Annotated in this window: 128 protein-coding genes (2 of these 128 only partly in view); 33 read left to right on the top strand and 95 right to left on the bottom strand. The window is 51.2% G+C overall.

The window, feature by feature from the left end; genetic code table 11:
* From OGW16_RS16080 to OGW16_RS16010, 15 genes are all read right to left on the bottom strand, one after another.
* A protein-coding gene (locus tag OGW16_RS16080) for an antitermination protein (RefSeq protein ID WP_080625032.1) crosses the window boundary here: on the bottom strand, nucleotides 1–96 show its 5' portion. 720 nt of this gene lie to the left of the window's left edge; the window shows 96 of its 816 coding nt (coding positions 1–96); the start codon lies at nucleotides 94–96; its stop codon lies beyond the left edge, outside the window.
* Nucleotides 97–137: 41 nt separating this feature from the next.
* Nucleotides 138–461: a RusA family crossover junction endodeoxyribonuclease gene (locus OGW16_RS16075; protein WP_080625031.1), complete on the bottom strand. Its 324-nt coding sequence runs from the start codon at nucleotides 459–461 to the stop codon at nucleotides 138–140.
* Nucleotides 454–762, bottom strand: coding sequence for a Ref family recombination enhancement nuclease (locus OGW16_RS16070; RefSeq protein ID WP_080625030.1), 309 nt, complete (start codon nucleotides 760–762; stop codon nucleotides 454–456). Before OGW16_RS16070 ends, OGW16_RS16075 begins: the two co-directional genes overlap by 8 nt.
* 148 nt (nucleotides 763–910) lie before the next feature.
* Nucleotides 911–1090, bottom strand: coding sequence for a hypothetical protein (locus tag OGW16_RS16065; RefSeq protein WP_080625029.1), 180 nt, complete (start codon nucleotides 1088–1090; stop codon nucleotides 911–913).
* 132 nt (nucleotides 1091–1222) lie between these two features.
* Nucleotides 1223–1459: a DinI-like family protein gene (locus tag OGW16_RS16060; protein ID WP_080625028.1), complete on the bottom strand. Its 237-nt coding sequence runs from the start codon at nucleotides 1457–1459 to the stop codon at nucleotides 1223–1225.
* A 275-nt stretch (nucleotides 1460–1734) separates the two neighbouring features.
* Complete coding sequence (locus tag OGW16_RS16055; protein ID WP_080625027.1) at nucleotides 1735–2100, bottom strand: hypothetical protein; 366 nt, start codon at nucleotides 2098–2100, stop codon at nucleotides 1735–1737.
* A 429-nt stretch (nucleotides 2101–2529) separates the two neighbouring features.
* Nucleotides 2530–3063, bottom strand: a complete 534-nt coding sequence (locus tag OGW16_RS16050; protein WP_286518618.1) for a hypothetical protein — start codon at nucleotides 3061–3063, stop codon at nucleotides 2530–2532.
* Nucleotides 3056–3391, bottom strand: coding sequence for an uS2 family ribosomal protein (locus OGW16_RS16045; protein WP_080625025.1), 336 nt, complete (start codon nucleotides 3389–3391; stop codon nucleotides 3056–3058). The genes OGW16_RS16050 and OGW16_RS16045 overlap by 8 nt, the downstream gene beginning before the upstream one ends.
* On the bottom strand, nucleotides 3392–3685 hold the full coding sequence (locus tag OGW16_RS16040; RefSeq protein ID WP_080625024.1) for a hypothetical protein: 294 nt from the start codon (nucleotides 3683–3685) through the stop codon (nucleotides 3392–3394).
* A gap of 245 nt (nucleotides 3686–3930) precedes the next feature.
* Complete coding sequence (locus OGW16_RS16035) at nucleotides 3931–4146, bottom strand: hypothetical protein (protein WP_080625023.1); 216 nt, start codon at nucleotides 4144–4146, stop codon at nucleotides 3931–3933.
* Nucleotides 4143–4805 (bottom strand): DUF1627 domain-containing protein, encoded by a 663-nt coding sequence (locus OGW16_RS16030; protein WP_080625022.1) that lies wholly within the window; start codon nucleotides 4803–4805, stop codon nucleotides 4143–4145. The genes OGW16_RS16035 and OGW16_RS16030 overlap by 4 nt, the downstream gene beginning before the upstream one ends.
* 21 nt (nucleotides 4806–4826) lie before the next feature.
* Complete coding sequence (locus OGW16_RS16025; protein ID WP_080625021.1) at nucleotides 4827–5834, bottom strand: phage replication protein O; 1008 nt, start codon at nucleotides 5832–5834, stop codon at nucleotides 4827–4829.
* A complete protein-coding gene (locus tag OGW16_RS16020; RefSeq protein WP_080625020.1) occupies nucleotides 5831–6073 on the bottom strand; it encodes a DUF4222 domain-containing protein in 243 nt (80 codons plus the stop codon). The genes OGW16_RS16025 and OGW16_RS16020 overlap by 4 nt, the downstream gene beginning before the upstream one ends.
* Before the next feature lie 12 nt (nucleotides 6074–6085).
* Nucleotides 6086–6562 carry a toxin YdaT family protein gene (locus OGW16_RS16015; RefSeq protein ID WP_080625019.1) on the bottom strand — a complete coding sequence of 159 codons (477 nt, stop codon included), beginning with the start codon at nucleotides 6560–6562 and terminating at the stop codon, nucleotides 6086–6088.
* The gene (locus tag OGW16_RS16010) at nucleotides 6562–6801 is read right to left on the bottom strand and encodes a Cro/CI family transcriptional regulator (RefSeq protein ID WP_080625018.1); all 240 of its coding nucleotides are present in this window, start codon (nucleotides 6799–6801) and stop codon (nucleotides 6562–6564) included. Before OGW16_RS16010 ends, OGW16_RS16015 begins: the two co-directional genes overlap by 1 nt.
* 82 nt (nucleotides 6802–6883) lie before the next feature.
* Here OGW16_RS16010 and OGW16_RS16005 point away from each other — a divergent pair, with 82 nt between their 5' ends.
* The 7 genes from OGW16_RS16005 (at nucleotide 6884) to OGW16_RS15975 (ending at nucleotide 12053) form a co-directional block, all read left to right on the top strand.
* Nucleotides 6884–7291 carry a helix-turn-helix domain-containing protein gene (locus OGW16_RS16005; protein WP_080625017.1) on the top strand — a complete coding sequence of 136 codons (408 nt, stop codon included), beginning with the start codon at nucleotides 6884–6886 and terminating at the stop codon, nucleotides 7289–7291.
* Nucleotides 7292–7889: 598 nt separating this feature from the next.
* Nucleotides 7890–8084, top strand: coding sequence for a hypothetical protein (locus OGW16_RS16000; RefSeq protein WP_080625016.1), 195 nt, complete (start codon nucleotides 7890–7892; stop codon nucleotides 8082–8084).
* On the top strand, nucleotides 8077–8262 hold the full coding sequence (locus OGW16_RS15995) for a hypothetical protein (RefSeq protein ID WP_080625015.1): 186 nt from the start codon (nucleotides 8077–8079) through the stop codon (nucleotides 8260–8262). Before OGW16_RS16000 ends, OGW16_RS15995 begins: the two co-directional genes overlap by 8 nt.
* Before the next feature lie 297 nt (nucleotides 8263–8559).
* Nucleotides 8560–10443, top strand: coding sequence for a RecE-related exodeoxyribonuclease (locus tag OGW16_RS15990; RefSeq protein WP_502873974.1), 1884 nt, complete (start codon nucleotides 8560–8562; stop codon nucleotides 10441–10443).
* Nucleotides 10440–10673, top strand: coding sequence for a hypothetical protein (locus OGW16_RS15985; protein ID WP_125461414.1), 234 nt, complete (start codon nucleotides 10440–10442; stop codon nucleotides 10671–10673). The genes OGW16_RS15990 and OGW16_RS15985 overlap by 4 nt, the downstream gene beginning before the upstream one ends.
* A 56-nt stretch (nucleotides 10674–10729) precedes the next feature.
* Nucleotides 10730–10996 (top strand): excisionase, encoded by a 267-nt coding sequence (locus tag OGW16_RS15980; RefSeq protein ID WP_080625014.1) that lies wholly within the window; start codon nucleotides 10730–10732, stop codon nucleotides 10994–10996.
* Complete coding sequence (locus OGW16_RS15975; RefSeq protein WP_105179588.1) at nucleotides 10974–12053, top strand: tyrosine-type recombinase/integrase; 1080 nt, start codon at nucleotides 10974–10976, stop codon at nucleotides 12051–12053. The genes OGW16_RS15980 and OGW16_RS15975 overlap by 23 nt, the downstream gene beginning before the upstream one ends.
* A 391-nt stretch (nucleotides 12054–12444) precedes the next feature.
* Here OGW16_RS15975 and OGW16_RS15970 read toward each other — a convergent pair whose 3' ends face one another.
* From OGW16_RS15970 to yobA, 3 genes are read right to left on the bottom strand one after another with little or no spacing between them, the layout of a single operon-like run.
* Nucleotides 12445–12783: a YebY family protein gene (locus OGW16_RS15970; RefSeq protein WP_043016684.1), complete on the bottom strand. Its 339-nt coding sequence runs from the start codon at nucleotides 12781–12783 to the stop codon at nucleotides 12445–12447.
* Nucleotides 12784–12803: 20 nt separating this feature from the next.
* On the bottom strand, nucleotides 12804–13676 hold the full coding sequence (gene copD / locus OGW16_RS15965; protein ID WP_172863125.1) for a copper homeostasis membrane protein CopD: 873 nt from the start codon (nucleotides 13674–13676) through the stop codon (nucleotides 12804–12806).
* Nucleotides 13677–13679: 3 nt separating this feature from the next.
* Nucleotides 13680–14054, bottom strand: a complete 375-nt coding sequence (yobA, locus tag OGW16_RS15960; RefSeq protein WP_047410546.1) for a CopC domain-containing protein YobA — start codon at nucleotides 14052–14054, stop codon at nucleotides 13680–13682.
* A gap of 143 nt (nucleotides 14055–14197) precedes the next feature.
* Here yobA and OGW16_RS15955 point away from each other — a divergent pair, with 143 nt between their 5' ends.
* The 3 genes from OGW16_RS15955 to exoX all read left to right on the top strand — a co-directional run bounded on the left by OGW16_RS15955 (nucleotide 14198) and on the right by exoX (nucleotide 15877).
* The gene (locus OGW16_RS15955; protein WP_003034925.1) at nucleotides 14198–14428 is read left to right on the top strand and encodes a DNA polymerase III subunit theta; all 231 of its coding nucleotides are present in this window, start codon (nucleotides 14198–14200) and stop codon (nucleotides 14426–14428) included.
* Between the two features lie 106 nt (nucleotides 14429–14534).
* Nucleotides 14535–15191 (top strand): carbon-nitrogen hydrolase family protein, encoded by a 657-nt coding sequence (locus OGW16_RS15950; protein WP_043016686.1) that lies wholly within the window; start codon nucleotides 14535–14537, stop codon nucleotides 15189–15191.
* Nucleotides 15192–15214: 23 nt separating this feature from the next.
* Nucleotides 15215–15877: an exodeoxyribonuclease X gene (exoX, locus tag OGW16_RS15945; protein WP_043016687.1), complete on the top strand. Its 663-nt coding sequence runs from the start codon at nucleotides 15215–15217 to the stop codon at nucleotides 15875–15877.
* A gap of 2 nt (nucleotides 15878–15879) precedes the next feature.
* Here the strand turns inward: exoX and ptrB are convergent, their stop codons facing one another.
* The 4 genes from ptrB to yebG all read right to left on the bottom strand — a co-directional run bounded on the left by ptrB (nucleotide 15880) and on the right by yebG (nucleotide 19540).
* Nucleotides 15880–17934 carry an oligopeptidase B gene (ptrB, locus tag OGW16_RS15940; protein ID WP_181634582.1) on the bottom strand — a complete coding sequence of 685 codons (2055 nt, stop codon included), beginning with the start codon at nucleotides 17932–17934 and terminating at the stop codon, nucleotides 15880–15882.
* Between the two features lie 86 nt (nucleotides 17935–18020).
* Nucleotides 18021–18680 (bottom strand): tellurite resistance TerB family protein, encoded by a 660-nt coding sequence (locus OGW16_RS15935; RefSeq protein WP_043016689.1) that lies wholly within the window; start codon nucleotides 18678–18680, stop codon nucleotides 18021–18023.
* A 94-nt stretch (nucleotides 18681–18774) separates the two neighbouring features.
* Nucleotides 18775–19128, bottom strand: coding sequence for a protein YebF (gene yebF / locus OGW16_RS15930; protein ID WP_043016690.1), 354 nt, complete (start codon nucleotides 19126–19128; stop codon nucleotides 18775–18777).
* A 121-nt stretch (nucleotides 19129–19249) separates the two neighbouring features.
* Complete coding sequence (yebG, locus tag OGW16_RS15925; RefSeq protein ID WP_032943780.1) at nucleotides 19250–19540, bottom strand: DNA damage-inducible protein YebG; 291 nt, start codon at nucleotides 19538–19540, stop codon at nucleotides 19250–19252.
* A 132-nt stretch (nucleotides 19541–19672) separates the two neighbouring features.
* Here yebG and purT point away from each other — a divergent pair, with 132 nt between their 5' ends.
* A complete protein-coding gene (purT, locus tag OGW16_RS15920) occupies nucleotides 19673–20851 on the top strand; it encodes a formate-dependent phosphoribosylglycinamide formyltransferase (protein ID WP_286518617.1) in 1179 nt (392 codons plus the stop codon).
* A 67-nt stretch (nucleotides 20852–20918) separates the two neighbouring features.
* On the opposite strand, the gene kdgA is transcribed toward purT, so the two are convergent.
* The 3 genes from kdgA to zwf form a co-directional block, all read right to left on the bottom strand.
* A complete protein-coding gene (gene kdgA, locus OGW16_RS15915) occupies nucleotides 20919–21560 on the bottom strand; it encodes a bifunctional 4-hydroxy-2-oxoglutarate aldolase/2-dehydro-3-deoxy-phosphogluconate aldolase (protein ID WP_043016693.1) in 642 nt (213 codons plus the stop codon).
* 34 nt (nucleotides 21561–21594) lie between these two features.
* Nucleotides 21595–23406: a phosphogluconate dehydratase gene (gene edd, locus OGW16_RS15910; protein WP_043016694.1), complete on the bottom strand. Its 1812-nt coding sequence runs from the start codon at nucleotides 23404–23406 to the stop codon at nucleotides 21595–21597.
* A gap of 233 nt (nucleotides 23407–23639) precedes the next feature.
* Nucleotides 23640–25115, bottom strand: a complete 1476-nt coding sequence (zwf, locus tag OGW16_RS15905) for a glucose-6-phosphate dehydrogenase (protein ID WP_043016695.1) — start codon at nucleotides 25113–25115, stop codon at nucleotides 23640–23642.
* A 368-nt stretch (nucleotides 25116–25483) separates the two neighbouring features.
* Between zwf and OGW16_RS15900 the strand changes: the two genes are divergently transcribed.
* Both OGW16_RS15900 and pyk read left to right on the top strand, forming a co-directional pair.
* The gene (locus OGW16_RS15900; protein ID WP_043017934.1) at nucleotides 25484–26353 is read left to right on the top strand and encodes a MurR/RpiR family transcriptional regulator; all 870 of its coding nucleotides are present in this window, start codon (nucleotides 25484–25486) and stop codon (nucleotides 26351–26353) included.
* Nucleotides 26354–26471: 118 nt separating this feature from the next.
* Nucleotides 26472–27914 carry a pyruvate kinase gene (gene pyk / locus OGW16_RS15895; protein WP_003034890.1) on the top strand — a complete coding sequence of 481 codons (1443 nt, stop codon included), beginning with the start codon at nucleotides 26472–26474 and terminating at the stop codon, nucleotides 27912–27914.
* A 46-nt stretch (nucleotides 27915–27960) separates the two neighbouring features.
* Here pyk and lpxM read toward each other — a convergent pair whose 3' ends face one another.
* From lpxM to znuA, 3 genes are all read right to left on the bottom strand, one after another.
* Entirely contained in the window at nucleotides 27961–28932 is a 972-nt protein-coding gene (lpxM, locus tag OGW16_RS15890) for a lauroyl-Kdo(2)-lipid IV(A) myristoyltransferase (protein WP_075146017.1), read from the bottom strand.
* 119 nt (nucleotides 28933–29051) lie between these two features.
* Nucleotides 29052–30371, bottom strand: coding sequence for a murein DD-endopeptidase MepM (gene mepM, locus OGW16_RS15885; RefSeq protein ID WP_003833825.1), 1320 nt, complete (start codon nucleotides 30369–30371; stop codon nucleotides 29052–29054).
* A 15-nt stretch (nucleotides 30372–30386) separates the two neighbouring features.
* Nucleotides 30387–31331, bottom strand: a complete 945-nt coding sequence (znuA, locus tag OGW16_RS15880; RefSeq protein WP_043017940.1) for a zinc ABC transporter substrate-binding protein ZnuA — start codon at nucleotides 31329–31331, stop codon at nucleotides 30387–30389.
* Between the two features lie 78 nt (nucleotides 31332–31409).
* On the opposite strand from znuA, the gene znuC reads away from it, so the two are divergent.
* Both znuC and znuB read left to right on the top strand, forming a co-directional pair.
* Nucleotides 31410–32165: a zinc ABC transporter ATP-binding protein ZnuC gene (gene znuC / locus OGW16_RS15875; protein WP_047410527.1), complete on the top strand. Its 756-nt coding sequence runs from the start codon at nucleotides 31410–31412 to the stop codon at nucleotides 32163–32165.
* Entirely contained in the window at nucleotides 32162–32947 is a 786-nt protein-coding gene (gene znuB / locus OGW16_RS15870) for a zinc ABC transporter permease subunit ZnuB (protein WP_003034874.1), read from the top strand. Before znuC ends, znuB begins: the two co-directional genes overlap by 4 nt.
* A gap of 78 nt (nucleotides 32948–33025) precedes the next feature.
* Here znuB and ruvB read toward each other — a convergent pair whose 3' ends face one another.
* The 6 genes from ruvB to aspS all read right to left on the bottom strand — a co-directional run bounded on the left by ruvB (nucleotide 33026) and on the right by aspS (nucleotide 38282).
* On the bottom strand, nucleotides 33026–34036 hold the full coding sequence (gene ruvB / locus OGW16_RS15865) for a Holliday junction branch migration DNA helicase RuvB (RefSeq protein WP_043016726.1): 1011 nt from the start codon (nucleotides 34034–34036) through the stop codon (nucleotides 33026–33028).
* Nucleotides 34037–34044: 8 nt separating this feature from the next.
* A complete protein-coding gene (ruvA, locus tag OGW16_RS15860; protein WP_043016727.1) occupies nucleotides 34045–34656 on the bottom strand; it encodes a Holliday junction branch migration protein RuvA in 612 nt (203 codons plus the stop codon).
* A gap of 80 nt (nucleotides 34657–34736) precedes the next feature.
* Nucleotides 34737–35258: a crossover junction endodeoxyribonuclease RuvC gene (ruvC, locus tag OGW16_RS15855; protein ID WP_003034867.1), complete on the bottom strand. Its 522-nt coding sequence runs from the start codon at nucleotides 35256–35258 to the stop codon at nucleotides 34737–34739.
* A gap of 34 nt (nucleotides 35259–35292) precedes the next feature.
* Nucleotides 35293–36036, bottom strand: coding sequence for a YebC/PmpR family DNA-binding transcriptional regulator (locus tag OGW16_RS15850; protein WP_003833836.1), 744 nt, complete (start codon nucleotides 36034–36036; stop codon nucleotides 35293–35295).
* Nucleotides 36037–36064: 28 nt separating this feature from the next.
* Complete coding sequence (gene nudB / locus OGW16_RS15845) at nucleotides 36065–36508, bottom strand: dihydroneopterin triphosphate diphosphatase (protein WP_043016728.1); 444 nt, start codon at nucleotides 36506–36508, stop codon at nucleotides 36065–36067.
* Between the two features lies 1 nt (nucleotide 36509).
* Nucleotides 36510–38282 carry an aspartate--tRNA ligase gene (gene aspS, locus OGW16_RS15840; RefSeq protein WP_286518616.1) on the bottom strand — a complete coding sequence of 591 codons (1773 nt, stop codon included), beginning with the start codon at nucleotides 38280–38282 and terminating at the stop codon, nucleotides 36510–36512.
* Nucleotides 38283–38570: 288 nt separating this feature from the next.
* Between aspS and OGW16_RS15835 the strand changes: the two genes are divergently transcribed.
* The 5 genes from OGW16_RS15835 to cmoB are packed head-to-tail and all read left to right on the top strand — an operon-like array spanning nucleotide 38571 to nucleotide 42148.
* On the top strand, nucleotides 38571–39137 hold the full coding sequence (locus OGW16_RS15835; protein ID WP_043016730.1) for a hydrolase: 567 nt from the start codon (nucleotides 38571–38573) through the stop codon (nucleotides 39135–39137).
* Nucleotides 39134–39952: a DUF72 domain-containing protein gene (locus tag OGW16_RS15830; RefSeq protein WP_075146014.1), complete on the top strand. Its 819-nt coding sequence runs from the start codon at nucleotides 39134–39136 to the stop codon at nucleotides 39950–39952. Before OGW16_RS15835 ends, OGW16_RS15830 begins: the two co-directional genes overlap by 4 nt.
* A gap of 51 nt (nucleotides 39953–40003) precedes the next feature.
* Nucleotides 40004–40399 (top strand): MAPEG family protein, encoded by a 396-nt coding sequence (locus tag OGW16_RS15825; RefSeq protein WP_003833847.1) that lies wholly within the window; start codon nucleotides 40004–40006, stop codon nucleotides 40397–40399.
* 40 nt (nucleotides 40400–40439) lie between these two features.
* A complete protein-coding gene (cmoA, locus tag OGW16_RS15820; protein ID WP_043016732.1) occupies nucleotides 40440–41183 on the top strand; it encodes a carboxy-S-adenosyl-L-methionine synthase CmoA in 744 nt (247 codons plus the stop codon).
* Nucleotides 41180–42148, top strand: a complete 969-nt coding sequence (gene cmoB / locus OGW16_RS15815) for a tRNA 5-methoxyuridine(34)/uridine 5-oxyacetic acid(34) synthase CmoB (RefSeq protein ID WP_043016733.1) — start codon at nucleotides 41180–41182, stop codon at nucleotides 42146–42148. The genes cmoA and cmoB overlap by 4 nt, the downstream gene beginning before the upstream one ends.
* A 178-nt stretch (nucleotides 42149–42326) precedes the next feature.
* Here cmoB and cutC read toward each other — a convergent pair whose 3' ends face one another.
* Nucleotides 42327–43073, bottom strand: coding sequence for a copper homeostasis protein CutC (gene cutC / locus OGW16_RS15810; protein WP_043016734.1), 747 nt, complete (start codon nucleotides 43071–43073; stop codon nucleotides 42327–42329).
* A gap of 2 nt (nucleotides 43074–43075) precedes the next feature.
* A complete protein-coding gene (locus tag OGW16_RS15805) occupies nucleotides 43076–43642 on the bottom strand; it encodes a VOC family protein (RefSeq protein WP_043016735.1) in 567 nt (188 codons plus the stop codon).
* Nucleotides 43643–43880: 238 nt separating this feature from the next.
* Here OGW16_RS15805 and argS point away from each other — a divergent pair, with 238 nt between their 5' ends.
* Entirely contained in the window at nucleotides 43881–45614 is a 1734-nt protein-coding gene (argS, locus tag OGW16_RS15800) for an arginine--tRNA ligase (protein ID WP_286518615.1), read from the top strand.
* Between the two features lie 212 nt (nucleotides 45615–45826).
* Nucleotides 45827–47764, top strand: a complete 1938-nt coding sequence (gene mrdA2 / locus OGW16_RS15795) for a peptidoglycan DD-transpeptidase MrdA2 (RefSeq protein ID WP_087052606.1) — start codon at nucleotides 45827–45829, stop codon at nucleotides 47762–47764.
* Here the strand turns inward: mrdA2 and bglB are convergent.
* The 11 genes from bglB to tar all read right to left on the bottom strand — a co-directional run bounded on the left by bglB (nucleotide 47736) and on the right by tar (nucleotide 60801).
* Complete coding sequence (gene bglB, locus OGW16_RS15790) at nucleotides 47736–48875, bottom strand: beta-galactosidase BglB (RefSeq protein ID WP_043016738.1); 1140 nt, start codon at nucleotides 48873–48875, stop codon at nucleotides 47736–47738. The genes mrdA2 and bglB overlap by 29 nt on opposite strands.
* Nucleotides 48876–50462, bottom strand: a complete 1587-nt coding sequence (locus OGW16_RS15785; protein ID WP_080625006.1) for an MFS transporter — start codon at nucleotides 50460–50462, stop codon at nucleotides 48876–48878. It lies immediately after the preceding gene.
* 262 nt (nucleotides 50463–50724) lie between these two features.
* Nucleotides 50725–51117: a flagellar protein FlhE gene (gene flhE / locus OGW16_RS15780; RefSeq protein ID WP_043016740.1), complete on the bottom strand. Its 393-nt coding sequence runs from the start codon at nucleotides 51115–51117 to the stop codon at nucleotides 50725–50727.
* Nucleotides 51117–53195, bottom strand: a complete 2079-nt coding sequence (gene flhA, locus OGW16_RS15775) for a flagellar biosynthesis protein FlhA (RefSeq protein ID WP_286518614.1) — start codon at nucleotides 53193–53195, stop codon at nucleotides 51117–51119. Before flhA ends, flhE begins: the two co-directional genes overlap by 1 nt.
* The gene (gene flhB / locus OGW16_RS15770; RefSeq protein ID WP_043016741.1) at nucleotides 53188–54339 is read right to left on the bottom strand and encodes a flagellar biosynthesis protein FlhB; all 1152 of its coding nucleotides are present in this window, start codon (nucleotides 54337–54339) and stop codon (nucleotides 53188–53190) included. The genes flhA and flhB overlap by 8 nt, the downstream gene beginning before the upstream one ends.
* A gap of 157 nt (nucleotides 54340–54496) precedes the next feature.
* The gene (gene cheZ / locus OGW16_RS15765; protein ID WP_029139578.1) at nucleotides 54497–55141 is read right to left on the bottom strand and encodes a protein phosphatase CheZ; all 645 of its coding nucleotides are present in this window, start codon (nucleotides 55139–55141) and stop codon (nucleotides 54497–54499) included.
* 13 nt (nucleotides 55142–55154) lie between these two features.
* On the bottom strand, nucleotides 55155–55544 hold the full coding sequence (gene cheY / locus OGW16_RS15760; protein ID WP_043016742.1) for a chemotaxis response regulator CheY: 390 nt from the start codon (nucleotides 55542–55544) through the stop codon (nucleotides 55155–55157).
* Between the two features lie 18 nt (nucleotides 55545–55562).
* Nucleotides 55563–56612: a protein-glutamate methylesterase/protein-glutamine glutaminase gene (locus OGW16_RS15755; RefSeq protein ID WP_043016743.1), complete on the bottom strand. Its 1050-nt coding sequence runs from the start codon at nucleotides 56610–56612 to the stop codon at nucleotides 55563–55565.
* Nucleotides 56609–57481, bottom strand: coding sequence for a protein-glutamate O-methyltransferase CheR (gene cheR / locus OGW16_RS15750; RefSeq protein ID WP_043016744.1), 873 nt, complete (start codon nucleotides 57479–57481; stop codon nucleotides 56609–56611). The genes OGW16_RS15755 and cheR overlap by 4 nt, the downstream gene beginning before the upstream one ends.
* 19 nt (nucleotides 57482–57500) lie before the next feature.
* A complete protein-coding gene (gene tap / locus OGW16_RS15745) occupies nucleotides 57501–59102 on the bottom strand; it encodes a methyl-accepting chemotaxis protein IV (protein WP_043016745.1) in 1602 nt (533 codons plus the stop codon).
* A gap of 43 nt (nucleotides 59103–59145) precedes the next feature.
* Nucleotides 59146–60801, bottom strand: coding sequence for a methyl-accepting chemotaxis protein II (tar, locus tag OGW16_RS15740; RefSeq protein ID WP_043016746.1), 1656 nt, complete (start codon nucleotides 60799–60801; stop codon nucleotides 59146–59148).
* Between the two features lie 406 nt (nucleotides 60802–61207).
* On the opposite strand from tar, the gene OGW16_RS15735 reads away from it, so the two are divergent.
* Nucleotides 61208–62467, top strand: a complete 1260-nt coding sequence (locus OGW16_RS15735) for a dicarboxylate/amino acid:cation symporter (RefSeq protein ID WP_043016747.1) — start codon at nucleotides 61208–61210, stop codon at nucleotides 62465–62467.
* 78 nt (nucleotides 62468–62545) lie between these two features.
* Here the strand turns inward: OGW16_RS15735 and cheW are convergent, their stop codons facing one another.
* From cheW to flhD, 6 genes are all read right to left on the bottom strand, one after another.
* The gene (gene cheW / locus OGW16_RS15730) at nucleotides 62546–63049 is read right to left on the bottom strand and encodes a chemotaxis protein CheW (RefSeq protein WP_003034638.1); all 504 of its coding nucleotides are present in this window, start codon (nucleotides 63047–63049) and stop codon (nucleotides 62546–62548) included.
* 20 nt (nucleotides 63050–63069) lie between these two features.
* Entirely contained in the window at nucleotides 63070–65130 is a 2061-nt protein-coding gene (gene cheA / locus OGW16_RS15725; protein WP_286518613.1) for a chemotaxis protein CheA, read from the bottom strand.
* A gap of 4 nt (nucleotides 65131–65134) precedes the next feature.
* Nucleotides 65135–66064 carry a flagellar motor protein MotB gene (gene motB, locus OGW16_RS15720; protein ID WP_181231309.1) on the bottom strand — a complete coding sequence of 310 codons (930 nt, stop codon included), beginning with the start codon at nucleotides 66062–66064 and terminating at the stop codon, nucleotides 65135–65137.
* Nucleotides 66061–66948 carry a flagellar motor stator protein MotA gene (motA, locus tag OGW16_RS15715; RefSeq protein ID WP_016153442.1) on the bottom strand — a complete coding sequence of 296 codons (888 nt, stop codon included), beginning with the start codon at nucleotides 66946–66948 and terminating at the stop codon, nucleotides 66061–66063. The genes motB and motA overlap by 4 nt, the downstream gene beginning before the upstream one ends.
* 124 nt (nucleotides 66949–67072) lie before the next feature.
* On the bottom strand, nucleotides 67073–67657 hold the full coding sequence (gene flhC, locus OGW16_RS15710) for a flagellar transcriptional regulator FlhC (RefSeq protein ID WP_008785071.1): 585 nt from the start codon (nucleotides 67655–67657) through the stop codon (nucleotides 67073–67075).
* Nucleotides 67654–67995: a flagellar transcriptional regulator FlhD gene (gene flhD / locus OGW16_RS15705; RefSeq protein WP_003034622.1), complete on the bottom strand. Its 342-nt coding sequence runs from the start codon at nucleotides 67993–67995 to the stop codon at nucleotides 67654–67656. Before flhD ends, flhC begins: the two co-directional genes overlap by 4 nt.
* A gap of 795 nt (nucleotides 67996–68790) precedes the next feature.
* On the opposite strand from flhD, the gene uspC reads away from it, so the two are divergent.
* Nucleotides 68791–69219 (top strand): universal stress protein UspC, encoded by a 429-nt coding sequence (gene uspC, locus OGW16_RS15700; protein ID WP_043016749.1) that lies wholly within the window; start codon nucleotides 68791–68793, stop codon nucleotides 69217–69219.
* A gap of 17 nt (nucleotides 69220–69236) precedes the next feature.
* Here the strand turns inward: uspC and otsA are convergent, their stop codons facing one another.
* The 6 genes from otsA to OGW16_RS15670 form a co-directional block, all read right to left on the bottom strand.
* Complete coding sequence (gene otsA / locus OGW16_RS15695) at nucleotides 69237–70658, bottom strand: alpha,alpha-trehalose-phosphate synthase (RefSeq protein ID WP_080625004.1); 1422 nt, start codon at nucleotides 70656–70658, stop codon at nucleotides 69237–69239.
* Nucleotides 70633–71436, bottom strand: a complete 804-nt coding sequence (gene otsB / locus OGW16_RS15690; protein ID WP_043016751.1) for a trehalose-phosphatase — start codon at nucleotides 71434–71436, stop codon at nucleotides 70633–70635. The genes otsA and otsB overlap by 26 nt, the downstream gene beginning before the upstream one ends.
* Nucleotides 71437–71611: 175 nt before the next feature.
* The gene (araH, locus tag OGW16_RS15685) at nucleotides 71612–72598 is read right to left on the bottom strand and encodes an L-arabinose ABC transporter permease AraH (RefSeq protein WP_003034609.1); all 987 of its coding nucleotides are present in this window, start codon (nucleotides 72596–72598) and stop codon (nucleotides 71612–71614) included.
* 14 nt (nucleotides 72599–72612) lie between these two features.
* The gene (araG, locus tag OGW16_RS15680) at nucleotides 72613–74127 is read right to left on the bottom strand and encodes an arabinose ABC transporter ATP-binding protein AraG (RefSeq protein WP_087051726.1); all 1515 of its coding nucleotides are present in this window, start codon (nucleotides 74125–74127) and stop codon (nucleotides 72613–72615) included.
* A 115-nt stretch (nucleotides 74128–74242) separates the two neighbouring features.
* Entirely contained in the window at nucleotides 74243–75232 is a 990-nt protein-coding gene (locus OGW16_RS15675; RefSeq protein ID WP_043016753.1) for an arabinose ABC transporter substrate-binding protein, read from the bottom strand.
* A 315-nt stretch (nucleotides 75233–75547) separates the two neighbouring features.
* Nucleotides 75548–76105 carry a DJ-1/PfpI family protein gene (locus OGW16_RS15670; RefSeq protein WP_087052601.1) on the bottom strand — a complete coding sequence of 186 codons (558 nt, stop codon included), beginning with the start codon at nucleotides 76103–76105 and terminating at the stop codon, nucleotides 75548–75550.
* 554 nt (nucleotides 76106–76659) lie between these two features.
* On the opposite strand from OGW16_RS15670, the gene OGW16_RS15665 reads away from it, so the two are divergent.
* Complete coding sequence (locus tag OGW16_RS15665; RefSeq protein ID WP_043016755.1) at nucleotides 76660–77163, top strand: non-heme ferritin-like protein; 504 nt, start codon at nucleotides 76660–76662, stop codon at nucleotides 77161–77163.
* 138 nt (nucleotides 77164–77301) lie between these two features.
* Here OGW16_RS15665 and OGW16_RS15660 read toward each other — a convergent pair whose 3' ends face one another.
* Nucleotides 77302–77553, bottom strand: a complete 252-nt coding sequence (locus OGW16_RS15660; RefSeq protein WP_003034595.1) for a DUF2766 family protein — start codon at nucleotides 77551–77553, stop codon at nucleotides 77302–77304.
* 129 nt (nucleotides 77554–77682) lie between these two features.
* On the opposite strand from OGW16_RS15660, the gene OGW16_RS15655 reads away from it, so the two are divergent.
* Complete coding sequence (locus OGW16_RS15655) at nucleotides 77683–79104, top strand: MFS transporter (protein ID WP_043016756.1); 1422 nt, start codon at nucleotides 77683–77685, stop codon at nucleotides 79102–79104.
* Between the two features lie 33 nt (nucleotides 79105–79137).
* On the opposite strand, the gene OGW16_RS15650 is transcribed toward OGW16_RS15655, so the two are convergent.
* Nucleotides 79138–79776 (bottom strand): RpiB/LacA/LacB family sugar-phosphate isomerase, encoded by a 639-nt coding sequence (locus OGW16_RS15650; RefSeq protein ID WP_043016757.1) that lies wholly within the window; start codon nucleotides 79774–79776, stop codon nucleotides 79138–79140.
* Between the two features lie 268 nt (nucleotides 79777–80044).
* On the opposite strand from OGW16_RS15650, the gene yecR reads away from it, so the two are divergent.
* Complete coding sequence (gene yecR / locus OGW16_RS15645; RefSeq protein ID WP_043016758.1) at nucleotides 80045–80380, top strand: YecR family lipoprotein; 336 nt, start codon at nucleotides 80045–80047, stop codon at nucleotides 80378–80380.
* Between the two features lie 192 nt (nucleotides 80381–80572).
* Nucleotides 80573–81070: a non-heme ferritin gene (ftnA, locus tag OGW16_RS15640; protein ID WP_043016759.1), complete on the top strand. Its 498-nt coding sequence runs from the start codon at nucleotides 80573–80575 to the stop codon at nucleotides 81068–81070.
* Between the two features lie 45 nt (nucleotides 81071–81115).
* Here the strand turns inward: ftnA and OGW16_RS15635 are convergent, their stop codons facing one another.
* Nucleotides 81116–81355 carry a YecH family metal-binding protein gene (locus OGW16_RS15635; protein WP_043016760.1) on the bottom strand — a complete coding sequence of 80 codons (240 nt, stop codon included), beginning with the start codon at nucleotides 81353–81355 and terminating at the stop codon, nucleotides 81116–81118.
* A gap of 225 nt (nucleotides 81356–81580) precedes the next feature.
* Between OGW16_RS15635 and tyrP the strand changes: the two genes are divergently transcribed.
* Nucleotides 81581–82792 (top strand): tyrosine transporter TyrP, encoded by a 1212-nt coding sequence (gene tyrP, locus OGW16_RS15630; RefSeq protein WP_043016761.1) that lies wholly within the window; start codon nucleotides 81581–81583, stop codon nucleotides 82790–82792.
* A gap of 27 nt (nucleotides 82793–82819) precedes the next feature.
* Here the strand turns inward: tyrP and OGW16_RS15625 are convergent, their stop codons facing one another.
* The 6 genes from OGW16_RS15625 to OGW16_RS15600 all read right to left on the bottom strand — a co-directional run bounded on the left by OGW16_RS15625 (nucleotide 82820) and on the right by OGW16_RS15600 (nucleotide 86828).
* Nucleotides 82820–83485: a YecA/YgfB family protein gene (locus OGW16_RS15625; protein WP_286518612.1), complete on the bottom strand. Its 666-nt coding sequence runs from the start codon at nucleotides 83483–83485 to the stop codon at nucleotides 82820–82822.
* 208 nt (nucleotides 83486–83693) lie between these two features.
* Nucleotides 83694–83975, bottom strand: a complete 282-nt coding sequence (locus OGW16_RS15620; protein ID WP_043016762.1) for a heavy-metal-associated domain-containing protein — start codon at nucleotides 83973–83975, stop codon at nucleotides 83694–83696.
* Nucleotides 83972–84328: a mercuric transporter MerT family protein gene (locus tag OGW16_RS15615; protein ID WP_043016763.1), complete on the bottom strand. Its 357-nt coding sequence runs from the start codon at nucleotides 84326–84328 to the stop codon at nucleotides 83972–83974. Before OGW16_RS15615 ends, OGW16_RS15620 begins: the two co-directional genes overlap by 4 nt.
* Complete coding sequence (locus OGW16_RS15610) at nucleotides 84306–85448, bottom strand: transglutaminase-like domain-containing protein (RefSeq protein ID WP_043016764.1); 1143 nt, start codon at nucleotides 85446–85448, stop codon at nucleotides 84306–84308. Before OGW16_RS15610 ends, OGW16_RS15615 begins: the two co-directional genes overlap by 23 nt.
* 206 nt (nucleotides 85449–85654) lie before the next feature.
* Nucleotides 85655–86125, bottom strand: a complete 471-nt coding sequence (locus tag OGW16_RS15605; RefSeq protein ID WP_043016765.1) for an SRPBCC family protein — start codon at nucleotides 86123–86125, stop codon at nucleotides 85655–85657.
* A 13-nt stretch (nucleotides 86126–86138) separates the two neighbouring features.
* Nucleotides 86139–86828, bottom strand: a complete 690-nt coding sequence (locus OGW16_RS15600; RefSeq protein ID WP_193144969.1) for a LolA family protein — start codon at nucleotides 86826–86828, stop codon at nucleotides 86139–86141.
* Between the two features lie 202 nt (nucleotides 86829–87030).
* On the opposite strand from OGW16_RS15600, the gene OGW16_RS15595 reads away from it, so the two are divergent.
* Nucleotides 87031–87375 carry a hypothetical protein gene (locus OGW16_RS15595; RefSeq protein WP_072033346.1) on the top strand — a complete coding sequence of 115 codons (345 nt, stop codon included), beginning with the start codon at nucleotides 87031–87033 and terminating at the stop codon, nucleotides 87373–87375.
* A gap of 400 nt (nucleotides 87376–87775) precedes the next feature.
* Here the strand turns inward: OGW16_RS15595 and OGW16_RS15590 are convergent, their stop codons facing one another.
* Nucleotides 87776–88165: a HumD family translesion DNA polymerase gene (locus OGW16_RS15590; RefSeq protein ID WP_220711650.1), complete on the bottom strand. Its 390-nt coding sequence runs from the start codon at nucleotides 88163–88165 to the stop codon at nucleotides 87776–87778.
* Nucleotides 88166–88243: 78 nt separating this feature from the next.
* Between OGW16_RS15590 and OGW16_RS15585 the strand changes: the two genes are divergently transcribed.
* Nucleotides 88244–88486 (top strand): DinI family protein, encoded by a 243-nt coding sequence (locus OGW16_RS15585; RefSeq protein ID WP_286518610.1) that lies wholly within the window; start codon nucleotides 88244–88246, stop codon nucleotides 88484–88486.
* A gap of 178 nt (nucleotides 88487–88664) precedes the next feature.
* On the opposite strand, the gene OGW16_RS15580 is transcribed toward OGW16_RS15585, so the two are convergent.
* The 6 genes from OGW16_RS15580 to OGW16_RS15555 are packed head-to-tail and all read right to left on the bottom strand — an operon-like array spanning nucleotide 88665 to nucleotide 95105.
* Nucleotides 88665–89837, bottom strand: a complete 1173-nt coding sequence (locus OGW16_RS15580; RefSeq protein ID WP_286518609.1) for a tail fiber domain-containing protein — start codon at nucleotides 89835–89837, stop codon at nucleotides 88665–88667.
* Between the two features lie 9 nt (nucleotides 89838–89846).
* Nucleotides 89847–90809: a DUF6453 family protein gene (locus OGW16_RS15575; protein WP_286518608.1), complete on the bottom strand. Its 963-nt coding sequence runs from the start codon at nucleotides 90807–90809 to the stop codon at nucleotides 89847–89849.
* Nucleotides 90809–93523, bottom strand: a complete 2715-nt coding sequence (locus tag OGW16_RS15570; RefSeq protein WP_286518607.1) for a phage tail tip protein J-related protein — start codon at nucleotides 93521–93523, stop codon at nucleotides 90809–90811. The genes OGW16_RS15575 and OGW16_RS15570 overlap by 1 nt, the downstream gene beginning before the upstream one ends.
* Nucleotides 93523–93921, bottom strand: a complete 399-nt coding sequence (locus OGW16_RS15565; protein WP_286518606.1) for a DUF6950 family protein — start codon at nucleotides 93919–93921, stop codon at nucleotides 93523–93525. Before OGW16_RS15565 ends, OGW16_RS15570 begins: the two co-directional genes overlap by 1 nt.
* Before the next feature lie 6 nt (nucleotides 93922–93927).
* Nucleotides 93928–94512, bottom strand: coding sequence for a hypothetical protein (locus OGW16_RS15560; protein WP_048217931.1), 585 nt, complete (start codon nucleotides 94510–94512; stop codon nucleotides 93928–93930).
* On the bottom strand, nucleotides 94512–95105 hold the full coding sequence (locus OGW16_RS15555; protein ID WP_286518605.1) for a hypothetical protein: 594 nt from the start codon (nucleotides 95103–95105) through the stop codon (nucleotides 94512–94514). The genes OGW16_RS15560 and OGW16_RS15555 overlap by 1 nt, the downstream gene beginning before the upstream one ends.
* Before the next feature lie 167 nt (nucleotides 95106–95272).
* Between OGW16_RS15555 and OGW16_RS15550 the strand changes: the two genes are divergently transcribed.
* A complete protein-coding gene (locus OGW16_RS15550; protein WP_286518604.1) occupies nucleotides 95273–95485 on the top strand; it encodes a hypothetical protein in 213 nt (70 codons plus the stop codon).
* A 184-nt stretch (nucleotides 95486–95669) separates the two neighbouring features.
* Here the strand turns inward: OGW16_RS15550 and OGW16_RS15545 are convergent, their stop codons facing one another.
* The 20 genes from OGW16_RS15545 to OGW16_RS15450 form a co-directional block, all read right to left on the bottom strand.
* Nucleotides 95670–98144 carry a phage tail tape measure protein gene (locus OGW16_RS15545; RefSeq protein WP_286518603.1) on the bottom strand — a complete coding sequence of 825 codons (2475 nt, stop codon included), beginning with the start codon at nucleotides 98142–98144 and terminating at the stop codon, nucleotides 95670–95672.
* 74 nt (nucleotides 98145–98218) lie between these two features.
* On the bottom strand, nucleotides 98219–98938 hold the full coding sequence (locus OGW16_RS15540; protein ID WP_077224034.1) for a zinc ribbon domain-containing protein: 720 nt from the start codon (nucleotides 98936–98938) through the stop codon (nucleotides 98219–98221).
* A gap of 62 nt (nucleotides 98939–99000) precedes the next feature.
* Nucleotides 99001–99177 carry a phage tail assembly protein T gene (locus OGW16_RS15535; protein ID WP_199999103.1) on the bottom strand — a complete coding sequence of 59 codons (177 nt, stop codon included), beginning with the start codon at nucleotides 99175–99177 and terminating at the stop codon, nucleotides 99001–99003.
* A gap of 110 nt (nucleotides 99178–99287) precedes the next feature.
* Nucleotides 99288–99668 carry a phage tail assembly chaperone family protein, TAC gene (locus OGW16_RS15530; protein ID WP_003841709.1) on the bottom strand — a complete coding sequence of 127 codons (381 nt, stop codon included), beginning with the start codon at nucleotides 99666–99668 and terminating at the stop codon, nucleotides 99288–99290.
* A 52-nt stretch (nucleotides 99669–99720) separates the two neighbouring features.
* Complete coding sequence (locus tag OGW16_RS15525) at nucleotides 99721–100212, bottom strand: phage tail tube protein (protein WP_039517935.1); 492 nt, start codon at nucleotides 100210–100212, stop codon at nucleotides 99721–99723.
* A gap of 58 nt (nucleotides 100213–100270) precedes the next feature.
* Nucleotides 100271–100636 (bottom strand): tail completion protein gp17, encoded by a 366-nt coding sequence (gp17, locus tag OGW16_RS15520; protein WP_039517932.1) that lies wholly within the window; start codon nucleotides 100634–100636, stop codon nucleotides 100271–100273.
* Complete coding sequence (locus OGW16_RS15515; protein WP_286518602.1) at nucleotides 100633–101172, bottom strand: HK97-gp10 family putative phage morphogenesis protein; 540 nt, start codon at nucleotides 101170–101172, stop codon at nucleotides 100633–100635. Before OGW16_RS15515 ends, gp17 begins: the two co-directional genes overlap by 4 nt.
* Nucleotides 101165–101497 carry a phage head closure protein gene (locus tag OGW16_RS15510; protein ID WP_069323626.1) on the bottom strand — a complete coding sequence of 111 codons (333 nt, stop codon included), beginning with the start codon at nucleotides 101495–101497 and terminating at the stop codon, nucleotides 101165–101167. The genes OGW16_RS15515 and OGW16_RS15510 overlap by 8 nt, the downstream gene beginning before the upstream one ends.
* 1 nt (nucleotide 101498) lies before the next feature.
* Complete coding sequence (locus OGW16_RS15505; RefSeq protein ID WP_039517925.1) at nucleotides 101499–101711, bottom strand: hypothetical protein; 213 nt, start codon at nucleotides 101709–101711, stop codon at nucleotides 101499–101501.
* Nucleotides 101712–101774: 63 nt separating this feature from the next.
* Nucleotides 101775–102101 carry a head-tail connector protein gene (locus OGW16_RS15500; RefSeq protein ID WP_286518601.1) on the bottom strand — a complete coding sequence of 109 codons (327 nt, stop codon included), beginning with the start codon at nucleotides 102099–102101 and terminating at the stop codon, nucleotides 101775–101777.
* Nucleotides 102102–102143: 42 nt separating this feature from the next.
* Nucleotides 102144–103355, bottom strand: a complete 1212-nt coding sequence (locus OGW16_RS15495) for a phage major capsid protein (protein ID WP_286518600.1) — start codon at nucleotides 103353–103355, stop codon at nucleotides 102144–102146.
* A gap of 9 nt (nucleotides 103356–103364) precedes the next feature.
* Entirely contained in the window at nucleotides 103365–104213 is an 849-nt protein-coding gene (locus OGW16_RS15490; protein WP_286518599.1) for a head maturation protease, ClpP-related, read from the bottom strand.
* A gap of 13 nt (nucleotides 104214–104226) precedes the next feature.
* A complete protein-coding gene (locus OGW16_RS15485; protein WP_241177108.1) occupies nucleotides 104227–105531 on the bottom strand; it encodes a phage portal protein in 1305 nt (434 codons plus the stop codon).
* Nucleotides 105531–107267 (bottom strand): terminase large subunit, encoded by a 1737-nt coding sequence (locus tag OGW16_RS15480; RefSeq protein WP_241177107.1) that lies wholly within the window; start codon nucleotides 107265–107267, stop codon nucleotides 105531–105533. Before OGW16_RS15480 ends, OGW16_RS15485 begins: the two co-directional genes overlap by 1 nt.
* Nucleotides 107267–107764: a phage terminase small subunit P27 family gene (locus tag OGW16_RS15475; RefSeq protein ID WP_096879232.1), complete on the bottom strand. Its 498-nt coding sequence runs from the start codon at nucleotides 107762–107764 to the stop codon at nucleotides 107267–107269. The genes OGW16_RS15480 and OGW16_RS15475 overlap by 1 nt, the downstream gene beginning before the upstream one ends.
* Nucleotides 107765–107921: 157 nt before the next feature.
* Nucleotides 107922–108272 (bottom strand): HNH endonuclease, encoded by a 351-nt coding sequence (locus OGW16_RS15470; protein ID WP_502873973.1) that lies wholly within the window; start codon nucleotides 108270–108272, stop codon nucleotides 107922–107924.
* Nucleotides 108272–108862 (bottom strand): hypothetical protein, encoded by a 591-nt coding sequence (locus OGW16_RS15465; protein ID WP_502873972.1) that lies wholly within the window; start codon nucleotides 108860–108862, stop codon nucleotides 108272–108274. Before OGW16_RS15465 ends, OGW16_RS15470 begins: the two co-directional genes overlap by 1 nt.
* Entirely contained in the window at nucleotides 108844–110301 is a 1458-nt protein-coding gene (locus tag OGW16_RS15460) for a glycosyltransferase family 2 protein (protein WP_286518598.1), read from the bottom strand. Before OGW16_RS15460 ends, OGW16_RS15465 begins: the two co-directional genes overlap by 19 nt.
* The gene (locus OGW16_RS15455; protein ID WP_069891564.1) at nucleotides 110289–110624 is read right to left on the bottom strand and encodes a hypothetical protein; all 336 of its coding nucleotides are present in this window, start codon (nucleotides 110622–110624) and stop codon (nucleotides 110289–110291) included. The genes OGW16_RS15460 and OGW16_RS15455 overlap by 13 nt, the downstream gene beginning before the upstream one ends.
* A 133-nt stretch (nucleotides 110625–110757) precedes the next feature.
* Complete coding sequence (locus OGW16_RS15450) at nucleotides 110758–111093, bottom strand: hypothetical protein (protein ID WP_279654313.1); 336 nt, start codon at nucleotides 111091–111093, stop codon at nucleotides 110758–110760.
* Between the two features lie 250 nt (nucleotides 111094–111343).
* Between OGW16_RS15450 and OGW16_RS15445 the strand changes: the two genes are divergently transcribed.
* Nucleotides 111344–111573 carry the beginning of a hypothetical protein gene (locus tag OGW16_RS15445; RefSeq protein WP_174329911.1) on the top strand. The gene runs 349 nt beyond the window's last position, so only the first 230 of its 579 coding nucleotides appear in the window; it begins with the start codon at nucleotides 111344–111346; its stop codon lies beyond the right edge, outside the window.

Below are 111573 nucleotides of genomic sequence, written 5' to 3'. Positions count from 1 at the left end.
GGTCCCGGTAATCCGATCGGGAGAAGTATCTCTCACACTATCTGAGATGTGCATACTCTGTGGGCTGAAGTGTTTAAGCGAAGATTCCAGTTTCATTATTCGCCCCTCTCAATTGATTAAATTAAAATCTGTCTGGTTTAGCCCCATGCTTTTGATGCCCGTACATCCCATATATGAGCATCATTTTCGTAAATGGCGTCCATCAGGGCTTTTATCATGTTGTCAAAATCAGGTTTTACCTGGTGTGGTTTACCGTTGAACTCAGCCTGTTTCTTTTTGCTCCAGCTCGCTGGCATCGGAAGAATGAAGGTGACATGCGAACCGCTTTCCGGCAGTTCAACCCGCTTCAGACGAACCTCATCACAGAAAGCACGGTAACGCAGAACCTCGGGGCGATTTTTCCATGTGTCAGCGCGCGTCATTCTGGGCTTGCCGACAGGCGTGATTTTATATTCAGGCATGAGTCGATTCCCCCAGTTCATAGAGAACCTGCACCAACAACTCTGTTTCGGTACCGTAACTGTCTTCCCATAACTGGCGGCCAGCATGAAGGGCTACGCCGTGTCCGCCCTGGCGGTGATGGATTGGGCAAAGAGGAATAACTTTGAAATAGTCAGCGCGCTGGCCAATTCCCTGACCAGTTCGGATGTGATGTATCTCTGCTGGGGTTTCACCCAGTTTCAGGTTTTTGCAGACAATACAGCCCAGCCCGGCTACGCGGGAAAGGTGGAGTTTTTCAGATTTATTTTTTGATCTACTCATGCTGAACCACCAGCACGAACAAAGATACCGCTCACGGAGAAACGGTGTGATTGGGATATTTCAGTTTTATACGCCATCGCTATTTTCCGGTTGGCGCAGTGTGACTCAGTGGGCTGTTCAGACCCGTGTTTGAGTATAACCCAACATATCAGGCATCTGAAACAGGAAGACCAGCTTTCTTTCTTGCTTCATCCAGTGCCCGCAACGACGTAACAAATTCATCTTTACGCAGCGCGAATCCCCTTTCTACCCTGCCCTTTACGATATAAATCAGAACCGGGCCAGTATGCTCCGGCAGTCCGGGAATTAAATCATCCGGAATTTGCATGAGACGCCCCTTGCGGTGATATCCACACCGTTAAGCCAACGGAAATTGCTTCTTAGCAGCAGCGCGGCGTGCAACGAGAAATTTAGCAATCAAGCGTAACAAATGGCGGCCAAGGCTGCCTTCGAGGGGTGATCAGTTAAAAAACCATTCATCCGCACTTTCCCACGTTTCCTGCAGGATTTCTTCAATACGTTTTTTATCGCTCTTATCGCCTCCGATGACACTTAATCCATCAGAACCGGTTCGACGTATCGTTAATTTACAGGCTGAATAGTCCTGGCTGATTCGACGCAAAAGTTCCTTTTCAAGCGCTGGCACAGCTCCTTTCGGAAGCTCCTTAGTGCGATCAATTGTAATTTCAACCTTCATGATTCCCTCCGTCTCGACATGCTGTACATTTATACAGTATACCCATTGAACCTCATATTCAAGAGGTTAATAGCACTTTTCGCCAAAGCCATGCCGTTGTATACGCTAAGTTTTTCCGAGCATTCGGAATTTACTTAATCGGAGTGGAAAAACTGTGTAGGAAAGAAAAAACCCGCCGAAGCGGGTTAGAAGTGCGGGTGCGTTGAGGATACCAACCTAAACGAGTGGCGGGGATCGCTCCCGTCTTGCTCTCTTACTCAACTTCGTAGGTTAAATCAGTGCAGCCTGTCATTTTTAGCGAGCGAATCTACAAAGCTTACCTGAGACGCATCTTCTGGCTGTCTTTTCTTCCCCAGTACATCAACACTACTGAGGTCTTTTTCTGCGGGGTTGTTTAGTTTTGCCAACTGGTTCCTGAGGGATTTCATTTCGATTTTCAGGGTGGATATTTCATTGGTCATTTTTCCGCCAGTCTCTTCCCACTCTTTGACGAGATTCCGGCGGGCTTTCTCGTAGTCATCCTGCAGCAGACGCTTTAGGTCATGGATTTTTAACTGAACAACGATATTAGCAGCGCAAAAAACGAATACGCTTAAGGCTACAAAAGAAAAAATCAGTACGGCTATGTCGTTAATCGGCATGAAACCTTCACCCTCCCAATGTAAAGACCGTATAATCCGAATGTATTCACACTCAAACCATTACCACTACGACTTCTTTCCACTCTCGTTAGCATTGGTTCGTTCTAACTCCCACTCAACATCACGCCCCTGATACTGAGGCATAGCCTCGCCCTTATCTACACTGGTCACAACCTTGTATGACTCATTTTTCCACAAGCCAGTCTGTGGGCAGATCTGGCCTGATGAACACGATGAAACCGTTGGTTTTGAGTACGGATTGTCATTAGTGCTGTAGAAATTGCCGTATCCAGATCCATTTATTGAAGAAACCATAAAAACACCACTTAAATAACCAGACATAATTGCTTAAAGCGGCAATTAATGCTGATTATTAACAATGTCACATCCTAACTGTGAATTTAGTCACACCAATACCATCAAGGAACGTTACTGCGCAGTCGCGAGCATGGCTGTACGACAGGCATTCCAGCCCTCCGCGTACATTTTGGCGTCCTGCCAGTTTGTCTGCACGTCAGGGTATGTTGTTTCGACCGTGGCTGGTTCTGGCACTAACGGTGCTGTTGGCGCTGGCGAGGCGGTGTAAAGCGCCACGGCGCGATAACCATCCGTATCGAAGGTATCATTCAGCGCCGATGCCTCATCTTCCATTAGGCCCAAGTCGTTCGATACACAAAACTCCTCCATATAGGCATCGCCATCAGGAGTAACAATTCCGTACATAAACACAGTGCTATCAGCCTTGCGGCGTTCCTGTAGCTCGCTGGCGTACTCGTTAGCCTGATTCTCTGCCTCGTACAGCTGTGACCGCACGTCCTCAATCTCACCACGTAACGCCAGATAGTTACGGCGTAGTTCCTGTAGCTCTACGGCCATTGCCTGGATATCTCGACGGTTATAGCCGCAGTCAAATCCATTCTCCGCATAATGATTCACGCGCTCATCTGCTAGTTTATTATTCATCACAGTTGGCATCCTCATAAACGAAAAATTCCCCGCAACGCTGCAATTCAGCGCCAGCCATGTAATAGCCCAACGCCTCCGCGCGTTCGCTATCGCTCTTGAACGTATCTAACGGATACCGTTCATAGAATTTATTGATTAGTTTTGCCTGATCGAATTTACGGCGCTCCTGTAGCTCGCCGCGTAACTTCTTCACCTCTTGCGCTAACATGTACGCTGCAAACGCGTGAGAGTGCTCACTTCTCGGGGTTGCAGGGTGAAGAATTGCGGCCTTAGCTGCATTGAACCAGACGTCAATAACGCCGTCTGTTAGTTTGTTATTGGTCATTTACCAGTCCCCGCCCTGAACGGTCAACTTTGCCGCCGATAGTGCCATTAATTCATTATTTGGTGTTTCACCGCGCCCGCTATGTGACTCTCCCAGCAATAGCGCGAACCCATCGCCACCAGTCGTGTAATACTCTGCATCCGGGTAACTTTCGCGTACTTCTTCAAGCAGTTTTGCAAGTGCAGCCTCCAGACGGTGAAAGCGGCGATATGCCGTAGGAACCTTGCCAGAAAGCAAGCTATAGGCATCTTCGTTACCTTCGGCGATGCGTTCTTTTACTTCTTCTGTATTCATTCTGTTACCGCCCCTTATGGGGCGCTCCGTTAGCTGCTAGTAAACAAAATCACATTCGAATTTGTGTTTGCATTCAGGGCATTCAACTTCGACGTCAGTAGTAGCTGGGGTGTCCTGTTCGCAAGCGTCGAAGTTGGAATCAACTCAGAAGTCGTCCTGGTGGTGAATGATGTCGAAATACTCCCCACACTCAGGACACTCAGTGTGCAGAGTAATAGCCCACTCAGCTCGTTGGTTAGCCATGCTCACTCCCCCTCCTGATTAACTTTTTCAGCTAACTCTATCCACTGCGCGATCAGGCGTTCTCTGACACCACGCTTATCGCCAGCGGAAAAATGAGCACCAATTCGGTGGTGGCCAACACAACGAATTTCGGCAGTACCAGACCAGCGCCCCACTTTCGCGAAATATTCAACTGTAGCGCCACAGGTCGGGCATTTTGGGAGTTCAGACTGTTTCATTGCGCCAGCTCCTGCACCAGCGCGCCATGCTTGCGGATGCTGCGAACGGCATCACGAAGTTTTTCCAGGTTGGCCAGCTTCGCTTTTGTGCGGCGAATTTCACTTGAGATACCGCGTACCGTAGGGATCAGCAGATCATCAGGACGGCTGACGAAAGCGGGGATTTCCTCAACAATTTCAGTGACAGATTTTTCTGGTACTGGTGGAGTTGATGTCTCCGGTTCCCGTGGTGCAGAGCTTTTGTTTTTCACTGGCGCAGTGGCCGGCACCGAATAAACAAACTTGCTGCCAACTTTTTCGCGGAGGATCCGCCCTTTTGTCATGTGGTGAGTCAGCATTGGTGCCACACGTTTTGACTCAATACCTGCCAGTGTTGCCAGCTCCAGAGATGTCTGTGGCCCATGTTCCGCCAGTATTGCGATGACGTCGCTGACTGATACAGTTGCTGGCGCTTTGCTGACAAAACTGATCGCTTTTGGCTGTGATTTAACTTCCCCAGTAGCAACTTTCCAGTACCCGTTAGCCTGATCAACCTCGTTACGTTCTTCATGCTCACGAAGCATCCCGATCACCGCCGCAGGCTCAATTTTCATGCGCGCCGCAATTTCGCGGGCCGTCGCTTTTTCCATCGCTTTCAGTACGTCTAAAATGGTTTCCATAAAATTCTCCAGCTTAATTTTTTAGCCCCTGAAACCTTCAGGGATGGTGTTGTCCGGGACTGAAATGGCGTTAACATCCCGTTGTTGCGTGCTACCGCCAAGTCGGATAATCAATTCATCCCATTTTTCCCGCAGCTTTGACGGGCTCAGGACGTTACGACACCAGAACGGGTCACGCTGCACGCGTTTGAATAAATCGCAAATCTGGCGATGAGTACGTCCGTCTATACAGCGCATCAGGCGTATTTCGTTTGCCCAGGCATTCCAGTTAGGGTCTTTTGGGCGTGACAGTTCGCCGTCTGTCTCTGCGGCCTTCTCGTAGAGTTTTTTGATGCGGGAAAAAATCCACTCAGCGCACTGGTGATCTTCTGGTGTGCCCCATTTACCTTTTTGCTGTTCAGAAGATGATTTTTTTTCTTCGCCTGTGGATAAATCGACTTCCGGGGACGCAGTTCCCGGACAAGAAGAGATCTGTATGTATTTATCTGTTTTAAGATCTGTATAGAGAATAGATTCGGCTTGAGAGCCGTTTCCTGGATTCGGCTTATGAGCCGTTTCCATTCGGCTTAAGAGCCGTTTGGGTTCGGCTTGAGAGCCGTTTCCATTCGGCTCAAGAGCCGAATCCAGAGCTGGCGGGAATATCAGGGCAATTAATGCCTCTTCATTGATGCGATAATGCATCTTTGGCGTACCGTTTACCTTGCGTTTCTTCTCTTCGATAACACCGGGCAAATACTGGCTGATTATTTTGCTCATTGCCTTGCGGATCACGTCCTCGCTGGAGGCGCGAACTTCCGCAGCAATTACCGCATGCTCTTTGTAAAACCAGCCATTTTCGAGGTGGGATTTACCTGACCAGAACACCAGTTGATTCAGGATCGCCGCGAGTAAATGCTGCTGGCGGTCACCGGCGAAAAAATCCAGGTAAGGACAAGGGATCGTGATGCTGTTCCCCTGACCGGACATCGACTGGACAATCTCAAAAATTCTACTCACACAAAACTCCGAACCTGCTGTGCGCTCTGTCATGACTGCACCTTCCTGAACTTGAGTTCAAACTCTCTCCGGCCTGTCTCGCAGATGTCCTGATAACCTTCGTATCGGTACATAACCCGAAGATGGGAAACTCTCATTACCGTCACCATGCGTCCGCGTTCGTTGCGGTATTTCATCCCCGGAATCAGTTCAGCGCTGCGATCGACTGTCTCCGCCGGTACTTTGTGCTTCATCGCATTTTTCATGCGGTCTACTAATTCCTGGGCAAGCATGAGAGCCTCCTGTTACGCCGCACGCGGACCAATATGGTTGAACTGGATGCTGACGCCGGGAATGAGATCGGCCAGCGCCTGTATTGCCTCTGCCGTTTCTTTGCGGATTACCTGCATTGGCTTACCAGTCAGCACCGCACTGGTCGCCTCGATGCACTCGCGGTTCGCAATGGCCACCAGGTTATGTAAGTCATGCTGACCAGCCAGCTCTGCATCCATCGCAGCTCTGATTGCTGGCGCCAGCGCAGCTGCCTGACCACGATAATTCGGCGTGTCATTTCGAAATGCCCGCTGGATGATCTGCGTGTTGTTATGCAGGCGGCGCGCATACTCTGACGGGTCGACGATATCCGCCAGGCTGTCCAGCAAATCACCGTAGTGATGCGTTGTAATCAGCGGGACTATCTTTTTCCAGCCCCCTTTCCTGCCATCCTTCACCGCCCACTCTTCAAGCTCGAGGGCCAGCAATTTAATCTCGTTGATTTTCATCAATCAGATTCCTTCTTGGTTGTGCAGGTATTCTGTTTACCAAGGCGTTTAGCCTGGCGGTAACGGTCATAAACGTCTTTGTCGTAATGGAGAGCACCATTTGAGGCATCTGCGAGACGCTGAGCACAGCGCTCGGGAACAAGTTCTTTCCACTGACTGACAGCAGAGCGGTCGACGCCAGCAGCATGTGCCACTTGAGTGTTTGTGCCGAAGAATTTCACGGCATCAATTTTGTACATTAAGCAACCTCGTTTGTTGAGTTTATTTAACAAGGTTATTTGGTGAGAATTCTTTAGTCAAGAAGAATTAAGATATCTAAACATGAATAGTGAAACTTTAGGCCGTCGAGTGTTACGTCGACGCAAAGATGTTGGGTTAACGCAGCGAGATCTTGGAAAAGCTCTCGGGATATCTCACGCCACTATTTCGCTATGGGAAAGTGACAATACTGAGCCTTCAGGTAAGAACCTGCATGCACTTGCTAAGGTGCTCCAGTGCAGCCCTACTTGGATTTTGTTTGGTGATGAAGACCAGACTCCTGCAGAACCAGTCTCAATTGAAGAGCAGAGAACTTTAAGCGTTGATGAACAAGAGATGCTTGATCTCTATCGCTCTTTGCCAGAATCAGAGCAACAAGCTCAAATCCAAAATCTCCGGGCTCGAGTTGAAAACTTCAACCAGCTCTTCGAAGAACTCCTAAAAGCCCGCAAACGAACAGAAAAAAAATAACCTTTTTCAGTAAGTTATCTTCTTACACCTCTTTTGTTGAGTTTTATCACCAAAAATAACTTGCCAAACTTGGTTAGTAATCTTAACCTTATTCCATCAAGTAACCACACGCAGTGATTACTCAGAATCAAAATGTTCCGCTTACCCTGGCGATACAGGGGAAAACAGATTGGAAGATTTAACGCAAAACAGGTGTCTTCGGGAGGGGTTACGGGCTGGAGTGACTACCAGCATCGACAGCTCTATCCAACGAAACGGAACCGTCTAACCCGCGGTTGTCGGCGAAAAGTACCGTAGGGATGCCAGCTGGTCACTGGCCCCCGCCCGAAGATACCTACCACCGCGCCTGATGTGGTTAAAAGCAGGCCAAAGCAATAAGAAGTAGAACCCTGTTCTGGCGGCCCGGTGTTTTCCCGTATGAGTCCGGTAACCGCCAGCTTTTTCAGGGAACAACGTGCAAGCGCACTCCTTCATTTACCAGTTATGGGTGACAGATGTGAAACAGGCTGCGTGCGCTTGCAGATGTGATTAGTTGCTGTGTGTGCCGCGTGGTCTTTGCCCATCTCCCACGATGGGCACCTTTTTTACCGGAGGGTTTATGAGAAATTCACAGCCAGTTATACCGGACGGGGATCCTGATGTGGAAAGCTCAGTGAGTAATTTTATTTACCAGTTAAGCGTTCCTGCTTTTCGCGACCGCCTTACAGCTGAACTTGAGGCACTGTACGAACAACAGAAGGCAGCTCTCGATCACACAGAATCTTTACTCAGGATGGTGCGTGCCAATGGTTAAATTTACCAGCGAAGATATTGCCCAACGTACAGCTGAAGCTGAATATAAAAAGGCCGTGGCTGAGATAACCGGAGTTCAGAAATACAAAAATGAAGCGGTGCTGGATATGTGCTTCATCAAAGTAATGACTAAAATAGTTAACGACCATAGGGGTAATATTAGCAAGTTTCTACGCTGACCTTTTATTTACCCCCCTCGATAACTTCAAGCAATTAGGAGATTTTTTATTTATGCCTTAACTGGCAGGGCTAACTACATCCATCAATGATGGTCCTGTCATAATCAGCCTTGCAGGGAGGGTAAGTGACACTTGAGTGCTGTCCATATTGCAAAAAATGGAGTTCTGTTGACTCCATGTATAAATCAACAAAAAGAATGAATAAGAGAGTAGTGACTGCTTATTTCTGTAGTCTTGAGCATGCTATCTCCTACAAACAAATTCATGAACCGCGGCGATTTAATTTAAGCAGAAGCAATGCGCGCCATTCACATAAACATTATTGAGGTTAATATGACAACTGGATTAAAAAAGTTTGGTGGGAGATTCGAACCGAAAAAAAGTGCGCTTGAAAAAAATAGTACGCTTCCGGTTTATGTTGCTTTTAAACAAACCAAGAATAAAATAATAGCAAAAACATTACTGCATGCGGATTTTATACAGTTCGCGCCAGATTATGCTGATGATTATTTTGCTCCCAAGGTATGGGAAGCAGCGGAAGGAATGTTCTGCACTGTTGAAGGGCAATTCTATACCGACCTCTTCACCGGTGACATTATCTGGAATGCTGAAAAAGGCGAACCAGAGCTCATTATGATTGAACCAGAGCTTGCTGGTGATAATGAACAACTTAATGCTGGCGCGCCGGAAGAGAAAATGAAGTCGGTGAAAGAACTTGATGTACTGGCCCGTGCATACTGCCTCGCGGTGTTTGGTGCCATTGATGAAATCACCCCTTCTCAGTATGGTCAGTTAATCGACATGCTGAATGATGATGAATATAACTCTTTACGTGAACAGGCGGAGGCTATCGCCAAAGAATCCCGCGTTCTTGCCCTGCTTCCTGAGAAACAGACCGAATGCCTGGCCTGGGTACGTCAGAAGGCCCGCAACAATGCGAAATGGCCAGACTATAAAAACCTGTTTTCCAAATGGCTGGACACACCAGCGGATAAACGTGAGCCAGTAAAACTTAAAGCTGGCGAACCTGAAACCGGAGACGAGACTCACACCGAATCTGGCTGCACGCTCGGCGGCGGTAACGTAACCGATCGTGTCCTTCCACATACGCTGGCAACCCTGCGCCGCGAGGTCTGCATTGGTATTCTGGGTATTGCTATGGATTTCGATATCTACGAGCTGCCACATGCCGTTCATGATCGCGCAAAAAAAATGGAAGAAACCGGTACTGATGAGCGATTTACCGCGTGGTGGAAACAGTTACGCCGCACGCCCGGTATTCTGGATTTTTCCCGCGCAGCTATTATTGCCCTCATTAAATCCTCTCCGGAGGATATCTACCGCGATCCGGTAAAACTGCGCGAATACATCAATAAAAACCTGACTGAGTCAGATCACGCCAATCCGGGTCCACTGATTGTTGATATCGCCTGCGGCCGTACATCCGCCCCCCTGCCGCAAAAAAATAATGAGGTGGTCCTCAATGATCAATCCGAACAGACGTTACCGAACGAAACTGAAATACCAGCAGTCTGCCCGTCTCGCGCTGCGGAACTCGACAGGGAACTGGATGCAGCATTTGCTAATAGCGCCTCAAATGAGGGCGAAAAAACGGAAGTGACCGAACAGGAAGATGACCGGCCACTTCTGGATGATCATGAAATTGAGATTGCCCACGCTCTGAATGACCTGCTTTCCGGACGTACTGACATTATGGGCAAAGAAGAAGCAGAAGGCGTTGTGGCATGCACTGGTCATATTATCGCTGACGTTCTTCCTCTGCTAATCATCGATATCGCCACCACTGAATTTTGTCTGTCGCCCAATTTCAGCGACGAAGAAGTTCACGATGTGGCAACGACAATTCTTGATGGCTGGTCTGATGATGCCGCCGTACGTCAGAAAATCGCCCTCGACGCGATCGTGGAATATCGTCGCCCGGAACCGCCAAAACCGGTGGTGATGGATCCTCCCGTGGTTACCGTTAAGCCGAAAAAGGAACCAGAAACAGTATTTGCGCCAAAACCAGCCCCGATGGCCCTCACCTACCGCCAGCAACTGACGCTCGCAGCTCTGCAGGGGATGTGTGCTAACCCGGCATACCGCGGCGATTTTGACGAATTGCCGCACATGGCCGCAGCGTTGGCCGCTGGGGTTATAAGTGCGGAGGCGGAGCAGTGACAGAGAACTTAACCGGCGATGAAGCCCTGACTCGCTCTCTGCACGTCTGTGATGACGGGCGAGACTGGACAGCAAGACTCGTGTGGATGATGGGGGATCGTAAGCGTATCAGCGAACATGCCCATTCTTTACCGCCAGCACTACCACAAATCGTAAAGCCAACGATAAAGCCGAAAGCCAGGAAAAAGCAGCGCCGGGTTAAACCAGCGGTAAACCTGACTGATTTTTGACAATCAACCTGCGCCTGCTGCGTCACGTATGATCGCAGCTGGCTATCGAGGTGCATATGAAACTTTTATCACTCGAGCGCTGGGCGGAAGAACGCTATGAAGAGCCTCCGCAGATAGGAACCCTCAGAAAATGGGCGCGTAACGGTAATATTTACCCGCCTCCGGAAAAAGAGGGAACAGAGTACAAAGTCAGGCCCGATGCCATTTTTATCAGGCCAAACAAATACTGTAAGACTGTTAACACAAATCCAAATCAGAGCAGATACCCGTTAAAAGGGCGATTGATAGAGAGGATTATCGATGGCGAGGCCGGACAAGTATGACGCTAATTTGCCTAAGAATCTGACCTATCGTAAAGCCAGGAAGTCATATTCCTGGCGCAATCCCGTCGACGGAAAAGAGATATCTCTGGGTAAAATTTCGCGCAGGGAAGCGATCGCCCAGGCCATCGAAGCAAATCACTACATCGATAAAAATTACACTCCAATCGCCCTACTCGAACAGCTGAAAGGTACTAATGAATACACCATGGCCAACTGGCTCGATCGGTACGAAATTATCCTACAGCGACGCAAGCTGGCGGCCAATACTTACAAAGTTCGCGCCGGGCAGCTGGCGACCATTAGAGAATACTTTGGCGTAATGATACTGGCCAGCATAACCACCCGCGATGTGGCCGAGTTTATTGAGCGCTGGACGGAGTGCGGCAAAACAACAATGGCAGGAACCATGCGATCAGTACTATCTGATGTTTTCCGTGAGGCCGTTGTGGAAGGGCGTGTTGATTCCAATCCTGTTGACCCCACTCGAGCACCGAAAATTAAAGTGCTGCGCGAGCGCCTGGAATATGAAATGTTTATGACCGTTCGTGCTGGTGCAGAGCGAATGCCAGCATGGTTCGGCCTTGCGATGGATCTCGCCCTGGTCACCGGTCAGCGACGTGAGGACGTCGCCCGGATGCGCTTCAGTGACATTAAAGATGACCGACTGTACATCGAACAACAAAAAACCGGGTCTTGCCTGGCTATCCCACTTTCACTGACATTGAAAGCATCCGGCCTTAGACTGTCGACCGTCATCGATCGCTGCCGGCTTGTCAGTCGATGCGATTTCTTGATAAGCCCTGGGATCAGAAAAAACAGTGAAGATGGAAGCATAAACCTGGACAGTCTGACAAAAGGTTTTGTGAAAGCACGAAATTTTTCTGGTTTAAAGTTTTCAGAAAACCCACCTTCATTTCATGAAATTAGGAGTCTTGCGGGAAGGATGTATGAGAAGGAATTTGGGAAAGATTTTGCGCAAAAACTACTGGGGCACAAGTCAGAAAAAATGACTGAGAAGTATCTTGATACGAGAAAAAAAGAGTATGTGCTGATCTAATTTTTCTTCGTAAATGAATTGTGAATGTTAAAAATGGTGTGGTATAACGAATAAAGACCGAATATTGGAATTCGGACAAATTTCGGACATTTTCGGACATGGAGTCCTAAGTAACTGAAATTAAAGCCAGATAAAAAGAGACCGAATACGATTCCTGTATTCGGTCCAGGGAAATGGCTCTTGGGAGAGAGCCGTGCGCTAAAAGTTGGCATTAATGCAGGCTAAGTTACCCTGCCATTTAAGAATAGATGACAGCGCCAGGTTTTCCAGTCCGCGACTAAAGTGGCCTGAAAAAAAGGACGATTGTCACGCACCCAAACGTAAAAACCGCAAGTTCTCCTGAGAGATCCTTGCGGTTTTTTATTGGAAATCAGAGTGCTACATCTGACAATTAGCAGAGCTTTTCTGCACGCTCCACAAACGGCGCCAGGCTCATTTTTTCGCCCGGTTTCGCCGGATCATCAATCTGGATAATCTCGATCGGCTTTGCCGTGGTTTTCCCGCTCTCCACCTGCTGTCTGGCGACATCATTTAACGGGTATTGCACCAGCGTACTGGGATTGATGACATACAGCGCGTTACCCGGACGGCAGGTCAGCATCACCTCTTCCCGATTAAACGCCCACTTATCTTTACCAACCTCAAAACGGCTGACGGTGATGACCTGTGGCGCAGCCAGTGCGGCCCCGGAGCTTGCCAGTAGTACTAACGAGATAATGATTTTTTTCATGCGTTTTGCCAGTCCATCAATCAGAAAGGTTCGAGAGTTGCAAACAGGCTGACAATCGCCAGCACAACGGCCCCAATTCCCCATTCCAGCTTAGTCATCCAAATAAAATAGAGTGTCATACTGCGGTTATCCTGCCGCATGCGTGGTACCAGAACATACCGATTCACCAGCGCAATCGCCACCATTAGCATTACCAGAGCACCTTTTAACAAAAGCAGTTGCCCGTAAGCCATGTGCCAGGGAACAGAAAAACCGACAATAAACAGCGCATTCATAATACCGGTAAGTAAAACACCGATAACGAAAAGATGCCCGTAGCGGGAGAAACGCATCATGGTGCTGATGGCCTGTTCTCGCCAGCGGCCATGCGCCATTCGCATACAGTAAAGTACGGGGAGCAGGCCACCGAACCAGGCGGCGGCGCATATCAGATGCAAGGCATGGTTAACCTGCTGGATTGCCCCAGTAATGCCACTGTGCAGCGTCGCATGCCCGACGCCAGCCAGCAAAATAAACTGCGCAATAGTCAGCATTAACAGCCGTCGCGGCATGCTACGCGGTACGATAATAACCACCACCAGCGTGACCAGCGCGAGGATAATCTGCCATAACCAGACGCCGCCAAACTGCGTTTGCAACACCGCGCCCCATACATCTGTAGAGATAACATCCCGCCAGCCTGAGCCCATTAACCCACCCTGGATCGCCAGCATCAGCGTCGCGCTGATAAAACTCCACGTTGCGGCATGCCGTTGCAGACGTAAAAAACGACGCATCATTAAACGACGAACCGAAACGGGAGCCAGCCATGCGCCGTAAAGCGCACAGCCAAACACCAGCATCAAAGTGGTAAAATGGATGAACCGTAGTGCAACCCAGGTAAATGCCAGCATCGGTTATTTCACGCTAAAGGTATATTGCCCCTTCGTTTTATGACCATCCACGGAGACGACATGCCAGTCGACCGTATATTTTCCGGCTTCCAGCGTCTGAGCAAGCGGAACAATCAGTTGCGTTTTGTCCTGCTCACTGCGCGACGCTTTGCCCGTTTTGATCTGTTCTTTGTTTGGACCGGTCAACGTTGCACCGCTGAATCCTGGCTCTACGCCTTCAGAGAAATTCAGCGTCAACGCCTGAGGAGATGCCGCAACCTCGGCATTAGCCGCCGGGCTTTGTTTCGTCAGGTGAGCATGAGCCAGGGCGGCAGGAGTGACCAGAACGCTGGCCAGTACGATGAGAGCGTTGCGAAGCATAGATGCAGATGAAGCCATTTCAACTATTCCTTTTTGTTATGTCTAATCTATAGAGAATAACCTTCTACAATGATCGAGTCGAGAATCATCATTTCGGTCTTGCCATTAATGCACACTCTTAGTAACTTTGCGCGCCGAAAGACAGAGAAAAGGAGAAGCCCATGAACATCAATCTGGCCAAACTTGAACAAGCTGAAATGGATAAGGTCAATGTTGATCTGGCCGCGGCGGGTGTCGCATTTAAGGAGCGATACAATATGCCGGTTGTTGCCGAAGTGGTTGAACGTGAACAACCCGAACATTTGCGCGACTGGTTTCGGGAAAGACTCATCGCGCACCGTTTGGCATCCGTTTCCCTTTCGCGTTTACCCTACGAGCCTAAAGTTAAATAAAACTTATATAACGTTACGATTCCTTACATGATGCCTGCTACAGTATAAGTATATCCTTAATCTATAATTTAAGGATGGTTGTAGACACTATGAAAAGGAAATCATTATGTCACACTGGAAAATCGCAGCAGCGCAGTACGAACCTCTTCACACCTCAGTTACCGAACATGTCGCGCATCACCTGCAATTCATTCAGGCAGCAGCTCAATGCCAATGTGAATTGCTGGTTTTCCCCTCCCTTTCGCTATTGGGTTGTGTTGATGAGCATGACGCGCTCCCAGCCCCACCCGATTTATCGTTGTTAGAACCTCTCGCGCATGCCGCCGCGACTTATCGCATGACGATTATTGCGGGACTGCCGGTAGAGCATAACAATCGGTTCGTAAAAGGGATCGCACTTTTCTCTCCCTGGATGACCTCGCCCTTAACGTTTCATCAGAGTCACGGGGCCTGTATCGCCAGACAGCGAAATGCCATTAGCGTTGTGGATAGCCAACCGGAAGGTATCGATATCGACCCGGCTTATTCCCTGTTCACCAGCAGTCAGTCCGTTAGCGAACCCGAATTGCTCTCCTCCACATCTCGTCTACAGAGTTTCTCGCATAAGTTTGCCATTGCGGTATTGATGGCTAATGCGCGTGGCAGCAGCGCATTATGGGATGAGCGCGGTCGATTGATTGTTCGTGCAGACAGCGGTTCCTTACTCTTAACGGGTCAACGCACGCCACGGGGTTGGCAAGGTGATATCATTCCATTACGCTAATCGTTTTGGGTCAGGAGCATGGCATGTTGCGCATAATAGATACAGAAACCTGTGGTCTGCAGGGAGGCATTGTTGAGATTGCTTCTGTCGATGTGGTTGACGGAAAAATAGTCAATCCAATGAGCCACCTGGTGCGTCCTGACCGCCCTATCAGCCCTCAGGCGATGGCTATCCATCGTATTACTGAAGCGATGGTAGCCGATAAGCCGTGGATTGAAGATGTCATCCCGCAATACTACGGCAGCGAGTGGTACGTGGCGCACAATGCCAGCTTTGACCGCCGCGTGTTACCCGACATGCCCGGGGAGTGGATTTGCACCATGAAGCTCTCCCGTCGTTTGTGGCCGGGGATCAAATACAGCAATATGGCGCTGTATAAATCACGTAAGTTGAGCGTCCAGACGCCGTCAGGTCTGCATCATCACCGCGCCCTGTATGACTGCTACATCACTGCGGCACTGCTGATCGACATCATGCAGACGTCAGGCTGGTCAGCAGAACAGATGGTCGATATTACCGGTCGCCCTGCGTTACTCACTACGTTCACTTTTGGTAAGTACCGCGGAAAACCGGTATCAGAAGTGGCTGAACGCGATCCGGGCTACTTGCGCTGGTTATTTAATAACCTCGACAGTATGAGCCCGGAGCTGCGCTTAACGCTGAAACACTATCTGGATAACGCCTGAGTTTACGCCTGTCCAGGCAGTGTTCCCTGCGCCAGTCCTACCAAAAACGCGTATTCCAGGGCCACGCCTTCGTAAGATTTGAAACGCCCGGATTTACCGCCGTGCCCGGAATCCATATCCGTGCAGAGCAACAGCAGACGATCGTCCGTTTTCAGCTCACGCAGTTTTGCCACCCATTTTGCCGGTTCCCAGTATTGCACCTGGGAGTCGTGTAATCCCGTCGTAACCAGCAGATGCGGATAATCCTGTGCTGTAACATTGTCATACGGGCTGTAGCTTTTCATGTAGGTGTAATACTCTTCGTCCTGCGGATTACCCCACTCTTCAAACTCACCGGTCGTCAGGGGAATTGACTCATCCAGCATCGTAGTTACCACATCGACAAATGGCACCTGTGCAATGACGCCATGGAAGAGTTCCGGGCGCTCATTAATGGCGACGCCCATTAACATTCCTCCGGCACTCCCACCCATGCCATAACAGAGTGAAGGCGCACCGTAGCCCATTTTTAGCAGCGCATCGCAGACGTCAAGGTAATCATTGAAGGTATTTTTCTTGAGCAGAAACTTACCGTCTTCATACCACTGCTGTCCTAACTCACCACCGCCACGCACATGGGCAATGGCATAGACAAAGCCGCGATCCAGTAGGCTCAAGCGACTACTGCTGAAATCGGCGTCCATGCTGGCGCCATACGAACCATAGCCGTAAACCAGTAACGGATTTTTTCCTTTCAGGAAATACTTTTGATGATAAACCAGTGAAACCGGAACCTCGGTGCCATCACGCGCGGTGATCCATACGTGTTCGCTGCGGTAATTCGCCGCATCAAATCCGGGGACCTCCGTCTGCTTAAGTACGCGACGTTCCCCGGTGTCCATATCCAGTTCAAACAACGTGTCCGGGGTGGTCATGGAGGAATAGCCATAGCGCAGCCGCGATGTCTCCGGCTCTGGATTATAGGCAAGCCAGGTCACATACGCTGGATCGTCAAAAGCGATGCCGACTACTTCGCGCGTTTTACGATTAATCTGTCGCAGGCTGGTTAAGCCTCGCTGGCGCTCCTCCACCACCAGCCAGTCTGTGAACAGCGTAAAACCCTCCAGCATGACGCTATCGCGCGGCGGAATCAGCGTCTCCCAGGCTTGTTCATCTCGCACACGGGTACGGTACAAACCAAAATTTTTACCCTGACGGTTAGAGCGCAGATAAAACGTATGCTGATAGTGATCGAGGCTGTATTCGTGGTCTTTGCGCCGGGCTAAAAAGACTAACGGCTCGGCATCCGCCAGTTCTGCATCAAGCAGCAAAACCTCACTGGTGGTCGCACTGGCGATATGAATAACCACATAGTGAAGCGAGGTGGTTTTATGCAGGCTGACATAAAACATATCATCGGCTTCTTCATACACCAGCTCATCCAGTGACGATGGCGAGCCGACGGTATGCCGCCAAACCTGATACGGAAGCAGCGTGGTTGCATGTTTGCGCACGTAATAGAAGGTCTGTGAGTCATTTGCCCAGACCAGGTCTGCTTCAACGTTGTCCAGCACTTCAGGATACCAGTTGCCGCTTTGCAGATTACGAAAACGCACGCCATATTGCCGACGAGAGAGATAATCTTCGGCCAGTGCCATGATAGTGTTATCCGGCGATATCGCCAGCCCTCCCAGCGTATAAAACTCACTGTGGGCTGCTCGCTGGTTACCATCCAGCAAGGTGTCCCATCCATCCCACTCTTCACTGAAGGCAGACTGACGCTGGTAAATGGCATATTCGCACCCCGGTTCATAAATATGCCGGTAGCGATAACCATTCTTCACATAAGGGGCGGATGCATCCTGGGGCGGGATTCGGTCGATAATCTCTTTCAGGATGCGATCCTGCAAGGCCTGTTGCGAGGCCATAATCTGGCGGCCATACGCATTTTCTTGTTGCAGATAATCCAGTACTTCCGGCTGCGAGCGGGTGTCATCTCGCAACCAGTAATAATTATCAACACGAGTATCGCCATGCTGCGTCATGGCGTGGGGAATACGAGAAGCTTTTGGTAGCATGTCATTGTTCTTTTGCTTAATCATCCTATAAGGGTGGCAAAAGACAGCAATGATGCAAGCGAAACATGCGCCTTAGCGGTAAGTAATTAACCCGGTAAAGCCTGTTTTTGTTCTTTGAGATCCTGTTCAATGCCTTCACGAACATCCTGCGGGATCTTCAGCGCATCGCCCAGCGCATTCAGATAGCTACGCTCCATAAAGTGGTCGATATCAATCGCCGCACAGCTCAGGAAGTAAATTTCCAGCGCTTCTTCTTCGTTGCGGATACCTTGTGCCAGGCGTTGAGGATCTAGCGGTTGTTCGATGGCGCGCTCAATCAGAACTCGACCCTGCTCTTCAACGCCCGCTTCGCGGAGTTGCTGCTCAATGGCGGTACGTTCTTTAGCATCAATATGACCATCGCTTTTCGCCGCAAAAACCAGCGCGAGGATCAGACGTTCAGTTCGCTCATCCAGCGGTGAGCTTTGTGCGCCGAACTGCGGTTCATCCTGATGCGCAGCGCGAACCTTATCCTTGTATTTGTTCCATAACACGGTACCGGCAACTGCCCCACCACCAACTAAAAGCGCGCTGGTGCCGTATTTACTCAGTAATTTACGTGAAGATTTATTGGCAACCAGTAATCCTGCCAGACCGCCTAACGCGCCCGGAACCAGAAGTTTACTCAGCCCTTGCTCGCCAGAAGATGACGCGGAGGATCCTTTTTGCCCAAGAAGAGATTGTAGTTGATTTAGCCAGTTAGCCATTTTGCCCCTCAAGTACAGACGAATAATCATCAAAGCGTACCCGAGGGGATGTCAGGAAGTGTTCAGGTCATCAAAAGATGTGCAAATACCTTCGTTATTGCGGCTTATACTCCGCCGTTCCGGCCTTGCAGTCGACTTTTACCTGATAGTGAATATCCGCGCTTTTACCGCGAACCGTCAGGGGAACTGACCATTTCCCGTCTTTGCCCGTAATATCGGGCGTGTTGACCCAGGCGACAGGGTCGGCCTGACCAACGCGTTTTTGATCGTCAGCCCAGCGGGAGATGCGATTTTGCTGATAATCACGTTTCACGCTCGCCGCAATGCCGTTTGCATCCAGTCCTTCACACTTGGGGAACTGAACATTCTTGCTTTCCGTATTTGCCGCAAACACAGATACGCTGGCGGACAACAACAGCAGGCTCAGTAACGCTCTTTTTTTATACATTCTTTTCTCCTTAATCTCCCCTTCGCCATTCATGTTGCCTGTAGCAACGTGAAATGACGTCAGGGATTGCACAATGATTCAGGGAAAAGCATGGTACAAAACGTCAGGACCGCAAGTCGTTTCAGGCAGCCTGAGTATCATCCTCAGTGTGCGCGTCGTTTTCGACCGCCTGCGGCGATGGCAGTTTGCCATTTTTCAGAATGGCGCTCAGCACATCCTTTTGCTCAGCCAGCCACAGGGAAAGTGCTTCACGCTGCTCGTCTTCGAGCGCTACCGGCGATTGTTCCAGCCATGTGTCGAGCAAATCCGCTGTGTCCAGCATTTTGTCATACGCATCGGCTTCCTTTTTGCTGGTAAACGACATTTTTTCCTCACCTTCCCGAATGACTACGTATTTAACTTCAACCGCCATTTTTGCAGCCTCTCAAATTACCTGTATTTATGTACAGTATATTCTTTTTATGCCTCGAAATCAACCTGGTAATAAAGACAGACGCAAACGTTTTCGTATATACTGCGCCCAGATAAAACAGGGGAATAATTTATGACGTTATTAGGCACAGCGCTGCGTCCCGCAGCAACGCGAGTGATGTTATTAGGTTCAGGTGAACTGGGTAAAGAGGTGGCGATTGAATGCCAACGCCTGGGCGTGGAAGTCATTGCCGTGGATCGTTACCCCGACGCGCCAGCTATGCATGTTGCCCATCGTTCATACGTAATCAACATGCTGGATGGCGATGCATTACGCCAGCTCGTGGAGCGTGAAAAACCAGATTATATCGTGCCCGAAATAGAGGCGATTGCCACAGATATGCTGGTAACACTGGAACAGGAAGGCCAACGCGTCGTGCCGTGTGCCAGGGCGACGCAACTGACCATGAACCGCGAGGGGATCCGTCGACTGGCCGCCGAAGAATTGTCTTTGCCGACCTCTTCTTACCGCTTTGCTGACAGCGAAGCCCGCTTTCGTGAGGCCGTCGCCGAAATCGGCTACCCCTGCATTGTGAAGCCGGTAATGAGTTCCTCCGGGAAGGGACAAAGCTTTATTCGTTCCGCCGATCGGCTCACCGAGGCCTGGGACTATGCTCAGCAGGGAGGCCGGGCAGGCGCCGGACGCGTTATCGTCGAAGGCGTAGTGAATTTTGATTTTGAAATCACCCTGCTTACCGTCAGCGCAGTTGATGGCGTCCATTTCTGCGCGCCGGTAGGACATCGTCAGGAAGATGGCGATTATCGTGAATCCTGGCAGCCGCAGCAGATGAGTGACCTGGCACTGATGCGCGCGCAGGAGATTGCCCGTAAGGTGGTGCTGGCACTGGGCGGCCATGGACTGTTTGGCGTGGAGCTGTTTGTCTGCGGTGATGAGGTGATTTTCAGTGAAGTTTCCCCTCGCCCTCACGACACGGGTATGGTGACCTTGATTTCGCAGGATCTGTCCGAGTTTGCCCTACACGTACGCGCATTTCTCGGTCTGCCCGTTGGCGCAATCCGCCAGTATGGACCTTCTGCTTCCGCCGTTATCCTGCCGCAACTTACCAGCCAGAATATCACGTTTGATAACGTGCAGGCCGCTGTAGGTGCGGGTATGCAAGTGCGTTTCTTTGGCAAGCCGGAAATCGACGGGAGCCGTCGTCTGGGCGTTGTGCTGGCCACAGCACAGAGTATTGAAGATGCGGTGATATGCGCGAAAGACGCGGCCGCACAGGTGAAAGTCGCAGGATAAAAACCAGACCCGTAGGTCGGATAAAGCATTGCTGCCGTATCTGACCTACGGTTTACGCATTAACGGATTACTGCTTCGCGCCTTCTACTGCTTCACGAGCCAGCTTAGTAATGCGATCGTAATCACCCGCTTCCAGCGCATCTGCAGGAACCAGCCAGGAACCGCCGATGCACAGCACGCTTTTCAGTGCCAGGTAATCGCGGTAGTTAGACGGGGAAATACCACCAGTTGGGCAGAAACGGACCTGAGAGAACGGACCCGCAATCGCCTGCAGTGCTTTAGTACCACCGTTCGCTTCCGCCGGGAAGAATTTGAATTCTTTCAAACCGTAGTCCATACCCAGCATCAGTTCAGAAACGGTGCTGATACCAGGGATCAGCGGAATAGTGCCTTCGGTTGCAGCCTTCAGCAGCGGCTCGGTCAGGCCCGGGCTGATAGCAAACTGCGCACCGGCTTCGGTCACTTCAGCCAGCTGTTGTGGGTTCAGTACGGTACCCGCGCCAACGATAGCGTCTGGAACTTCTTTGGCGATCGCGCGAATGGCATCCATCGCACATGCGGTACGTAAGGTCACTTCCAGAACGCGCACACCCCCTGCAACCAGCGCTTTTGCCATCGGCACCGCGTGTTCCAGTTTATTAACCACAATAACCGGTACAACCGGGCCAGTGGTCAGGATTGCTTCTGCACTTGTCTTCCAGTTTTTCATCAGAGTTTTCTCTCGCCTGATTACAAAATAAGTCTTAAAAAGTGATACAGGTTGCGCCCTGCTCCGCACCGGACAGCTTTTCACGCAACGCGCTGAACATTTCACGGCCTGTACCCACGCGCGATGCGCTGAGGTCAGGAATGTGAGGCTGACGAGAGGCAAGTTCCTCTTCATCAACCAGCAGCGTCAATTCACCTGTCTGTCCATTCACACGAATGATGTCGCCATCGCGTACTTTTGCCAGCAACCCGCCATCATAGGCTTCCGGGGTTACATGGATTGCTGAAGGCACTTTACCTGAAGCACCTGAAAGTCGTCCATCTGTAACTAACGCAATTTTGAAACAACGGTCCAATAATACACCAAGTGGCGGCATGAGTTTATGTAATTCTGGCATTCCGTTCGCTTTTGGTCCCTGATGGCGCACAACCACCACGCAATCCCGATCAAGCAGACCCGCATCGAAGGCCGGTAACACATCATGCTGACTTTCAAAAACGACTGCCGGTGCTTCAATTACCTGATTCTCTACCGGGACCGCCGACGTTTTCATCACTGCTCGACCAAGGTTTCCGCTCAGCACTTTGGTGCCGCCATGGTGGGAGAACGGTTGGTCAAAGGTGGCAATCACATTGCTGTCCAACGACTTCGCCGCCCCTTCACGCCAGTCCAGTTCACCCTCGTTGAGCCAGGGTTCCATGGTGTAACGTGATAAACCGAACCCGGCAACGGTGTTCACATCTTCATGCAGCAGACCCGCGTTAAGCAGTTCTCGCATTAGCACCGGCACACCACCCGCGGCCTGGAAGTGGTTAATATCTGCCGGACCATTCGGGTACAAACGCGCCATCAGCGGCACGATATCGGACAGATCGGAGAAGTCGTCCCAGTTAATCAGTATCCCGGCCGCACGCGCCATTGCTACCAGGTGCATCGTATGGTTAGTTGAGCCCCCGGTCGCCAGCAGCGCGACAATACCGTTCACCACCACTTTTTCATCAATCATCTTACCGATCGGCATCCATTCATTGCCGTTTCCAGTCAGGCGCGTGACCTGACGGGCTGCCGCCGCGGTCAGTGCTTCGCGTAATGGCGCATCCGGGTGCACGAATGAGGAGCCTGGCAGTTGCATCCCCATAAACTCCACCACCATCTGGTTGGTGTTCGCGGTGCCATAGAACGTACAGGTACCCGGTGCGTGATAAGACGCCGCTTCGGATTCAAGAAGCGCCATGCGATCGACTTTACCTTCAGCATACAGCTGACGGATACGCACTTTTTCTTTATTCGCCAGACCGCTCGCCATCGGACCGGAAGGAATAAAGATTGAAGGCAGATGACCAAATGACAGCGCCGCCATCACGAGGCCCGGGACAATTTTGTCGCACACGCCGAGGAACAACGCGCCGTCGAACATATTGTGGGAAAGGCCTACTGCAGCCGACATCGCAATCACTTCACGACTCAGCAGGGAAAGCTCCATCCCATCCTGGCCCTGGGTCACACCGTCGCACATGGCAGGCACACCGCCCGCAACCTGGCCTACAGCATTGGCTTCATGTAGCGCTTTACGAATGATGGTCGGATAGTGTTCATACGGCTGATGCGCGGAGAGCATGTCGTTATAGGAGGTAATGATCGCGATATTGTTACGCAGCATGCTTTTCAGCGAAGCCTTGTCGTCCGGCTGACACGCAGCAAAACCATGCGCCAGGTTACCGCATGCCAGCTGTGAGCGATGAACGGTAGTTGATTTCGCTTGTTCAATACGGGCGAGGTAGGCGGAACGTGTGTCACGAGAACGTTCGACGATACGTTGTGTTACGCGTAACAAATTCGGATTCATAGAGGCTCCTAAAATTTATCTGTCAGAGCGTTGGATCAACAATGTGTTTCAGTTGGGTTAAAAATGGCTGAATCGCTTGTTAGCCGCAGCTCAGGGGCAAAATCGTTTCAGGCAGTGTAATAAAAAAAGCCCCGCGGGTGAATCCACGCGGAGCTTAAAAGTGCAAAAATTATTCTACAATCTGTGTTAGATCATGTTACCGGTAAAATAACACCTATGGGCTAGATGATATTTTACTCAAACTCGTTCCAGGAACGACCATCACGGGTGATCATGGCCACAGAAGCAACCGGTCCCCAGGTGCCTGCCTGATACGGCTTCGGCGCGTCGTTGTCCATCGCCCATGCTTCGGTAATGGAGTCGACCCACTTCCATGCTTCTTCAACTTCATCACGGCGCACAAACAGCGCCTGAATGCCGCGCATCGTTTCAAGCAGCAGGCGCTCGTAGGCGTCGGCAAGGTGCGTCTGGTTGAAGGTTTCGGAATAGCTCAGATCAAGCTTGGTAATTTGCAGATTATGCTTGTGATCCAGACCCGGTACTTTGTTCAGTACCTGGATATCGACACCTTCATCAGGCTGCAAACGGATGGTCAGCTTGTTCTGCGGTAGATCCTGCCAGGACTCTCTGAACAGGTTCAGCTCAGGCGTTTTGAAGTAAACCACGACTTCAGAGCACTTCGTCGGCAAACGTTTACCGGTACGCAGGTAGAAAGGAACACCCGCCCAGCGCCAGTTATCGATATCCACACGGATCGCCACAAACGTTTCCGTGTTGCTGCTCTTGTTCGCGCCTTCTTCTTCCAGATATCCCGGAACTTTTTTGCCCTGGGCAAAACCGGCGGTGTACTGGCCGCGAACTGTTTTTTCCCGTACGTTCGAACGATCGATGCGACGCAGTGATTTCAGTACTTTCACTTTTTCATCACGGATGCTGTCAGCGCTCAGATCGGACGGTGGAGACATCGCGATCATGCACAGAATTTGCAGCAGGTGGTTCTGGATCATATCGCGCATTTGACCAGCCTGGTCAAAATAGCCCCAGCGCCCTTCAATACCCACCTCTTCCGCCACGGTAATTTCTACGTGATCGATAGTGCGGTTATCCCAGTTGTTCACAAACAGGGAGTTGGCAAAACGCAGTGCCAGCAGGTTCAGAACCGTCTCTTTGCCGAGATAGTGGTCGATGCGGTAAACCTGACACTCTTCGAAATACTCGCCAACCTGATCGTTGATTTCACGGGATGTTGCCAGTGACGTACCCAGCGGTTTTTCCATCACGACGCGGGCTGGTTTAGCATTCAGCTTTGCTTCACCCAGACCTTTGCAGATCGCGCCGAAGGTACTCGGCGGCATCGCAAAATAGTTGATGGTGGTACGCGATTTTTGATCCAGCATTTTGCCCAGACGTTTAAACGCGGCTGTGTCATTGACGTCCAGATTACAAAACTCCAGACGACCGCTGAGGGTCTCCCATAAACCTTCATCGATTTTTTCTTTCATGAAGGTTTCGAGCGCTTCGCGCACAACCTTGGTATAGGCTGCTTTGTCCCAGTCGGCACGCCCAACCCCAATGATGCGGGTTTCAGGGTTAATCTGTCCGGCCTTTTCCAGTTGATACAGGGAAGGCAGCAATTTTCGCCGCGCCAGGTCGCCCTTTGCGCCGAAAATGACCAGATCACATGCCTGGGCTGTTTGCGTTACCGCCATGTCATTCTCCTCAATTAAGTGCCTGGTGCTTTTGCCAGACACTGGTTGTAATTTTATTACACTGCACTGTACTGCTTTTACGTGAATCCGGAAACCGTAAACGCTTATCCAGCCGTGCTGTTACCGTGAACAGCCGCTTTATTACCATTTCCCGTCGCAAAATGGACAAAAAAGTCGTCTTTTTTCGTACCCATGAAGAAGTAAGAAAACCAGACTCTGATCATGTAATGAAAAAAAACAACAACTATTCTGTCCATTTTGCCCCGTTGCTGCATCAGCGGGGGTACTATCTATACACTGAATCAAGCCCCGGTTTCCCCATATCGCTGAAATCGTTTTTGCCCATGACCCATGAGTCTACCTACATCATGAATATGCTGGAAAAAATCCAGTTAAAACTGGAACAGTTGAGCAAGTCAGAGCGTAAAGTCGCCGACATTATTCTTGTCTCTCCCGAGCGAGCAATCCATTCAAGCATCGCCGCACTAGCTGTAGAAGCCAACGTCAGCGAGCCGACGGTGAACCGTTTCTGTCGCAGCATGGATACCCGTGGCTTTCCTGATTTTAAACTGCATTTGGCGCAAAGTCTGGCAAATGGCACCCCTTATGTTAATCGTAATGTGGATGAGGATGACAGCGTTGAATCTTACACAGGGAAAATCTTCGAATCAGCGATGGCAAGCCTCGATCACGTTCGCCAGTCGCTGGATAACGCGGCGGTAAATCGGGCGGTAGATTTATTAACCCAGGCGAAGAAAATTGCTTTCTTTGGCCTGGGTTCTTCGGCCGCGGTAGCGCATGACGCGATGAATAAATTTTTCCGCTTTAACGTACCGGTCATCTATTCCGACGATATTGTTCTGCAACGCATGAGTTGTATGAATTGTAGCGACGACGACGTCATTGTGCTTATTTCCCATACTGGAAGGACCAAAAGCCTGGTTGAACTGGCGCAGTTGGCGCGGGAAAACGACGCCATGGTTATCGCCCTCACCTCTCCCGGCACGCCGCTGGCGCGTGAAGCAACGCTGGCAATTACCCTCGATGTACCGGAAGATACTGACATTTATATGCCCATGGTCTCTCGACTTGCTCAACTGACCGTGATAGATGTGCTGGCTACAGGATTTACTTTGCGCCGTGGGGCAAAATTTAGAGATAACTTGAAGCGTGTCAAGGAAGCGCTCAAGGAATCGCGTTTTGATAAAGAATTACTCATCAAGAGTGATGACCGCTAAAAGCAATAACAATGTTCTACCCTTTTATCATCCGGGTCGTTCATTTACCGTTAATGTTTGAGAACGGCCGGATTAATGTTCACGCAACACCAAGTTGTTTCAGTCAACGGAGTATTACATGTCCAGAAGGCTTCGCAGAACCAAAATCGTAACCACGTTAGGCCCGGCAACTGACCGCGATAACAACCTTGAAAAGATTATCGCCGCGGGTGCAAACGTCGTACGTATGAACTTTTCTCACGGCTCTCCAGAAGATCACAAACTGCGGGCGGATAAGGTCCGTGAAATTGCCGCAAAACTGGGACGTCATGTCGCTATTTTGGGTGACCTGCAGGGACCTAAAATCCGCGTATCTACCTTTAAAGAAGGTAAAGTATTTCTTAATGTTGGCGACAAGTTCCTGTTAGACGCCAATCTCGGTAAAGGCGAAGGCGACAAAGAAAAAGTCGGTATTGATTATAAAGGTCTCCCTGCTGACGTCGTGCCAGGCGATATCCTGCTGCTCGATGATGGTCGCGTACAGCTTAAAGTGCTGGAAGTTCAGGGTATGAAGGTCTTCACCGAAGTTACCGTCGGTGGCCCGCTGTCTAACAATAAAGGCATAAACAAACTGGGCGGCGGTCTCTCTGCTGAAGCCCTGACCGAAAAAGACAAAGCTGACATCATCACCGCTGCGCAAATCAGCGTTGACTATCTGGCCGTCTCCTTCCCGCGCTGCGGCGAAGACCTGAACTATGCCCGCCGTCTGGCGCGCGACGCAGGTTGTGATGCGAAAATCGTCGCCAAAGTAGAGCGTGCTGAAGCCGTCTGCGACCAGAATGCGATGGATGACATCATTCTGGCTTCCGACGTGGTGATGGTCGCACGTGGCGACCTGGGCGTTGAAATTGGCGATCCTGAGCTGGTAGGTATTCAGAAAGCGTTGATTCGTCGCGCACGTCAGCTGAACCGTGCGGTTATTACCGCTACGCAGATGATGGAATCGATGATCACCAACCCAATGCCAACCCGTGCGGAAGTAATGGACGTGGCCAACGCCGTTCTCGACGGCACCGATGCCGTCATGCTCTCTGCTGAAACAGCAGCAGGTCAGTACCCGGCAGAAACCGTCGCGGCCATGGCGCGCGTCTGTCTGGGCGCCGAGAAAATCCCGAGCATCAACGTTTCTAAACACCGCCTTGACGTGCAGTTTGATAACGTTGAAGAAGCGATTGCCATGTCAGCGATGTATGCCGCTAACCACCTGAAAGGGGTCACCGCTATCATCGCAATGACAGAGTCCGGTCGTACTGCGCTGATGACGTCTCGTATCAGTTCCGGCCTGCCAATTTTCGCGATGTCTCGTCATGAACGTACGCTGAATCTGACCTCTCTGTATCGCGGCGTCACCCCGGTTCACTTTGACAGCGAAACAGATGGCGTCGTTGCCGCCAATGAAGCAGTGAACCTGCTGCGAGATAAAGGCTATCTGGTTTCCGGTGATCTGGTGATTGTGACCCAGGGCGATGTGATGAGCACCATTGGCTCAACCAACACCACGCGAATTCTGACCGTCGAGTAACGCCAACGTTTGATGTAAAAAAGCCTCTCGTTTGAGAGGCTTTTTTTTATTTCTTCGGATAGAGATCTTTACGCTTATAGGGCTCAATTTCACCAGGCTTACGCGTCTTAAGCAGTTTCAGAATCCAGGTGTATTGCTCAAGGTGCGGCGTCACAAAGATTTCCACCTCTTCGTTCATTCGTCTGGCAATGGTGTGGTCATCCGCCGTCAGGATGTCATCCATCGGAGGACGGACCTGAATCGTCAGACGGTGCGTTTTCCCATCATAGACCGGGAACAGCGGTACCACGCGGGCGTGACAGACCTTCATCAAGCGACCAATTGCCGGTAACGTTGCTTTATAGGTAGCAAAAAAATCGACAAACTCACTGTGCTCAGGACCATGGTCCTGATCCGGCAGGTAGTATCCCCAATATCCCTGACGGACAGACTGAATAAACGGTTTGATGCCGTCATTACGCGCATGTAATCGACCACCGAAACGACGGCGCACCGTGTTCCACACATAATCGAATACCGGGTTCCCCTGATTGTGGAACATCGCTGCCATTTTCTGTCCCTGGGAAGCCATCAACATCGCCGGGATATCTACGCCCCAGCCATGAGGAACGAGAAAAATCACTTTTTCATCGTTGCGACGCATCTCTTCGATGATTTCCAGACCCTGCCAGTCAACCCGGTTCTGAATTTTTTCCGGACCACGTATGGCGAGTTCCGCCATCATCACCATTGCCTGAGGCGCAGTCGCAAACATGTCATCGACAATGGCTTCGCGCTCAGCTTCGCTACGTTCAGGAAAACACAGGGATAAATTGATCAGCGCTCTGCGACGTGAGCTTTTGCCCAATCGTCCGGCCAGGCGTCCGAGCTTTGCCAGAACAGGATCGCGAAATGATGCCGGCGTTAACGCAATCCCTGCTATCGCCGCCACGCCCAGCCAGGCGCCCCAGTAGCGCGGATAGCGAAATGATTTATTAAACTCAGGGATATACTCAATATTCTTTTTTTTCGTTTCCATGCTCTTCCAGTGTCTGGTGCGGCGAAAAGTAGATCTGCTGATAGTGTAGCGGCGCACGATGCGCCGTACAAAATAAAAAAGCCGGCACGCATAGCGTACCGGCTTTATCAGTGTGCTAATTAATCAAAACGTAGCTGAGGCATAACTTCTTTCACCTGCGCCAGGTAATCGGTGCGATCCGAGCCGGTCAGACCTTCTGTGCGCGGCAGTTTCGCCGTCAGAGGGTTAACAGCCTGCTGGTTGATCCAAACTTCATAATGCAAATGCGGACCCGTTGAACGACCGGTATTGCCTGACAGCGCGATACGATCGCCACGTTTCACTTTTTGTCCTGGTTTGACCAGCAGCTTACGCAGGTGCATATAACGCGTGGTGTAGGTGCGACCATGACGTACCGCAACATAGTATCCGGCTGCGCCGCTGCGCTTCGCTACCACTACTTCGCCATCCCCCACCGACAACACCGGCGTGCCTTGCGGCATCGCAAAGTCGACACCTTTGTGCGGTGCAACGCGTCCGGTCACCGGGTTCAGGCGACGCGGATTAAAGTTTGAGGAGATGCGGAACTGCTTCGCCGTCGGGAAACGCATAAAGCCTTTCGCCAGCCCGGTACCGTTACGGTCATAGAACTTACCGTCTTCAGCACGGATAGCGTAATAGTCTTTGCCCTCAGAGCGCAAACGTACGCCCAGCAGTTGGCTTTGCTCACGCTTGCCGTCCAGCATTTCGCGAGACATCAGCACCGAGAACTCATCGCCCTTTTTCAGTTTGCGGAAATCCATCTGCCACTGCATGGCCTTAATCACCGCGCTGATTTCAGAGCTGGTGAGTCCGGCTTCTTTGGCGCTGGCGACGAAGCTTCCGCCCACGGTGCCTTTGATTCGGCTGTTAACCCAATCTCCCTGCTGCATTTCGCTGCTCATCTTGAAACCCGTCGCGGTGCGATCGTAAGTACGGGTTTCTCGGCGAGACACTTCCCAGGTCAGGCGCTGCAGGTCACCTTCCGCGCTTAACGTCCAGGAAAGTTGCTGACCAATTTTCAGGTTACGCAGTTCCTTATCGGAAGCAGCGAGCTGGCTGATATCGCCCATATCGATGCCGTACTGATTAAGAATACTGCTCAGCGTATCGCCCGTGGAGACGACATATTCATGCACGCCAGCCTCACCAGACGTTTTGTCATCCAGTTCATCCTGTGGGATAGCTTCGTCTTCCTGAGCGGCCTGATCGATAGGTTCGCTGGCCTCTGGCAACAGTGAACGAATCTCGCTTTTTTCCAGCTCGATAGTTTTAACGATAGGTGCGGAATCGGGATGGTAAACATAAGGCCGCCAGACGGCGACGGCCAATGTCAGTACGGTAAGCGACCCCAGCATAACGCGATGGGGTCGCGGCAGATTATTAAATGCCAGAGCGACAGAGCGGGCTATCTGTTGCACGTATTCACTTCCTCATTAATCTCCTTTCAGGCAGCTCGCATACTGGTTGGCTAATTGGTTTAAAAACGCTGAATAGCTTGTTTTACCCAGTTTGATATTCGTACCGAGCGGATCCAACGTTCCCATTCGAACGGATGTCCCTCTCGCGACGGCTTCAACGACCGCTGGCCTGAACTGTGGCTCAGCAAAAACGCAGGTTGCTTTTTGCTCAACCAACTGTGTTCTTATTTCATGTAAACGCTGCGCACCAGGTTGAATCTCAGGGTTCACGGTAAAGTGACCAAGCGGTGTTAGTCCGTAGTGTTTCTCGTAGTAGCCATAGGCGTCATGAAAAACGAAATAACCTTTTCCCTTGAGCGGTGCGAGCTCGTTACCTACCTGCTTATCGGTTGCGGCTAATTGTGCCTCAAAATCCTTCAGGTTGGCGTCAAGTTTGGCTCGACTTTGCGGCATAAGTTCCACTAATTTTTCATGGATTGCAACCGCTGAGGCCCGCGCTATCTCTGGGGAAAGCCAAAGATGCATGTTGTAATCGCCGTGATGGTGATGCTCGTCACTTTTTTCACTGCCAGCATCATTGTGTCCATGATCGTCGTCGTCGTCATCCGCACCTTTCATGAGTAACGGTTTCACGTCATTGAGCTGCGCAATCGTTACCTGTTTCGCGTTAGGAATATTCTTGACTGATTTTTCCATAAACGCTTCCATCTCAGGTCCGATCCAAACGACTAAGTCCGCGCCCTGTAAGCGTTTTACGTCTGAAGGACGCAATGAGTAATCGTGTTCGGAAGCCCCGTCGGGCAGCAGAACCTGGGTGTCAGTGACCCCGTCAGCAATGGCTGAAGCAATAAACCCCAGCGGCTTAAGAGAAGCAACGACAGCGGCATTTGCTGCCTGTGTTGCACTACCCCAAAGAGCAGCGGATAATGCTGCGAAAAGAAGCGTATTTTTATGTAACATAATGCGACCAATCATCGTAATGAATGTAAGAAATGTGATATTATAACATTCTATAACTTCTGCAAGACTAAAATTGATATGACGACTTTGGTTTCACTGGAAAATGTCTCGGTCTCTTATGGTCAACGCCGCGTCCTCTCTGACGTTTCGCTTGAACTTCGACCCGGTAAAATATTAACGCTACTCGGCCCAAACGGTGCCGGGAAATCTACGCTGGTGCGCGTTGTATTAGGCCTGGTAGCGGCTGATGAGGGAGTTATCAAGCGTAATGGTCAATTGCGGATCGGCTATGTGCCGCAAAAACTGTACCTCGATACTACGCTTCCGCTGACGGTAAGCCGGTTTATGCGTTTACGTCCCGGCACCAAAAAAGAGGATATCCTCCCGGCACTGAAACGCGTTCAGGCCGGGCATCTGATGAATGCGCCGATGCAAAAACTCTCCGGCGGAGAAACGCAACGCGTGCTGTTGGCCCGTGCTTTATTGAATAGACCTCAGCTACTGGTACTTGATGAGCCAACCCAGGGTGTGGATGTCAATGGGCAGGTTGCACTGTACGATCTTATCGACCAGTTGCGACGTGAACTGGATTGCGCCGTACTGATGGTTTCCCATGACCTGCATCTGGTGATGGCAAAAACCGATGAAGTACTGTGTCTGAACCATCATATTTGTTGTTCTGGTGCGCCGGAAGTGGTTTCTATGCACCCGGAATTCATCTCAATGTTCGGGCAACGTGGTGCCGAACAACTCGGAATTTACCGTCATAATCATAATCACCGCCACGATTTACAGGGTCGTATCGTCTTACGCCGGGGAAATGGTCACTCATGATTGAATTGTTATTACCCGGTTGGTTAGCCGGGATCATGCTGGCCTGTGCCGCTGGCCCACTCGGCTCGTTTGTGGTCTGGCGTCGAATGTCTTACTTCGGTGATACGCTGGCTCACGCTTCGCTGCTGGGCGTCGCCTTCGGCCTGCTGTTGGATGTAAACCCCTTCTATGCGGTCATCGCCGTCACTTTGTTGCTGGCTGGCGGTCTGGTATGGCTGGAGAAGCGCCCTCACCTCGCGATCGATACCTTACTGGGCATTATGGCCCACAGTGCGCTGTCATTGGGGTTGGTTGTCGTTAGCCTGATGTCTAACATCCGTGTGGATCTGATGGCCTACCTGTTTGGTGATTTGCTTGCCGTGACGCCAGAAGATCTTATCTCTATCGCCATTGGCGTGGTTATCGTTCTGGCGATTTTGTTCTGGCAGTGGCGCAACCTGCTGTCGATGACCATCAGCCCGGATCTGGCATTTGTCGATGGCGTGAAACTGCAACGCGTCAAGCTACTGCTGATGCTGGTTACGGCGTTAACTATTGGCGTGGCGATGAAGTTTGTCGGGGCGCTGATCATCACCTCGCTGCTGATCATCCCCGCGGCGACCGCCCGCCGCTTTGCCCGTACGCCGGAGCAGATGGCAGGGGTTGCCGTTGGTGTGGGAATGATAGCGGTTACAGGCGGACTGACCTTCTCGGCCTTCTATGACACCCCGGCAGGTCCTTCCGTAGTGCTGTGTGCTGCGCTGTTGTTTATCTTCAGCATGATGAAAAAGCAGGCAAGCTAAACGTGGGTTGCCCGGTGGCGCTGCGCTTACCGGGCATACAAAATCGCCCAGGCCTGATGAGCGTAGCGACATCAGGCACTAAGGCATCTCTGGCGGCGTAATGCCAAAATGGTTCCATGCGCGCACCGTTGCCATTCTTCCGCGCGGCGTACGCTGCAAAAAACCTTGCTGAATCAGATACGGCTCCAGCACGTCCTCAATGGTTTCACGCTCTTCCCCAATCGCCGCCGCCAGGTTATCCAGGCCAACCGGTCCGCCGAAGAATTTATCGATAACCGCCAGTAGTAGCTTACGGTCCATATAATCGAATCCTTCCGCATCCACATTGAGCATATCCAGTGCCTGAGCGGCGATGTCTGCTGAAATTGTGCCGTCATGCTTCACTTCGGCGAAATCGCGTACCCGGCGTAACAAACGGTTGGCAATACGCGGCGTACCGCGGGCCCGACGCGCCACTTCCAGCGCGCCTTCATCGCTCATTTCCAGCCCCATATAGCGTGCGCTGCGCCCAACAATATGCTGCAGGTCAGCCACCTGATAGAACTCCAGGCGCTGCACAATACCGAAGCGGTCACGCAGCGGAGAGGTTAACGACCCGGCACGCGTGGTCGCCCCAATGAGCGTAAACGGTGGCAGATCGATCTTGATCGAACGTGCAGCCGGCCCTTCGCCAATCATGATATCCAGCTGATAATCCTCCATCGCCGGATACAGCACCTCTTCCACCACCGGTGACAGGCGATGGATTTCATCGATAAACAGCACATCGTGGGGTTCAAGGTTGGTCAGCATTGCCGCCAGATCGCCCGCTTTTTCCAGTACCGGACCGGAAGTGGTGCGCAGATTAACGCCCATTTCATTGGCCACAATATTGGCAAGCGTGGTTTTACCCAGACCTGGAGGACCGAAAATCAGCAGGTGATCGAGAGCGTCACCGCGCAGCTTCGCCGCCTGGATAAAAATCTCCATCTGCGAACGTACCTGAGGCTGGCCAATATACTCTTCCAGTAATTTAGGACGGATCGCACGATCCACCAAATCTTCAGGGGTAGTGCTGACAGCCGAAATCAGGCGATCTGCTTCAATCATCCTTTACCTCACAATGCCGCGCGAAGCGCTTCACGAATCAGGGTTTCACTGCTGGCATCAGGGCGGGCAATCTTGCTCACCATGCGGCTGGCTTCCTGTGGTTTATAGCCCAACGCCACCAGCGCAGCAACCGCTTCCTGCTCGGCGTCGTCCGTTGTCGGACTAGCCGGAGAGGTCAGGACCAGATCCGCTGCCGGGGTAAAGAGGTCGCCATGCAGACCTTTAAAGCGGTCTTTCATTTCAACAATCAAACGTTCTGCGGTTTTCTTACCAATGCCCGGTAATTTCACCAGCGCGCCAAGTTCTTCACGCTCAACGGCATTAACGAACTGCTGTGCAGACATACCAGAGAGGATTGCCAGCGCCAGCTTCGGCCCCACGCCGTTGGTTTTAATTAACTCTTTAAACAGCGTACGTTCTTGCTTGTTGTTAAAGCCATACAACAACTGAGCGTCTTCACGCACCACAAAATGGGTGAAGATAATCGCTTCCTGCCCGGCTTCCGGCAACTCGTAGAAACAGGTCATCGGCATATGCACTTCATAGCCTACCCCGCCCGTCTCCAGAAGAACCAGCGGGGGTTGTTTTTCAAGAATGATGCCTCTGAGTCTGCCTATCACATGACGCTCCTGCGTTAAGGGCTAAAAGGTAATGCGCTATCATAAAAAAAGGCTGGATAGATATCCAGCCTCATTTGTCACTAACGTAACCGACCTCGCGCCAGATTCAGCCTCGACTCGCTCATTTGCATGGCGTTCTGGCTGACGTGACAGTGGGTAATGGCAATCGCCAGCGCATCCGCGGCATCTGCCTGCGGGTTTGCCGGAAGTTTTAGCAGCGTGCGCACCATATGCTGAACCTGGCTTTTTTCCGCGCTACCGATACCCACCACGGTCTGTTTTACCTGGCGGGCCGCGTATTCAAAGACCGGAAGATCCTGATTGGTCGCCGCAACGATTGCCACGCCACGCGCCTGCCCCAGCTTTAGCGCCGAATCGGCGTTCTTCGCCATAAAGACCTGCTCAATGGCAAAATAGTCCGGTTGAAACTGGGTGATGATTTCCGTCACGCCCGCATAAATCAACTTCAGACGGGACGGCAGATCGTCGACTTTGGTACGAATACAACCGCTGCCGAGGTAGGTCAGCTGTCTGCCGACCTGACGGATTACGCCATAACCGGTGATGCGCGACCCCGGGTCAATGCCGAGAATAATAGACATCACGCACCTCCAGTCAGGTTACGGCACAGCCACCTCATTCTAAGGTCGCTGCCACCTCGTCAGAGATTTCACCGTTGTGGTAAACTTCCTGCACGTCGTCGCAGTCTTCCAGCATATCGATCAGACGCATCAGCTTAGGCGCTGTTTCTGCATCCATATCCGCTTTGGTGGATGGAATCATCGACACTTCAGCCGCGTCCGCTTTCAGACCTGCCGCTTCCAGCGCATCACGCACTTTGCCCATCTCTTCCCACGCGGTGTAAACATCAATCGCGCCGTCGTCGAAGGTCACAACGTCTTCAGCGCCTGCTTCCAGCGCAGCTTCCATGATGGCGTCTTCGTCGCCTTGTTCAAAGGAGATCACGCCTTTTTTGCTGAACAGGTAAGCTACGGAACCGTCAGTACCGAGGTTACCGCCCGTTTTCGTGAATGCGTGACGCACTTCCGCAACGGTACGGTTACGGTTGTCAGACAGACATTCAATCATAACGGCTGTACCGCCAGGACCGTAACCTTCATAGATGATGGTTTCCATGTTGGAATCTTCATCACCGCCCACGCCGCGCGCGATTGCACGGTTCAGGGTGTCACGGGTCATGTTGTTAGCCAGCGCTTTATCAACCGCTGCACGCAGACGCGGGTTAGCATCCGGATCGCCGCCGCCGAGTTTAGCCGCCGTCACCAGCTCACGAATGATTTTGGTGAAAATTTTACCGCGTTTAGCATCCTGCGCTGCTTTACGATGTCTGGTGTTGGCCCATTTACTATGACCTGCCATAAATAATATCTCCAAAAAGCGCGCCTTTTCAGGCGACGTTAATTACAAACTCTTCAATCGCCTGCCGGTTACTCCACGACTTGGTTAACTGAGCGGCTTCAGCCGCATTAACCCAACGATAGGTCAGATGTTCGGTGAACACGATCTCTCGTTCTGAGGGAAGTGCCAGGCAAAACCAGGATTCAGTATTACGCTCAACTCCCGGCGCATAGCGATGACGTAAATGGCTAAAAATCTCGAACTCCACCGTGCGCTGACAGTCAATTAAGGTCAGTTGCTCAGACGCAACATCAATGGCGACCTCTTCCTTTACTTCGCGCATCGCGGCTTGCGACGCGGTTTCACCCTCTTCAAGGCTGCCGGTGACCGACTGCCAGAAATCAGGATCGTCGCGTCGCTGTAACATCAGCACTCTCCCGGTGTCCTTTGCATAAATCACGACTAACACCGAGACAGGCTGTTTGTATGTCATATCAGTTATTCTCGGCCTTCTTAACAACCTGAATGCTCAGTTCCGCCAGCGCTGCTTCGTTGGCAAAGCTCGGCGCTTCAGTCATCAGACACGCTGCAGCCGTGGTTTTCGGGAAAGCAATAACGTCACGAATGTTGTCAGTACCGGTCAGCAGCATAGTCAGACGATCCAGACCAAACGCCAGGCCCGCATGCGGCGGTGTACCGTATTTTAGCGCATCCAGCAGGAAGCCGAATTTCTCGCGCTGCTCTTGCTCGTTAATGCCCAGAATACCGAATACGGTCTGCTGCATATCACCGTTGTGAATACGCACGGAACCACCGCCCACTTCATAGCCGTTAATGACCATATCGTACGCGTTGGCAACCGCCTCTTCCGGCGCAGCTTTCAGCTCAGCGGCAGTCATATCTTTCGGCGCGGTGAACGGGTGGTGCATTGCGGTCAGGCCGCCTTCACCATCGTCTTCAAACATCGGGAAGTCGATAACCCAAAGCGGCGCCCATTTGGCTTCGTCAGTAATGCTCAGGTCTTTACCCAGTTTCAGACGCAGCGCGCCCATCGCGTCGGCAACGACTTTCTTGTTGTCAGCACCGAAGAAAATCATGTCGCCGTCTTGCGCACCGGTACGCGCCAGAATCGCTTCCACGATTTCTGCGTTCAGGAACTTAGCAACCGGGCTGGTGATACCTTCCAGGCCTTTCGCACGCTCGGTGACTTTGATGTAAGCCAGACCTTTCGCGCCGTAAATCTTGATAAAGTTACCGTAATCGTCAATTTGCTTACGGCTCAGTGCAGCACCGCCCGGTACACGCAGGGCAGCCACGCGGCCTTTCGGATCGTTCGCCGGACCAGAGAACACCGCGAACTCAACGCCTTTAACCAGATCGGCAACGTCAACCAGCTCCATCGGGTTACGCAGGTCTGGTTTATCGGAACCGTAACGACGCTCGGCTTCGGCAAAAGTCATGATCGGGAAATCACCCAGATCCACACCTTTAACTTCCAGCCACAGATTGCGTACCAGTGCTTCCATCACTTCACGCACCTGCGGTGCGGTCATGAAGGAAGTCTCAACGTCGATCTGGGTAAATTCAGGCTGACGGTCAGCACGTAAGTCTTCATCACGGAAGCATTTTACGATCTGATAATAGCGGTCAAAACCCGACATCATCAGCAGCTGTTTAAACAGCTGAGGAGACTGCGGCAGCGCGTAAAACTTACCTTTATGTACGCGAGAAGGTACCAGGTAATCGCGTGCGCCTTCCGGCGTCGCTTTGGTCAGCATCGGCGTTTCGATGTCGAGGAAGCCGTGGTCGTCCATAAAACGACGCACCAGGCTGGTAATTTTGGCACGCATTTTCAGGCGTTGCGCCATTTCAGGACGACGCAGATCCAAATAGCGATACTTCAGGCGCGCTTCTTCGGTGTTGACGTGGTTTGAGTCAAGCGGCAGCGAGTCTGAACGGTTGATGATGGTCAGATCGGAGGCCAGTACTTCAATTTCGCCCGTCGCCATATCGGCGTTAACGTTTTTCGCATCACGCGCACGCACGGTGCCCGTAACCTGGATGCAGAACTCATTACGCAGTTCGGAGGCCAGCTTTAACGCGTCCGCACGGTCCGGATCGAAAAATACCTGCACGATACCTTCGCGGTCGCGCATATCGATAAAGATCAGGCTACCAAGATCACGACGACGGTTGACCCAACCACACAGAGTCACCTGCTGCCCCTCGTGGGACAGACGTAGCTGTCCGCAATATTCTGTACGCATGAGATATCCCTTAACTTTGCCGCAGGCGGATTGTCACCTGTCTCGCAGGTGACGAAGTCGCAGCTTTAGCTGAATGTCACAACTGAATGAAAAAAGGCGGCTATTATACTGGAAATTCTGCCGCACGATAAGAGCCTACTGGGATAGACTCTTAGTCCGGTACTGACTGTACGCCTGTTTCCTGGACGGGCATTGCGTAATCTCACAAAAAATAACAAAAATTGTCGCCCCTTTCACACTGATTCGCGATTAAGGTGTAACGGAAATCTATTTTTTACTGGAGTGACCATGCTGGAACTGAACGCAAAAACAACCGCCCTTGTCGTGATTGACTTACAGGAAGGGATCCTGTCTTTCGCTGGCGGGCCTCATACGGCACACGATGTGGTTACCCGCGCCGCGCAGTTGGCGGAAAAATTCCGTGCCCACGGTTCCCCGGTAGTAATGGTGCGCGTCGGCTGGTCTGACGATTACGCCGAAGCGCTGAAACAACCGGTAGATGCTCAGACTCCGGCAAAAGCGTTGCCCGAAAACTGGTGGGATTACCCGACGGCTCTGGGAAAATGCGCCAGCGATCTCGAAGTCACCAAACGCCAGTGGGGCGCGTTTTACGGTACCGATTTGGAACTACAGCTGCGTCGTCGGGGCATTGATACTATCGTCTTGTGCGGCATATCCACAAACATTGGCGTAGAGTCGACGGCGCGAAATGCGTGGGAGTTGGGTTTTAATCTGATTGTTGCAGAAGACGCCTGTAGCGCCGCCAGCGCCGATCAGCACCGGGGCAGCATGACGCATATTTTCCCGCGTATCGCACGCGTACGCAGCGTGGACGAGATCCTGCAAGCGCTATGATTTATATCGGTTTACCCCAGTGGTCGCATCCTAAATGGGTGCGTCTGGGGATCTCAAACCTTGAAGAGTATGCCCGCCACTTTAACTGTGTGGAGGGCAACACCACGCTGTACGCGCTGCCAAAAGCGGACATTGTTGCCCGCTGGCATGCACAGACCACCGATGCATTTCGATTTTGCTTTAAGTTTCCGGCCACCATTTCGCATCAGGCCGCGCTGCGTAATTGCGATGACCTGGTACAGGAGTTTTTCACGCGCATGTCGCCGCTGGAATCGCGCATTGGACAATACTGGCTGCAATTACCCGCGACTTTTGGTCCGCGTGACCTGCCTGCCCTGTGGCAGTTTCTCGATGCGCTCCCCAAAGCCTTTACCTACGGTGTGGAAGTTCGCCATCCAGACTTCTTTGCCAAGGGCGAAGCCGAGCTGCTATTTAATCGGGGCTTACACGAGCGTGGCGTAAACCGGGTAATTCTGGACAGCCGCCCGGTGCATGCCGCAATCCCGCATACTGAAGCGATACGTGACGCCCAGCGCAAGAAGCCAAAGGTGCCGGTACATGCAGTAGTGACGGCAAACCATCCGATGGTACGCTTTATCGGCAGCGATGATATGGCACAAAATAGCGAGCTTTTTGCCGTCTGGCTGACCAAGCTGTCGCGATGGCAACACACCACGACGCCGTATCTTTTTTTGCATACGCCGGACATCGCACAGGCCCCGGAGCTTGTAGACACGCTATGGGCAGATTTACGTAACGTCCTGCCAGAGATCGGATCAGCACCGTCTATTCCACAGCAATCTTCTCTTTTCTGAAATTGCCACCTATCATAGACAGTGCCATCTGCCATTTTAAAGGGAGTTTGTATGGTAAGCGCGCTTTATGCCGTATTGGGTGCGTTATTGTTAATAAAGTTCTCCTTTGACGTCGTTCGCCTGCGCATGCAATACCGCGTTGCCTATGGCGACGGAGGTTTTAGCGAACTGCAAAGCGCTATCCGCATTCACGGTAATGCGGTGGAATATATTCCCGTCGCGTTAGTGTTGCTGTTATTTATGGAAATGAACGGCGCAGAGACGTGGATGGTGCATATTTGCGGGCTGATGTTGATTGCCGGACGACTGATGCATTATTACGGATTTCACCACCGGCTCTTCCGCTGGCGCCGTTCAGGCATGAGCGCAACCTGGTGTTCGCTGTTGCTAATGGTGCTGGCGAATCTTTGGTATATGCCCTGGGAGTTGGTTTTCTCCCTGCATTAGCGCACAATACGCCACTTTATTTTTCCCGGATTTTTACGTTATGTCTCACCGCGACACGCTTTTTTCTGCGCCTATCGCCAGTCTGGGTGACTGGACCTTTGATGAACGGGTAGCTGAAGTCTTCCCGGATATGATCCAGCGTTCCGTTCCTGGTTATTCCAATATCATTTCTATGATTGGTATGCTGGCCGAACGTTTCGTACAACCCAACACGCAGGTCTACGATCTGGGCTGCTCTCTGGGCGCGGCGACGCTCTCGGTGCGTCGCAATATTCATCACGAGAATTGCAAAATTATTGCTGTCGATAACTCTCCGGCGATGGTTGAGCGCTGCCGTCGTCATATTGACGCCTATAAGGCACCGACCCCGGTTGAGGTTGTCGAAGGCGATATCCGCAACATTACTATCGAAAACGCCTCGATGGTGGTGCTGAATTTTACCCTGCAATTCCTTGAGCCACCTGAGCGCCAGGCGTTGTTGGATAAGATTTATCAGGGGCTGAATCCCGGCGGCGCGCTGGTTCTTTCTGAAAAATTCAGTTTCGAAGACGCTAACGTTGGCGAGCTGCTGTTCAACATGCACCACGACTTCAAACGGGCAAATGGCTATAGCGAACTGGAAATCAGCCAGAAGCGCAGCATGCTGGAGAACGTGATGCTGACCGACTCGGTCGAAACGCACAAAGCGCGACTGCATCAGGCTGGTTTCGAGCACAGCGAATTGTGGTTCCAGTGCTTCAACTTTGGTTCTCTGGTGGCGCTGAAAGCTGGGGTAAGCGCATGATCGACTTTGGTAACTTTTATCAGCTGATTGCCAAAAACCATCTCTCCCATTGGCTGGAAACGCTTCCGGCGCAAATCGCTACCTGGCAGCGCGATCAGCACGGCTTGTTTAAGCAGTGGTCAAACGCCGTCGAGTTTCTGCCCGAGCTAACGCCGCATCGCCTGGACTTACTTCATAGCGTTACAGCAGAAAGCAAAGAGCCGCTCAGCGAAGGTCAACTCAAACGTATCGACACTCTGATGCGTAACCTGATGCCATGGCGTAAAGGACCGTACTCGCTGTACGGCGTCAATATTGACACCGAGTGGCGATCGGACTGGAAGTGGGATCGCGTTCTGCCGCACTTGTCTGACCTCACTGGCCGTACCATTCTTGATGTCGGCTGCGGCAGTGGTTATCACATGTGGCGCATGATTGGCGCGGGGGCGCATCTGGCGGTTGGTATCGATCCTACGCAACTGTTTCTATGCCAGTTTGAGGCGGTGCGTAAACTGCTGGGCAATGACCAGCGCGCTCATCTGCTGCCGCTGGGCATTGAACAGCTTCCAGCGCTCAACGCCTTTGATACCGTATTCTCCATGGGAGTGCTTTATCACCGACGTTCACCGCTGGAACACCTGTGGCAGTTGAAGGATCAACTGGTTAAAGATGGTGAACTGGTGCTGGAAACGCTGGTCGTCGAAGGTGATGAAAATACCGTACTGGTTCCGGGCGACCGCTACGCGCAGATGCGTAATGTCTACTTTATTCCATCTGCGCTGGCGCTAAAAAACTGGCTGGAAAAATGCGGTTTTGTTGATGTGCGTATCGCCGATGTCTGCGTCACCACTACCGAAGAACAGCGCCGCACCGAATGGATGATAACCGAGTCGCTGGCCGACTTCCTCGACCCGAACGACCACAGCAAAACGGTGGAAGGCTACCCCGCCCCATTACGCGCGGTATTGATTGCGCGTAAGCCGTGATGGATTGCCGGATGACCGTTACGTATAGCACCGTTTCTCCAAAATAGTTCAAGTTGCAGCAAGGCGGCCAACGCTGCTGCGGCTTGAAATATGAAGGATAAAAAAAGGCCCCTGTTGAATTGGCAGGGGCCTGGTACGAGCAAGCATCATATTGGGCGACATGATGCAACGGTAAAAATCAGCTGGCCTGATGGTGTGCAATGATTGCTTTCATTTCCGCAACCGCCGCCCCGTCTACCGCATAGCGTGAATATTCATCCGCCTGCGTATCCGAAGACATCGACAACCCCGAATTGCGATAACGCATTGGTGAAGCCAGCCATACTCCGGCAGAACTGTGGACTTCCTGCACTCCAGCATTAAGGAACAGGGACAAATTCGAGGCGCGAACCCCCGCTCCGGCCATAATGATTGGAGCATCCGCCTGCGCAATAAGTTCCATTATTTTTGTTAAACCTTGCGCCGCATCTGATTTTTGCCCGGAAGTCAGCACTCTGGCGATGCCCAAATCAGCTAATTTTTTTAGCGCATTGAGTGGGTTAGCACACATATCAAAGGCACGATGAAAAGTGACTTGCAGTGAACCGGCGGCGATCATTATTTTCTCCATGCGCGGCATATCGACATCGCCATCCGCATTTAAAATGCCAGTTACCAGCCCTGAGAACCCCAGTTCCCGGACCATCGCGATATCATCCAGCATTGCAGCGAATTCACCGTCGGTATAGCAAAAGTCGCCTCCACGCGGTCGTATAATGGGATTGACGGGAATCGAAACATGCTGGCGAACAGAACGCAGGACGCCCAGAGACGGCGTTAAGCCGCCTTCTTTAGGTGCTGCGCAAAGCTCAATGCGATCCGCGCCGTTTTGCTGCGCCGTACGCGCGCACTCCATGCTGTAACAGCAGATTTCCAGTAAAGCCATGCTCACTCCTGACGTTCGCTTGCCACTATGGTTTCAATCGACCACGGATGAAATTTTATCGTTACGCTGCCATCGCTGACCGCCAGCGTCGGATTCGGTAAACGTTCGCGCTCGCCTTTTGGCGAGCTGGTTTTTACAAATATGCCCGGCTGGCTCAGACCGTGATCTGAAAGCAGCGCCAGCGCTCTGGCGTTCAGCGTTTGTGCCTCACCCGGCAGAACAATTTCAATATGTTCCCAGCCTTCATGCGGATAGCGTTTTTCGCCCGGCCACGGCAGTTCAACGATGGAAAATTGCCAATGTTGCACACAAACCGGCTCATACAGCTTAAAAAGACAAATAGGTCTGCCGTTAATCATGTTTTCTGACAGCAATTCACCGCACTGTTCAAAGCCACGACGCCAGCGCTCTGCGGTGGTATTTTGGTGGCAACGCAAGGAAATGTGGTCGGCTTCCAGCCCTGAAATATCCAGCCCAAGACGGGTGGAAAGTTCCGTTAATGCCTGCGTGAAATGCGGTAAATCTGCAGAAATATCCTGTAGTTCTGCAACGGTCTGCCAGTTCGCCATATTAAAAGCTCATATCTATGTTCAAAGCCGCTAATTTACTCTGTTGCGCTGCGCCATCCAACCGCTGTTTTCTTCGAACGTAACATGAAGACTAAAACGTCATTGCATTGACTGAATTTTAGACTGCGCACGCGACTCGCAGTGCTGACGGCAACGGGCATTTGCAGTATACTCCCGCCCTTAATTCTTAAACTGGTGCGGTGAATTTTTCCCCGCTTCATAAATGTAAGGTATTCCGGTGAATATTCAGGCTCTTCTCTCAGAAAAAGTCAGTCAGGCCATGATTGCTGCAGGCGCGCCTGCAGATTGCGAACCACAGGTTCGTCAGTCAGCAAAAGTACAGTTCGGCGACTATCAGGCTAATGGCATGATGGCTGTCGCTAAAAAACTGGGTATGGCGCCGCGACAACTGGCTGAGCAGGTGCTGACTCATCTGGATCTCAACGGGATCGCCAGCAAAGTTGAAATTGCCGGCCCGGGCTTTATCAATATTTTTCTCGATCCGGCATTTCTGGCGCAGCACGTTCAGCAGGCGCTGGCCTCCGATCGTCTGGGCGTCACTCAACCGGCGAAACAAACCGTTGTTGTTGATTATTCCGCACCTAACGTAGCGAAAGAGATGCACGTTGGTCACCTGCGTTCCACCATCATCGGTGATGCTGCGGTGCGTACGCTGGAGTTCCTCGGCCACAAGGTTATCCGCGCCAACCACGTCGGCGACTGGGGTACTCAGTTCGGTATGCTTATCGCGTGGCTGGAAAAACAGCAGCAGGAGAATGCCGGAGAGATGGCGCTGGCTGACCTGGAAGGTTTCTATCGTGATGCGAAAAAACACTACGATGAAGATGAAGCCTTCGCAGAACGCGCTCGTAGTTATGTCGTGAAGCTGCAAGGCGGCGATGAATACTTCCGTGAGATGTGGCGCAAACTGGTCGACATTACCATGTCGCAAAACCAGTTAACCTACGATCGCCTCAACGTTACCCTGACCCGTGACGATGTAATGGGCGAAAGCCTGTACAACCCAATGCTGCCTGGCATCGTGGCCGATCTCAAAGCTAAAGGCCTGGCTGTTGAAAGCGAAGGCGCTACCGTCGTATTCCTTGATGAGTATAAGAACAAGGAAGGCGAACCGATGGGCGTAATCATTCAGAAGAAAGATGGCGGCTATCTCTACACCACAACCGACATCGCCTGCGCCAAGTATCGTTATGAAACGCTGCATGCCGATCGCGTACTTTATTACATCGACTCCCGTCAGCATCAGCACTTAATGCAGGCCTGGACCATCGTGCGTAAGGCCGGTTATGTGCCGGACTCCGTACCGCTGGAACACCACATGTTCGGTATGATGCTGGGCAAAGACGGCAAGCCGTTCAAAACCCGCGCGGGCGGCACGGTTAAACTGGCCGATCTGCTGGATGAAGCGCTGGAGCGCGCACGTCGTCTGGTCGCTGAGAAGAATCCGGACATGCCTGCCGACGAGCTGGAAAAACTGGCAAATGCGGTCGGTATCGGCGCGGTGAAATATGCTGACCTGTCCAAAAACCGTACTACCGACTACATCTTCGACTGGGACAACATGCTGGCGTTCGAAGGTAACACCGCACCCTATATGCAGTACGCCTATACCCGCGTACTGTCCGTGTTCCGTAAAGCAGATATCGACGAAAGCGCGCTGGCAAATGCGCAGGTGATTATCAGCGAAGATCGCGAAGCCCAACTGGCTGCGCGTCTGCTGCAGTTTGAAGAAACGCTGACCGTCGTTGCACGTGAAGGTACGCCGCACGTGATGTGTGCTTACCTGTACGACGTTGCCGGTCTGTTCTCCGGCTTCTACGAGCACTGCCCTATCCTCAGTGCCGAAAACGAAGAGATTCGTAACAGCCGACTGAAACTGGCACTGCTGACGGCGAAAACCCTGAAGCTGGGTCTGGATACGCTGGGTATCGAAACCGTAGAACGTATGTAATCATCTCCAGTACGGTGAAAGCCCGCGCTATGTCGCGGGCTTTTTTATTTCCCGTGACCGCTATCCAGCCTACGATAAACGGCTACGTGCACTGTAATTTGTTACAACCCACAAGGAATGACACATTTCCGTAGAGATATGGAACATTTTTTGCCTGTCATCCCGTTTAAGCCTCCGTATCATTAGGCGGCAAATTAATCGGGTACGGGTCAATGACATTCAGAGATTTTGAGGCGGAAGAAAAACTCTTCCAACGGCGTGTATTGGTGGCCTTCGGCCTTGTAGTCATCTGTTTTGGCATCCTGATTTACAATCTCTACAACTTACAAATTTGTCAGCACCAGTATTACACCACCCGGTCGAATGCAAACGACATCAAAATGCTGCCCGTCGCCCCAACGCGTGGCATGATTTACGATCGCAACGGCATTCCGCTGGTGCGCAACGTGACCTGGTACGATATTTCCGTTACGCCGTACAAAATCAGCGATATGAACGCGCTGATCAGGCAGCTCACGCCCATCGTTGACCTCACTCCTGATGACATTGACCAGTTTCGCCATGAGCTGAAAGCCAGCAGTCGCTATCGCCCTGTCGTGCTGAAAAATGCGCTGACCGATGTGGAAATCGCCCGTTTCTCGGTTAACCAGTTTCATTTCAGCGGCGTCACTATCAACAGCTATGAAGACCGCCAGTACCCTTATGGCGCCGCGCTGGCGCATGTCCTTGGCTATGTTTCAAAAATCAACGATAGCGACCTTAAAGCGCTGGATAAGAAAGGCCTGGCAGAGAATTATGCCGCCGATCACAACATCGGTAAGCAGGGGATCGAGCATTATTACGAAAATGAGCTGCATGGGAAAACCGGTTATCAGGAGGTGGAAGTGGATAACCACGGACGCATCGTGCGCCTGATCAAGGATGTGCCACCCGTTGCCGGAAAAGATATCCATCTGACGCTGGACCTACATTTGCAGCAATACATTGAGAGCCTGTTAGCGGGCCAGCGGGCTGCTGTTTTGGTTGAGGATCCGCACGACGGCTCCGTGCTGGCAATGGTCTCTAATCCCAGCTATGACCCGAACCCGTTTGTCAAAGGCATCAGCTATCAGGACTATAACAAACTGCTGCAGGATAAAGACCTGCCATTGATCAACCGCGTCACCCAGGGGCTGTATCCTCCCGCCTCCACGGTCAAACCGTACATGGCGATGTCAGCTTTACTGGACGGCGTGATCACGCCGCAGACCAGTTTCTTCGGCGCTCCCACCTGGACGCTTCCCGGCACAGAACGACATTACCGCGACTGGAAAAAAACGGGCCACGGTATGCTGGATGTCACCAAAGCGATTGAAGAGTCTGCGGACACGTTCTTTTATCAGGTGGCGTTTATGATGGGGATCGACCGGATTAACAGCATGCTCAGCCAGTTTGGCTATGGCAAACCGACTGGTATCGATCTTGATGAGGAGTATAACGGCCTGCTCCCAAGTCGCGAATGGAAGCAGAAAGTGCATAAAAAATCCTGGTATCAGGGAGATACCATTTCGGTTGGCATCGGTCAGGGCTACTGGATTGCCACGCCTATTCAGATGGTAAAAGCCATGGTCGCGCTGATTAACAATGGCAAAGTTATCGCTCCGCACCTGCTACTTGATGAAGAGAGCGGAAAAACTATTACGCCGTATCAGGCTTCCGAAGCACCGTCGCAAATCGCGTCTGCCTCGTCACCTTATTGGGGACTGGTGCGTCAGGCGATGTTCGGCATGGCGAATGAACCAAACGGCACGGGCTATAAGTTCTTTCACACCGCACCTTACGGCATTGCGGCGAAAAGTGGCACATCCCAGGTCTTTAGCCTGAAAGAAAATCAAACCTACGATGCGAAAATGATCCCCGTGCGCCTGCGCGACCATGTGTTCTATACCGCATTTGCGCCGTATAAAAACCCGAAAGTCGCCGTAGCGTTAATTCTCGAAAACGGCGGCAGCGATGGCGTCACCGCCGCGCCGGTTATGCGTCAAATCATGGATCATCTGTTTGCGCCGCAGGACAACGCCGCGCAAACAGAGATACCGGAACAATCAGGTCCGATAGCAGCTGCGCCATCGGACGCCGATATCAAAAATACTTACGCAAGTATTCGGTAAGGCACAGCATCGCCATCGCTTGTCCGTAAGGCATGGAGGTCCGTGGGATGTTGCGGTAAAAATCGAGATTGTGACCCATTCCGGTTCCAAACGAGGTGTGCAGCAGTTCACCTTCGGCTGAAATATGTTGCACAATACCTCTGATGGCTTTTTCGGCTACCGACGCATAGTTTTGCCCGACATAGCGTTTACGAACCGCTTTGAGGATCCCATAGGCGAAGCCGGCGGTTGCCGACGCTTCCAGATACGACTGTGGGTCGTCCAGCAAGGTATGCCACAATCCGCTTTCATCCTGGCACTTCGCCAGCGCGGCGATTTGCGCATTCAGAACCTGTACCAGATAGCGATGCACTGCATTATTCTGTGGCAAATCAAGCAATTCGAGGAAATCCGGAATGACGATAGTTAACCAGCTGTTGCCGCGCGCCCAGCGAGCGTTGGCGAAGTTATGTTGTCCTTCATAGCTCCAGCCGTGGAACCACAGCCCCGTTTCTTTATCCATCAGGTTTTGCACGTGCAGCAGGAACTGATAGGTTGCTTCTTCAATATAGTCGGGACGATTAAGCAACTTGCCAATTTTCGCCAGCGGTAAAACCGTCATCATCAATGTGTCATCCCACATCTGCTGATGATTCTCTTCCGCCAGCGTAATGTGCTGCATACCGCCATATTCTGTACGCGGCATCTCATGCATTGCCCACTCCGCCCAACTGTCGAGCCACGGAAGGTACGCTGGATTACGCGTCTCTTCATAGCGATACGCCAGCGTTAAAAACGGCGCCATGGTGTTAACGTTTTTGGTGGTTGCGCCTTCGGCAAAGCGATCGGCAAACCAGCTGTCGATGATATCGCGCATCGTTTCATCGCCGGTTTGCTGATAATACTGATACATACCATACAATCCGACGCCGTGCGTCCATTCCCATCCAGCCCAGCCTTTGGTATCAATCACGCGACCGTCGTCCAGACGGAGCAAGAACTCACCGGTTTCGTCATGAATATTGACCAGGTTATGCGTCACCTTTTTGATCAACGCTTTTAATTCATCCCTGGCAATAAAATGTTCTGGTTGGCGCAACAATGGGCTATGTTTAACCGGGTAAACAATCATTTACTTAACCTCTGTCAATGTCGAATTCAATGCGGCGCCCTTTTCCAGTTTGGGTGCCGCTGGTTTATTACGATTCAGGTAACCAATATTGTTGTTACCCCAAAGTGATTCATATGGCATGCCGGACAGCATCTCTACGGTGGCGCGTCCCTCAGCGGAAAGTCCTTCCAGCACAGGCCGCCCGGACTCACGCATTTTTGCGGTCTCTTCACGCAGGGTGCTGTGCGTTTGCAGGTTCAGTTTGAAGCGCAGGGAAACCAGGAAACCCAGCGCCAGAACAATTAACGTTCCGCAGCTCAGAATTAACAGGATGGTATGGCTAACCGCCGCGGGCTGTGCGCTCTGGCCGGAGACAAAACCGGACAACTGCATGACGATCCCCACCAGCATCACCGCGCCCGCCTGCGACGCTTTGCGCGTTAACGTCATAATCCCGGCGAAGATCCCTTCCCGACGCTGACCGGTAATCACTTCGTCAACGTCCGCAATATAGGTGTAGGTATTCCAGGGAACGTAATTGATCCCCCCACGCCCCAGACCCGCCACGGCAGATACCAGCAGTAGCAGAGAATAAACATCGCTGAGTCCGGCGTAATACAGCCCCGCATAGGAGAGTGAACTGAGGCCAAACAGGACGACCACCATGCGATAAGACGGCGCAGGTCCGAAACGAATGCACAATGGGATCATGGCGATAACAGCAATGAACTGGAAGATAGCCATCGTACCCAGCAGGTTAGATGCCATTGATGCTTCCTGCATCAGCACAAACACCACATAGTAAGTAAAGACGGCGTTAAAGACGTCCTGAGCAATATAGCCGCCAAGATACATTCCTAAATGCTGGCGAAATATACGGATGCGTAGAGTTGAACTCAGTTCAACAAACAAGCGGTTCATACTCTGGCCAAAGGTCAGGCTTTTCTTCTCTTCTTCGGCTCGCAGGGCGGCTTCAGTCCACTCTTCTCGCGGTCGCTCCCAGGTAAAAAACCAGACGAACGTCAGCATCAGCGCGCACAGCACAGAGAACACCAGACTGGCGTAGAAGAAAGACACCGGGTTATCTTTGCCAAATAGCGTCAGCAGAACGCCGGGTAAGAATGAGGCCAGAATGGCTGACATTTGCGCCATCGAAATACGCGCGCCGGAGAATTTGGTTTTCTGTTTAAAGTCATCGGTCATTTCGGGTACCAGCGTTTCGTAAGGCACCAGAATCATGGTGTAGACCACGTCAAAAATCAGATAGGTGAGCAGGTAATACCAGAATCCCATGTCGCCGACCCACATCAGCGAGTAGCTAAAGACACAGGGGATCCCCAACAGAATAAAAAACTTACGCCGCCCAAAGCGTTTGCCAAGCCAGGTTGAGCCAAAGTTATCGGTCAAAAAACCCATTAATGGGCTAACGACGGCATCCAGCACCCTGGCTGTGGCAAAAATAAAGGTCGCTTCGATAGGCGTCAGACCACAGAACGTGGTGTAGAAATAGAGTAACCACGCCGCAGTTAACGCCGTGGTGCCTGCGCCTAAAAAATCTCCCGAACCGTAGGCAAAATAGTTAACCAGTCCGATTTTACGTGTCTTCATTGCCGTTACCCCTGCACATTATTAGGAGGCCCCGCAATCCTCGCTTTGACATTGGGCATCCTTACCGGGTCACAGTAAAAGCTAACAGGAAGTGAAACCTTTCTATTTCTGCCAGGGGGGTTCGCAAACTGGCAACAGCACAAAGAGTCCGGCAACGTATGTCACCTATTTTATAAAACAGCGTTTCTATTTAATCAAAGAGGCAGGCTAAAAGTGCGAAGCAGCCAGCAGTTTCTACTGCTGGCATGACTGAAGGAAGGTGTTAACGATAGTTCACGATCACCTGATTGCTCTGAACCTGTAAGGCAGGGATCAGACGACCACCACCGGGGACTTCCCAGACAAAATGCATCGGTTCGATGGCGGGAACATTATTGAATCCGTTGGTGGTTCCACTCTGCCCATCCAGCTCGACACAGCGGGACTGAGAACATAAACGCACCCGTAAACCCGCGGGCGTTGGGCCATTAAGTTCATAGCGCCAGGCCACCAGCGTCATCAACCCCGAGACCGGCTGGCTGGGTACCAGAGGTGCGGACGAGGCTGACTGACCGCGGTGGTTTAAGGTGATCCCCATCCCACTTGCCTGCCACGCCCCTTCCCCGGCAGCCTGTACCGCCAGAGGAAACAACAACAGCAACAGTAACTTACGCATTATTTACCTCCAATAGTCGCCGTCATGCGGATATGGCGGTTATCGGAAAGCTCCATGTTCGATAACACCACCAACTGCGGTATGCTGCGACGTAAAAAGCGTGCCAGTAACGGACGCAACGCGTGGTTAACCAGCAAGACTGGCGGCGCGCCCAACATTTCCTGCCGGGACAGCGCTTCCTGAGTCTGGGCCAGCAATCGGTCTGCCAGCCCTGGCTCCAGGCCGCCGCCGCCCTGCAGCGCTTGCAGCAGCAAACGCTCGAGCGGGGTATCAAGGCCGATAACCTGAACCTCTTCATTACCTGGGAACCACTGCTGAGTGATAGCGCGTCCTAAGGCTACACGGACGACCGCGGTAAGCTCATGCGGATCATTTTGCAGCGGCGCATGTTCTGCCAGCGTTTCAAGAATGGTGCGCATATCGCGAATCGGTACTTTCTCATCCAGTAAGTTCTGCAACACTTTATGCAGCGTGGTGAGCGTCACAACGCCCGGCACCAAATCTTCCGTCAGCTTTGGCATCTCCTGCGAGACACGGTCCAGTAACTGCTGTGCCTCCTGACGGCCAAATAGCTCAGCGGCGAACTGCCCAATCAGGTGGTTAAGATGCGTCGCGACAACGGTACTCGCTTCAACTACCGTAAAGCCCTGAATCTGCGCCTGTTCCTTCAATGCACTTTCAATCCAGATAGCGTCCAGTCCGAAAGCCGGATCGACCGTTATCTCACCCGGCAGCGACCCGGCGGCGGTACCCGGGTTAATGGCCAGCCAGCGTCCCGGATAGGCGTCACCACTGCCAATTTCCACCCCTTTCATCAAAATTCGATAGCGGGCCGGCTGCAGATCCATATTGTCACGGATATGTACCACCGGCGGCAGGAAGCCCATATCCTGGGCAAATTTCTTACGAATACTGCGAATTCGCCCCAGCAACTCGCCATCCTGCTGAAAGTCTACCATCGGGATCAGGCGATAACCGACCTCCATTCCCAGGGAGTCTTCCAGCTGTACGTCATTCCACGTTGCTTCCACCACGGAGTTGTTTTCCGGCATTTTCACCGGCTGCGGTTCATCTGGCGCTTTTTGCTCACGACCGCGCATCCACCAGGCCAGACCCAGTAACGCAGCGGTAAACATCAGAAACACCAGGTTCGGCATGCCCGGAACCAGACCCAAAAGCCCAAGCACCGCCGCGCTGAGCAGCATAACGCTGGGATTACTGAACAGTTGGGTCACCATCTGTTCGCCTACGTCCTGGTCGGTACTCACGCGGGTCACGATAACCCCCGCCGCGGTGGAGATAACCAGAGCAGGAATTTGTGCCACAAGCCCGTCACCGATGGTCAGCAGGGTATAACTTTCCGCAGCGCTGCCCATGCTCATACCATGCTGCAACACCCCAACTAACAGGCCGCCGACCACGTTGATAACCATGATCAGAATACCGGCGATGGCATCTCCACGTACGAATTTACTCGCACCGTCCATAGAGCCGTAGAAATCCGCTTCCTGGGTCACTTCCGAGCGCCGTTTTTTGGCTTCATCCTCGCCAATCAGACCGGCATTCAAATCCGCATCAATCGCCATCTGCTTGCCGGGCATACCATCCAGCACAAAACGCGCGCCAACCTCAGCGATTCGCCCTGCACCTTTGGTGATTACCATAAAGTTAATGATGACGAGAATAACGAAGACCACGATGCCGATCGCAAAGTTACCCCCCACCAGGAAGTGACCAAAGGCTTCAACCACCTTCCCCGCCGCCGCCGCGCCGGTATGACCTTCCATTAAAATGATACGCGTCGACGCGACGTTCAGGGCGAGGCGTAATAATGTGGTAAACAGCAAAATCGTCGGGAATGCGGCAAACTCCAGCGTACGCTGGGTGAACATCGCCACCAGCAGCACCATGATCGACAGCGCGATGTTAAATGTGAACAGCAAATCGAGGACGAAAGCCGGCAGCGGCAGCACCATCATCGACAAGATCAGCAGGATGAGGATCGGTCCGGCAAGGATTTGCCATTGCGTGGATTTCAGGTTGCTGGGCAGACGCAGCATCGCGACCAGATTAGCCATCAGTAGTCTTCTCGTTCAAAAAATCCAGTGCTTCAGGCACCGGAAGGTTTTCAGGTTGTGGTGGACGCTTGCCGCCGGCGAGACGCCAGCGTTTTAGCTGCCATACCCATGCCAGTACTTCGGCAACGGCGGCATATAATTGACCCGGTATTTGCTGACCAATCTCAGCATGGCGATATAACGCACGCGCCAACGGCGGCGCTTCTAACGTAGGGACACGATGCTCGGCGCCAATCTCACGAATGCGCAGCGCCACCAGCCCCGCGCCTTTGGCGACAACTTTCGGCGCGCTCATTTTGTTCTCGTCATACTTCAACGCCACCGAATAGTGCGTGGGGTTAGTAACAATAACGTCCGCTTTCGGCACATCCGCCATCATGCGACGCTGTGCGGCCGCACGCTGCATTTGACGTATTTTTCCCTTAACGTGCGGGTCACCTTCGCTTTGCTTAAATTCGTCCCGGATATCCTGACGCGACATACGCAACTTTTTCAGATGGCTGTAAATCTGGAAAAAGACGTCGAACCCCACCATCGGAATGACGCCCAGCACCACCAACAGCGCGCACATACCCACTAAATCCAGGGCGTTGCCCATCGCCGTAATCGGAGATTCCGCCATCAGTCGCATCATCGCTGGCCAGTTATGCCAGAGATAAAACCCAGCCACGCTGCCTACCAGCGTGGACTTCAGTATCGCTTTAAGTAGTTCTGCCCCGGTTTGCGCGGAGAACATGCGTTTAATGCCCGGCAGCGGATTCAGCTTAGAGAACTTGGGCTGCAGAGATTTACCGCTGAAGATCAAGCCGCCGAGCATCACCGGGGAGATTAATGCCACCAGAACAACGCCGGTAATCAACGGTAACAGCGCAATCATCGCGTCTTTAATCAGCAGGATGATTTGACTGAGGATCAGATTAGGGTCGTTGACCATACTGTGGTCAAAACGTAATCCGGCAGACAGCATGCCGGCCAGCCTGCGGGCGAGCGACTCCCCGCCAATCCAGATAATGCACACACCCACCAGCAAAATAAGCAGCGAGGTCAGCTCTTTGGATCGGGGGATCTGCCCTTCTTCCCGTGCTTTTTCAAGTCGGTGGGGTGTGGGGGCTTCTGTTTTGTCGTCGTCGCTTTCTTCTGCCACGCATCAGACCCTGGATAGAGATATAGGCGAGAATGATGCCAGAACGTCCATCCAGCAATGGGAAGAGTAAGCGGTAAAAAAGACGGGATTTATGGCTTTAAGCAGAATTGCGCGTAAGCCGGATGAGAGGTCACGCCCCACATCCGGCAAATACTCATCAGAAACCGAGGCTGTCCAGCAGGTCGTCAACCTGATCCTGACTTGCCACCACGCCGGCTTTTGAGGTATCAACCTGCGGGCCGTTAAGCAAGCTTTCGTTTTCACGTTTTGGACGAGCACCCTGCTCCGGGATGTTTTCCAACAGAACCATCAGCAACTGACGTTCAATCTCCTGGATAACATCCATCATGCGTTTGATGACCTGACCGGTGAGGTCCTGGAAATCCTGCGCCATCATGATGTCCAGCAGTTGAGCGTTAGTAAAACTGGTATGTCCTGGCACATCACCAAGGAACTGTCGGGTATCGGTGACCAGTTCACGGGCGTCGGACAGCTCGATCGGATTTTCGAACCATTCATCCCAGCGTTTGGTCAGGTCTTTGGCCCCTTTTTCCATCGCGTCCTGATGCGGCTGCGAAGCCTCCACGCTGTTCAGCGCGCGCTCTGCCGCCTGTGCGGTCATCTGCACAACGTAATCGAGACGATCGCGGGCATCGGGAATCGCTTCCGCCGCTTCGGCAATAGCCTGATCCAGCCCCAGTTCACGCAGGCTGTCGCGCAGCATTCGGGTCAAACTGCCGATGCGCGCGATGATGTCCCCTGCAGAGTGTTCGTCAGCAGGTTTAATTTGTGGTTGCATCATCATTGTCACACCCTCACATGCCCAGTTTCTCAAAGATCTTATTGAGTTTCTCTTCCAGCGTTGCCGCCGTGAACGGTTTCACGACATAGCCACTGGCACCTGCCTGTGCTGCCGCAATGATGTTCTCTTTCTTCGCTTCCGCCGTCACCATCAGCACCGGTAAGGCGGACATTGCGCCATCTGCACGAATGGTTTTCAGCAGCTCGAGGCCATCCATGTTCGGCATGTTCCAGTCGGAAATGACAAAACCAAATCCCCCAGCCTGCAGCTTATTCAGCGCGTCCACACCGTCTTCAGCTTCTTCAACATTGTTGAAACCCAGCTCTTTGAGCAGGTTACGTACAATGCGACGCATGGTGGAAAAGTCATCCACAACCAAAAACTTAAGCTCTTTATCCGCCATAAAAAATAAACTCCTGATTCAAATACGTATTGCCTGTCCGGCACTGATTTTCGCCAGCATTTGCTGGCTTACCTGGCTAAGATCGACCACTTCGCTTACGCCACCCATATTGATGGCCTCGCGCGGCATGCCGAACACCACACAACTTGCTTCGTTTTGCGCAATGGTCCAGGCACCCGCCTGGTTCATCGCTAACATTCCGGCGGCACCATCGTTGCCCATACCTGTCAGGATCACTCCCACGGCATTACGCCCCGCGTGTTTTGCCACCGAATGGAACAGCACATCCACTGATGGCCGATGCCGGTTAACCGGCGGACCATCATGAATTTTGATCTGGTAGTTCGCCCCGCTGCGCGCCAGTTCCATATGCTTGTCACCTGGGGCGATATACGCATGCCCCGGAAGCACACGCTCCCCGTCTTCTGCCTCTTTCACGGTTATCTGACACAGTTTGTTCAGACGTTCGGCGAATGAACGGGTAAACCCTGGCGGCATATGCTGGGTAATAAGAATACCGGGACTTGAAAGCGGCAATGGCTGGAGTACATGGCGAATTGCCTCTGTTCCTCCGGTTGACGCGCCAATCACCAGCAGTTTTTCCGAACTGAGTAACGGCCCCGCTTTCAAGGTCGCCGGTGCCGCCATAGGCTTATGGGCCGCCAGTTTTGCCCGCGACGCGGTGCGGATCTTCTCAGCGATCATTTCGCTGTAGGCCAACATCCCTTCACGGATCCCCAACTGTGGTTTGGTGACAAAATCAATCGCCCCCAGCTCCAGCGCCCGCAGCGTGACCTCTGAACCTTTACCCGTGAGTGAAGAGACCATAACCACCGGCATCGGACGCAGACGCATCAACTTTTCAAGAAAGTCGAGGCCATCCATGCGCGGCATTTCCACATCCAGCGTCAGGACGTCAGGATTGTATTTTTTGATTAAATCCCGCGCGACCAACGGATCAGGCGCCGTTGCTACCATTTCCATATCACTGTGGCTGTTAATAATTTCGGTCATGATTTGACGCATCAATGCAGAATCATCAACCGACAACACCCTGATTTTACTCATGCTTTATCCTTACCTGGCGCATGCGCATACACGGTCTGTCCACGCAGGCTAAACTCGCGCACGAGGTTGCTAAAGTTTTCTGAATGACCTGCAAACAGCAGCCCATCTGGTTTAAGAAGTGGAACAAAACGGTGCAAAATATCCTGCTGTGTCGTTTTATCGAAATATATCATCACGTTACGACAAAATATGGCATCGAAGGGTCCAGGCACGTTGTACTGCTTATCCAGTAAATTCACGCTGGAAAATTCAACATGCCCCGCCAGTTCCTGCCGAACGCGTACCAGACCTTCATGCGGCCCGGTGCCACGCATGAAATAACGCTGCAACTGCTGGGGTGACAGCGTCTTCAGCTCATCAAGACGGTAAATGCCGCTTCTGGCCTTTTCCAGCACTTCGGTATCAATGTCGCTGGCAAAAACACGCCAGCGGCCCGGTGCCATACCCAGGGTATCGGCGAGCGTAATCGCAATGCTATACGGCTCTTCACCGGTTGACGCCGCTGCGCTCCAGACCCGGTATTCACCGTTGCGCCGACGAGCATGATCTGACAGCACCGGAAAATGATGCCCTTCGCGAAAAAACGCGGTCAGGTTGGTGGTCAGGGAGTTAATAAAAGCCTGCCACTCAGCACTGTTCTGGTTAGCTTCCAGCATGCTGAGATAGCGACCAAAGTCATCCAGTCCCAGGGTACGTAAACGACGGACCAGGCGGTTATAAACCATGTCCCGCTTATGGTCGGCCAGTACGATCCCCGCACGCTGGTAGATTAATTGACATATCCGACGAAAATGCGCGTCAGACAGCGCGAGGCGCTGTGTCATCTGTAACAATAATGACGTTTGCCCGGTGGGCAGAGATGATGTCATAGCGCCTTCTCAATCACATTCAGGATACAACGGGCACAACCTGCGGCTGCGCCAACTCTTGTTTTGTTACGGTTTGCTCTTCAAGCTTGAAAAATGCGACGCAGGCGGAAAGATTATCGGCCTGTGTGGCGAGTTGTCCGGTGGCGGATGCGGCTTCTTCCACCAGCCCGGCGTTTTGCTGCGTCACTGAATCCATCTGGCTGACGGCCTGCGCCACCTGCTCAATGCCTCTGCGCTGTTCATCAGAAGCAGAGGCAATCTCGCCCATGATGTCGTTAACCCGGGTAACCGAGCTGACAATTTCCGTCATGGTGCGTGCAGCCATATCAACCAGCTGCGAGCCCTGATGCACTCGGGTAACAGACTCTTCAATGAGTCCTTTAATTTCTTTCGCCGCCTGCGCGCTACGGCTTGCCAGATTGCGCACTTCACCCGCGACAACGGCAAAACCGCGCCCCTGTTCACCTGCGCGGGCAGCCTCTACCGCGGCATTCAGCGCCAGGATATTGGTCTGGAAGGCAATGCTGTCAATCACGCCGATGATGTCGCCAATTTTCTGCGAGCTGGCGGAAATCTCATGCATGGTGCTGGCCACCCGGGTCGTCTGTTCACCGCCTTTATGCGCGGTGTCGGCCGCACTTTTGGCAATTCCTGACGCCTGGCGCGCGTTATCCGCATTCTGCCCGACGGTGGCGGTCAGTTGTTCCATGCTGGCTGCCGTTTGCGCCAACGCGGCCGCCTGCTGTTCAGTTCGCGAAGATAAATCGTTATTGCCCATCGCGATTTCTGAAATGCCACTATGCATGGCTGAGCTGCCCTGGCGTACCTCACTGACCGTTTCACGTAACGCCTGCTGCATCTTCTTCAGGCTGGCAAAAATAGCCGAGATCTCATTGCGCCCATAAACCGCTACTGGCCTGGCCAGATTACCTGCAGCAATGCTGTCGAAATGACTGCCAACAATCGCCAGCGGCTGAACAATCATCTTGCGCGACCAGTACAACGCACCGCTGGTGAGCAGTGCCGCCAGTACCACCATGGTGGCAAAAATCACCCCCGACATATGGTAATTTCGCTGGCTCTGTTCGCCTGCCGTTTGCAACACGCTGTCGATGTTGCTCTGCCAGGCATTCACATTCGCATCAAAAGCATCTTGAGCCGCCTGCACCGGCGCGGTCAGAAAATCTGACAACTGATTGTTTTCAAGCCAGGTGGCCTGATGCGCGAGCGCGCTGTGCCACTGACTGAAACTATTCTCCGTTGCGCCAAACAGCGCCTTGCCTTGTTCCGTCGGATCCGACGTCGCCATAAAGCGTTTAAACATCAATTCAGACTGCGCCAGGCTATCGCGCGCGAGGGTCATCAGCGTTTTGATGTCCTCTGGCGGATAGCTCAGGGCGGTCAGCGTCCCTGCCTTATTAAGGGCCGTACTGGCCTGTAATAACACAGCGCGGGTTTGGGCCAGCGCAGCGCGTTGCTGATTACTCCGTTCGACCTGATTCAGGTTCTGAAAACCGTCCCGAAATGCCCAGAAGGACAAGCCATTACTGCCAATCTGCAAAACACCGCAGAGGATTAAAATCAAAAACAGCGTGGTCGAAATTCGAATACGATTAAACATCAACGCTCCCATCGGGCGGCACTGGCCGCGGTTTAACTACCAGTCAAAATGTTTCCCAATTCGTATCTTGTTCAATGCTCTGGCGCGGATAGGACGCGCTCGACGCTGCAGGTAATCGAGTATCGCGTGGTTTTGTCGACGCCGGACGTGACGCCAGACGGAAGGTCGACACCGACTGCGTCAGACGGCTGGCCTGTTCTTCCAGTGCAGCGGCAGCGGCAGCCGATTCCTGGACCAACGAGGCGTTCTGCTGCGTAACGCGATCCATTTCGGAGACCGCGAGCGCAACCTGATCAATCCCCCGGCTTTGCTCATCGGAGGCCGAGGCAATCTCACCCATAATGTCGGTCACCCGCGTCACCGCATTGACGATGTCGTTCATTGTTTCACCTGCGCTTTCTACCAGTACTGAACCGGTATCCACTCGGGAAACAGAATCTTCAATTAACGCTTTAATCTCTTTCGCCGCCTGCGCACTGCGGCTTGCCAGATTACGCACTTCGCCCGCAACCACGGCAAAGCCACGGCCTTGCTCACCGGCGCGTGCGGCTTCAACCGCTGCGTTCAGTGCGAGAATATTGGTCTGAAAGGCAATGCCATCGATGACGCTGATGATATCGGCGATTTTCTTCGAGCTATCGGCGATTTCGTGCATGGTATTCACCACGCTATCAACCACTTTGCCGCCATGTTGTGCAGTGTCGGAGGCGCTTTTCGCCAGTTGCGAGGCCTGACGCGCGTTGTCCGCATTTTGCTTAACGGTTGCGGTCAACTGTTCCATGCTGGCTGCGGTTTCTTCCAGCGCAGACGCCTGCTGTTCCGTACGAGATGAAAGGTCAGTGTTCCCGCTGGCAATTTCGCTGGTACCGGAATAAATCGCATCAGAGCCTTCACGCACCAGGGTGACGGTTTCCGTCAGCGAACGCTGCATATGATCAACGGTACTGGCCAACTCGCCGATTTCGTTACGGCCACTAACGGCCAGGGTGGCGGTCAGGTTACCGCTGGCGATTTCGCGAATATGGGCAATGACCCGAGACAGAGGATTAAGCAGGGTATGGCGGATGCCGTACCACACCACTACCAGAATCAGCACCAGCACGACAGCCAGCACGCCAAGCTGCCATTGGGCGAAATGGTAATCCCGGGCGCTTTGATCAAATGCCTGAACGTAAAGCTTTTCGCTAACGCTGGCGTATTTGCCCAACGCCTCGCCGAGCGCGTTTTGCATTCCCTGGGTAGGTTGCGCGAAATAGGCGTCCATATTGCCATTTTCCAGAAACTGAACCAGCTCTGCTAAGGCCGCATGGTATTGCTGATATTTCTCCTCAACGTTGCCGCTGGCCTCTACCATCTCCGGCAACGGTGTCATGTTTTTAAATTTTGCGTAATGCGTTTCAGCCTGCGCCAGCGATGCTTTGGCATTCTTCAGCAGATCGTTTTTCGCGCTGCTTTGCTGGTTTGACGCATCCATCATCATACGTGCAGAAGAACGGCTTAAATTGATTCGTGTTTGCAGCATCAGATCCCATGTTGAGGTGAGTTCACTTTGCTGCTGTCGTAGATCGTTAGAGATAACAAAACTTTGCTGATTCTGCTGCAATGAGGAAAACAACAGACCACCGGAAACAAGCTGTAGCAGTGCGAAAACCCCCAGCACCATCATCAGCATTGTGACAACGCGGATACGGTTAAACATAAGGCACCTTCCTGAAAACGAGTTATCAACGTTATCGGCAGTCGCTGAGATAACTTTACGTTTGCGAAAAGGAAATCCTCAAGGGGCGTGCAGCCTGGCGGGAGGGCGGCAAAACGGGTGTACGGCAACCACAAGTCATTCACATAAAAACACCATAATTATCATGTGAATAACATTTATTTTCATCGGTCAGCATGCTCAGAATGGCCGAAACACTTAATTATGTGTGATTGAGATCACACATACTCATCGTAAATACCACAACAAAATGGATAAAAAATTAAAAAAAGTTGTATCAGCTGGCGCTTTAATTCAATTTATATGATGAATACTTCGTTACCACTTAATAAGTATAAAAAATGAGTAACCGATCAATAAATGTTAAATCTTTACTGAGGGCTTTTTAGTGGCAAATGCAAACAAACTCACGTTGTTTATCGTGATCTTCATGCTGGCGGGGATCCTGTCGGGTGCGGTGATCCACTCTTATGCCTCCCCCGGCGTTGTGACCGCCTGGGCCGATAATATTACGCTTCTCACCGACATCTTTTTGCGCCTGATTAAAATGGTCATCGCGCCTTTAGTATTCAGTACCCTGACCGTCGGAATTATGCGCCTGGGAGAAACATCCACCATCGGGCGCGTGGGCGGGAAAGCAATGATTTGGTTTATCAGTTCTTCCATACTCTCTATCCTGGTCGGTCTGTTTGTGGTTTCTCTTGAGCAACCCGGCAGCGGACTGAACCTGGCGATCCCGCTGGAGGCCGCAGATACCGGCCTGGCCGTGGGCGGCATGAGCCTGAAAGGTTTTCTGACGCATACCATTCCAACCAGCATCGCCGAGGCGATGGCGAATAATGAGATCCTGCAAATTGTGGTGTTCTCGATGTTCTTCGGTATTGGCGGAGCATCGCTTGGTGAGAAATTCAACGCCCCGCTGGTTGCAGCGCTGGATGTGGTCTCCCACATAATGCTGAAGGTGACTGGCTATGTGATGTACGTCGCACCGCTGGCTATTTTTGCCGCCATTTCCTCCGTTATCTCTACCCAGGGTCTGGGGATCCTGCTCAACTATGCATCGTTCATCGGCGGCTACTATGTGGCTATTTTGCTGACCTGCATGGCGTTGCTGGCGGTGGGTTATGTGATGCTGAAAAAAGAGGTATTTCGCCTGTTGAGCATGCTGAAGGATCCGGTCCTGGTCGCATTCACCACCAGCAGCTCTGAAGCCGCTTATCCGAAAACGCTGGAGCAATTAACCAAATTTGGTTGCTCACCCAACATCGTGTCTTTCGTGCTGCCTATCGGTTATTCGTTTAACCTGGTCGGCTCGATGGTCTACTGTTCATTTGCCTCTATGTTTATCGCGCAGGCCTATAATATTCACCTCTCCTTTGCCCAAATCACCGTCCTGATGCTGACGCTGATGCTGGCGTCCAAAGGGATTGCCGGCGTGCCGCGTTCAGCGCTGGTGGTGCTGGCGGCAACCATTCCGAGTTTTAATATTCCGGTCGCCGGGATCCTGTTACTAATGGGGATTGACCACTTCCTGGATATGGGACGTTCTGCGATCAACGTATTAGGAAACGGGATTGCAACGGCGATGCTGGCACAGGATGAAGGTTTACTGGAAGAAGAGCCGGACCTGGTTGAGCGGGAAGCATAAGAGGGAAATCTGCCGGATGCGTTACGCTTATCCGGCCTACAACAGCAAGCATTGTAGGCCGGATAACATGTTTAAAGATTATGCGACGTGGGAAGCGGCAATATCCAGCAGCGCCATTTCTTCGCTGTTCAGCAGCTTCTCAATGTTGACCAGAATCAGCATCCGGTCACCCAACGCCCCCAGTCCCGTCAGGTATTCCGTCGACAGCGTTACCGCAAACTCCGGCGCCGGACGGATTTGATCCGTCGTCAGCGACAGCACATCCGAGACGCCATCTACTACAATCCCGACTACGCGCTGACCCAGGTTCAGCACAATCACCACGGTGTTTTCGTTGTAATCCACATCGCTCTGGCTAAACTTCACGCGCAGGTCAACAATCGGCACAATCACACCGCGCAGGTTCGTAACGCCTTTGATAAACGCAGGCGTGTTAGCAATGCGCGTCACCTGATCATAGCCGCGGATTTCCTGCACTTTCAGGATATCGATACCGTACTCTTCATCCCCCAGCGTAAACACGAGGAATTCCTGACCTGACGGTTCGCCGGCCAGTTTAGTTACATTACTCATACCGGTCATATTATTCCCTTCTCACTCAATCAGGCGGCTGTGATCGCCACACGTTGTTCGCGGTTCAATCCCTGCAATGCAGAGACATCGACAATCAGCGCGACGCTGCCGTCGCCGAGGATCGTTGCTGCAGAAATGCCTGGCACTTTGCGGTAGTTACTTTCCAGGTTTTTGACCACCACCTGGTGTTGGCCAATTAACTGATCGACCAGCAGCGCGTAGCGACGCCCTGCACTCTGTAAAATCACCACAATCCCTTGAGTCGCTTCAGTTTTTGCGCCTTCAACTTCGAAGACTTTCCACAACTCAACCAGCGGTAAATACTCGCCGCGCACTTCCAGAACGCGCTCTCCTCCGGCCAGCGGATGCAGATCTTCTTCACGCGGTTGCAGTGATTCCATAACGGCATTCAGCGGCAGAATAAAGACTTCATCCGCTACGCGCACCGACATCCCGTCGAGGATCGCCAGCGTCAGCGGCAGCAGAATTCGAATCGTTGTCCCTTGTCCCTGTCTGGACTGGATCTCAACATGGCCGCCCATCTCCTGGATATTTCGCTTCACTACATCCATACCCACGCCGCGTCCGGAGACATCCGTCACCTGTTCGGCGGTCGAAAAGCCTGGCGCGAAGATCAGCATACCCACTTCGTCATCGCTCATGTTTTCGTGGATCGGCATCCCCTGGGAAATCGCTTTGGCGAGGATGCGTTCACGGTTCAGACCAGCGCCATCATCGGTAACTTCAATACAGATATTCCCGCCCTGGTGCTCTGCGGAAAGCGTCAGATTACCGACTGGGCTTTTCCCCGCTTCCATGCGTTTTTCCGGCAGTTCAATGCCGTGGTCAAGGCTGTTACGCACCAGGTGCGTCAACGGATCGATGATGCGTTCAATCAGGCTCTTGTCGAGTTCGGTTGAGCTACCGACCTGCGTCAGTTCGACCTGTTTACCCAGCTTACCGGCCAGATCGCGCACCAGACGTGGGAAGCGGCTGAACACATACTCCATTGGCATCATACGAATCGACATCACCGACTCTTGTAAGTCGCGGGCGTTACGTTGTAACTGACCCATACTGGTGATGAGATCGCCGTGATTAACAGGATCCAGTTCGTTTGAGCGTTGTGCCAACATTGACTGGGTGATCACCAACTCACCAACCAGGTTAATGAGCTGATCGACCTTCTCAACCGCTACGCGGATGCTGGTCGACTCGCTGGCGCGGGCGGGTTTGTCACGTTCCGCGCGTCCGTGTGGCGCTTCACTGGCGGCGGCTTTCACCACTGGCGCAACGGCGGCCGGCTGCGGCTTCGCGACAACGGCTACCGCTTCGGCTTCGGCCTCGGCCTCGGCTTCAGTTTCAACGGTTACGGGCGCTGCGCTGACGGTTTCAAATTCAATCTGGTCAGCTTCAATCACGAAACAAAGCACTGCAATGATGTCATCTTCTGCGAGATTGCCATCAAGCGTTGCCGACAGCGTGTCGCTTCCTTTCACCACATCGGTTAAGGTCGCCAGATTCCCCAGTTCCTCTTCCAGTAAATCGACTTCACTGGCTTTCAGGCGCGAGAGAATAATGCGTTTCTTGCTCTCCTCACTGGCGGATTCAGAAATGGCAACCGCCTCTTCCTGCATTGCAGCGCTGTCAACAACGCTCAATTTTGCGGTGTTGACGACTGCCGGTGCGGTTTCACCTTTCGCTTCGAGCGCTAACTGTCGTAACGCATTACAAATGTACTCAAAGCTAGCGGCATCCGGCTCTTCTGAGTTTTTATAGGCGTCGAGCTGTTCCTGCATAATATCTTTCGTTTCCAAAAACAGGTTGATAATGTCGGCATTAAGCTGCATTTCGCCACGCCGCGCTTCATCCAACAGGTTTTCCATCAGATGGGTCGTTTCCTGCAAAATGGTAAAGCCGAAGGTGCCCGCCCCGCCTTTTATCGAGTGCGCGGCACGAAAAATCGCATTCAGCTGTTCGGAATCCGGGGCTTCAGGAACCAAATCAAGCAGGTGTTGCTCCATATCAGCCAACAGTTCGTCAGCTTCATCAAAAAATGTTTGATAAAAATCGCTTATATCCATGCTCACGCTATCACCTCGGATTGGCTGGTGGCGATGTGGGAACGCTTGCCGACGGAAGTTCCGCTGGCTGTTGTAAGACACTTACCGGCTCATTCTGGCTTTCAGCGTTTTCATGCAAAATGGCCTCTTCCGCCTGCTTATTAAGAACCAGCAGGCTAATACGGCGGTTGATTGCGTCTTCGGGACCGCGATCGCTCAGACGCATCGTGGCGGCCATACCGACCACTCGTAATACTTTTCCATCATCCAGACCGCCGCTAACCAGTTCGCGACGCGACGCGTTAGCGCGATCGGCGGATAACTCCCAGTTGCTATACCCTTTTTCACCATTGGCGTAAGGGTAATCATCCGTATGGCCGGAAAGGCTGATTCGGTTAGGAATGCCGTTAAGCACTGGCGCGATGGCTCGCAGGATGTCGCGCATATACGGCTCAACCTCAGCGCTACCGGTTTTAAACATCGGGCGGTTCTGACTGTCGATAATCTGTATCCGTAGTCCTTCCTGCACTAAATCAATTTTCAAGTGCGGGCGCAGCGCACGCAGTTTAGGGTCAGATTCAATCAACTGATCGAGATCGCCGCGAAGTTTGCTCAACCGGCTTTGTTCCATGCGTTTTCTCAGATCGTCGATATTCGGCTGCTTGTTCACTTCTCCCTGCTGCTGGGTGTAGTCGTCCCCACCGCCTGGAATTGGACTTTGGCTATTCGAAATTCGATTTCCCCCAGTCACCGCGGTAGCCAACGGCGTACGGAAATATTCGGCAATCTGGATCAATTCTTTAGGGCTGGAGATGGAAATGAGCCACATCACCAGAAAGAAGGCCATCATCGCGGTCATAAAATCGGCGTAGGCGATTTTCCACGAACCATGCGCCCCACCACCGTGACCTTTATGTTTGCGTCGCTTTACAACGATAATGGGATGGGCCTGATTTTTCATGCGTCCTCGGTCGTCTGCTGCGCAGTTGGATTTCTTACCGCACGCACATGCTCTTCCAGCTCGATAAACGATGGACGTTCGCTGGAATACAGAGTCTTACGACCAAATTCGACGGCAATTGGCGGCGCGTAACCATTCAGATTGGAGAGCAGTGTTATCTTCACACACTGCATCATTTTGGTGGTTTCAGCGCTTTTCTGCCGCAGAACGCTGGCAAGCGGAGAAATAAATCCATAGGCCAGTAAAATACCGAGGAATGTCCCTACCATCGCATGAGCAATCAGCGAACCCAGTTCAGCCGCCGGACGATCGGCAGAAGCCAGCGCATGAACAACCCCCATGACCGCCGCCACGATCCCGAACGCCGGTAATGAATCACCCACCATCGCCAGACTGTTAGCCGGGACTTCGGCCTCACTTTCGTGAGTCTCAATTTCTTCGTCCATCAGCGCTTCAATTTCAAACGTGTTCATGTTGCCGCTGATGATCAAACGCAGATAATCGACAATGAAATCAAGCATTACGGCATCCGCAAGAATGCGCGGATAGCTGGCGAAGATTTCACTCTCTTTAGGGTTTTCAATGTCGCGTTCAAGCGAGAACATGCCCTGCTGACGTGACTTGGCCATCAGGCGATACAGCAGCGCCAGCAGATCCATATACATCGCTTTGGTATATTTTGAACGACGAAAAAGCATCGGGATCGCTTTCATCGTCCCTTTGATGGCTTTTCCGTTATTGCCGACGATGAATGCCCCAATACCCGCGCCACCGATAATCACCAGCTCAGCCGGTTGATAGAGTGCCCCAAGGTGTCCGCCGGTCATCATGTAACCGCCGAAAACTGTACCAATAACAACCAGGTAACCTAATAAGATAAGCACGACATCATCCTTTCGCAATTGACTATGACAGGATGCGCAGTCGGGCAGTTAACTTAAGGTCAGGACAAAAAAAAGCAGCGGTAATCGCTTACCGCTGCTGGAGTGTTTGTCCACACCGTATCAGTTAAACAGCCTGTTCGATCTGTTCATCCAGCAGTTGTGGAATAATATCGGCAGCATTCTGGGAAAGTTTACGTCTTTTTACGGCCCGTGATGGCGGTTGGCATAAACTGCAGGCAAAGCTACCTGCGGGTTGGTGTGCGTGGGTGATAAAATTCCCACCGCAGCAATTGCATTGGGATAACTCCAGCAATCCGCTGTCGACAAAACGTACCAGCGTCCATGCGCGAGTTAGCGCCAGCAGCGGCCCCTCTTCCGGCTGCGGACACTGCTCAAGGTATAAACGATACGCTTTGATTACGGCATCCACGCCGCTGCACAAACCGGTTTTGAGCAGGAATTGCCAGGCGTTGCAAAACATCGAAGCATGAATGTTTTGTTCCCACGTCATAAACCAGTCGGTGGAAAAAGGCAGCATCCCTTTTGGCGGAGGACTACCGCGTAATTCTTTGTACAACTTGATAAGTCGGCCACGGCTTAATTGCGTTTCGCTTTCCAGCATTTGCAAACGGGCGCCCAATGTGATTAATTCCATCGCTAGCTGGATATCACGCGCTTCCTGAACAATGCTTTTTTCGCTCATCATCAAGCCCTTTTCTTGCGCGCTGCATCATCGATGTCGCTTAACAGCCGCGTTGAAAGCATGATACCGGTATGAATTTGCTGAAGATCGTCAACGCGGGAGTCTTGCGTCAGGCGAGTAACCGTCTGGTGATCGTCGAAGCGGAAATGACATACCAGTTGGTTTGTTTCAGCCAGTTTGACCATTTGAGGAAGTGTTAATGTTGCCAACGTGTCCGCCATCTCTTCGCTGATACCAAGGCGAAACATCGCAGATGCTTTGTCCTGAACGATCAAACGTTGTGCAAGCAATAAATATGACAGATTGATGTCATAAATGTGTTTCAGCAACTCGGATGTATGCATTATTTGCATCCATAATAACCAACATTGTTTTCATGCGGTGAAACCGCACCCCGTGATGTCGCCGGGAAGGCCCGGTAAAAAAAAAAGCAAAAGGTCAAATACATAGCAGCGTGACGGCACTTACGCGTTGTCTAAACATTCCCTTTTCAGAAGGCCGCGTTCCTTACAAGCTCACATCAATTCTTACAATTGTCTAAGATTTTTCCTAATTCGACGCAACTCTACCCGCCACAAGTTACACATACAACGTAGCTATGCTGCGAATTTGAAGAATATGTGACGCAGATCACATAAACCAGCTAAACACTTAACATAAATCCATCAGCACAGCTTTTACTTTGCATATTTTTTAACCCCATATTCTCCATTTCAATTCCTGGCGTACGAATATTCTTGCATTAAAAGCGAATAGTATTTTGTTCACGAACGTTAATATCACGTCGTGAAATAGCGAGCTTGATCACATATTTAATGTAAAACATCATTTTGATTAAACGCTTTATAAACAAAGAGTTAAATATTAAGGGTGATTAATTAATACCAGGCTGTGATAACCGCTCAAATGTTAAAATATGTTTATTTTTTATTAACACATTGTTTTCATTAGCAGTGAGTTTTACTTAAGGAAGCTGAACGTATTTAGAAGTTATATGAAGCAATTATTCTATTTATAAGAATAATTAATGAATAACCATGATGACATTCACACTATCCGGAATGGAAACGTTGCAGTATGGAGTAAGCTAAGTAATGCTGAAAAATCCTCTCATAATTCTTGAAAAAAAGGAGCGAGTTATGAGCTATACACACATTCTTGTGGCTGTTGCCGCGACCCCAGAAAGCCAGCAGTTGTTAGCCAGGGCGGTATCAATCGCTCGTCCTGTTAATGCCCGTATTAGCCTGATAACCCTGGTCTCAGACCCAGAACTGTATAATCAGTTTGCAGCGCCTATGCTTGAAGACCTGCGAGAAGTGATGCAAGAAGAGACTCAGGATTTTATCGACAAGCTCAGCAAAGACGCACAGTACCCCATTGAGCATACCTTTATTACCTATGGGGCCCTGAATGAACATATTCTGGACGTATGCCGGAAGCACGCGGTCGATCTGGTCATTTATGGCAACCATAACCACAGTTTCTTTTCACGCGCGTCCTGCTCAGCGAAAAGCGTGATCGGTGCCAGCCAGGTGGATGTTCTGTTGGTTCCACTGGCTGGAGATTGATCTTCACTTTCTGAGCGTTACGCCAGCTTAGAGCAGGATGAAACGTTGTCTGGCAATGGCTGTTTACTCTGGCGCGGAATGACTTTTTCCAGATCGCAAATGAACATCGCCTGCCAGTTGTCGATATCGTTTTTAATGATAGTCTCGAGCATCTCAGCGTGGCGAGAGATACGCTCGGCAAGCGGCATCGTCAGCGCCTGGTTTAATGCGCCAGCGACTTCATCGCGATCGTAAGGATTAACAATAAGGGCGGCAGTTAGCTCGTTTGCGGCCCCGGCAAATTGTGATAACACCAGCACGCCAGGGTTGGCAGGATCCTGCGCGGCCACGAACTCTTTCGCCACCAGGTTCATACCATCGCGCAGCGGGGTCACCAGTCCTACATCAGAGTAGCGGAAGATCTTCATCAGCAATTTACGATCAAAGTACTGATTCAGATAATAGAGCGGCGTCCAGCCCAGTTGGCCATATTTACCGTTAATCCTCCCCGCTTCAGTCTCCAGTTGGTGACGAATATCCTGGTAGGCCTGTACCTCTTCACGCGACGTTGGCGCTATCTGCGTGTAGCGAATTTTACCGTGGTGCTGCGGATAGTGTTCCAGCAGAGCCTCATAGGCCTGAAATCGCTCTGGCAACCCTTTAGAGTAATCCAGACGCTCAACTGAAAATATATTCTGCACATTTTTGAGTTCCGCTTTCAGTTGCGCCAGCTTCGGCGGCAAAGGTCCGGAGGCCTGCCGGGCGATCTCATCTGGCTCAATACCAATAGGATACACCTGGGTGCGAAACGCTTTTCCCCATGCCCGGTGGTGATTATCGCTCTGCGTGGATACCTGCGTCTGGGCTGCCAGGCAATCCAGAAAAGCCTGACGGTCGTTTTCGGTCTGGAAACCGAGCAAATCAAAATCGCACATCTGCTCAAGTAGCGCCTGATGTGGAGGTAGCGCATTAAAAATTTCCGGCGTCGGAAATGGAATATGCAGGAAAAAGCCGATACGGTTATTCACACCGCGTTTACGCAGTTCGCTGGCAAACGGCAGCAGATGGTAATCATGAATCCAGATGATGTCGTCATCGCTAAGCAGCGGCAGCAGTTTATCTACCAGTAAGGCATTCACCCGCTGATAGCCTTCCCATGCAGGACGCTGAAACTGTACCAGGTCCAGACGATAATGAAACGCAGGCCATAGAACAGCATTTGAAAACTGGCAGTAATACTCTTCGTAGTCCTGCTCACTCAAATTAAACGAAGCCCAGGTAATATTGCCACGCGTGACTTTTTTTAATGGTTTGTCCTCATTACCCGTATCGCCACTCCAGCCAAACCACAGGCCACCAGCAGCCTTCAACGCGCCCAGCACGCCGACAGCAAGCCCACCTGCGCTCCCTTTGTCATCTGGTGAGGCGATACGATTAGATACTACGACTAAACGACTCATAGCCACCTCTTCTGTTATTCGTTGCTTTCGATTCTTGCTGCGAAGAGTTATTTTGTTCCAGCCAGTGCCAGACATCACTCACGCCATCCAGACGCCATGTCGCCTGCGTCGCTCCGTTCCCTACCTTCACGGAAATCCCGCCAGCGCGGTTAACCACGCCAAACCCGGTTTCGTCCGTCAGATCGTCTCCGAAAAAAACGGGGATCCGACCGGCAAAAGGGGCTTCCTGCATAAATGCGGCAATTGCATCGCCTTTATTGGTCCCCTTTGGTTTTATCTCCACAACGCATTTTCCATGCTGTAAAGCCAGTTGCGGCCATCTGTGCGTGATACGCTCAGCCAGATTAATTAGCGCCGCTTCATGTTCCGGGGCCTGGCGGTAATGCAGCGCGAAAGCCATTCCTTTTGCTTCAAGCGTTGTACCCGGCATCGTCGCCAGCGCGGTTTGTAATAACTCTCCTGCTTCGCGCTCTATTGCCTCAGCCAGGCGCACTATATGAGTTTGGCCATTGATATCACGGCGCTCTGCCCCATGCACTCCGGCGAGCGGAAAACGTAAGGGAGTGGTAAGCGCATCAAGCTCAGCCATCGAGCGCCCTGAAATCAATGCCAGCGCCCCCGCATTACGCGTAGCCAACTGATGTAATAACTGCAGGATTGTCTTAGGGACGACGACCTGGTCTGGAAAAGGTTTGATCTCAGCCAATGTCCCATCGAGATCAAAAAAATAAGCACAGTTTGCAGATTGTTCAGGGGGTATGATCAGTGATGCTGTCACCCGGTTATCCTCCTCATCATGGTCTGTACGCCGCGCGGATCGCGCCGTATATATGATGTACGACGGATATAAGTATAGACAGTGTGACCATGCTCGCCATTTGCAAAAACAATCGCCAGCCGGGTAGCGGCTGGCGATGAGCTAAAGCTAGACTAAAAAGTTGGGGTTTAAATCATCAAACGGTACGCTTCGCTTTTTGCTTGTAACGGTCGAAGATCACCGCCGCCAGCAGGATTAGACCACGTACGACATACTGGGCGAACGGAGAGATGTTCAGCAGGTTCATCGCATTCTCAACCGTTCCCAGAATTAACACCCCGGCCACTACATATGAGATTTTTCCGATGCCGCCTTTGAGCGAAACGCCCCCTAACACGCAGGCGGAAATCACGATCAGCTCATAGCCGATTGAGGTCATTGGTTGGCCGCTGGTCATACGTGATGCGAGGATGATCCCGGCAATGGCGGATACCAGCCCAGACAAAATAAAGATAATAATCTTGGTACGAACGACCGGAACCCCAGCCAGACGTGCCGCCTCTTCATTGCCCCCAATAGCCAGCGTGTTGCGACCAAACGTAGTTTTATTCAGCAGTAAACCGAAGACGATAAAACAGACAACCGTGATCCAGATAGGTGCCGGCAGACCAAACCAGTTCGCGTAGCCGAGGGTAAAGAAGCGCTCATCTTCAATCCCCACCGCCTTACCGTCGGAAATAATATAGGCCAGACCACGTACAATCTGCATCGTCGCAAGGGTGGTGATCAGGGCGTTAATTTTTAAACGCGCAATCACAAATCCATTAACCAGACCACAGAGAATACCGAGCAGCAGCCCGGCAGCCACGCCAATCCACAGGCTTTCAGTCATGTTAATGACCACGGCAGTCGTGACCCCGGCGCAGGCAATCACGGACGCAACGGACAGGTCGAAGTCACCGGATGCCAGGCAAAACAGCATCCCACACGCGACCATACCCGACATCGATACCGCCAGCCCCAGCCCTTTCATATTGATGAAAGTGGCAAAGTTTGGCACAAAGAGGGAACAAACCAGGAACAGCACGGCGAACACCACCAGCATCCCATACTGATCCCAAATTCGACCAAGATTTAGCGCCGATTTTGCTGCGCCAGAACCCGATGTAGAAACGGAAGACATCATTCTCTCCTTATTCAGGCTACAGCCTGGCTGACTTTAGGCATAGCAAGGCTCAAGGCCTGGCGCTCATCCGCCTGTTCATGAAGCAACTCACCGGCAATTTCGCCCTCTCTCATCACCACGATACGATCGGCGACACCGAGCACTTCTGGCAGGTCACTGGAAGCAAACAGCACGGCCACGCCGCGCGCTGCGAGGGCATAAATCACGTTATAAATTTCATGCTTGGCACCTACATCAATGCCGCGTGTAGGTTCGTCAAGCAAAATCACCTTCATCTCTTCCGATAACCAACGGCCAAGGATAGCCTTCTGCTGATTACCGCCGGAGAGGTTCATAATCAGCTGCTCCGCGCCCGGCGTTTTAATATTGAGTGAGCGAATATGGTGATCGGCATTGGTCTCTTCCCAGCCGTTGTTGATCACGCATCCGCCCAGAACATGTTTACGACGGGCGCTAATGTTGATGTTGTTACGCACCGAATGGACCGGAATGATCCCTTCCGCTTTGCGGTCCTCCGGGCACAGCATCATTCCCGCTTCAATGGCATGGCTCGGTTTACGAATATCAATAGGCTGCTCATCAATAAACACCTGGCCTGCCGTGATGCGTGTGCCGCCAAACAGTCCTTTCATCAATTCGCTACGCCCGGCGCCTACCAGGCCAAACAATCCGACAATTTCACCGCTGCGTACCGATAAACTGATCGGCGTACGCACACCGGGAGCTTTGACCTCATGCAAACGCAGCCGCTCTGCGCCATACGGTCTGGATTTCCATCCATAAATATCACCGAGGTCGCGTCCAACCATCGCCTGCACCAACGCATCGTGATCGACCTGCTGCATATCCGTGAACGTTGTGACGTAATGCCCATCTTTAAACACGGTGATGGCATCGCTGAGAGCAAAAATTTCCTCCATACGGTGCGATACGTACAGGATGATGCGTCCTTCGTTGCGCAGCTCACGGATGACGCGAAACAGATTCTCAATTTCGCGTGCAGACAGGGAGCTGGTCGGTTCATCAAACGCGATAATTTTGGCATTACGCGCCAGCGCTTTTGCTATCTCCACCATCTGCCATTGACCGATGGAGAGATATTTCAATGGCGTGTCGGGATCGATATCCATGCCCAGATGCTTAAGCTGTAGCCCCGCTTCATAGTTCAGCAGCGAGCGATTTACAATCCCGCCTTTGTGCGGCAACTGGCCTAAATAAATATTCTCGGCAACGGTCATTTCCGGGACGAGATGCAGCTCCTGGTAAATAATGGCGACACCGGCGTTGAGCGCGGCCGTGGTGTCTGCAAACGAAACTTCCTGTCCGCGGATCGTCAAAGATCCCGTCGTTGGCGCATAGTTACCGCTGAGAATTTTTAAGAGTGTTGATTTTCCGGCGCCATTTTCGCCCATCAGCGCATGCACCTGACCGGCGTAACAGTCGAAACTGATATCCGTAAGCGCTTTAACGCCCGGGAATGTTTTGCCAATGCCGCGGAATGAGAGATACGGGGTAGACTGTTGCATAACGTCTCCGTGAGTCAGATCTTTAAGCCGGATGGCGGCTTTGCCTCATCCGGCCTTCTGAGGACGCGATTCGTAGGCCGGATAAGACGCTTTGACGTCGCATCCGGCATTTATGTTACTTACCGCCTAAGCCTTTCTTCGCCAGCTCTTCTTTGAAGTTATCGCGGGTAATCAGCACCACATCCGTCACTTCAGTAAACGCCGGTGGCTCTGCACCTTTCGTTACCCAGTTGTAAAGCATTTCACTTGATTTGTAGCCGTGAACGTCCGGGCTTGGCAGCAGTGAGCCGTAGAACCCGGTCGCTTCGCCTTTGGACAGTTCACTCACGGCATCAACGCCATTAATACCGATACCAATTACGTTTGGCGCTTTGAAGCCCTGCCCTTCAGTCGCACGTACGCCGCCCAGCACGGTGTTGTCGTTCATGCCGACAATCAGCCAGTGTTTGACTTCAGGATGTTGAACCAGCATGGAGTTAGCGGCATCGAATGCACCGGGGATATCATTTGATTTTGTTGGAACCTGGTAGATCTGTTTTTCCGGGAAGCCTGCGGCTTTAAGCGCTTCCATTGAACCTGACGTACGGCGACGCGCGGTATCAAGTTCGTTGGCGGTAATGGCCATGACGGCGCTGGATTTCACATCCCAACCGCGCTTTTGCATCTCCTTATACAGCTCCTGGCCCTGGCGCTCACCAATTTTGGTTGCAGCCATCATCACCAGCGGCACGGTATCCATCGGCTTACCTTTGGCGTTGGCAAACTGGTCATCGACGGCAATGACTTTCATATCGTAGCCTCGCGCCTTAGCCATAATGGCAGGCCCGAGTTTGGGGTCCGGCGTACAAATCACAAACCCTTTTGCTCCACTTGCAGCCAGGCTGTCGATGGCATTGAGGGTTTTCTCACCATCCGGGACGGCAATTTTAATCACCTCAAAACCAAGGTCTTTACCGGCTTTATCGGCAAATTTCCATTCAGTCTGGAACCACGGTTCTTCCGGCTGTTTGACCAGGAAACCGAGCTTCATGGATTCAGCGATAGCGGATTGTGACATAATGGCAGCCAGACCGATGGCAGCCAGCGCTTTAGTGAATTTGTGCATGGTTAACTCCAGCTTTAACGTTCTTTTATGTAGGGTAAAATCAGACGATTTTTTGTAATTCGGACGTAAAACAAGGCATTACCTTTTATTGATAAGATCAATGCCAGTGCTGAGAGTATTTTTAGCGGGAAATTGATTCTCCATAAGAGAGCGGCATCACACCACAGAATTACAGTAATTGCGTACATAAATTCAGCGGGAAATGACATAAAAAAACGCGATTTTGTCGACGGGAAAAAAGAGAAATAGCAGATTAGTCCATAACGTCAGCCAACGAATCCTTGTTCCCGAATACCGAAGCATTCGGGAAAATGATTACCATCGATAATAAATATGGTCAGCGTGATCGCGAACCGGAATGTCATCTCCCAGCAGACGTGCCGAAAGTGTTAATGCAAAATCAAAAATATGCCCCAGCCCTTTGCCGCTAATCAGATTGCCATCTTCAACTACCGGCGCATCAATATATTCTCCATCCGTGACGTTTTGCCACAGATCTCCCGAGCACACGTAGCGACGTCCTTTCAGCAGGCCGTTGCCGCCCAGCACGCGCGCAGCCGCAGAACACACCGGACAAATGAGTTTCCCCGCCTGATCATGTCGGGCGACAAACTGGATGACCGTCTCACTGGCAGCAAGATTAACGCTGCCCTGCGGCCCGCCGGGCAGCACGATGGCGTCGTAGAGATATGCCTGGCGCGCGGCCAGCGTACTGTCTGTCACCATCGGTACGTCATGATAACTCACCACTGCACGTGACTCTGCACAGGCCAGCGTTTCGACTTCGATATTCAGACGACGCAGAATATCAATGGTAACAATCGCCTCCGCCTCTTCAAAACCAGGTGCCAGCAGCACCGCAACCTTCTTCATATGTAACTCCTCGCGTTATCCAAATTCACAACACAATTAATGACGAATAGTTCAGGCCGTTAATTTTCTTAATTTGATTAAAACTGATCTGGCGCAAAAAATTAGTCATCAGATAATTAGTACAGATTCAGCCCAATCGTGAAATTGCTTCACAACATGAGCAGATAATCATCAGGTGCCAGACAATACCTTATTGTGGAAATTAATTTTGTGATTTAAAACACCATTTCATTATTGAAGAGTGTGTTTAATGGCATAAATATCAATTCGTTATATTCATATCACCTATATGCCAAAACGGCAGAAGCACAAGTACTGTTATGACAATATGTAAAAAAACATAAATACACGGATTTAAGGATTTTCTTATGTCATAGCAAGCGTTATGCTGAATCTCGATCGGGAGCGAATATAATTCGTGATCACTAAAGGACCGGCGGAACGGATTTATTCTGCTAACAGTTTTAATTGTACGTAGAGGTGAAGTGCAGCGGCAGCCCGCTGTACTGGCGTTAGTAACGTACATTCCCCTTTCTGGAAATAAGGATATTGATATGGCTGCAGTTGGAATTGTTCATAAACTCAACACGCAAATGAACCTCGAGTTCTACGCATCGAATCTTTACCTGCATCTGAGCGAATGGTGCTACGAGCATAGCCTGACGGGTACCGCCACGTTTCTTCGCACTCAGGCACAAGGTAACGTGACTCAAATGATGCGGATGTTCAATTTTATGAAAAGTGCCGGGGCTAACCCCATCGTCAAGGCCATTGATGTTCCGGGTGATGAACTGACTTCCCTTGAAGAATTGTTTCAGAAAACGCTGGATGAATATCAACAGCGCTCGAGTAGGCTCTCACGTTTAACCAATGAAGCAGAAGCGTTAAACGATGCGCCAACCATCGATTTTCTTCACGACCTGGAAAAAGAGCAGCAGCAGGATGGCGTGCTGTTACAGACGATACTTGACGAAGTCCGCAGCGCCAAACGCGCGGGGCTGTGCATGGCGCAAACCGATAAGCACTTGCTCAACGTCGTGAATTACCAGCATCACTAATCTTCAGTTTTCAAAGCGTTAATGCCGGATAGTAATGTGATGCGCCTTATCCGGCCAACCTCTGATTTTCCCTATGCACGCGCCTCCATTCTGCGAGGCGCAAAAAAACCTTTCTAAAACCTGAAACAACGGTTTATTTTAGTGGGATTCATTCTGCGGCGTGAATTTCAGCTCGATCAAGGCAACCGCTTTTTGTATTGCGCGCATAGTGACCGGATCGGCACCTGCAGGATGGCTGGAAAAATCGATGCTTTTCAGCTGGCTGGACATTTTTTCCCGAACTTCTACTGGGGCAATAACATCAAGAACATCCAGAATTTGCTTGATTACCAGTTGACAGGCAACAACGTCCGAGAGCAGTTCCTGATCGGCATTCAGTGTTTGGGACATGGTGAGCTCCTTATTGAAAGGTCGTCATAGTACCCATTCAGCGCTCGAAACGATAGCCGCCCACGCATAACGAATGCGTTGGAAATAAAAATAGTTCCAGTCAGTTTCTTTTGAGATGGCAAGCACAACATGAGTGAACAGTTAGCGGTCGAGAACAAACGCGGTCTTTCACCGGCGGCATTACTTGTTGCCGGGGCTTTCTTTATGGAATTTATTGACGGCACGGTGATTGCCACCGCCCTGCCTGATATGGCTAAAAGCTTTGGTGTGCAGGCGGTAGACCTGAACATTGGCATCAGCGCCTACCTGATAACCCTTGCGGTGCTTATCCCCGCCAGCGGCTGGATTGCGGATCGCTTCGGTGCAAGAAAGGTGTTTACCCTGGCGCTGGCGATTTTCACCCTCGCGTCGGTTTTATGCGGTTTGTCCGAAAGCCTTGAGGGTTTTGTCGCCATGCGAATCTTGCAGGGCGTCGGTGGCGCATTAATGGTTCCTGTTGGCCGTCTTGCGGTACTGCGCACCACGCCTAAACATCAGTTGATCACCGCTATTGCCACCCTGACCTGGCCCGCATTAGTCGCACCGATCATTGGGCCTCCCCTTGGGGGATTCATTACCAGCTATGCCAACTGGCGTTGGATATTCTTTATTAACGTACCGCTGGGAATACTGGCGATCGCGCTGGCGCTAAGGTTTATCCCGGATATTCATGACGACGAGCGTCGTCCGTTTGATATAGCGGGTTTTATCGCGACCTCTGTTGCGATGGTAAGTCTGGTGTATGCCATGGAGTTACTGGGAACCCGGCAGCCGCAGGGCTGGCTAACCGCCGGGCTTCTGGCGCTAGGGACGGTGACCTTCCTTTTTGCCCTGCATCATTTTCGTCGTGCTACCTGGCCGATGATTCGTCTTGATGCCATGAGCGTCCCAACTTTTCGCGTCACCATGTACGGCGGGTCGCTGTTTCGCGCTTCTATCAGCGCGGTGCCATTTCTGCTGCCGTTAATGTTCCAGGTCGGTTTTGGCATGAATGCTTTTCATGCAGGCTCGCTGGTACTGGCGGTTTTTGTGGGCAATCTGACGATAAAACCTGCCACTACGCCGTTAATACGCTGGCTCGGCTTTAAGAGACTGCTATTAATCAATGGTGCGCTTAACGTCCTGGCGCTGCTGGCCTGCGCATTAATTACGCCACAGACTCCCGTGTGGGTTATTTTGCTGGTGTTGTATCTGGGCGGCGTATTCCGCTCAATTCAGTTTACCGGCGTCAGCACGCTTGCTTTTGCGGATGTCCCCGCGTCACAAATGAGCTACGCCAATACGTTGTTCAGTACGGCAACACAATTAGCGGTAGGCTTAGGCATTTCATTGGCCGCTATCGGGATACGTATCGGCGATGAGGTGAGTAAGTGGCTGACATTGGGGAATATTCCAGGAATCAGTTTCCGGCTGGCCTTTGTCGCTATTGCCATTATTTGCCTGGTCGGCATGGTGGATACGCTGCGGCTTGCCCGTGATGCAGGAAGCGCGGTGTCTGATAAGAACAGATAGCCCGACAGGTGAACATCGCCGGGCCAACAGGGTTTAGCCAATTATCTCGCGAACAAACGCTTCGATCGCTTTGTCCTGGCAGTTGTCAAAGAAACACTGCTGGAAGCGCGGACCCGATACGGCGGTTTTCACCAGCTCAGGATCGATAGCGCGCAGCGTATCCAGATAGTTTTCTTTTACCACCGCCGCTTTCACCTGGTTCAGAATACCGGCGTTACGCACCTGTGGTTCTTTACGCTCAGGCGGATAACCCTCGCCGTTACGACCAGTGAACGCTTTTTCAAACATATAGCGCACATTTAACTCAGCGCCCCAACCAAAACCTTTGGCGAATGCCAGAGAAAGCGCGTTACCGTTGTTGATCTGAGAGAATAAGAACGCGTCAGCCGGATCAAGACAGTAACCACACACCACGCCCGGATGAATATTCAGCGACATCATTGCCCCCTGACCCGTACCGCAACCCGTGACAACAAAATCCACGGCTTTGGAATTGAGCAGGATGCTGGCCATAATCCCTAAATGGATGTAGGTCAGATGATGGTCATTTTCGTCGCTCATCCCGACGTTGTACACTGGAAAACCTTTCTCATCCGCGACGGCTTTAAGCTCGTTATGAATGATGGCGTTTTTGCTTGCCTGGCTGTTTTCCATCATCAATGCAATTTTCATTCTGTAATCTCCTGAATGCGCTGCGGGGACCCGCAGAAAGTCATAACATTCAGGCCACATTACTATTTTGCAAACTCACTTTCAAATTTAATGAAATTTTGTTTTATAAAATAATGAAGTGCTCACATTTTTCCTTCGAAAGCTGAGAATGGCCTCAAGAAATTGACGTCGTTGCGATTAATCGCAGGTGATTTTCAGGTTATTCAAGCCATTGATACGTCAACACGTATGCCATGATAGCCTATCTCCGAACTTTCAGAGCGATCACATGAAGACCTTTATCCTTGCCCTTTTGCCGCTCGTGCTGACAGGATGCACTATAACTAAACAGGCGCAGGTCAGTGAAGCCAGCGCCATCACCGGCGTGGTTCGCCTGACCTACAACCAGGCCATGTTACAGTCGGCGCGTACCGATGACTACGTTACCCAGGGGACAGCCACCAAAGAGTGTCAGCGCCTGGGTTATGCCAGCGCAATGGCGTTTGGTCAGCCGGTGTCAACCTGTAGCCTGTACGCCGGTTCTTTGTGCTTAAATACCAAAATCACCCTCGCCTGGCAGTGTCACGGCGTCGCGGTATCACCATCCACTTCCTTTAATTATTAATATTTTCGACCAGCACATTATTGCTGGTCTTCTGCCTTCTCGTTATTTATTCTCCGATTAATATCGTTAATGCGTTTTATTCCCATTCGCATTTTTAATAAATAAATTTATTATTTTACCTTTTGCAAATAATTAAATAACAAATTATAGTGGCGCCACGTCAATATATAATAACGTTTGTGGAGCAGAACCATGCTGAAAACAGAAATGATCGACCAACTGAATGAGCAGATGAACCTTGAATTATATTCTTCTCTGCTCTACCAACAGATGAGCGCGTGGTGCAGCTATCACAGCTTCGAAGGTGCCGCTGCGTTTTTGCGCCGTCACGCCCAGGAAGAGATGACGCATATGCAGCGTCTGTTTGACTACCTGACCGATACCGGCAGCTTGCCGTGTATTAATACCGTCTCTTCCCCTTTTGCTGAATATGCGTCTCTGGACGAATTGTTCCGTGTCACTTACGAACACGAGCAACTGATCACCCAGAAAATTAATGAGCTGGCACACGCGGCAATGACTCACCAGGATTACCCGACGTTTAATTTCCTGCAATGGTATGTTGCCGAGCAGCATGAAGAAGAGAAATTATTTAAATCTGTTATTGATAAGTTATCACTGGCAGGGAAAAGTGGCGAAGGTCTTTATTTCATCGATAAAGAACTGGCTACGCTTGATACACAGAATTAATGTCTCTGGGTAATGAAGGCAACCCGCCATCATTACCCGTGACAATTAGTGACGGCAGATCTTGCTTTCGTGCGTAGAGAAGCCGTCTTCTTGTGCAATAAACTTTCCCTTCGCCGCTAAAAACGCCACCAGCTCGGCTGCCGTCATATCCGCAGCAGAACAGGTGTGAAAACGCGCCTGCTCGCCAAACCGTGCCGTAATCGCCGCCTCAAGGCTGGCATTCGAATACTGCTCGCCAGATTCAATCATCATGTTGAGCACTTCGTGACCGTGAATAGATTCCATACTACCTCCTCAATAAAGTCCGTAGCCTAATGTGAACCGCACGGCGCTGCTTTGCGCTAACGCAGGTTTAGTCGCAGATAAATGTCATTTGTCATACATCTTAAGGCGCGAAGTATCGTAAAGATTAATGTACATACATTGTAACGGTGATTTGACGAAAATAGCGTTTTGCCTTAACCTGCGCCGCAGATATAACCGTTGATTATCTCTGGGACAGAGGAAAGCGTGAAAAACAGAACCCTGGGTAGTATTTTTATCGTGGCGGGAACCACGATTGGTGCCGGTATGTTGGCAATGCCGCTGGCTGCGGCAGGCGTGGGGTTTAGCGTCACGCTGGTGTTGTTAGTGAGTCTTTGGGCGTTGATGTGCTACACCGCGCTGTTGCTGCTTGAAGTGTATCAACACGTACCGGCTGATACCGGGCTGGGTACGCTGGCAAAACGTTATCTTGGTCGTTACGGACAATGGGTAACGGGTTTTAGCATGATGTTTTTAATGTACGCGCTGACGGCGGCGTATATCAGTGGCGCGGGTGAATTGCTGGCTTCCAGCATCAGCGACTGGACCGGAACAACTCTATCACCGACAACAGGCGTGCTGCTGTTCACCTTTGTTGCCGGTGGTGTGGTTTGCGTAGGAACCTCGCTGGTCGATCTGTTCAACCGTTTGTTGTTCAGCGCCAAGATAATCTTCCTGGTGGCGATGCTGGCTCTGTTGATGCCGCATATCCATAAAGTAAACCTGCTTACGCTACCGCTTCAGCAGGGACTGGCATTGTCCGCAATCCCGGTTATCTTCACTTCGTTCGGTTTTCACGGTAGCGTCCCCAGTATCGTCAGCTATATGAATGGCAACATCCGTAAACTGCGTTGGGTGTTTATCACCGGTAGCGCCATTCCACTGGTCGCTTATATCTTCTGGCAACTGGCCACGCTTGGCAGTATTAACTCGTCCACGTTCATGGGGCTGTTAGCCAACCACGCTGGCTTAAACGGTTTATTGCAGGCATTGCGTGAAGTCGTGGCTTCGCCGCACGTCGAGCTGGCGGTGCATCTGTTTGCCGACCTCGCTTTGGCGACCTCTTTCCTCGGCGTGGCGCTGGGATTATTTGACTACCTGGCCGACCTCTTCCAACGCCGTAATACCGCTGCGGGAAGAGTACAAACTGGCGTGGTGACCTTCCTGCCACCGCTGGCATTTGCACTGTTCTATCCGCGTGGTTTCGTCATGGCGCTGGGGTATGCAGGCGTTGCCCTGGCGGTGCTGGCGCTGCTCATTCCCTCGATGCTGGTCTGGCAGAGCAGAAAACAAAATCCGCAGGCTACCTACCGTGTGGCGGGCGGAGCTCCGGCGCTGGCGCTGGTATTTTTGTGCGGCATTGTGGTGATAGCAGTACAGTTTTCTATTGCTGCAGGACTACTACCGGAAGTGGGTTAAAACAAAAGGGGCTTTCGCCCCTTTCTGTTAATGCAAACAGCACTGCTTATATTTCTTGCCGCTACCACACGGACAAGGGTCATTACGCCCTACTTTGGCATCCACTTTTACCGGTATCTTGACCGGCGTTTCCTGGGGATGCGCCATCCAGTAAGCATGCAAATCCAACGCCGCCAGGCGAATGGCATCCACGCTCTCTTCAAACGCTTCTGGCGTCAGCTTCTCAACCACCGCAAAGTTCTCTTCCGTACCGTGCAGCGCAATAGCCTCAAGCGCAGGTTTTAACGTGTCTGGTAACGCGGACCAGTCTGACAAAGCAACGCCGCGCATATAGCCGAAGCACCACTCTTCAACGATGGTCAGTTCATGTTCGTCAATTTCACGTAAACCAAACAGCGGCTCAAACTGCTCAGGATATTCATCCAGACGGTCGGCCGTATCCGCCATATGTTGAAACGCCAGGTTCATGAAACGCGTCATTTCTTTTTCGGAGGACCAGCGAGGAACATACTGCGCGCCGCCCCAAATAGCGACCAGCCACTGCTCCGGTTCAATTTCATACGGAGAACTCAGCACCGCCGTCAGTAAACCATCCAGTTCTGATACATCCAGAATAGCCTTGTCCGTATTGTACTTAGTCAATACATCATCCAGCCATTCCAGTTCGCTCTCGTTTAATGGTCCCGTTTTCATAACGCTTTTCCTTAGTCAAAAAATCTTGCCTGTGATCATCCTACATGGCTGGAGGGATAACAGATACAAATGGGCATATGCGGCATCAGTTGCCGCCTGTTCAGGTTAACAGGAAACGAGGGGAATTCCGGTAGTTAACGCACAAAAGAGAACACTAAGCCGCCGGGCATCATACCGGGAAAACACAATAAAACCACCCGCAGGTGGTTTACTGTTGCTCAATGCGGTTGAGCGTTGCGGTATAGCCTGTTTTCGCTACAGCATTTAGTAAAGTATCGGTTGGGAAACCTTCTGGCACGATCGCTTCTGCCTGCCGGGTTTTTAGGGAGGATTTTGCTTTTATCACGCCGTCGGTTTCACGCAGCGCCTGATTGACTGAAATAACGCATAGCGAGCAGGTCATATTTTGTATATCCAGCACCACTTTTTGATTGGTCGCCTGAGCCCACACCGGCAGCAGCAAACATACAACTAACGTGAAGATCTTCATTCAAATACCTCATAAAACCAGGCGACGAGCGTTGGGTAAAATAACACTGGCAAAATCAACGCCAGTGCGCACCAGTAGAGAATGCGCGCCTGCTTCAGCGTTAGCCATCCGGAGCACCACAACCGTTTGGAAAAATAGAGCCGCCAGAAGACCCGCAGCAATAAGCCCAGGGACAGCAGCATCAAAGGCATTCGCAAAAACTCAAACCGGGTGAAAACAGCAAAGCTTGCCGCAGAAATACCAAACAGCAGGTAGAGCAGCGGTCCAATACAGCACAAGCCCGCGGTGACGGCAGCCGCAGCGGCCGTCAACAGGGTGAGTCCCGCCCCTTTAGCGTTGTTCTGTGGCGACATAGCTGTAGGAGAACGCTTTAGGATCATAGAAATTGATCGGGTCGCCATCGACTTCAGCGTAAGGATAGCCAAAGTTGTTCATGGCTCCCTGCTCCGTTGCCGGATACAACTCGAAATCACGCCCGTAGTTGAATCCAACCCAGTTCATTTCCCAGTTACCAAACAGGTAAGTGTTTACCGCCTGGACATCGGCGTCCTGATGCGATTTTTTCTCTGCCAGACGCATTTTGGTCACGTCAGCGGGATCGCACGGTAACCAACCGTAACCAGCAAGATAGAATTCGGCTCGGCAATGTTGTCCACCGCTCACATCGGCGACGCCTGCACCGTCTGCTTTGCCAAAAGCGCTTTTCGAGTAACGTTCGAGTTTATTGGCTTTGCCCAGACGGATGCCAAACAGTTCGCGCGCCGGAATACCGCTGGCCCGCGCCAGAGCCACAAAAACGGAGCTCATGTCGGTGCATTTTCCTTTGAGCTTACCGCTTTTTAAGATCTCCGCCACATCCCCCGTGCCGCAGCCAATGACGTCGTTATCGCGCTCCATATGGCTGCTGACCCATTCGTAAATCAGGCGCGCTTTTTTCAGCGGATCCTGCTCATTACCGGTGATTTTACGCGCAGTTTCCAGAACAAGCCCATCAACTGGGGTATGTGCTGTTGGCAACAGATACGGTTTTACATCCAGCGGGTAAATAATCTGCTCGGGTGCCTGCCAGGTTTTCAGCGCATCCTGCTTCAGAGGTTCCCAGTCGGCGGTTTCAATGTCGATATCAACGTTAATCAACAATTCGCCCTGCGAGTCAGGCCAGGTGGCAAACAGCGTTTTCGCACCATAGGTATTATTGGTGGTGACGTATGCTTGCTTAAAGTTTCCGCTAAAGGCAAGCGCCGTCATTTGTTGAAATGCGGTATCTACCGGCAGCGGGATCCACAGTTTCACTACGCCGCTCGATCCCTTAGGAGGATTGAGTTTATACGTTTGAGATAAGACAAAACGTCGACGAGCGACTGGCGCAACGGATGGCTCAGCGGCACGGACCGTCTGACTAATGACGGCAGGACCGACTAAACCGGCGGCGGAAAGGAGAACGCTATTTTTGAGAAACTGTCGACGTTGCATTGCTGTCTGTCCATGTTGTAAGAGTTGAGCTACGGCTAAATGGGAAGCCGCATGCGATCATCACAGCAGACAGAGGCTGGCATAATAAGGCGAGTCGATGGAGGTTATTCATCAATAACAGACCTGTTAACTGTGAATGAAATGAGATACTACAAGGTCGCTATTAAGCCATTTACAGGCAAAAAAGTACAGCAGTGGGAACGAGTTCAGTATATATACACATGCGTAGCCAGTTTGCGCGCTAACCCTCTTGCCCCCTCGCGCATGACCGTATTGTGATTCCAGCGAAATACAGGTGCTGCCAGCGGGGCAAGATAATTCATCCAGCGGATCGTGGTACGCACATTCCAGTCATATCTGACGATAGTTTCTGCACCACTTGCAGAAAAAGACCACACGCCTCGCCCTTCCACCGCGCCACTGGCTTGTCCTTCAAGCAGAGAGCAAGGCAGAATGTTCAATACGTTGATGTCAAAGGTTAAGCGATAAGGAAGCGCCCCTTTCCAGGTATAACGATGCAGCGCCCCAATCCCCTGTAGATCGCCTTTCTTTAGCTCAACGATGCGTTCCAGACTTCCCCACCATTCCGGCCACTGGTCCGGATGGGAAAAAATATCCCATACCTCCTGGATTGAGGCCTCAACCCGCCAGACGGTGGAAAACTGATACTCAGCCACAATACAGGCTCCCTCAAGGCGTAAAGAAATGAGTGGGAAAATGGATGTTGATAACCATCGCTTCCAGAAGAACGGTTTCTAATCGCTGCCCATCTGGGGCATAGCTGATCACTTTGGCAGGGAGTCCGTGGTAGTTATCCAGCCAGACGTCGTAACGGTGAACGCCATCAACGGCCAGTCTTCCCTGTCCAACCACGGATACGAGCGTCGTCTCCCGCCCCGCAAGGCGCTCCTTAGCGACAACCGTCGTTGTTCCCCCACGTTGCAGATAGCGAATATTGCCCAACAACACGCCGATATCAGAGCGATCCACCCGATGACCGCGCTCATCCTGGATCAATGAATTGGTTGGCGACAGGTGCAAAATGGGCAACGTACCCACACCCAATGGCCATAACGTCACTTTACCGCTGACAGGATTAAAGATAAGCACCGCGCCTGAATGCGGCTGGGTAAAATCCATTCGTACATAGCCGGGTTTCTGATAGCTGTAGCGAATGATTTTATTCTCACCCTGTGCAGATGAGGATCGCATCATCACCTGATAAGAGGCCATGTTATTAAATGACTGCTGTGCAAACGCAATAGGATCCGCGGTCCCAACATCCGGCAAAAATGCCCCTCTCTTTTCCGCCGGGCATACTGTGCAGCTAAAAACGAGCAAAGCGGTGAACGCAACTAGCGGAAAAAATGAGACACGCATGACCGCCCCCTGTATCTGTACTGTCTGTAAACAGAAGCCATCACCTGTCGACTGTTTTTATTATAGTTCTTAACTGCGCGGCACTACTCTCCCGGCCCCTCTGAATCAGTATGAGCAGCAGGTTTAAAGTTGGTTTTCTTTTCAGTTGAGATGACACCATAAAGCTATACTTTAATAGCCATACATTTAACAGGTATTAATCATGAAACTGCCATCGGTATTTTCATGCACCGTTCTCATATTACTGCTGCTGGCGTCATCGTCTGCCACAGCCAGCGCGTTACAAAACCAGGCCGTCAGAGAGCAAGAGTTAAGCGCGGCACTCCGAGCCGGTAATGGCGTCATCATCATTGGCGGAACGGATGATTTCGCTTTCACGCTCAGGGCACGAAACCGAATCCACAGACATTTGGCGATACAGGATGGCTTTGGCGATCCCATCCTGATGAATAGTTTCCAGGACCACAACTATAATCCCGCCCGCGATGGGTTTATTAACAACCCTGCCCGAGGGAGCTTTATGTTTAACGCACCGATTCGTCGATAGAATGACTGGCAATAGTGAGTGTGTAGAGGACAATTTACGTATCTGGCGGATGACTTGACGCAAGGTAACGGTGGTTCGTAAAAAACAGGCACAAAAAAACCACCCGTAGGTGGTTTCACGACACTGCTTATTGCTTTGATTATTCTGTTCTTTCCCATGGTACCCGGAGTGGGACTTGAACCCACACAGCGCGAACGCCGAGGGATTTTAAATCACGCGTGTTATCAAGCACTATCAATAAGTTACGTTATTTTTTCGCCAATATCACATGATTTTAAGATCAACTTAATCAATAGCTTATAACCATCAAGAAGGTACAATGGTGAAACATTTTTTGCTCTCAACATCGTCCCAACGTGTCGGGTAAATGAGGTTAAAATCCTCGCACAATTTAAGCTATTCACATCACCGGGCAGTCATCAAACTCCGCGTTCCTGGCATCATTAATGATGTACGTGATCACCCCGAATATAGCGGGCGCAGAACTGTAACCGTCATCATCTGCTGGCAGCGCCTCCCTTCTCCCGTTCTCCAGATTAACCAGGTGGGGCTGAGGATGAGTCCGATATCGCTTGATCCTGAATTCTCCGTCTATCGCGCATATCAGCAGCGAGCCATCACAGGGAGAAAGTGACGCATCAACAACAAGCAGCGCCCCCTGGATTATCCCTTCCCTGAAATGTGAACGTGATGCCCGCATAAAATAAGTCGCTGATGGCTGGCTGATAAGCTGCTGATCGAGGGAGATTCGTGTTTCAACATAATCTGCCGCAGGTGAAGGAAAGCCCATGTTTATGCCCTCTCTTGAATACCGGATAAAAACACAGTATAAATACTGTATATCCATCCAGTAAAGGGGTTATAAGCAATGTTCGTGGAACTCGTTTATGACAAAAGGAATTTTGATGGTCTGCCCGGTGCAAAAGATATCATTCTGGTCGAGTTAACTAAGAGGGTTCACCGGATCTTCCCCGATACTGATGTTCGGGTTAAACCGATGATGACACTGCCGGCGATCAACACTGACGCCAGCAAGCATGAGAAAGAACAGATAAGCCGTACTGTTCAGGAAATGTTTGAAGAGTCTGATATGTGGCTGGTTTCAGATTAAACGCCTTGAACCGTCATATTGCTTAAGTACAATCCGCCGTGACTGGCAATCATTCAATACTCGCACTATCGAACGTTCGCCGCAGCCATAAGCCATACTCTTGCGTATAGTATGGTTGCGGCAGTTCCCACCTGTTATTTCGCTTTATGACATTGCACTTTGATGGTCCAGAGCAGAATTATCTGGCGGCGAGTTGTTCAACAATTTTCTTCAGCGCCACCATGTCTTCTTTCAACTGATTGATTTCTTTCTGCTGCTCTTCGTTTTCATCCATCAAAGACAGAATTGTCGCATGATGGAGGGCGACAGTTACCCCACTGTCACCGGCCTGTACTGACAACGCATCTTTAACTATGCTTCCGTCATCCAGTTCAACATCTCCAACGGTTATTCTGGCCTCAGGGAATACCTCATATAGTTCATCTGCAATAACCCCTATACCAAATCTCCCCGACATGTCCCTGGACTTATAAACCCAGGTCGCCGCCTGAATACGCCGCATTTTCTCCCGCGGATTGTCTATTTCCTTAATCTGATCTTTGGTTTTCCTGCTGGATGTGGCACTGACCCATGAGCCATTGGCGGCATAGGCATTGCCATTTGCAGACATGGAGAATGCAGCGGCCAGGCTGAGGTCTTTATTCACCACGGTAAATCGATGCCCACCCGCACCTTCTCCACGCTGGTTGATGTACTCAGACGCGCCGCTTGAGGTATTCCAGCCACTGTAGTTTCCACCATCTGCCGGAGCTCCTGGTGCTGTCATCACTGTCCGGATCCACCCGCCTATCGTGGCGTTTCCGTTTATCGTTCCCCCACTCTTTTTATCAATACTGTTCAGTCTGGCATCATTACCCTGACAAAATGAACCAGCAACACTACCAAATGGAGACGATGATCCTGTGCCTCCCTGATTTAATGGCACCGCGCCGTCAACTTTTGTGGCCATATTATCGGCAAGGTATTTCCATGACGGTCCGGTGAAGGTAGTGCCGTCTGGCAGCCTGACGGTGATGGTTCCGGTGCCGCTGAATACCTGCTGCCAGTTCTGTTTGTCGTAGTTCAGGCCCCGAAGAGCCTCTGCACTCTGGGTCACCAGCGCTGCGGTAACCATATTCAGCGCCACGCGGGGAACGGCAGACCAGGCAGCCCCAGTCGCTCGCGGCCCGGTGTAATTACTGACAAGCGTCAGGCGTGTATTGCTGTTAACTTCCAGTACAGGAAGTGTGTAAGGCACACCACCCACGACAACCACAATAAAATCACCTGCAGCTAACTCAGTGGTGAAAGTGGTGTCAGTTCCGGCAACCGAGGCTGAGTTATTGTTAAGGGTTAAGGTTCCTGCTGACATGGGGTTTCCTCAGTACATATTTGGAAGTATGGGAAGTGGCGTAGTCACATCACGATAGAAAGAGAAGTCACCTGCAGTGGAGGCATAATTTCCAAATACGGCATTCCGTTCACTTCTGACGCGACCATCAGACATTACAATTCCGTTGTATCTGACATTGTTGTATCCCCCGATAAAACGGCTTCCGATACCGCTGCGTATAATCGGGAAAAAACCTTGCCCTGTATCCTGAAATATCTGGGACAGATAAATACTGTTCTGGTAAACAAATGGGCGCTTTTGAGTGGAAAACGTTACCTGCCCTGCGCTGTTGGTCATCGTTATTCCTGGCCCCGCTATTGGTGCCGTGTTATTAAAAATAACAAGGTCAATATCGACCTTCCCCTCCAAATCATCCCTGCCGTCATACTGAATATTCCGGCACACCAGCCCTGCTCCGTCGAATGCCACTGATACCCCAGCATTATCCCACCGTCCGAAAGGTATCCCCATGACGGGAAGTGGCAAATAGCCATCTACAGTTACACGTCCGACATATTGCGCCGTCATCAGTCTTGCGTTGTCAGGTATAGCTGTAAAGTCGGTGGAGTTTTCAACGAGGATACCCACACTACCCGCACTGGCTGGCATAACCTCCATAACAGTTCCTGAGAAGCTGGTAAGCCGGTTTCCACTGGTCCCATTAATGGTTGCGTATTTTATATATGCTGAATTCTGATTATTTAGTCCGAATTCAGTCACATAATAAAACTGTGGGATGAACGTGACATCGTTATAATCAATCACGCTGTTTGGTATGAATATTACCTGTGAACCCGGTGTACTCTGGATGTCAAAGTTGATTATCCGTGCTGCGGAAGGAACCCTGTTATTAATGCTTAACTCACCGCATAAGGACGGAGCACGGAGCCCCGCAGTAATCGCCATTACCGGGCGACCATCGTTGTAGTCGATTAAAATCCCTTCCGGCATTATGACCACCTCCCGAGGACGATCCGCCCACCACCAGGCAGATTAACTGTCACCCCATTACCATCAATTTTGACAACGTTATTAACACCGTTGAATGCAAATTCACCGCTGTCGGCATACAGTCTTCCGTGGAATTCAGGGCTGGCATTCTTGGGTAAATTCCACCCCCTTACGCCGGGTATGAAATTTGAGGATTGAAGCGAGTCCGTAATTTTACCGAAATCAATGGACGCTTCCTGGATGAGCACACTGCGAATAAATACCTGCCCGTTATAGACAAAGAATGCAGCCTGCCAGTTACCTGGGTTATTACCGGAATAAATGCCGAACTGATCTGCGGCAAAGACAACCGTGGATTTATAGCTGTTTCCATCAGGCTCGATAGACATACCGAAACCAGTGTTGTATTTAACACCGTTTCTCACGATGCCCATGTTAAGCGTGTAGGAGGCTTTGGCTGTTCCGTCGCTGTTCACCACAGCAGTCATTTTCTGGTTTACCGCAGAGGTCAGACTGCCATCAGGTCCTATTTGAGCCTGAACATAAGTGGATAAGTCAGCAAGACCCTGCTCGGCTGTCGCGACGGTTGTTTTAACCACCAATATATCAGCCCGGACCTCCCCATACTGAGCCCACTGGTGTTCCACGGTTCCATGATTTGCCAGCGCATTTTCCATAATGCCTTCCAGGTTCGTATCGACACCGGCCTTAACATTCTGGAACGCATCTGATTTCTGAACCGCATCATCAATGAGGTCTGTGAGACTGCCAGTGTCCATAGAGCACAGCGCCGGTACTTCGACAAAACCGGATGCACCAAAGGCGTTAACTGTCCTGATATACCAGTAATAGGTATGCCCAACCTGTAGCTGATTGCTGGTCCAGGTGGTTCCCATCCCTTCACGGCTGGCATTCGCTTCCACGGTGGCTGTTGAGGCATCAGGCAGCTTCGTTTCTCCTGACGTCCAGAAATCAAACTGTGTGGAAACACTGGTAATTGCCGCCAGACGCGGGATCAGCGTGACGGCAAAGAAGCCCTGCTCTATATCAACATGGGAAGGTGCTGGCGGGGCTTCAATACTGAATTCCAGATACCCTTCTGGCGATTCTGCCCCCATCTGGTTTACGGCAATAACGTGGGCTGTGTAGGTATTTTTTGGTAACCCGGTAAGACGCGTGAACGTTCCCGGAACCTGGACGGACATCACCATTTGACCATTGCGACGAATGATCACTTTGTTGTAGACCACCTGCCCGATATTCTGCCAGGACAAAATGCCCTGTACGACCTGACCGATTTCCTCCACGGTGTATTTCAGATTCTGCGGCTGCGCCACTCCTCCGGATGGCAACTGAGTGAACGGAGGTCGCTCGATCGGTTTACCAACAGCATCACCCCAGACATCTGCTGTTTCCTGCTTCAGTGTCAGCTGTACGCCATTCTGAACGCCGAACTTCCAGTCAGTTACACGCATTTCAACATTAACGATACCGATAGACGGGAAATTCACCTTCACGTACATTCCAGGGCGGTAACGGTATCCGCTCAGGTTCAACGTAACGTTCATGGTTCTGGCGATGCGGGTGCGCTTTAACTTCACGTCTGCCAGACGCTGGGCCTGAAATTCAGAGGTCACAAATCGCAGCTTCATATCCTGCGATATTTCCACGCCGTCTTCCGTCACCCAATCACTGACAGACACAGAAGGGAAATCCGCTTCGGTATAACCCTGCTGCGGATCAACAAACGTCCCCTTGATGGTGTTAACGCGTTCCGCCTGAGAGACTTCCGGCATGATTTCAATATCACCGGCCAGTTGGCTCTCAGTGATCACCTCTGTCGCGGGGCCATAATAAGCCCCGACCAGAAGGCCATGTTTTCCAGCGGTATACGTTACATCCCCGGCGCATGCTGCCAGCATCCCTTCCAGAATACTGACCTTGTTTTCACTGAGATCGAACTCACCGTTGATGGTATAGCGCTTCTCAACGGTATTACCGCCAGTAATCACATCCTCATCACAGATATTCGCCGCTTCCTTAAACTGATCCCAGAGAATATCGGTGTCGGGAACTTTCAGGTAATTGCGGTAATAGTCCAGGATAACCAGCGCAGCGTTATTGCTGTAACCCGTCAACCCGGTGCGGGGGTCATAAATAGCCCGCCCCTGTTTTTCGACCTTGATGTTAGGGATGCCTGCCGGGAATTTTTCAGCATTGAATTTAAGGGATACACGCAGCCAGGTGAGTCCTTTACCGATCATGTCTTCTTTCCATGACGGGCAGTTTTCCAGCATGTAGGGGTCCGCCGTCTGACGGTTGGTGTGCAGCTCGAAAAAGGCATGCTCAGGATAGCTACTGATAGGCTCATCACCCAGCCAGACAGTCTGTACACCGGATAACGGATGTCCTGCCAGGGCAATGGCCAGATGCAGCATTTCGCCATCATCCTGTTCGCCAGCCTGTTCTTCGGAAAAGAACAGAGTGCCTGCTGATGTGGAGCGACCATACACAACGGTTTTGGCACTGGCCGCAGCGCGCAGAACCTGTTTGCGTTCAGACGTATCACGGTAGGAATTCAGCGACGGGGTCTTGGTCAGCGCCTGAGTGGCAATCTGTGCGGCAACGGTAATAACCATCGCGATGGCATACATTTCATTTGCCGCCGCCACACCTGCGGCAATGGTGGCAACAATAGGAACAGCAGCAGGCATTAACGCACCCTCCAGACACTCAGCGGTTTAACCCGCAGACTGACAAGACCAGTTTCGCCAGGTACCCACACAACGCCGGAATACACTACCCCGGCGCATCGCGCCCCGGCATTTTCAACAACGGCAATATCCCCGCGTTGCGCCAGTTTCACCGGCACCTCATTGAGATAACGGGCCAGCACCTTTTCAAGCGAACCGCCACCGCGCAATATCGCCTTTTTAGCCCCATGCTCGCTGTCGTAGGTTCCGCGCCAGTCTGCCGCAAAATCCTCGCCGCACATGGCCTGAGCGCAGTCCGCCGCGAACAGACAGCAGTCATGACTGCCCCATAAAAAAGGCCGCTTTTCAGCGGCCCTTATTACGGTGATTAATCTGTTATGCCAGTCCGGATGCTTCATGCTTCCTCACTTATAGGTAAATCCTGGCGCATCTTTTTTACTGCCCCAGTAAATAGAACGTTCAGACATCTGCGCCACATACCGGAATATGCGGTCGCCGGGATAAGCAGCCTGCTGCGATTCATCGGTATAACGATCGGGGAAAGGACGCTGCCAGTCTTCAAAAATATTACTGATGGTGTACTGCAGGGCGTTCGTCCCGCCAGCGGTCGCCCCCGTACTGGATACCCGCCCTTTAAACAGGAGATCGGCAACCTGGACAACACCGTTATCATCCATGGCCACAAGATAGATTTCGGCATTTCTGCCCACGCATCGCTCATTCAGCGTGGTGGCAAAGAGGGCCATATCCAGGCCAGAAAGGGTCATTTTGACCTGCGTGGGGCTTGTCGTGCTGGTTTCACTGGCATCATCAACAGAACCCATGCGCCCCATGCCGTAATAGACATAGCCGCCGAGAACCAGTGTCCCGGTACCGGAATGCACATAGACGGTACCGGATTCAAACTGAATATTAGCGGCGATCGCAACCGTCACCCTGTCGCGGGATAACCAGTCCACCATCGAATCAGAAAAAGGGGAATACAGCATTAAAATGCCTCCTCAAGCTCCAGCGTGTAACTGGTAAAAACACCCGGAACGCGGTTACCGGCACCCTGCTGGTTATCTTTCAGTTTGAAAATACCGTAGGGTTTCGCAACTTCAATGGCAGCATTGGCAGGTGGCGAACCACGCAACATAGGCGCAAATGCAATCATTGCGGTACCGTTCGCAGTACTCGTCACATCAACTGTGACCATCTTCAGCTCGTCATTAACAGTAAAGTAATCTCCCTGTCTGAGAACCACTGTTCCCGGTGTCCAGCCCTTACTCTGAAGCTGAACTCCCGTCTGATCTGCCCCATCAACAACGGGCGCACCAGCAGGCGCTCTGCCACTTCTGCCCCAGTCACGGACTTTTACCCTGCCATACTCACCGTCAAGCGAAGCCACCAGAGCATCAATGCGCCTGGATTTTTCATCCGTCAGGTTATTAAAAGTCAGGGAACATACCCAGCGGGTACCGGGGAAGCGTGCTGTCTGCGATGCCCCATTGAAGGGGGAACGGAAGGTTTTGGTATTACTCTCTGGTCGCCAGCTAAGCGACGCGGGACAGATATCTTCCGGCCATTCGAGTACAGCCATAGATTCTCCTGCATTATTCTGCGCACGGCGGCGCTACTGATCATTTGTCAGGATGTTACTGATTTACATACCTGGTTATGGTTGTTACTCAGCCCGTCAGTGGTGGGACACTGACGCACTCAGATTAAGGAGGGACGGCTGATTACCTCTGGATAAGGAAATTACTAATGGGAAAATTTTCCATCACATCTATCAGAGATATTGACTGGCAATCAGACCCGGACAGGCCAGGAAATTGCAATGTAACGGTTGGTCTTAATACGCCAGTAGGATTTGTACAAATTTCTTTTGATCCAGGTGAACTGGATATCAGAAAATCAACCATTGAGGAACTCGAAAAGGTAGCTATCGCGAAGTTTCACGAGCGCTTAGAGCAGTAGTATCAATATAGGCACTAAACTCATCAATTCGATTTCGTAGAATTTGTTCAAGTCGGGAAAGTTGCTCATCTTTATTGCTTACCCGGCTTTCCAGTTCTTTTACATTAAGCTCAAGAGCCTCAACTCGTTGCTCTAAAGTCATAACTGTCTCCCGCCTTTCGGCTTAATGAATATTAATAATGCATTACACACCAAGTAAGCGCCGCGCCTGGCCGCGATTTGAAAAATCATTCAAAATATCCTGCCTGGCCTGTTTCGCACCGTCATTCGCGCCCTGTCGCGCTGCTTCCTGCATAGCCTGCTTCAGTGCGGCGTCTCCGTTACCGGAAATAGAAAAATGTTGCTGAATGGTTTGCTGGAGCTGAGCCCCACCGCCGCCAACAGAAGAAACCGTGTCATCCACCATACGAACACCGAGGTTACCGTCAGCAGTACGCGTCAGGGGCATAATCGCTTCAGGGCCAGCCTCTCCCATCAGGCCTGCACCTTTTGCAAATGCAAACATCGTCGGGCTATTCACTACACCATTACGGAAACGACTAAGATCAGGCGAATCCATTACACCACCCTTGGCGAATTTCAATTGAGATGCTGCACCTGTGTAAGCCCCGGACGGTGTTGCCCCGCCAGCGGATGCTGCGCCAGCCACTGAACTACCAAACATCCCACCCAGTGAACCAAACCAACCGCTGTCACCAGCAGATTTAAGCGTGTTGACCATAATTGCCCTGAGCAAGACTTTCTGCAGCTCATTCAACACACTGTTCGCCCAACTGGCCCAGTCAGCTTTATTACCACTAAGGGCATCAGCCATGTTATCCACCAGGCCATCAAGGGTGTTACCGACTAAATCTGACACCTGAGTGTAATAATCGCTGGAAGTATCTACCCAGTTAGCCAGACCATTCTGAGCCCCTGCCAGCCAGTTTCCCTGTAACTCATCCAGTTGGTCATAATGAGAACGGTATTTATCGAGCCGCTCAGCAAGCGCTTTGTCCAGTTCCTGGTTATAGCGGTCATAATCCTCCTGGCTACGAATATCTCCGCTCTGATAGCGTCGTTGCAAATCCTCTCGCTTCTCCAGAAATTCTCGTTCAATACTGAGTTGCTCACGCATCCTTTCGCGGGATTTATCACCAAGTCCTGCGCCAATGACATCTGCATCAAGAGAAGCCGCTGAATTCGCATTTTCACGTTGAAGGTTCGAAACGTATTCAGCCAGTTTTAGATTTTCCTCGTTCGCCCTTTTTACGGAATTTAGGCGATCAACCTCTGTAGCCAGTTGTTCAAGGCGTTGCTTCTGTGTTTCATTAAGTCCAGTTAGCTTGCCGTCTGCGATATCAAATTGTAGTTTTTGCTGTTCAGTAACCTCTGCGCTTTTCTTTCCAGTGGTGTCGATGAGAGCAATCTGGCGGAGGTAACTTGTCTCCATTGATTTAAAAGCTGATTCAAGTTTTTTTGCTGAAGTATCAGTTTTTAATTTCCCGTTTGATTCTCCTGCGTCAAGACCATAATCTGTTTTAGATGAAGAATAATTACCTATGGTTGCTGGATATAGAGGTAGGTTATTTCCTGCTTTAAGGATTGCTCGGCGGCGTTCAAGCTCTGATCGTTCAGCCCGTTTCCCTTCCACATCCATTCCTAATCTGTTGAAATCTGCAAGAAAACCTTCGTCATTTAAATCTGCATCAAGGTTTCTTATGCGACGATCAATTTCCTCTATAGATGCATTCTCCCCTACTGCCTGTCCCCCTTTGTAAAGATCGATGAGTTTTCCTGCTTCCGCTCCAACCTTAACAAGCCAGGTAGCGAGGTCGACCACGCCACTAACAAGGTTGGTGATACCTTTGATAACTTCAGGGTCTTTAAATACATCACCCATATCGCTAATTGATTTCTGCAGGTTAGAAAGGTCAACCTTTGCTAATCCAGCTGATAATTCAATCTTAACCCCTTTAACTTGGTTTTCCATATCCTCAAAGATTGAATTAACTTTTACGAGACTTTCTATATCGGTATCATCTGGTGCTACGCCAAATTCTTTCGCAGCCTTAATATATTTTTGTAATTTATCACCGCCCTGATCAAGCAAAGGAAGCAACTTAGAGAGATCGTTACCCAAGCTTTCAAGAATAGTAGTCTTTTCAGCGTTTGTTTTAATCTTGCTTAGCGCATCACTTATGGCTAAAAGTTGCTTATCCGGCGATTCACTCGATAATTTTTTAGCTGATAAACCGAGTGCATCCAATGCATCTACAGCCTCACCTGATTTATTCAGTACCGAGTCACCAATTTTATCTCCGATATCTTTAAAAATATCAGCCATTTGATCGCCTGAAACACCTGCTTTTTCTGCAGCATACTGCCAAGCAAGTAATGATTGAGTAGACATGTTGAGCGACTTAGCCCAACGGTCAGACTCAGTAATTTGCCTGGAGGTGTTTTTTAACAGGTTGTATCCAGCCACACCTACGCCAATAGCAGCGGCGCTTGCTGCAGTTGCTGCCCCTGTGAATGCAACAGCTACAGATTTTGCATCCTCTTGAACCTGTTTTCGCCATTTCTGCGATGCCCTTTCAGCCTGGCTTAGGCCGCCAACAAAGCCGCCAACTTTGGCAATTAAGTCTATCGTTAATGTACCTAATGATTTACTTGCCACGCTGTCCTCCAGGTAAAAAAAAGCCCCGCAAAGCGAGGCATTTTAATACTTATTAAATAGTGTAAATATTACTTTTATTTTTTCTTTGCTTGCTCTGGATAATCTGAAACATCAAAATCGAACCCCTGTTCGCCAGATTGATAAAATGTCACTCCAATAGTGATTTTTTTATTGCTCTTGATATATTTTTCGAAAGACTGTGGGTTATCAAGAAAAATCATATCTGACCTTCCAGACGCCTCACTACTTGCAGTCCAGGTTTTTACCTTTCCGTTATCGCCCTTCGTTCTTATTGAGCAATCTGAGTAACCACATACAATCTGCCCTTTAGATATCACGACATAGGCATCAGTACCTTGTTTTCTTTTGCGGAAAACCAAGTTGAGTACAGATCCACCATCAACGTTGTATGGGAATGGGAAATTAACATGATTTTTCGATGTATTATAAAAAATCTCCCCAACCTCACCAGTAACGCTATCTTTCGTGGGTTGGTTATGCCAGTTAATAACTGTAACTGGTTCTTTTTTTACCTCTACTTCTTTTACGACATCATTTTTCAACTTATCAGTGCTTACCTGAGTGCTACCCACTGTTTGGCTAGGTGCTTCTTTTTTATTGCTTACTTTGCCAATAAACAAAAGAAGGATAAGAACCCCTACAAAAATAAAAAACACCATCATACATCCCGATGGACCTTTGTTTTTTTTTGCTATGGGAGCTCCGCACTTTGGACATGATGCGGCCTTATCAGATACCTGTTCTCCACACTCTTTGCATTTAATTAAAGCCATTCCTTGATCTCCTTGTTTTTAGATAGGGTAGCAAGGAAAGCGTTTCTAATAAATTCTACTTTTCAATTCCACGTCCTCATCGCTTCCTGCAGGCTGATTGGTTCGTTAGCGGCTACGCGCTCTACCGCTGCAATGTGAGGGGCGAAATCAGCAATGCTGAATGCCGGTGTGTTTGTACCGCGATTAACATTAGCCAGCACAGAAGAAATCAATGCTGCGCCCCATTCAGTTCGCATCATAGGGTTCAGGCTTCCGTACTTTTGACGATACTGAACCCACTGCTGGAACTCAAGGAAGCTAAGGCATTCCTGAGCTTCTGAAATGGTACGTCCACCAATCCCGTTAAGGACTAGTTCGCACCAGATTTCGTCTTCTGCGCTGAGTCCGTCTTTCCCAGATCGTTAACTTCCTGAATAGCCACCAGCAAAGCCACTGTAAGATTGCCATCCAGTGCGCCACGTTCCGGATCAGCCTCGCCGGTCACATCAGCAACGGTAAACACCTGATGCCCGTCTTCATCACAGATTGATGCTGCAATACGACCAGCAACGCCATCAATCTTGCCAAGACCGGCGAGAACGTCAGACGTGGCAGTGTGATAACCCAGAGGGCGAACATAAGTTGTGGCAATATGTTCTTCCCCGTCAGCACCTTTCCATTTAATTTCTTTCTCAACAGGACGGCCAGTAAAAGCACCTGTTTTTTTCAGCGTATCAAGAGTCAGTTTCATGTCGTTTTCCGGTATAAACATCAATGAGGCGGGGTATGATCCCCGCGTTTAATTAACTGCCTGGCTGTTCTTTAGGAATCCATGCCCCCTGGCCAGAGCGCTGGATGGTAGCAGACGTCTGCACGACGGTATTACCCTGGAAGTCAAACGGGAAGTCGGAAACATAACCTTTGAACACGTACCAGGTACGATCTGAAGGTAGAATAAGTCCATCAACAGCATCAGGGGAACTCCCCGTTGTTGGTTTAGACTCACCATCGGACCATCCGATCGCAAATGTCACATCACTCTGATCATTTGATTCAGCCATATTACTGAGCATCAGATGGCTGGCATTCTGTGGATCAGCGTTAAGCGTGGCCGTCGCCTGCCCCGGTGTACGCAGACCCTTTTTATATTTTCGGGTGTTGCGTTCACTGAGGCACGTATCATCAATCTGATCTGCAGGGCTGCCGCCTGGTGAAAATGCCGTAATACATTCGATTTCGCTCACGACACCATTCGCGAGCACAAAAAGTTGAGTGCCTTGAGTCACTACTGACATAGTCATCTCCGGATATAAAAAAACCGGCTTATAGCCGGTGTGATGTGAGTGGTTTGAGCTATCGGTTGACCAGCCAGTCAACGTCAAAGGAATATCGGTATTTGAGGGTTGCAGAGTCTCTGCCCTGTGCATCCCAGCGGGTAATGTAAGCTTTACGCTGAATGACATCGCGCAATGCTCTCGCCACAGCAAGAGCATCTTCATCGGTGTCGCCATAGACATCCACCTGAATGGAATAACGGTCGATGTCAGGGTTCTGACTCAGGTAATTTTCAGGTTCACCGCCCACGTTCTGCCAGACCGCGTAGGGATACACAAGGTCATCATCATGCATGCCAAACGGATAAAGCCTGACCGGGTTGGCACCAAGTAGCTCTTTTACTTTCGGGTCTGTCGAACAGACGGAAAAAACTGGAGCAATCATGCTGTCGTTCCTTTTTTGTCGGCACGCCTAACTGCGCGATCGATAGCTTTTTCCATTTCTTCAGCGAAAACGCTGATTACTGCGGTATCAACACCATTCATCGCTGGTCGCAGTACAGGCTTTGCGGCGGCATGCTCGGTTCCAAATTCGAGAAAACGCCAGTACCAGGTATCGCCGCCAGGATTGCTTTTATCGCCCAGTGTTTTGAACGTTTTCCCAGCCCTGCCTTTCCTGACGTTAGCCTTTGTGTTTGCATACTGACTGGCGCCGCCCATTACCCCAACACGAAATGCCAGATCACCCGTCCTGCGGAATTGTTTGCTGCTGAAGCTGGCGACAATATTTTTATATATCACCTCTTTGGTGAGGGGATCATCAACTCTGGCTGCGTTACTTCTGGCGCGATCCCTGATTATATTCGCAGCCTTACGCAGCGCAGAACGCCCGGCTTTATTTCGGGTAACGTCGGAAACAGCCTCCATTTTTCCAAGCAGTGATTCGAGGCCTGTAAGGTTTACTTCAACACTATCAGCCATCGTTTACCCCCTCAGAACAAGGAAGCGTCAGATATTCACGACCACTTTTCGGGTCCGGGAGCACGCCCTCAACGTTGTATACTGAGCCACGAAAGAGAATACGGTGCTTTCGGGTAATACCTGCACGGTAACGAATCGTTATGCGCGTTGTTATTTCGCCCTGTGATGCCTGGGCCGCTATAAACTCCCGTGCTGACAAGGGGGATATTTCGGCCCAGATAGTTGCGACATCGCGCCAGGTATTAATTACGGCTCCCGTTGTAGGGTTCTGTTCTTTTACCGGCACCTGCAGGGTAACCCTGTGACGCAATTTCCCGGCTTGCATATCACCCCCTGGGTTTTTGACTCAAGTAAACGGGTCGCTCATCACCTAATGAAGTAGTATCAATTTCTTCATCTTCGGCCAGTGACTGGATAATGACATCACACAGAGCTGCGTTTGATTCAGCCAGGCGGCTTATCGCTTCCGTCTGTTCTCTCTGAGCTGCGGTTTGTTCCCGCAGCGCCGCTATTAGTTCCTTTACCAGTTGCTCGTTCATAAGCTATTTTCGCCCACTTTTTTATCCATTCGCGCCTCTGCGCGCACCCGGAACAGGCCATATTTACACCCCGTAAATTCGGTATGGCTGCAGCAAGGCTTCAACTGCAAACGGAACCTCTGCAACGGTCTGACCAACGACCACTGATTCTCTGTTGGCATACCAGTGACCTATCAGCAGTAACATGGCCGCTTTAACATCATCATTCAGTAGAATCGGGGCAGGGTCGTCTACGTAACCAGGGCTGTCTTCTTTTTCATAGAGCGTTCTCCGCGTCCATGTCTGAACGTAATGCGCCGCCGCGCCAGTGTATAAAGTCAACAAAGCATCATCACCGGTAAAGTCGGTATCAATGCGGCAGTGCTGTTTCACCACATTTTGATCAAGCATTTTTCTGACCTAAAAAAAGCGGCCCGCAGGCCGCAGTGTTTATCAGCTACCTGCGCCGGTGCTGAAGGAGCCATACACGAACGCTTCAGGGCGTTTGACGGCCAGCGCCAGACGTTCCTCGCAACGGATGGTGATCATGTTTTTCTCGAAATCGTCGGCGTTCTCCGTGGAGATAACGACATTCGCATCTTCGCGGTCGAAGATTTGCGCGCCAGCGTTGAAAGCACCAGTCAAAAATTTACCCTGGAAGGCTGCCACTTCAGTGGCAACAACCGGCAGGCCCCACAGCGTCGGCCCAGTCAGCGCTGCAGGGTTAGCCAGGATGTAGCGGCCCAGGCTGTCTTTTGTCAGTTCGATCCGCGCCCAGTCAATGAAGTGAAGAACGTGACCGGATGCAGGGAAGCGCGCCAGTTGCGCCTGCAGCATTGCCAGACGCAGATCGTCAATACCGCTCTGCTGTTCAACAGTAAACGCTGGGTTAAACGCTGACGCCTGAGGAACAATGCCATGCAGATGTACACCGGTACCGTCACCGAAGAGAATTTCCTGCTCTTCCGCGTACTTCAGTCCGTAGCGCATTTCGGCATCAACGGTTGACTGCAGTTGTGCGAAGTCATCCAGGATCTGCTTTGAGGCTTTGAACAGGTGAGCGATGGTGCTAACGCCCGTGATTTTCGGCGTAAACTCAATATCGCTGTATGGTTTCTGTGTATTTTCAGGAACCACTTTCGCGTTGTTGGTAAAGCCAGTCTGTTGCACCCAGAAAATAGCAGGAGAGGAAGTGCGACCAGGCGCAATCAGATCGCGGATGAACAGGCGCTGCTTCGGTGCCGTATCGATGCCCGGAATTCGCTGGGGTTCGATAACGCCATCAGGCACATCCGCAGAAGTCAGTGCGGCCTTAACCGGGATACTGATACGTTTGCCACCTTCCACGCCGGAGGCAAAGGTTTTCAGAGCTTCAGCAGAGATCACCTGCTGACCGATTGATTCCACAACATGCTTCGCGTTTGCCAGCGGCATCTGGGCGACATGTTGCTCCAGTTCGCCCATCGCTGCCTTCAGCGTTTTTTCTGCTTCGCGCAGGGCGTTGAACTCAGAAGCCATTTTATCGACGGCTGCCTTTGTTTCTTCTGACAACTTGCCGGACTTCTGCGCCTCCTTCACTGCTTCTTCTGCTTTCGCGTTGAACTTGCCGGTTGCCTCTTCAATGCTGGCCGTGACTTTTTTCAGAATATCGTTTACTTCAGACATAAATGGTCCTTATTTGACTAACGCCGCCAGGGCGCTTTCAAGTGAATTGATGGTTTCAGGTTTGATGTCTTCGGCAGCGCCCGGCGTACCGTCGTTGGTGGTGACAGCGCCAGGCATGCCACCGGATAAGGATTTAATGAGTTTTCTGCGCTCAGAACGCGGGGTGTTGGTCTTGGCCAGCAATGCATCAAGTTTGCGAAGCGCGGCTGCTGGCGATTCGTCGCCGTCGCTAACCGCATCAGCAGAAAGCAAGCTGTCTGCCAGTCCCTTCGCAACAGCATCACTGCCACAGATATAGCTTTCCGCGTCCATCAGCTTCTGCACAGCGGCCATATCAAGGCCGGAGCGCGCCGCGTAGATGTCAGCCATAGCGGTATCGAAGGGTTCCAGTGACTGTGCCAGTTCTGCAAAATCATGGCGGTTTCCCATCGCGTATACCCAGCAGTTGTGGATCATCAGGAAGGCACCGCGGCCAATCTGAATATCATCCCCGGCCATCGCAATTATCGAGGCGGCGCTGGCGGCAATGCCCAGCACCTTCACCGTTACACGGCCTTCGTATTCGCGGAGCAGGTTATAAATAGCCAGACCTTCGAACATGTCGCCGCCCGGTGAGTTGATATTCACCGTGACGTTGGCGCCGTTCATAGCCCGAAGCGCACCGGCAATACGTTTAGCTGTTACCCCTTCGCCCCAGTAGTCCTGCCCGATAACATCAAAAACAGAAATGCTGTTATCGTCGGTGGCCGCCGCTTTGATCCCGCCGTCCCAGCGGTCCAGTGCGGACGGTAATGTTTCACAGGTGACGCGCGCGCAGGGGCGACCCGCCGGTGCTACCGGTAGTTGTTTTTTGCTCATCAGGAAAGTGCTCCTAAGCGGCCTGTTTCAGCGGAGATTGTTCAAAGGAAATATCGGGGAATACGTGGTTATGCAGCTCTCGCAGGGCCAGTGCCTGAACAGCAGGGTTGCTGCTTTCGAGATTTTTCAGTTGCGTCAGGTTGAGCTGAACGGTGTAAATATTGCCCCCTTCAATTGGCGGCATGTTCTCAAGACGACGAACGTCATTACGGGACATCCAGCCATTCTGAAGCGCGCTGGTATAGTATGCCGCGCGACCAGCACTATCGGCTCGCAGTAGACCTTCAACAGAGAATTCTGCAAACACTTCGTCATCGCTGTCGAGTAAGCACCGGCCAATTTCCTGCTCAATATTCACCAGCAGCGGTCGAAGAGTATGAGTCAGGAACTGCAGGTTCATACCCTCAAGGCTGGATGCCCAGCTGCTTTGTTTCGTGGTGTGGCCAACCATGAAAGGAGGTACACGAAACCAGCGGCAGATTTCCTCAATACTGAAAGAGCGGCTTTCCAGCATCTGGGCGTCTTCCGGATTCATGGTAACGCCCTGATACTTCAATCCGCCTTCAAGTACCATAATTTTCCCGGCGTTTTTTGAACCGGTAAATGCAGCCATGTAGCTGCGAAGTCTTTCACGTTGTTCGTCACTCAGCGCATTATCAGCGGAGAGAAAACCTGAACTCTGAAGCCCCTGTTCAAATATCTTCGCAGCAGACTCCTCAACCGCCATTGCTGAACCGATCACATCCCGTCCGGTTTTCATCGGCATCATGCCGCAAACACCGTCCAGACCGAACCCGCGAATGTGCATGATGTTTTTGACGGAAATGACGCGCTCGCTACCGTTTTCAGTGTATTTGTATTCCAGCGCCCCGGAAGTGAGACGTTTAACCACCATGTTCTGCGGCAGCAAAGGCACCAGCGAAACCAGGCGATTTGCGATAAATTTCTTCTCAATGAAGGCGTTCCCGCGCAGGCAGATACTGGCGACCACCATCAACATAAAGCGTGATGGCGTCATTTCTGAATTGGGACGGCGGCACAGTATCGAATAGGCCGGGTGATCGGTTGCTGCTTTTCGTGAACCGTCAGGCTGTCGAATGTATATTTTCAGCGGAAGGGTTGAAATAGACTCGCTTAACAGCCTTACGCATGCCCACACAGCCGATAGCTGGATGGCTTTATCGGCCGTTACCACCTTTCCGCTGCTGCTGGTACCAAACCATTCCTCCCAGAACGTGCCGGTAGTGAGGCTGATAGGCACACCGAGCCAGTTAAGCAGAGCGCTTTTCACCCTGCCTGGCTGTTTGTTTTTTTTCATCAGAAACCTACCATGATGGGATTATTGAAGAATCCGGAAAGATCTTGCTGGTCGTTGCCACCGTTAACCAGAACGCGGCTCATTGCTGTGAACAATGCCGCTGGGCCATCAATCTTGGCCTCTGGTGTGGACTTGTTCGGGAAAATGTTCTCGTTCCGGTCAGGTTTGACGGTTATGTTGGACATCATCCAGTTCATTACCGGGTGATCGCTGTGATGGAAGCGGCCACCATATACCAGTGCTTCGACCTCCTTCATCGCTTCAGAGAAATTGCGAACCGTCTGCGGCACCTCCACCAACGGCAACCCTTCTTCTGCCAGCGCAAGGCTGAACTGCGTAGCACTCCAGGGATCGAAACCAATTTCTTTCAGACTCTCGCCAGCAACCCATACCTGCAGCTCTTCCTTAATCTGAGCATGGTCGATTACATCCCCGTCGGTAAGGATCAGCTTGTCCATCTCGGCCCACTTACGATAGAGCTCTGCCATCTGGCGTGAACATTTCTCAAGGCGTCCCTCCGGCAGCCAGAATTTAAAATCTGCATGGACATGACCATCCGGAGCGCGCCAGACTTTAGCGGCCGCACAGATATCAATTTTGTTTGAAAGGTCAACGCCCACCCAGGAGGGATAGGTTTTAAGCTCGTGCTGCGGGGCGATAAACTCGCATTTCTCCCATTTCATCATGTCCATCCAGGCAGACTCAGCAGTAACCCAGATATTCATGTGCTTGGTGAAAAAGTTAATCCTGGCGGAAACCTGTTCTTTCGCCTTTTTAGCCAGGCGGCGCAGGTCATCCCAACGCTTACAGATACCCAGCCCCGGATTCGCCTTCTGCCAGACTTTTTCATCAAAGGGATCGTCACCTTCGTCTAACGTGTAGATGATGGCAAAAAACGTATCGTCTTTTACCAGCCCGCGCAGCACCTTGATGGCGTAATCACGCAGTTCGTAGCAGATGCCTTCTTTGTTGAAGCCAGCGGTAGTGATACCAAAAAGCAGAGATTGCAGACGCGCGCCGGTTGCCGTCTCCAGAACGTCCCATACGTCGCGGGTTTTGTGAGCATGCAGCTCGTCAACGATGGCGCAGTGAATGTTCAGGCCGTCGAGGTTGTTCGCATCTGATGATAATGGCTCAAACTTGGAGGCCGTTTGCTCCTGGTAGATAGCGAGCTTGTTGAATTCGAAGATCCGCCCAAGAGTGGCTTTTGCCTTCTTGACCATATTCTTCGCGTCTTCAAAAACAATTCGCGCCTGGTCACGGGTGGTTGCAGCGGAATAAACCTCCGCCCCGCCCTCGCCGTCGGCACCAGCCATATATAACCCCACGCCAGAGCACAGTGTTGATTTGGCATTTTTACGGGCCACCTCAACATCAGCCGTACGGAAGCGCCGAACCATTACTGGACGACCGCTGCCGTCATTACGCAGGACGGTTTCCCCTGTTTCCTCATTAACCAGCGGGATAACAAAACCAAAAATATTAATCAGTATGAAAACATGCCAGTCCATCAGCTCAATAGGCTGGCCTGCCAGCGCGCCTTTTACGTGAGGCACAAAATTATAGAAATTCAGAATGTGCTGCGCGCGCGGCTCACTGAAGAAAATTCCACGCTCTTCGCCGTTTGCCAGATCGTCAAGAAAACGCTGACAGGCAAGGCGCACATACTCACAGGCAATAATTTCCCCCGCCACTACCCTCTCGGCGTAGCGGATGCCTTCTGCAACCTTAGCCATTAATCCCTCGCTTTCATAAACTCGGTCAGCGGGTCAACCACGTCAGGACCTTTTGCATTCACCTTAGAGCGGCTGGCTGGCGTCATGCCAAACTCACCGAGCATGGCGCGAAGACGTTTCCAGGCGTCAGCTTTCATGATGGCGGCCGGGTGAGCCTTGATCATGCGTATTTCTCGCTCTTTGCCTTCGTCTGGATCTTCGTCGCTATATACGGCGTAGGTGTAGCCTTCTCTCTCCAGCGTATCGCAGTGATGCCGGTACTCGGTGTATACCTCAACTAGTAGCTCAAGTGCTCTCGCGTCCAGCTGCGACATGACGCCAAGCGCATCGAGCTCTTCGGCCATACGCTTGAACCAGTATTTCCCCTGCTTGTCGAAATGCTTCGGTGTTGGGGGTACCCCAGCAGCAGGCTTTGGTTCGTTTTCATTGATCGGTCGTTTTGATGGGTTACCCCTCACCAAACGTAGATGTGTCGGGGTTTTCGGTGGTCCAGACATAATCGAAAACTCCTATTAATCATCGAATGGGGGACCCCATAAAAAAGTTTTCTAACCTGCGGCGATGTGAAAAGAGGTTAGGCGGCGGTCCTTTGGCGCGTCGTTCCTGAACTTTCAACCCACCCTCCACCTCGGTCGACTCAAATGAGAATCGATGTCATTTTAACCTTTCGACCGCTGTCTTCGCTCTGTGGCAAGGCTTGCAGAGGCTTTCGAGGTTGGACAGGTCATCGGTCCCCCCATTTGCTTTGGCGGTGATGTGGTCCACCGTCTCAGCGGGCGTATACCTTCCATTTCGCAGGCATTCCTGACAAAGGTGTTTATCTCTGTCGAGAACTATTTGGCGCAGCCTGTCCCACTTGCTGCCATAACCTCGCTGATGCCTACTCTGTCCTCGCTGATGCTGCTGCCAGCCTTCGTTAAAGTGCTTGGGACAATAGCCTGAGCGGTCTGTGGTTGTGCAAGGGCAGCCACGCTTGCGACATGCTCTCGGTATTAACGCAGGCATCAGGCTAACCTCCACGCCCGGCGGCGTTCTGTTCGTGGCGATGAATCAGGGTGACGCTCCACCGGTTCGCCGTCAGCATGGTCCACCAGCGAGTAACACGGATAAACCACAGCGCCGCCATAGGCATCACCAACGGCATAATCGGCAGGCTTGCCGCTGTCCCATCGAGACAACACGCGATCAATATGCTGATGCGGTACGCTATAGCAAACCCCGTGTATCAGTCGCGGCAACATGATGAAGTCTGCCCGAGTCTTATCAGCAACTATCAGCCGTTCGGCTATTTGCATTTGATATTGAGGTGGGCGGCCTGTGCCCAGGTAAAAACTAACCAGCGTTTCCGGGAAGCGGTTAAGCCATTCACTAACCCGCTCAACGAAATCTGAAACGGGCAACGCGTCATCTTCGATAATTACTACCCGGCAATCCTGCCATGATGCCCATTCAAGCGCGCGGCGATGATTCCAGTTTGCGCCATGGTCTCCGCTATCAATCAGCAGTACATCACCGAGAAGTTCAGCAAGACGCGATACCTGCTTATATCGGGAATGGTGTCCGATAACTGCAAACTTCACTTGTGTTTCCACCACGCTAACTCCTTACCGAAACCGTCCGTTTTAAAGATGGTATGCACCAGAGGGCCGGTAACGATTCTATTACCGAATGACTTTGCAGCCATTCCAAAAGCGCCCATATCCACCAGCGTGGCGGGTGCAGTCTCCATCTTCCAGAATCGGTGGCTTTCAATCAGGTAGTGCTGACGGATGATAAGGTGAGCAAACTCCATCACATCTGTTCTACTTCCACCTAACAGACCTGCATTCAACAGCGGTTCATCACGATGCTGCTCGATGAAGTCGCTATATGCTTTTCCATGGTGATTGGCCTTCATCCATCCATCGGAATACGTTTTATGCTCAGACCCAACATATATTTTACCCGGCTGCATTTCTGCCCATGGCTCTCTAAGCATCTCAACATCGGTACCATCAGTACACCAGACGTTGGTAATATCAGGATTGGCACGTAAGTACTGATAGGTATAGAGCCAGCGTGCAAAGTAAGGACTCATCGAGAGAGTTGGCACCCGTACGATGCTTGCTCCTCTCGGTGCTGTTTCCAGTTCGTCGGCTAGTACCACTGCATCAGCACCACGAACAGACGATGCCCATCCCTGAACAAACTCAGCAGATGCTTTCATCCTTCTCTGACGTTGTGGATCATTCTGGCTAGTCAGCAATGCCGTAATCACCACATTGCGCTGTTTCCTGAACGGAACGTATGCGGTGTACCCGTTATCGCGTCGTTCGCTATAAATAACAGCATTAGCTTTTGCTAACGCTTCACGCTCAGGCCGTGGAATTGAACGGGCGCCTTCTTCATACTCGTCCATTGAGTGAATCAGCTTTTCAGAGCCAACCACATCAGCGAAGGCCCATGTCGATAAGCCTGCGTTGTGAATACGAAGCGCCAGATCGGGATGTTCGTACATGCCACGACCGTATACCGGATCAAAGCCGCCAACCTTATCAATGGCGCTGCGGTGGTAATACAGCATTACACCGCGCTGCCCTGTGTAAGCGATATGCTTATCATCCCTGTACAGGACAGTCATATCGTTAATCTTTCGTGGGCCAGCGAGGTCAAGAAACTGATAAGCCAGATGGGGCTCTAGTGACTCGATGTAGGGTAGATGCCAATTATCAGCTATTGGCCATGCATCATCATCCCACAGGAAAAGATGCTCACACCCTGCGTCCACCAGCGCTGTCAGGCTGGCGTTCTTGGAAGCTACAATGCCGCGTGATTGCTCATGGCGTACCAACTTAACCCCATCAGGAACTATTGCAGCAGGACTTGATCCATCGTCTATCACAACCACCAGCGCACCAGATGGAAGATGCTTCATGTGCTGCTCAATGGCACGCTTAAGCACTTCATGACGATTATGGGTTGTGATTGCTATCCCAATACGTACTTTATTATCGCCTTCTGATATAAAACGTACCCCGTTTATTAATACTTCCATAAACCACCATCAGAGAGATTATGTTTGGCAACAAAGTCTTTTACTAAATCTCGTAGTTCGTCTGCCTGCTCGATGGTTAATGGCTTATCTGGATGGATTACAACGTTAAGTTCGGTAGAAGCGCTGGGATTATCTAAATCAATTCGTGGTTGTTTTTCGGAATGTTCATTGCTGAGATTAAATGTCGCAATTACTTTCGGCATTTCGTTTGGCGCAGTTTCTACCACCGTTGAAACCTGACCATCAATAAGCAAGCCACCTACTGCTATTCCATACCCGAAGAAACGATCACCGCGATACAATTTTGCGAGCTGATACTTCATGTGCGTTTCCTTTTAGACGTGAGCCTGTCGCACGGCAATGCCGCCCGAGAGGTAAACGCAACCTAACGGCATCACCCAGACTCACTACTGAAAGACTCTCTTCGATATGCGCGTGCGATGCGCTTCGGTGGTACTACCAGGAGTGTTCGTATGAGATGTTGGTCAGCTCATCTGACAGCTCACTGATGGTGTAGGCTATAGCCATTTTCTGTTCCCTGTTGAACGATGGCCACAATTGACGCAAGGAATCGCTTAAGTGGTTTTGCCAGTGTTCACCAACACTAAGCTCCTCCCAACCAGTAGGCAGCAGGCAAAGACCGCGTCCATATTTTTCTTCGTCTGGTGTAAGAGGTGGTAGTGGATTTGCCGCTGTACTGGTGCCGTTACCCCAATTACCAACAACAACACGACCACCACCAGCAAGGTGAACCGTTACACCCTTTTCACCAATTTCAACAGCGTTATTCATCGGTAACCTCCAGGAGTCATGCATTATCGCAGGCACTCAGTGAATGCCTGCTGTAATGCCCGTGTTGATGGCAATAAAAAACCGTCCGGAGACGGTTGTGCGTCTATAGAGCAATGCCGATCTACGATAAAGTCGTGACAACGGGTGCATGCGGGACACCGTCGATAGTGACCTGCATAATTTCTCCATTGAGTGGACATCTAAGAGGCGCTATTTTAAGTTCATAAATGTAAAAAAAATGGTGGGTAAAATGGATCTAAATCCAGCTAAAAAAGAACTGAATAGAGCGTGGCGATGCATTGATCGCATGAAGTCTGCACAGTCTTATGATGAATATGATGAAGCCTGGAGTGATTTTTTAAGTCGAATAGAGAATGTTTTCAATAGAATAAAAGTTGCGGCGGAACTTCACAAAAAATATCCATCATTTTCATCTAAAACAAATCATCTTCGTTCAACAGATGCTTTGCTAATTTATCT

This window comes from Citrobacter sp. Ce104 (genome assembly GCF_030334595.1).
Taxonomy (GTDB): Bacteria; Pseudomonadota; Gammaproteobacteria; order Enterobacterales; family Enterobacteriaceae; genus Citrobacter; species Citrobacter europaeus.
This window is presented reverse-complemented; position numbering and strand designations above follow the sequence as displayed.

Bases quoted from the DNA above. Each gene is read 5' to 3' on its own strand.
- OGW16_RS16075 (WP_080625031.1), bottom strand. From the start codon at position 461: ATGCCTGAATATAAAATCACGCCTGTCGGCAAGCCCAGAATGACGCGC.
- OGW16_RS16070 (WP_080625030.1), bottom strand. From the start codon at position 762: ATGAGTAGATCAAAAAATAAATCTGAAAAACTCCACCTTTCCCGCGTA.
- OGW16_RS16065 (WP_080625029.1), bottom strand. From the start codon at position 1,090: ATGCAAATTCCGGATGATTTAATTCCCGGACTGCCGGAGCATACTGGC.
- OGW16_RS16060 (WP_080625028.1), bottom strand. From the start codon at position 1,459: ATGAAGGTTGAAATTACAATTGATCGCACTAAGGAGCTTCCGAAAGGA.
- OGW16_RS16055 (WP_080625027.1), bottom strand. From the start codon at position 2,100: ATGCCGATTAACGACATAGCCGTACTGATTTTTTCTTTTGTAGCCTTA.
- OGW16_RS16050 (WP_286518618.1), bottom strand. From the start codon at position 3,063: ATGAATAATAAACTAGCAGATGAGCGCGTGAATCATTATGCGGAGAAT.
- OGW16_RS16045 (WP_080625025.1), bottom strand. From the start codon at position 3,391: ATGACCAATAACAAACTAACAGACGGCGTTATTGACGTCTGGTTCAAT.
- OGW16_RS16040 (WP_080625024.1), bottom strand. From the start codon at position 3,685: ATGAATACAGAAGAAGTAAAAGAACGCATCGCCGAAGGTAACGAAGAT.
- OGW16_RS16035 (WP_080625023.1), bottom strand. From the start codon at position 4,146: ATGAAACAGTCTGAACTCCCAAAATGCCCGACCTGTGGCGCTACAGTT.
- OGW16_RS16030 (WP_080625022.1), bottom strand. From the start codon at position 4,805: ATGGAAACCATTTTAGACGTACTGAAAGCGATGGAAAAAGCGACGGCC.
- OGW16_RS16025 (WP_080625021.1), bottom strand. From the start codon at position 5,834: ATGACAGAGCGCACAGCAGGTTCGGAGTTTTGTGTGAGTAGAATTTTT.
- OGW16_RS16020 (WP_080625020.1), bottom strand. From the start codon at position 6,073: ATGCTTGCCCAGGAATTAGTAGACCGCATGAAAAATGCGATGAAGCAC.
- OGW16_RS16015 (WP_080625019.1), bottom strand. From the start codon at position 6,562: ATGAAAATCAACGAGATTAAATTGCTGGCCCTCGAGCTTGAAGAGTGG.
- OGW16_RS16010 (WP_080625018.1), bottom strand. From the start codon at position 6,801: ATGTACAAAATTGATGCCGTGAAATTCTTCGGCACAAACACTCAAGTG.
- OGW16_RS16005 (WP_080625017.1), top strand. From the start codon at position 6,884: ATGAATAGTGAAACTTTAGGCCGTCGAGTGTTACGTCGACGCAAAGAT.
- OGW16_RS16000 (WP_080625016.1), top strand. From the start codon at position 7,890: ATGAGAAATTCACAGCCAGTTATACCGGACGGGGATCCTGATGTGGAA.
- OGW16_RS15995 (WP_080625015.1), top strand. From the start codon at position 8,077: ATGGTTAAATTTACCAGCGAAGATATTGCCCAACGTACAGCTGAAGCT.
- OGW16_RS15990 (WP_502873974.1), top strand. From the start codon at position 8,560: ATGCGCGCCATTCACATAAACATTATTGAGGTTAATATGACAACTGGA.
- OGW16_RS15980 (WP_080625014.1), top strand. From the start codon at position 10,730: ATGAAACTTTTATCACTCGAGCGCTGGGCGGAAGAACGCTATGAAGAG.
- OGW16_RS15975 (WP_105179588.1), top strand. From the start codon at position 10,974: ATGGCGAGGCCGGACAAGTATGACGCTAATTTGCCTAAGAATCTGACC.
- OGW16_RS15970 (WP_043016684.1), bottom strand. From the start codon at position 12,783: ATGAAAAAAATCATTATCTCGTTAGTACTACTGGCAAGCTCCGGGGCC.
- copD (WP_172863125.1), bottom strand. From the start codon at position 13,676: ATGCTGGCATTTACCTGGGTTGCACTACGGTTCATCCATTTTACCACT.
- yobA (WP_047410546.1), bottom strand. From the start codon at position 14,054: ATGGCTTCATCTGCATCTATGCTTCGCAACGCTCTCATCGTACTGGCC.
- OGW16_RS15955 (WP_003034925.1), top strand. From the start codon at position 14,198: ATGAACATCAATCTGGCCAAACTTGAACAAGCTGAAATGGATAAGGTC.
- OGW16_RS15950 (WP_043016686.1), top strand. From the start codon at position 14,535: ATGTCACACTGGAAAATCGCAGCAGCGCAGTACGAACCTCTTCACACC.
- exoX (WP_043016687.1), top strand. From the start codon at position 15,215: ATGTTGCGCATAATAGATACAGAAACCTGTGGTCTGCAGGGAGGCATT.
- ptrB (WP_181634582.1), bottom strand. From the start codon at position 17,934: ATGCTACCAAAAGCTTCTCGTATTCCCCACGCCATGACGCAGCATGGC.
- OGW16_RS15935 (WP_043016689.1), bottom strand. From the start codon at position 18,680: ATGGCTAACTGGCTAAATCAACTACAATCTCTTCTTGGGCAAAAAGGA.
- yebF (WP_043016690.1), bottom strand. From the start codon at position 19,128: ATGTATAAAAAAAGAGCGTTACTGAGCCTGCTGTTGTTGTCCGCCAGC.
- yebG (WP_032943780.1), bottom strand. From the start codon at position 19,540: ATGGCGGTTGAAGTTAAATACGTAGTCATTCGGGAAGGTGAGGAAAAA.
- purT (WP_286518617.1), top strand. From the start codon at position 19,673: ATGACGTTATTAGGCACAGCGCTGCGTCCCGCAGCAACGCGAGTGATG.
- kdgA (WP_043016693.1), bottom strand. From the start codon at position 21,560: ATGAAAAACTGGAAGACAAGTGCAGAAGCAATCCTGACCACTGGCCCG.
- edd (WP_043016694.1), bottom strand. From the start codon at position 23,406: ATGAATCCGAATTTGTTACGCGTAACACAACGTATCGTCGAACGTTCT.
- zwf (WP_043016695.1), bottom strand. From the start codon at position 25,115: ATGGCGGTAACGCAAACAGCCCAGGCATGTGATCTGGTCATTTTCGGC.
- OGW16_RS15900 (WP_043017934.1), top strand. From the start codon at position 25,484: ATGAATATGCTGGAAAAAATCCAGTTAAAACTGGAACAGTTGAGCAAG.
- pyk (WP_003034890.1), top strand. From the start codon at position 26,472: ATGTCCAGAAGGCTTCGCAGAACCAAAATCGTAACCACGTTAGGCCCG.
- lpxM (WP_075146017.1), bottom strand. From the start codon at position 28,932: ATGGAAACGAAAAAAAAGAATATTGAGTATATCCCTGAGTTTAATAAA.
- znuA (WP_043017940.1), bottom strand. From the start codon at position 31,331: ATGTTACATAAAAATACGCTTCTTTTCGCAGCATTATCCGCTGCTCTT.
- znuC (WP_047410527.1), top strand. From the start codon at position 31,410: ATGACGACTTTGGTTTCACTGGAAAATGTCTCGGTCTCTTATGGTCAA.
- znuB (WP_003034874.1), top strand. From the start codon at position 32,162: ATGATTGAATTGTTATTACCCGGTTGGTTAGCCGGGATCATGCTGGCC.
- ruvB (WP_043016726.1), bottom strand. From the start codon at position 34,036: ATGATTGAAGCAGATCGCCTGATTTCGGCTGTCAGCACTACCCCTGAA.
- ruvC (WP_003034867.1), bottom strand. From the start codon at position 35,258: ATGTCTATTATTCTCGGCATTGACCCGGGGTCGCGCATCACCGGTTAT.
- OGW16_RS15850 (WP_003833836.1), bottom strand. From the start codon at position 36,036: ATGGCAGGTCATAGTAAATGGGCCAACACCAGACATCGTAAAGCAGCG.
- nudB (WP_043016728.1), bottom strand. From the start codon at position 36,508: ATGACATACAAACAGCCTGTCTCGGTGTTAGTCGTGATTTATGCAAAG.
- aspS (WP_286518616.1), bottom strand. From the start codon at position 38,282: ATGCGTACAGAATATTGCGGACAGCTACGTCTGTCCCACGAGGGGCAG.
- OGW16_RS15835 (WP_043016730.1), top strand. From the start codon at position 38,571: ATGCTGGAACTGAACGCAAAAACAACCGCCCTTGTCGTGATTGACTTA.
- OGW16_RS15830 (WP_075146014.1), top strand. From the start codon at position 39,134: ATGATTTATATCGGTTTACCCCAGTGGTCGCATCCTAAATGGGTGCGT.
- OGW16_RS15825 (WP_003833847.1), top strand. From the start codon at position 40,004: ATGGTAAGCGCGCTTTATGCCGTATTGGGTGCGTTATTGTTAATAAAG.
- cmoA (WP_043016732.1), top strand. From the start codon at position 40,440: ATGTCTCACCGCGACACGCTTTTTTCTGCGCCTATCGCCAGTCTGGGT.
- cmoB (WP_043016733.1), top strand. From the start codon at position 41,180: ATGATCGACTTTGGTAACTTTTATCAGCTGATTGCCAAAAACCATCTC.
- cutC (WP_043016734.1), bottom strand. From the start codon at position 43,073: ATGGCTTTACTGGAAATCTGCTGTTACAGCATGGAGTGCGCGCGTACG.
- OGW16_RS15805 (WP_043016735.1), bottom strand. From the start codon at position 43,642: ATGGCGAACTGGCAGACCGTTGCAGAACTACAGGATATTTCTGCAGAT.
- mrdA2 (WP_087052606.1), top strand. From the start codon at position 45,827: ATGACATTCAGAGATTTTGAGGCGGAAGAAAAACTCTTCCAACGGCGT.
- bglB (WP_043016738.1), bottom strand. From the start codon at position 48,875: ATGATTGTTTACCCGGTTAAACATAGCCCATTGTTGCGCCAACCAGAA.
- OGW16_RS15785 (WP_080625006.1), bottom strand. From the start codon at position 50,462: ATGAAGACACGTAAAATCGGACTGGTTAACTATTTTGCCTACGGTTCG.
- flhE (WP_043016740.1), bottom strand. From the start codon at position 51,117: ATGCGTAAGTTACTGTTGCTGTTGTTGTTTCCTCTGGCGGTACAGGCT.
- flhA (WP_286518614.1), bottom strand. From the start codon at position 53,195: ATGGCTAATCTGGTCGCGATGCTGCGTCTGCCCAGCAACCTGAAATCC.
- cheZ (WP_029139578.1), bottom strand. From the start codon at position 55,141: ATGATGCAACCACAAATTAAACCTGCTGACGAACACTCTGCAGGGGAC.
- cheY (WP_043016742.1), bottom strand. From the start codon at position 55,544: ATGGCGGATAAAGAGCTTAAGTTTTTGGTTGTGGATGACTTTTCCACC.
- OGW16_RS15755 (WP_043016743.1), bottom strand. From the start codon at position 56,612: ATGAGTAAAATCAGGGTGTTGTCGGTTGATGATTCTGCATTGATGCGT.
- cheR (WP_043016744.1), bottom strand. From the start codon at position 57,481: ATGACATCATCTCTGCCCACCGGGCAAACGTCATTATTGTTACAGATG.
- tap (WP_043016745.1), bottom strand. From the start codon at position 59,102: ATGTTTAATCGTATTCGAATTTCGACCACGCTGTTTTTGATTTTAATC.
- tar (WP_043016746.1), bottom strand. From the start codon at position 60,801: ATGTTTAACCGTATCCGCGTTGTCACAATGCTGATGATGGTGCTGGGG.
- cheW (WP_003034638.1), bottom strand. From the start codon at position 63,049: ATGACCGGTATGAGTAATGTAACTAAACTGGCCGGCGAACCGTCAGGT.
- motB (WP_181231309.1), bottom strand. From the start codon at position 66,064: ATGAAAAATCAGGCCCATCCCATTATCGTTGTAAAGCGACGCAAACAT.
- flhD (WP_003034622.1), bottom strand. From the start codon at position 67,995: ATGCATACATCCGAGTTGCTGAAACACATTTATGACATCAATCTGTCA.
- uspC (WP_043016749.1), top strand. From the start codon at position 68,791: ATGAGCTATACACACATTCTTGTGGCTGTTGCCGCGACCCCAGAAAGC.
- otsA (WP_080625004.1), bottom strand. From the start codon at position 70,658: ATGAGTCGTTTAGTCGTAGTATCTAATCGTATCGCCTCACCAGATGAC.
- araH (WP_003034609.1), bottom strand. From the start codon at position 72,598: ATGTCTTCCGTTTCTACATCGGGTTCTGGCGCAGCAAAATCGGCGCTA.
- araG (WP_087051726.1), bottom strand. From the start codon at position 74,127: ATGCAACAGTCTACCCCGTATCTCTCATTCCGCGGCATTGGCAAAACA.
- OGW16_RS15675 (WP_043016753.1), bottom strand. From the start codon at position 75,232: ATGCACAAATTCACTAAAGCGCTGGCTGCCATCGGTCTGGCTGCCATT.
- OGW16_RS15670 (WP_087052601.1), bottom strand. From the start codon at position 76,105: ATGAAGAAGGTTGCGGTGCTGCTGGCACCTGGTTTTGAAGAGGCGGAG.
- OGW16_RS15665 (WP_043016755.1), top strand. From the start codon at position 76,660: ATGGCTGCAGTTGGAATTGTTCATAAACTCAACACGCAAATGAACCTC.
- OGW16_RS15660 (WP_003034595.1), bottom strand. From the start codon at position 77,553: ATGTCCCAAACACTGAATGCCGATCAGGAACTGCTCTCGGACGTTGTT.
- OGW16_RS15655 (WP_043016756.1), top strand. From the start codon at position 77,683: ATGAGTGAACAGTTAGCGGTCGAGAACAAACGCGGTCTTTCACCGGCG.
- OGW16_RS15650 (WP_043016757.1), bottom strand. From the start codon at position 79,776: ATGAAAATTGCATTGATGATGGAAAACAGCCAGGCAAGCAAAAACGCC.
- yecR (WP_043016758.1), top strand. From the start codon at position 80,045: ATGAAGACCTTTATCCTTGCCCTTTTGCCGCTCGTGCTGACAGGATGC.
- ftnA (WP_043016759.1), top strand. From the start codon at position 80,573: ATGCTGAAAACAGAAATGATCGACCAACTGAATGAGCAGATGAACCTT.
- OGW16_RS15635 (WP_043016760.1), bottom strand. From the start codon at position 81,355: ATGGAATCTATTCACGGTCACGAAGTGCTCAACATGATGATTGAATCT.
- OGW16_RS15625 (WP_286518612.1), bottom strand. From the start codon at position 83,485: ATGAAAACGGGACCATTAAACGAGAGCGAACTGGAATGGCTGGATGAT.
- OGW16_RS15620 (WP_043016762.1), bottom strand. From the start codon at position 83,975: ATGAAGATCTTCACGTTAGTTGTATGTTTGCTGCTGCCGGTGTGGGCT.
- OGW16_RS15615 (WP_043016763.1), bottom strand. From the start codon at position 84,328: ATGTCGCCACAGAACAACGCTAAAGGGGCGGGACTCACCCTGTTGACG.
- OGW16_RS15610 (WP_043016764.1), bottom strand. From the start codon at position 85,448: ATGCAACGTCGACAGTTTCTCAAAAATAGCGTTCTCCTTTCCGCCGCC.
- OGW16_RS15600 (WP_193144969.1), bottom strand. From the start codon at position 86,828: ATGCGTGTCTCATTTTTTCCGCTAGTTGCGTTCACCGCTTTGCTCGTT.
- OGW16_RS15595 (WP_072033346.1), top strand. From the start codon at position 87,031: ATGAAACTGCCATCGGTATTTTCATGCACCGTTCTCATATTACTGCTG.
- OGW16_RS15590 (WP_220711650.1), bottom strand. From the start codon at position 88,165: ATGGGCTTTCCTTCACCTGCGGCAGATTATGTTGAAACACGAATCTCC.
- OGW16_RS15585 (WP_286518610.1), top strand. From the start codon at position 88,244: ATGTTCGTGGAACTCGTTTATGACAAAAGGAATTTTGATGGTCTGCCC.
- OGW16_RS15580 (WP_286518609.1), bottom strand. From the start codon at position 89,837: ATGTCAGCAGGAACCTTAACCCTTAACAATAACTCAGCCTCGGTTGCC.
- OGW16_RS15575 (WP_286518608.1), bottom strand. From the start codon at position 90,809: ATGCCGGAAGGGATTTTAATCGACTACAACGATGGTCGCCCGGTAATG.
- OGW16_RS15570 (WP_286518607.1), bottom strand. From the start codon at position 93,523: ATGCCTGCTGCTGTTCCTATTGTTGCCACCATTGCCGCAGGTGTGGCG.
- OGW16_RS15565 (WP_286518606.1), bottom strand. From the start codon at position 93,921: ATGAAGCATCCGGACTGGCATAACAGATTAATCACCGTAATAAGGGCC.
- OGW16_RS15560 (WP_048217931.1), bottom strand. From the start codon at position 94,512: ATGCTGTATTCCCCTTTTTCTGATTCGATGGTGGACTGGTTATCCCGC.
- OGW16_RS15555 (WP_286518605.1), bottom strand. From the start codon at position 95,105: ATGGCTGTACTCGAATGGCCGGAAGATATCTGTCCCGCGTCGCTTAGC.
- OGW16_RS15550 (WP_286518604.1), top strand. From the start codon at position 95,273: ATGGGAAAATTTTCCATCACATCTATCAGAGATATTGACTGGCAATCA.
- OGW16_RS15540 (WP_077224034.1), bottom strand. From the start codon at position 98,938: ATGGCTTTAATTAAATGCAAAGAGTGTGGAGAACAGGTATCTGATAAG.
- OGW16_RS15535 (WP_199999103.1), bottom strand. From the start codon at position 99,177: ATGATGCGAACTGAATGGGGCGCAGCATTGATTTCTTCTGTGCTGGCT.
- OGW16_RS15530 (WP_003841709.1), bottom strand. From the start codon at position 99,668: ATGAAACTGACTCTTGATACGCTGAAAAAAACAGGTGCTTTTACTGGC.
- OGW16_RS15525 (WP_039517935.1), bottom strand. From the start codon at position 100,212: ATGTCAGTAGTGACTCAAGGCACTCAACTTTTTGTGCTCGCGAATGGT.
- gp17 (WP_039517932.1), bottom strand. From the start codon at position 100,636: ATGATTGCTCCAGTTTTTTCCGTCTGTTCGACAGACCCGAAAGTAAAA.
- OGW16_RS15515 (WP_286518602.1), bottom strand. From the start codon at position 101,172: ATGGCTGATAGTGTTGAAGTAAACCTTACAGGCCTCGAATCACTGCTT.
- OGW16_RS15510 (WP_069323626.1), bottom strand. From the start codon at position 101,497: ATGCAAGCCGGGAAATTGCGTCACAGGGTTACCCTGCAGGTGCCGGTA.
- OGW16_RS15505 (WP_039517925.1), bottom strand. From the start codon at position 101,711: ATGAACGAGCAACTGGTAAAGGAACTAATAGCGGCGCTGCGGGAACAA.
- OGW16_RS15500 (WP_286518601.1), bottom strand. From the start codon at position 102,101: ATGCTTGATCAAAATGTGGTGAAACAGCACTGCCGCATTGATACCGAC.
- OGW16_RS15495 (WP_286518600.1), bottom strand. From the start codon at position 103,355: ATGTCTGAAGTAAACGATATTCTGAAAAAAGTCACGGCCAGCATTGAA.
- OGW16_RS15490 (WP_286518599.1), bottom strand. From the start codon at position 104,213: ATGAGCAAAAAACAACTACCGGTAGCACCGGCGGGTCGCCCCTGCGCG.
- OGW16_RS15485 (WP_241177108.1), bottom strand. From the start codon at position 105,531: ATGAAAAAAAACAAACAGCCAGGCAGGGTGAAAAGCGCTCTGCTTAAC.
- OGW16_RS15480 (WP_241177107.1), bottom strand. From the start codon at position 107,267: ATGGCTAAGGTTGCAGAAGGCATCCGCTACGCCGAGAGGGTAGTGGCG.
- OGW16_RS15475 (WP_096879232.1), bottom strand. From the start codon at position 107,764: ATGTCTGGACCACCGAAAACCCCGACACATCTACGTTTGGTGAGGGGT.
- OGW16_RS15470 (WP_502873973.1), bottom strand. From the start codon at position 108,272: ATGCCTGCGTTAATACCGAGAGCATGTCGCAAGCGTGGCTGCCCTTGC.
- OGW16_RS15460 (WP_286518598.1), bottom strand. From the start codon at position 110,301: ATGGAAGTATTAATAAACGGGGTACGTTTTATATCAGAAGGCGATAAT.
- OGW16_RS15455 (WP_069891564.1), bottom strand. From the start codon at position 110,624: ATGAAGTATCAGCTCGCAAAATTGTATCGCGGTGATCGTTTCTTCGGG.
- OGW16_RS15450 (WP_279654313.1), bottom strand. From the start codon at position 111,093: ATGAATAACGCTGTTGAAATTGGTGAAAAGGGTGTAACGGTTCACCTT.